The sequence below is a fragment of the Amycolatopsis sp. WAC 04169 genome (genome assembly GCF_003947535.1).
Taxonomy (GTDB): domain Bacteria; phylum Actinomycetota; class Actinomycetes; order Mycobacteriales; family Pseudonocardiaceae; genus Amycolatopsis; species Amycolatopsis keratiniphila.
In genome coordinates, this window is record NZ_QHJI01000006.1 from 284551 (window position 1) to 399893 (window position 115343).

The 115343-nt window shown below is 67.9% G+C and carries 99 protein-coding genes, 1 tRNA gene and 2 pseudogenes (2 of these 102 only partly in view); 39 read left to right on the forward strand and 63 right to left on the reverse strand.

What is annotated here, in order from left to right; genetic code table 11:
* The 5 genes from DMC61_RS17480 to DMC61_RS17500 all read right to left on the reverse strand — a co-directional run.
* Nucleotides 1-279 carry the 5' end (the start) of a hypothetical protein gene (locus tag DMC61_RS17480; protein ID WP_125690163.1) on the reverse strand. Its footprint begins 810 nt before the window's first position, so the window shows 279 of its 1089 coding nt (coding positions 1-279); its start codon is at nt 277-279; its stop codon lies beyond the left edge, outside the window.
* A 139-nt stretch (nt 280-418) separates the two neighbouring features.
* Complete coding sequence (locus DMC61_RS17485; protein WP_125690164.1) at nt 419-1840, reverse strand: ATP-binding protein; 1422 nt, start codon at nt 1838-1840, stop codon at nt 419-421.
* Nucleotides 1837-3492 (reverse strand): FAD-dependent oxidoreductase, encoded by a 1656-nt coding sequence (locus DMC61_RS17490; protein ID WP_016331961.1) that lies wholly within the window; start codon nt 3490-3492, stop codon nt 1837-1839. Before DMC61_RS17490 ends, DMC61_RS17485 begins: the two co-directional genes overlap by 4 nt.
* A 38-nt stretch (nt 3493-3530) precedes the next feature.
* A complete protein-coding gene (locus DMC61_RS17495) occupies nt 3531-4085 on the reverse strand; it encodes an HdeD family acid-resistance protein (protein WP_125690165.1) in 555 nt (184 codons plus the stop codon).
* 102 nt (nt 4086-4187) lie between these two features.
* Nucleotides 4188-6341 (reverse strand): RICIN domain-containing protein, encoded by a 2154-nt coding sequence (locus tag DMC61_RS17500; RefSeq protein ID WP_125690166.1) that lies wholly within the window; start codon nt 6339-6341, stop codon nt 4188-4190.
* 269 nt (nt 6342-6610) lie between these two features.
* Here DMC61_RS17500 and DMC61_RS17505 point away from each other — a divergent pair.
* A tRNA-Ala gene (locus tag DMC61_RS17505) sits at nt 6611-6683 on the forward strand.
* A 22-nt stretch (nt 6684-6705) separates the two neighbouring features.
* On the opposite strand, the gene DMC61_RS17510 is transcribed toward DMC61_RS17505, so the two are convergent.
* Nucleotides 6706-8226, reverse strand: coding sequence for a site-specific integrase (locus DMC61_RS17510; RefSeq protein ID WP_233594834.1), 1521 nt, complete (start codon nt 8224-8226; stop codon nt 6706-6708).
* A gap of 818 nt (nt 8227-9044) precedes the next feature.
* Here DMC61_RS17510 and DMC61_RS17515 point away from each other — a divergent pair.
* Entirely contained in the window at nt 9045-9665 is a 621-nt protein-coding gene (locus DMC61_RS17515; protein ID WP_125690167.1) for an ATP-binding protein, read from the forward strand.
* Here DMC61_RS17515 and DMC61_RS17520 read toward each other — a convergent pair.
* The 14 genes from DMC61_RS17520 to DMC61_RS17585 form a co-directional block, all read right to left on the reverse strand.
* Nucleotides 9655-10722, reverse strand: a complete 1068-nt coding sequence (locus DMC61_RS17520) for an HAD-IIIC family phosphatase (RefSeq protein ID WP_370456414.1) — start codon at nt 10720-10722, stop codon at nt 9655-9657. The two genes, DMC61_RS17515 and DMC61_RS17520, sit on opposite strands and share 11 nt — an antisense overlap.
* Nucleotides 10723-10751: 29 nt before the next feature.
* Nucleotides 10752-11447 (reverse strand): bifunctional 2-polyprenyl-6-hydroxyphenol methylase/3-demethylubiquinol 3-O-methyltransferase UbiG, encoded by a 696-nt coding sequence (locus tag DMC61_RS17525; protein WP_199750023.1) that lies wholly within the window; start codon nt 11445-11447, stop codon nt 10752-10754.
* Between the two features lie 53 nt (nt 11448-11500).
* Nucleotides 11501-12526 carry a radical SAM protein gene (locus DMC61_RS17530; protein WP_158634099.1) on the reverse strand — a complete coding sequence of 342 codons (1026 nt, stop codon included), beginning with the start codon at nt 12524-12526 and terminating at the stop codon, nt 11501-11503.
* Between the two features lie 13 nt (nt 12527-12539).
* Nucleotides 12540-13838 (reverse strand): MFS transporter, encoded by a 1299-nt coding sequence (locus DMC61_RS17535; protein WP_158634100.1) that lies wholly within the window; start codon nt 13836-13838, stop codon nt 12540-12542.
* A gap of 30 nt (nt 13839-13868) precedes the next feature.
* Nucleotides 13869-14558: a 2OG-Fe(II) oxygenase gene (locus tag DMC61_RS17540; RefSeq protein ID WP_158634101.1), complete on the reverse strand. Its 690-nt coding sequence runs from the start codon at nt 14556-14558 to the stop codon at nt 13869-13871.
* A 19-nt stretch (nt 14559-14577) separates the two neighbouring features.
* Entirely contained in the window at nt 14578-14895 is a 318-nt protein-coding gene (locus DMC61_RS17545) for an acyl carrier protein (protein WP_158634102.1), read from the reverse strand.
* Nucleotides 14892-16205 (reverse strand): AMP-binding protein, encoded by a 1314-nt coding sequence (locus DMC61_RS17550; protein WP_158634103.1) that lies wholly within the window; start codon nt 16203-16205, stop codon nt 14892-14894. Before DMC61_RS17550 ends, DMC61_RS17545 begins: the two co-directional genes overlap by 4 nt.
* A 32-nt stretch (nt 16206-16237) precedes the next feature.
* Complete coding sequence (locus DMC61_RS17555; protein WP_148106753.1) at nt 16238-17440, reverse strand: alpha/beta hydrolase-fold protein; 1203 nt, start codon at nt 17438-17440, stop codon at nt 16238-16240.
* 79 nt (nt 17441-17519) lie between these two features.
* Nucleotides 17520-18398 carry a GNAT family N-acetyltransferase gene (locus DMC61_RS17560; RefSeq protein ID WP_125690175.1) on the reverse strand — a complete coding sequence of 293 codons (879 nt, stop codon included), beginning with the start codon at nt 18396-18398 and terminating at the stop codon, nt 17520-17522.
* Nucleotides 18391-19791: a radical SAM protein gene (locus DMC61_RS17565; RefSeq protein ID WP_125690176.1), complete on the reverse strand. Its 1401-nt coding sequence runs from the start codon at nt 19789-19791 to the stop codon at nt 18391-18393. The genes DMC61_RS17560 and DMC61_RS17565 overlap by 8 nt, the downstream gene beginning before the upstream one ends.
* Nucleotides 19792-19948: 157 nt before the next feature.
* Complete coding sequence (locus DMC61_RS17570) at nt 19949-20239, reverse strand: Os1348 family NHLP clan protein (protein WP_125690177.1); 291 nt, start codon at nt 20237-20239, stop codon at nt 19949-19951.
* A 64-nt stretch (nt 20240-20303) separates the two neighbouring features.
* Complete coding sequence (locus DMC61_RS17575) at nt 20304-21815, reverse strand: aminopeptidase P family protein (RefSeq protein WP_233594836.1); 1512 nt, start codon at nt 21813-21815, stop codon at nt 20304-20306.
* Between the two features lie 41 nt (nt 21816-21856).
* Nucleotides 21857-22852: a ParB/RepB/Spo0J family partition protein gene (locus DMC61_RS17580; RefSeq protein WP_233594837.1), complete on the reverse strand. Its 996-nt coding sequence runs from the start codon at nt 22850-22852 to the stop codon at nt 21857-21859.
* 219 nt (nt 22853-23071) lie between these two features.
* Nucleotides 23072-23809 (reverse strand): GNAT family N-acetyltransferase, encoded by a 738-nt coding sequence (locus DMC61_RS17585; RefSeq protein ID WP_125690179.1) that lies wholly within the window; start codon nt 23807-23809, stop codon nt 23072-23074.
* Between the two features lie 48 nt (nt 23810-23857).
* Between DMC61_RS17585 and lxmK the strand changes: the two genes are divergently transcribed.
* The 3 genes from lxmK to DMC61_RS17600 all read left to right on the forward strand — a co-directional run bounded on the left by lxmK (nt 23858) and on the right by DMC61_RS17600 (nt 27320).
* Nucleotides 23858-24907, forward strand: a complete 1050-nt coding sequence (gene lxmK, locus DMC61_RS17590) for a class V lanthionine synthetase subunit LxmK (RefSeq protein ID WP_158634104.1) — start codon at nt 23858-23860, stop codon at nt 24905-24907.
* A 2-nt stretch (nt 24908-24909) separates the two neighbouring features.
* Nucleotides 24910-25821 carry a T3SS effector HopA1 family protein gene (locus DMC61_RS17595; RefSeq protein ID WP_125690181.1) on the forward strand — a complete coding sequence of 304 codons (912 nt, stop codon included), beginning with the start codon at nt 24910-24912 and terminating at the stop codon, nt 25819-25821.
* Nucleotides 25822-26096: 275 nt separating this feature from the next.
* The gene (locus DMC61_RS17600) at nt 26097-27320 is read left to right on the forward strand and encodes an MFS transporter (protein WP_158634105.1); all 1224 of its coding nucleotides are present in this window, start codon (nt 26097-26099) and stop codon (nt 27318-27320) included.
* On the opposite strand, the gene DMC61_RS17605 is transcribed toward DMC61_RS17600, so the two are convergent.
* On the reverse strand, nt 27294-30563 hold the full coding sequence (locus DMC61_RS17605) for a BTAD domain-containing putative transcriptional regulator (protein WP_125690183.1): 3270 nt from the start codon (nt 30561-30563) through the stop codon (nt 27294-27296). The two genes, DMC61_RS17600 and DMC61_RS17605, sit on opposite strands and share 27 nt — an antisense overlap.
* Nucleotides 30564-32111: 1548 nt before the next feature.
* Nucleotides 32112-34127, reverse strand: coding sequence for an RICIN domain-containing protein (locus tag DMC61_RS17610; RefSeq protein ID WP_158634106.1), 2016 nt, complete (start codon nt 34125-34127; stop codon nt 32112-32114).
* A 252-nt stretch (nt 34128-34379) separates the two neighbouring features.
* Here DMC61_RS17610 and DMC61_RS17620 point away from each other — a divergent pair, with 252 nt between their 5' ends.
* The 4 genes from DMC61_RS17620 to DMC61_RS17635 all read left to right on the forward strand — a co-directional run bounded on the left by DMC61_RS17620 (nt 34380) and on the right by DMC61_RS17635 (nt 40830).
* Complete coding sequence (locus tag DMC61_RS17620; protein ID WP_158634107.1) at nt 34380-35438, forward strand: hypothetical protein; 1059 nt, start codon at nt 34380-34382, stop codon at nt 35436-35438.
* Between the two features lie 52 nt (nt 35439-35490).
* On the forward strand, nt 35491-39741 hold the full coding sequence (locus tag DMC61_RS17625) for an ALF repeat-containing protein (RefSeq protein ID WP_158634108.1): 4251 nt from the start codon (nt 35491-35493) through the stop codon (nt 39739-39741).
* 71 nt (nt 39742-39812) lie between these two features.
* Entirely contained in the window at nt 39813-40334 is a 522-nt protein-coding gene (locus tag DMC61_RS17630; protein WP_125690188.1) for a hypothetical protein, read from the forward strand.
* A gap of 25 nt (nt 40335-40359) precedes the next feature.
* A complete protein-coding gene (locus tag DMC61_RS17635) occupies nt 40360-40830 on the forward strand; it encodes a hypothetical protein (RefSeq protein WP_125690189.1) in 471 nt (156 codons plus the stop codon).
* 1972 nt (nt 40831-42802) lie between these two features.
* Here DMC61_RS17635 and DMC61_RS41155 read toward each other — a convergent pair.
* From DMC61_RS41155 to DMC61_RS41650, 3 genes are read right to left on the reverse strand one after another with little or no spacing between them, the layout of a single operon-like run.
* A complete protein-coding gene (locus DMC61_RS41155) occupies nt 42803-42970 on the reverse strand; it encodes a hypothetical protein (protein ID WP_158634109.1) in 168 nt (55 codons plus the stop codon).
* Nucleotides 42971-42997: 27 nt separating this feature from the next.
* Complete coding sequence (locus DMC61_RS17645) at nt 42998-47344, reverse strand: PA14 domain-containing protein (RefSeq protein WP_233594863.1); 4347 nt, start codon at nt 47342-47344, stop codon at nt 42998-43000.
* The gene (locus DMC61_RS41650) at nt 47319-49127 is read right to left on the reverse strand and encodes a hypothetical protein (RefSeq protein WP_233594838.1); all 1809 of its coding nucleotides are present in this window, start codon (nt 49125-49127) and stop codon (nt 47319-47321) included. The genes DMC61_RS17645 and DMC61_RS41650 overlap by 26 nt, the downstream gene beginning before the upstream one ends.
* A 488-nt stretch (nt 49128-49615) precedes the next feature.
* On the opposite strand from DMC61_RS41650, the gene DMC61_RS17650 reads away from it, so the two are divergent.
* Nucleotides 49616-51115 carry a DUF2079 domain-containing protein gene (locus tag DMC61_RS17650; RefSeq protein ID WP_233594839.1) on the forward strand — a complete coding sequence of 500 codons (1500 nt, stop codon included), beginning with the start codon at nt 49616-49618 and terminating at the stop codon, nt 51113-51115.
* A 151-nt stretch (nt 51116-51266) separates the two neighbouring features.
* Here DMC61_RS17650 and DMC61_RS17655 read toward each other — a convergent pair whose 3' ends face one another.
* The 3 genes from DMC61_RS17655 to DMC61_RS17665 all read right to left on the reverse strand — a co-directional run bounded on the left by DMC61_RS17655 (nt 51267) and on the right by DMC61_RS17665 (nt 53850).
* Entirely contained in the window at nt 51267-51821 is a 555-nt protein-coding gene (locus DMC61_RS17655) for a hypothetical protein (RefSeq protein ID WP_233594840.1), read from the reverse strand.
* 51 nt (nt 51822-51872) lie between these two features.
* Nucleotides 51873-52901 carry a DUF5914 domain-containing protein gene (locus DMC61_RS17660; protein ID WP_199750035.1) on the reverse strand — a complete coding sequence of 343 codons (1029 nt, stop codon included), beginning with the start codon at nt 52899-52901 and terminating at the stop codon, nt 51873-51875.
* Nucleotides 52902-52971: 70 nt separating this feature from the next.
* Nucleotides 52972-53850, reverse strand: coding sequence for a MerR family transcriptional regulator (locus DMC61_RS17665; RefSeq protein WP_125690192.1), 879 nt, complete (start codon nt 53848-53850; stop codon nt 52972-52974).
* A gap of 411 nt (nt 53851-54261) precedes the next feature.
* Here DMC61_RS17665 and DMC61_RS17670 point away from each other — a divergent pair, with 411 nt between their 5' ends.
* From DMC61_RS17670 to DMC61_RS17700, 7 genes are read left to right on the forward strand one after another with little or no spacing between them, the layout of a single operon-like run.
* Nucleotides 54262-55362 carry a polyprenyl synthetase family protein gene (locus DMC61_RS17670; protein ID WP_125690193.1) on the forward strand — a complete coding sequence of 367 codons (1101 nt, stop codon included), beginning with the start codon at nt 54262-54264 and terminating at the stop codon, nt 55360-55362.
* Nucleotides 55359-56876 (forward strand): phytoene desaturase family protein, encoded by a 1518-nt coding sequence (gene crtI / locus DMC61_RS17675; RefSeq protein WP_125690194.1) that lies wholly within the window; start codon nt 55359-55361, stop codon nt 56874-56876. The genes DMC61_RS17670 and crtI overlap by 4 nt, the downstream gene beginning before the upstream one ends.
* Nucleotides 56873-57829: a phytoene/squalene synthase family protein gene (locus DMC61_RS17680; protein WP_125690195.1), complete on the forward strand. Its 957-nt coding sequence runs from the start codon at nt 56873-56875 to the stop codon at nt 57827-57829. Before crtI ends, DMC61_RS17680 begins: the two co-directional genes overlap by 4 nt.
* A complete protein-coding gene (locus tag DMC61_RS17685) occupies nt 57829-58170 on the forward strand; it encodes a lycopene cyclase domain-containing protein (RefSeq protein ID WP_125690196.1) in 342 nt (113 codons plus the stop codon). The genes DMC61_RS17680 and DMC61_RS17685 overlap by 1 nt, the downstream gene beginning before the upstream one ends.
* Nucleotides 58167-58487, forward strand: a complete 321-nt coding sequence (locus DMC61_RS17690) for a lycopene cyclase domain-containing protein (RefSeq protein WP_016331945.1) — start codon at nt 58167-58169, stop codon at nt 58485-58487. Before DMC61_RS17685 ends, DMC61_RS17690 begins: the two co-directional genes overlap by 4 nt.
* Nucleotides 58484-59203, forward strand: coding sequence for a class I SAM-dependent methyltransferase (locus tag DMC61_RS17695; RefSeq protein WP_125690197.1), 720 nt, complete (start codon nt 58484-58486; stop codon nt 59201-59203). Before DMC61_RS17690 ends, DMC61_RS17695 begins: the two co-directional genes overlap by 4 nt.
* Entirely contained in the window at nt 59200-60729 is a 1530-nt protein-coding gene (locus tag DMC61_RS17700; protein WP_125690198.1) for an FAD-dependent oxidoreductase, read from the forward strand. Before DMC61_RS17695 ends, DMC61_RS17700 begins: the two co-directional genes overlap by 4 nt.
* A gap of 94 nt (nt 60730-60823) precedes the next feature.
* Here DMC61_RS17700 and DMC61_RS17705 read toward each other — a convergent pair whose 3' ends face one another.
* The 5 genes and pseudogenes from DMC61_RS17705 to DMC61_RS17720 form a co-directional block, all read right to left on the reverse strand.
* The gene (locus tag DMC61_RS17705) at nt 60824-61567 is read right to left on the reverse strand and encodes a WD40 repeat domain-containing protein (RefSeq protein WP_233594842.1); all 744 of its coding nucleotides are present in this window, start codon (nt 61565-61567) and stop codon (nt 60824-60826) included.
* 114 nt (nt 61568-61681) lie between these two features.
* Nucleotides 61682-61885 (reverse strand): annotated as a pseudogene (locus DMC61_RS42130) (WD40 repeat domain-containing protein); the annotation flags it as partial.
* Nucleotides 61886-61890: 5 nt separating this feature from the next.
* Nucleotides 61891-64926 (reverse strand): annotated as a pseudogene (locus DMC61_RS41655) (NACHT and WD repeat domain-containing protein); the annotation flags it as partial.
* Between the two features lie 123 nt (nt 64927-65049).
* Nucleotides 65050-65658 (reverse strand): hypothetical protein, encoded by a 609-nt coding sequence (locus tag DMC61_RS17715; protein WP_125690201.1) that lies wholly within the window; start codon nt 65656-65658, stop codon nt 65050-65052.
* Between the two features lie 60 nt (nt 65659-65718).
* A complete protein-coding gene (locus DMC61_RS17720; protein ID WP_125690202.1) occupies nt 65719-67161 on the reverse strand; it encodes a hypothetical protein in 1443 nt (480 codons plus the stop codon).
* A 103-nt stretch (nt 67162-67264) separates the two neighbouring features.
* On the opposite strand from DMC61_RS17720, the gene DMC61_RS17725 reads away from it, so the two are divergent.
* Nucleotides 67265-67816 carry an RNA polymerase sigma factor gene (locus DMC61_RS17725; protein ID WP_125690203.1) on the forward strand — a complete coding sequence of 184 codons (552 nt, stop codon included), beginning with the start codon at nt 67265-67267 and terminating at the stop codon, nt 67814-67816.
* Nucleotides 67813-69063: a hypothetical protein gene (locus DMC61_RS17730; protein ID WP_125690204.1), complete on the forward strand. Its 1251-nt coding sequence runs from the start codon at nt 67813-67815 to the stop codon at nt 69061-69063. Before DMC61_RS17725 ends, DMC61_RS17730 begins: the two co-directional genes overlap by 4 nt.
* Before the next feature lie 37 nt (nt 69064-69100).
* Here the strand turns inward: DMC61_RS17730 and DMC61_RS17735 are convergent, their stop codons facing one another.
* Complete coding sequence (locus tag DMC61_RS17735; protein ID WP_370456415.1) at nt 69101-70150, reverse strand: alpha/beta hydrolase; 1050 nt, start codon at nt 70148-70150, stop codon at nt 69101-69103.
* 20 nt (nt 70151-70170) lie between these two features.
* Nucleotides 70171-71484 carry a cytochrome P450 gene (locus DMC61_RS17740; protein WP_125690205.1) on the reverse strand — a complete coding sequence of 438 codons (1314 nt, stop codon included), beginning with the start codon at nt 71482-71484 and terminating at the stop codon, nt 70171-70173.
* A gap of 166 nt (nt 71485-71650) precedes the next feature.
* On the opposite strand from DMC61_RS17740, the gene DMC61_RS17745 reads away from it, so the two are divergent.
* The 4 genes from DMC61_RS17745 to DMC61_RS17760 all read left to right on the forward strand — a co-directional run bounded on the left by DMC61_RS17745 (nt 71651) and on the right by DMC61_RS17760 (nt 77818).
* Nucleotides 71651-72466, forward strand: coding sequence for an SAM-dependent methyltransferase (locus DMC61_RS17745; protein ID WP_125690206.1), 816 nt, complete (start codon nt 71651-71653; stop codon nt 72464-72466).
* A 4-nt stretch (nt 72467-72470) separates the two neighbouring features.
* Nucleotides 72471-74627 carry a bifunctional diguanylate cyclase/phosphodiesterase gene (locus DMC61_RS17750; protein ID WP_125690207.1) on the forward strand — a complete coding sequence of 719 codons (2157 nt, stop codon included), beginning with the start codon at nt 72471-72473 and terminating at the stop codon, nt 74625-74627.
* Nucleotides 74628-74649: 22 nt separating this feature from the next.
* Nucleotides 74650-77364: a LuxR family transcriptional regulator gene (locus DMC61_RS17755; protein WP_125690208.1), complete on the forward strand. Its 2715-nt coding sequence runs from the start codon at nt 74650-74652 to the stop codon at nt 77362-77364.
* A gap of 85 nt (nt 77365-77449) precedes the next feature.
* Nucleotides 77450-77818, forward strand: a complete 369-nt coding sequence (locus tag DMC61_RS17760; RefSeq protein WP_016331932.1) for a YciI family protein — start codon at nt 77450-77452, stop codon at nt 77816-77818.
* Nucleotides 77819-77877: 59 nt separating this feature from the next.
* Here the strand turns inward: DMC61_RS17760 and DMC61_RS17765 are convergent, their stop codons facing one another.
* A complete protein-coding gene (locus DMC61_RS17765; protein ID WP_125690209.1) occupies nt 77878-79302 on the reverse strand; it encodes an MFS transporter in 1425 nt (474 codons plus the stop codon).
* Between the two features lie 236 nt (nt 79303-79538).
* On the opposite strand from DMC61_RS17765, the gene DMC61_RS17770 reads away from it, so the two are divergent.
* Nucleotides 79539-80096 (forward strand): carboxymuconolactone decarboxylase family protein, encoded by a 558-nt coding sequence (locus tag DMC61_RS17770; protein ID WP_125690210.1) that lies wholly within the window; start codon nt 79539-79541, stop codon nt 80094-80096.
* Entirely contained in the window at nt 80086-80604 is a 519-nt protein-coding gene (locus tag DMC61_RS17775) for a DUF4396 domain-containing protein (RefSeq protein ID WP_125690211.1), read from the forward strand. Before DMC61_RS17770 ends, DMC61_RS17775 begins: the two co-directional genes overlap by 11 nt.
* A 140-nt stretch (nt 80605-80744) precedes the next feature.
* Here DMC61_RS17775 and DMC61_RS17780 read toward each other — a convergent pair whose 3' ends face one another.
* The 4 genes from DMC61_RS17780 to DMC61_RS17795 are packed head-to-tail and all read right to left on the reverse strand — an operon-like array spanning nt 80745 to nt 84563.
* Nucleotides 80745-83006: a cation-translocating P-type ATPase gene (locus tag DMC61_RS17780; protein WP_125690212.1), complete on the reverse strand. Its 2262-nt coding sequence runs from the start codon at nt 83004-83006 to the stop codon at nt 80745-80747.
* 26 nt (nt 83007-83032) lie between these two features.
* A complete protein-coding gene (locus DMC61_RS17785) occupies nt 83033-83992 on the reverse strand; it encodes a hypothetical protein (protein WP_125690213.1) in 960 nt (319 codons plus the stop codon).
* A 51-nt stretch (nt 83993-84043) separates the two neighbouring features.
* Complete coding sequence (locus tag DMC61_RS17790; RefSeq protein ID WP_016331926.1) at nt 84044-84250, reverse strand: heavy-metal-associated domain-containing protein; 207 nt, start codon at nt 84248-84250, stop codon at nt 84044-84046.
* 31 nt (nt 84251-84281) lie between these two features.
* Nucleotides 84282-84563: a metal-sensitive transcriptional regulator gene (locus DMC61_RS17795; protein ID WP_016331925.1), complete on the reverse strand. Its 282-nt coding sequence runs from the start codon at nt 84561-84563 to the stop codon at nt 84282-84284.
* Between the two features lie 162 nt (nt 84564-84725).
* On the opposite strand from DMC61_RS17795, the gene DMC61_RS17800 reads away from it, so the two are divergent.
* Nucleotides 84726-85007, forward strand: a complete 282-nt coding sequence (locus DMC61_RS17800) for a metal-sensitive transcriptional regulator (RefSeq protein WP_037346486.1) — start codon at nt 84726-84728, stop codon at nt 85005-85007.
* A 51-nt stretch (nt 85008-85058) separates the two neighbouring features.
* Here the strand turns inward: DMC61_RS17800 and DMC61_RS17805 are convergent, their stop codons facing one another.
* From DMC61_RS17805 to DMC61_RS17820, 4 genes are all read right to left on the reverse strand, one after another.
* Nucleotides 85059-85277 (reverse strand): CDGSH iron-sulfur domain-containing protein, encoded by a 219-nt coding sequence (locus tag DMC61_RS17805; RefSeq protein WP_125690214.1) that lies wholly within the window; start codon nt 85275-85277, stop codon nt 85059-85061.
* A 5-nt stretch (nt 85278-85282) separates the two neighbouring features.
* Nucleotides 85283-85489 carry a heavy-metal-associated domain-containing protein gene (locus tag DMC61_RS17810; RefSeq protein WP_125690215.1) on the reverse strand — a complete coding sequence of 69 codons (207 nt, stop codon included), beginning with the start codon at nt 85487-85489 and terminating at the stop codon, nt 85283-85285.
* A 145-nt stretch (nt 85490-85634) separates the two neighbouring features.
* Nucleotides 85635-86402 (reverse strand): trans-aconitate 2-methyltransferase, encoded by a 768-nt coding sequence (locus DMC61_RS17815; RefSeq protein ID WP_125690216.1) that lies wholly within the window; start codon nt 86400-86402, stop codon nt 85635-85637.
* Between the two features lie 254 nt (nt 86403-86656).
* Nucleotides 86657-87280, reverse strand: a complete 624-nt coding sequence (locus DMC61_RS17820) for a response regulator transcription factor (protein ID WP_125690217.1) — start codon at nt 87278-87280, stop codon at nt 86657-86659.
* Between the two features lie 37 nt (nt 87281-87317).
* Here DMC61_RS17820 and DMC61_RS17825 point away from each other — a divergent pair, with 37 nt between their 5' ends.
* Nucleotides 87318-88397, forward strand: coding sequence for a sensor histidine kinase (locus DMC61_RS17825; protein WP_158634111.1), 1080 nt, complete (start codon nt 87318-87320; stop codon nt 88395-88397).
* Here the strand turns inward: DMC61_RS17825 and DMC61_RS17830 are convergent.
* Nucleotides 88360-89106, reverse strand: coding sequence for a polysaccharide deacetylase family protein (locus DMC61_RS17830; protein ID WP_125690219.1), 747 nt, complete (start codon nt 89104-89106; stop codon nt 88360-88362). The genes DMC61_RS17825 and DMC61_RS17830 overlap by 38 nt on opposite strands.
* Before the next feature lie 199 nt (nt 89107-89305).
* On the opposite strand from DMC61_RS17830, the gene DMC61_RS41160 reads away from it, so the two are divergent.
* Complete coding sequence (locus DMC61_RS41160; protein WP_158634112.1) at nt 89306-89554, forward strand: hypothetical protein; 249 nt, start codon at nt 89306-89308, stop codon at nt 89552-89554.
* On the opposite strand, the gene DMC61_RS17840 is transcribed toward DMC61_RS41160, so the two are convergent.
* Complete coding sequence (locus DMC61_RS17840) at nt 89551-90594, reverse strand: DUF5925 domain-containing protein (RefSeq protein WP_233594843.1); 1044 nt, start codon at nt 90592-90594, stop codon at nt 89551-89553. The two genes, DMC61_RS41160 and DMC61_RS17840, sit on opposite strands and share 4 nt — an antisense overlap.
* Before the next feature lie 153 nt (nt 90595-90747).
* Between DMC61_RS17840 and DMC61_RS17845 the strand changes: the two genes are divergently transcribed.
* Nucleotides 90748-91923, forward strand: coding sequence for a 26S protease regulatory subunit (locus DMC61_RS17845; protein ID WP_125690221.1), 1176 nt, complete (start codon nt 90748-90750; stop codon nt 91921-91923).
* Entirely contained in the window at nt 91920-93641 is a 1722-nt protein-coding gene (locus DMC61_RS17850; protein ID WP_125690222.1) for a tetratricopeptide repeat protein, read from the forward strand. Before DMC61_RS17845 ends, DMC61_RS17850 begins: the two co-directional genes overlap by 4 nt.
* On the opposite strand, the gene DMC61_RS17855 is transcribed toward DMC61_RS17850, so the two are convergent.
* From DMC61_RS17855 to DMC61_RS17865, 3 genes are read right to left on the reverse strand one after another with little or no spacing between them, the layout of a single operon-like run.
* Nucleotides 93628-94734, reverse strand: coding sequence for an MAB_1171c family putative transporter (locus tag DMC61_RS17855; protein ID WP_125690223.1), 1107 nt, complete (start codon nt 94732-94734; stop codon nt 93628-93630). The two genes, DMC61_RS17850 and DMC61_RS17855, sit on opposite strands and share 14 nt — an antisense overlap.
* Nucleotides 94731-95213: an ImmA/IrrE family metallo-endopeptidase gene (locus tag DMC61_RS17860; protein ID WP_016331914.1), complete on the reverse strand. Its 483-nt coding sequence runs from the start codon at nt 95211-95213 to the stop codon at nt 94731-94733. Before DMC61_RS17860 ends, DMC61_RS17855 begins: the two co-directional genes overlap by 4 nt.
* A gap of 2 nt (nt 95214-95215) precedes the next feature.
* Nucleotides 95216-95638, reverse strand: a complete 423-nt coding sequence (locus tag DMC61_RS17865) for a helix-turn-helix domain-containing protein (protein WP_016331913.1) — start codon at nt 95636-95638, stop codon at nt 95216-95218.
* Nucleotides 95639-95793: 155 nt separating this feature from the next.
* Here DMC61_RS17865 and DMC61_RS17870 point away from each other — a divergent pair, with 155 nt between their 5' ends.
* The 6 genes from DMC61_RS17870 to DMC61_RS17895 all read left to right on the forward strand — a co-directional run bounded on the left by DMC61_RS17870 (nt 95794) and on the right by DMC61_RS17895 (nt 99616).
* Nucleotides 95794-96060, forward strand: coding sequence for a hypothetical protein (locus DMC61_RS17870; RefSeq protein ID WP_125690224.1), 267 nt, complete (start codon nt 95794-95796; stop codon nt 96058-96060).
* A 17-nt stretch (nt 96061-96077) separates the two neighbouring features.
* Complete coding sequence (locus tag DMC61_RS17875; protein WP_037346464.1) at nt 96078-96359, forward strand: hypothetical protein; 282 nt, start codon at nt 96078-96080, stop codon at nt 96357-96359.
* A gap of 68 nt (nt 96360-96427) precedes the next feature.
* Nucleotides 96428-96868, forward strand: a complete 441-nt coding sequence (locus tag DMC61_RS17880; RefSeq protein ID WP_037346462.1) for a hypothetical protein — start codon at nt 96428-96430, stop codon at nt 96866-96868.
* Between the two features lie 158 nt (nt 96869-97026).
* Complete coding sequence (locus DMC61_RS17885; protein ID WP_233594844.1) at nt 97027-97542, forward strand: M23 family metallopeptidase; 516 nt, start codon at nt 97027-97029, stop codon at nt 97540-97542.
* A 166-nt stretch (nt 97543-97708) separates the two neighbouring features.
* Entirely contained in the window at nt 97709-98449 is a 741-nt protein-coding gene (locus DMC61_RS17890; RefSeq protein WP_016331908.1) for a hypothetical protein, read from the forward strand.
* Between the two features lie 186 nt (nt 98450-98635).
* Entirely contained in the window at nt 98636-99616 is a 981-nt protein-coding gene (locus DMC61_RS17895; protein WP_125690226.1) for a glycosyltransferase, read from the forward strand.
* Here the strand turns inward: DMC61_RS17895 and DMC61_RS17900 are convergent.
* The 3 genes from DMC61_RS17900 to DMC61_RS17910 form a co-directional block, all read right to left on the reverse strand.
* The gene (locus DMC61_RS17900; RefSeq protein WP_125690227.1) at nt 99613-100023 is read right to left on the reverse strand and encodes a hypothetical protein; all 411 of its coding nucleotides are present in this window, start codon (nt 100021-100023) and stop codon (nt 99613-99615) included. The two genes, DMC61_RS17895 and DMC61_RS17900, sit on opposite strands and share 4 nt — an antisense overlap.
* 78 nt (nt 100024-100101) lie before the next feature.
* Nucleotides 100102-101313: a peptidoglycan-binding protein gene (locus tag DMC61_RS17905; protein ID WP_125690228.1), complete on the reverse strand. Its 1212-nt coding sequence runs from the start codon at nt 101311-101313 to the stop codon at nt 100102-100104.
* 34 nt (nt 101314-101347) lie between these two features.
* Nucleotides 101348-101662 (reverse strand): hypothetical protein, encoded by a 315-nt coding sequence (locus DMC61_RS17910; protein WP_016331904.1) that lies wholly within the window; start codon nt 101660-101662, stop codon nt 101348-101350.
* Nucleotides 101663-102067: 405 nt separating this feature from the next.
* On the opposite strand from DMC61_RS17910, the gene DMC61_RS41945 reads away from it, so the two are divergent.
* On the forward strand, nt 102068-102190 hold the full coding sequence (locus DMC61_RS41945; protein WP_255431534.1) for a hypothetical protein: 123 nt from the start codon (nt 102068-102070) through the stop codon (nt 102188-102190).
* Nucleotides 102187-102480: an ADP-ribosylglycohydrolase family protein gene (locus DMC61_RS41660; RefSeq protein WP_233594845.1), complete on the forward strand. Its 294-nt coding sequence runs from the start codon at nt 102187-102189 to the stop codon at nt 102478-102480. The genes DMC61_RS41945 and DMC61_RS41660 overlap by 4 nt, the downstream gene beginning before the upstream one ends.
* On the opposite strand, the gene DMC61_RS17920 is transcribed toward DMC61_RS41660, so the two are convergent.
* On the reverse strand, nt 102477-103124 hold the full coding sequence (locus DMC61_RS17920) for a response regulator transcription factor (protein WP_125690229.1): 648 nt from the start codon (nt 103122-103124) through the stop codon (nt 102477-102479). The two genes, DMC61_RS41660 and DMC61_RS17920, sit on opposite strands and share 4 nt — an antisense overlap.
* Nucleotides 103125-103212: 88 nt before the next feature.
* Between DMC61_RS17920 and DMC61_RS17925 the strand changes: the two genes are divergently transcribed.
* Nucleotides 103213-104097, forward strand: coding sequence for an oxidoreductase (locus DMC61_RS17925; RefSeq protein WP_125690230.1), 885 nt, complete (start codon nt 103213-103215; stop codon nt 104095-104097).
* 737 nt (nt 104098-104834) lie between these two features.
* Here the strand turns inward: DMC61_RS17925 and DMC61_RS17935 are convergent.
* The 10 genes from DMC61_RS17935 to DMC61_RS17980 all read right to left on the reverse strand — a co-directional run.
* A complete protein-coding gene (locus DMC61_RS17935; protein ID WP_125690231.1) occupies nt 104835-105911 on the reverse strand; it encodes a 3-deoxy-7-phosphoheptulonate synthase in 1077 nt (358 codons plus the stop codon).
* A 171-nt stretch (nt 105912-106082) separates the two neighbouring features.
* Entirely contained in the window at nt 106083-106874 is a 792-nt protein-coding gene (dpgD, locus tag DMC61_RS17940) for an enoyl-CoA-hydratase DpgD (RefSeq protein WP_125690232.1), read from the reverse strand.
* Nucleotides 106871-108097, reverse strand: coding sequence for a (3,5-dihydroxyphenyl)acetyl-CoA 1,2-dioxygenase DpgC (gene dpgC, locus DMC61_RS17945; protein ID WP_125690233.1), 1227 nt, complete (start codon nt 108095-108097; stop codon nt 106871-106873). The genes dpgD and dpgC overlap by 4 nt, the downstream gene beginning before the upstream one ends.
* Nucleotides 108094-108756, reverse strand: coding sequence for an enoyl-CoA-hydratase DpgB (gene dpgB, locus DMC61_RS17950; RefSeq protein WP_125690234.1), 663 nt, complete (start codon nt 108754-108756; stop codon nt 108094-108096). The genes dpgC and dpgB overlap by 4 nt, the downstream gene beginning before the upstream one ends.
* Nucleotides 108750-109850 (reverse strand): 3,5-dihydroxyphenylacetyl-CoA synthase DpgA, encoded by a 1101-nt coding sequence (dpgA, locus tag DMC61_RS17955; protein ID WP_016331895.1) that lies wholly within the window; start codon nt 109848-109850, stop codon nt 108750-108752. The genes dpgB and dpgA overlap by 7 nt, the downstream gene beginning before the upstream one ends.
* Before the next feature lie 105 nt (nt 109851-109955).
* Complete coding sequence (locus DMC61_RS17960; protein WP_125690235.1) at nt 109956-110573, reverse strand: dTDP-4-dehydrorhamnose 3,5-epimerase family protein; 618 nt, start codon at nt 110571-110573, stop codon at nt 109956-109958.
* A 24-nt stretch (nt 110574-110597) separates the two neighbouring features.
* Nucleotides 110598-111707 carry a DegT/DnrJ/EryC1/StrS aminotransferase family protein gene (locus tag DMC61_RS17965; RefSeq protein WP_125690236.1) on the reverse strand — a complete coding sequence of 370 codons (1110 nt, stop codon included), beginning with the start codon at nt 111705-111707 and terminating at the stop codon, nt 110598-110600.
* Nucleotides 111704-112675, reverse strand: a complete 972-nt coding sequence (locus DMC61_RS17970; RefSeq protein WP_125690237.1) for an NAD(P)-dependent oxidoreductase — start codon at nt 112673-112675, stop codon at nt 111704-111706. Before DMC61_RS17970 ends, DMC61_RS17965 begins: the two co-directional genes overlap by 4 nt.
* A 1-nt stretch (nt 112676) precedes the next feature.
* Nucleotides 112677-114083, reverse strand: a complete 1407-nt coding sequence (locus DMC61_RS17975; RefSeq protein ID WP_125690238.1) for an NDP-hexose 2,3-dehydratase family protein — start codon at nt 114081-114083, stop codon at nt 112677-112679.
* A 226-nt stretch (nt 114084-114309) separates the two neighbouring features.
* Nucleotides 114310-115343, reverse strand: partial view of a cation:proton antiporter gene (locus DMC61_RS17980; protein ID WP_125690239.1) — the 3' portion only. It continues 316 nt past the right edge of the window; 1034 of the gene's 1350 nt are visible here — the last part of the coding sequence; its start codon lies beyond the right edge, outside the window; it ends in the stop codon at nt 114310-114312.

Consider the following 115343-nt stretch of genomic DNA (forward strand, 5'->3'; position numbering starts at 1 on the left):
CGAGGACGGGAACGCGAACTCGTACTTCCCGAGGTCCATGCTCGCGATCTGCCGCGAGCCCGCGGTGTCCACTTCGACCTTCAACCCGTGCTTGGCGAACGCGTCCGCCACCCGCTTGTCGGAGAAGAAGGCGAGCTTCTCCGAACCGATGACCCCGCGCACGGTGGTCAGATCCGTGCCCTGCGCGGTGTTCTCGTCACCGTCCCGGCCCCAGACGATCACCGCGGCCACGGCCAGCAGCAGCACCACGGCCAGGCCGATCGACAGACGGCGTTTCACCCGCCCACCCCCTCGTTCACCGGCTCGATCTTTCAGCCCGTTCGACTCTTTTGACGCGCGGACGAGCCATTTCGAAGTGAACGATCGATGAACGGAAGCCGTCGGTAGTTTCTGGCGAAGTGCTGGGGCGTAAGGGAAATCAGATCACGGACTGCTCCGAGACCGGCAGGCATACGGTGAACCGCGTGTCACCCGGCGCCGATTCGACCCGCAGGTCGCCCTGATGCCGTTCGACGACGATCCGCCAGGAGATGTCCAGTCCGAGGCCGGTCCCCTGCCCCACCGGTTTCGTGGTGAAGAACGGCTCGAAGATCCGCTGCCGCACCTCCGCCGGGATACCGGGCCCGGTGTCGCCGATCTCGACGTGCACGTGGTCATCCACCCTGGCCGTCCGCAGGGTCAGCGTGCCCTCTGCTCCCATGGCGCCGAGCGCGTTGTCGATGACGTTCGTCCACACCTGGTTCAGCTCGCCCGCGTACGCCGGGATCCTCGGGATCGTGTGGTCGTACTCCTTCACGACGCGGATCCCGGGCGCGATCTTGCCCGCCAGCATCACGAGGGTCGAGTCGAGGCCTTCGTGGACGTCGATCCACTGGTGCGGGGCGCGGTCCATCTGCGAGTACTGCTTGGCCTTGCCGACCAGCACCGAGATCCGGGTGGTCGAATCCTCGATCTCGCCCATCAGCATCTCGGTCTCGAGCGCGTACGCGAGCCAGCGGACGGCGCCGTCGAGGAAGGTCTCGCCGACCGCGTCGAGCAGCCGGTCGAGATCCGGCACGGTCAGCCCGGCGCGGACGTAGATGTCGGCGAGATCCCAGCCCTGGTCGATGCCGTGGTCGTCGAACCAGTCGCCGATCTCGTCTTCGCGGTCGGCCTGCTGCATCGCGGTCAGCTTCTGCGCCGACGCGACCTGTTTGACCAGCTGTTCCTGGATGTCGAGCAGCTGCTCCAGCAGCGTCGGGTCGACGTTCTTCTTCGCCAGCATCGCGAGCTTGTGCCGCATCCCGGCGACGCGCTCCCGCAGCGACGCCGTCGCGCGGACGGCGGCGGCCGCCGGATTGTTCAGTTCGTGGGTCAGCCCGGCGGACAGCTCGCCGAGCGCCAGCAGCCGCCGCCGCGAACCGATGACGGTGTCGCTGTTGCGCCAGCCGAGGTACATGCCCTCCAGCAGATGCGTCGCCATCGGGAACCAGCGGCGGAACTCGGTGGCGAACTCGGCCGCGGGCAGGGTCAGGAAGGTGAGGTCGCTGACCGCGTGCACCGAAGCGCCGTAGGTGTGTTCGGTCTCCTGGTGCACGAAGAACTGCGTCGCGCCGCAGTACGCGCCGCGCTGGTCGGACCGGATCGTCTCGACCTCGGTGCCGCCGACGAGCCGCGTCATCCGCAGCGCGCCCGACAGCAGGAGGTAGAAGCAGGTGGCCGGTTCGCCCTCGCGCATGACCGTGGTGCCGCCGGTGTACTGCTCCAGCACGGCGTGCTCGTCGATCCAGTCGAGCTGCTCTTCGCTGAGGTGCTCGAAGAGGAACAGCCCGCGCAGTTCTTCCCTGGGCAGAACGCTCATTGCTCCTCCAAGTACCGGTGGACCAGGGTGACCGCCATGGCGCCTTCGCCGACGGCCGACGCGACACGCTTCACCGAGGCGGCCCGCACGTCGCCCGCCACGAACACGCCCGGGATGGACGACTCCAGGTAGTGCGGGTCGCGGTCCAGCGGCCAGCCCGGCGGCGGGCCGCCGTCGGTGAGCAGATCGGGCCCGGTGCGCACGAAACCGTGGTCGTCCCGCTGGATCTCCGTGCCGAGCCAGTCGGTGCGCGGGGCGGCGCCGATGAAGATGAACAGGTGCCCGGTGGGCACGGTCTCGGTCGCGCCGCCGTTCTCGCACAGGGTCAGCCGTTCGAGGTGATCGTCGCCGTGCGCCTCGACCACGGTGGTGCGGGTGCGGACGTGGATGTTCTCGATCCCGGCGATTTGCTCGATCAGGTAATGCGACATCGACGCTTCGAGCGACTGGCCGCGGACGAGGATGGTGACGTCGGCGGCGTGCTTGGAGAAGAACACGGCCGCCTGCCCCGCCGAGTTCGCGCCGCCGACGATGTAGACGTGCTCGCCCTTGCACTCGGGCGCCTCGGTCGCGGCCGAGCCGTAGTAGACGCCGCGGCCGGCGAGCTCGGCGACGCCGGGGGCCTCCAATGCCCGGTAGGTGACGCCGCTGGCCAGCACCACGGAATGCGCGGAGATCTCGGTGCCGTCGCCGAACATGACCACCCGCGCGGAGCCGCGAGCCTCCAGGCCGACGACGTCGCGGGCGGTGAGCACTTCGGCGCCGAACTTGAGTGCCTGCCGCCGCGCGCGGTCGGTGAGCTGCGCGCCGGAGACACCGTCCGGGAAGCCGAGGTAGTTCTCGATGCGGGAGCTGGTGCCCGCCTGCCCACCGGTCGCCTTGCGCTCGACGATGACCGTGCGCAGGCCCTCCGACGCGCCGTACACGGCCGCCCCGAGCCCGGCGGGCCCGCCACCGATCACGATCAGGTCGTAGAAGTCCTGGGTGGGCCGGGTGGAGAGGCCGACGGCGTCGGCGAGTTCCGGCCCCGACGGCTGCCGCAGCACCGTGCCACCCGGGGTGACCAGCACCGGGATGTCGTGCGGCGCCGCGTCCGCCGCCTCGAGGATCCGGCGGCCCTCGTCGTCGTCGACGGAGTACCAGCGGTACGGCACGGCGTTGCGCGCCAGGAAGTCGCGCAGGTGGAACGACGGCGAGGAGTATCGGTGGCCGATGAGCTTGATCTCGTCGACCGGCCGCTCCCCCACCGCGCGCCACGTCTCCACCAGCGCGTCGACGACCGGATAGAGCTTCTCCTCCGGCGGGTCCCACGGCTTGAGCAGGTAATGGTCGACGTCGACGACGTTGATCGCCTGGATCGCGGCGTCGGTGTCGGCGTAGGCGGTCAGCAGCGCGCGGCGCGCGTTCGGGAACAGGTCCATCGCCTTCTCGAGGAAGACGATGCCGTCCATCTGCGGCATCCGGTAGTCGGCGAGGATCGCGGCCACGGCGTCGCCGCGCAGCTTGATCTCGCGCAACGCGTCGAGGGCGTCGGCGCCGGAATCGGCCCGGATGATCCGGTAGTCCTTTCCGTACCTTCGGCGCAGGTCACGGGCGACCGAGCGGGATACGGCGGGATCGTCGTCGACGGTCAACAGGATCGGCTGGCTCACCGGATCAGCCTAAGCCCTCTTGCCGAGCCCCCAGCCCCTCAGGCTTGGGTGAGTTTCCGCAGCCGGAAGGCCAGCACGAGCAGCATCACGCCGTACAGGAGGGCATAGATCCCGACCAGGAGGGCGATCCCGTACGCGCCGGCGATCGGGTTGAACACGATCACGATGCCCGCGATCAGGGAGAGCGCGCCCGCCGCGATGAGGAACGCCTCGCCCTCGATCTGCTTGCGCAGCCGGATCGCCGCGACGATCTCGACGATGCCGGTGAAGATCGCCCAGAAGCCGACCAGAAGGGCCAGCACCAGCACGGTGATCCCCGGCCAGATCAGGACGAGGACACCGGCGATGATCCCGAACGCGCCGAGGACACCGTACGCGGCGCGATGAGCGGCGTCGCCCGGCCGGAAGGCCTGCATGATGCCGCCGATGCCGTCGAAGATGGCGTAAATGCCGTAGATGATCGCGAGAGCCAGGACGGTCGTTCCCGGCCAGATCAGCGCGAGAATGCCGAACAGGATGGCGAAAACCCCGCGTAGGGCGGCAAGCGGCCAGGCCAGGCGGGGTTCGACGACGGTGAGACCGACGAGAGGCATGTCCCGAGTATCGGAGCGCCTGCGCGGCGCCGCGCGGCACGCCACCCGTTGGGGTGAGGCCGGTGCGCGCCACGACCGCCATCACGGCGCGCACCGGGGTCATCAGGGATAAGCGACCAGATTGGCCACGTTCGATCCCGAATTGGCCGGTCCACCGCGGTCGTTGATGACCCGCACGATGGTCCCGTTCCCGCCGAGGGAGACGGCGACCATGCTGCGGAACCGGACGTTCGCGTTGTTCGGCACCTCGATCGCGCGATCCGCCACCACACTCGGATTCACGTTGAAGAAGCAGTAGCTGCCGAGCCCGTACGCCTCGTGGTTCGTCACCGAATTCGCCACCTTGTAGGCCGCGTAACCACGCGTCGAGCCGTTCATCCAGGCGGCCTGATTCGGTGGGTCGTAAGGCATTTCGTTCTGGTAGAAGTACGTCCGGCCGCGTTCGCCGTTCCAGATCGTCTGGTACTTCTGGTAATGCTCGACGAACAGGCCGTACATCGTGACGTCGTCGCCGTTGACGATCAGGCCCGTGTCCGCGGTGTTGGTGTTCCACCCGACCCCGCTGCCGTGGTCGGCGCGCCAGATCCACAGGTGGTCGCCGATGACGTCATCGCTGTTGACCACCAGGCTGTTCGTGGCCTTGCCGACGCTCGCCCCGCCGATGCGGAAGAACACGTCGTGCAGCGAAGTCGGATTGGCCGCGTGGTCTTGCGCGGAGTTCGCCGGGCCGACCTCCATCAGCGTGTTCGAATTCGTGGTGCCCGCGTCGATCAGCACGCCGGCGATCTTGACGCCGTCGACGTCGGCCACCGTCATCGCGGTGATGCCGTTGTCCGGGATCAGCGTCGCCAGGCCGAGGCCGAGCACGACGGTGTCCGGCCGGGTGACGCGCAGCGTCTCGTTGAGGTGGTAGACGCCCGGCGTGATCAGGAGATCCTTGCCTTCGGCGAGGGCCGCGTTGAGCTGCGACGCCGTCGTGCCGGGCTTCGCGATGAAGAACCGGCTGATCGGCAGCGAGGATCCTGGCTGGCCGGCGCCCCAAGTGATCCCGGAGGCGTTGGTGCGCTTGGAAGGCACGAAGACCTGGTACGCGCCCGCAGCGTCGACGTAGAGGAACGGCTTCTCCCGCACGACCGGCGTCGTGTTCACCGAGGTGTACGGCGGATTGGGGAAACTCGTCGAGGGTGCGCCGCCGACTCCCGCGAACACCATGTTCCAGTTGGAGCCGCTCCAGCTCCCGAACTGCGAGTTGCGCGAGATCCACTGCTGCTGCGAGCCGGACCGCACCTGGCCGTCGACCTTCACGTCGGACATCCAGCCGCCGCTGGACCAGCCGCCGTCGTCGAGCTGCAGGTTGCCGCGGACATGCATGCGGCGGTACGGCGCGGCCTGCGAAACCGCCCATCGATCGGTACCACCGGCCGGGTTGACGGACAGGTTTTCCGCGCCACGCCAGAAGTTCTGCGTCGCGTTGCCCTGGAACCAGTCGGCCTCCGCGTGCACCGCGCCGTTGATCGTCACGTTGTCGGGAGACAGGCCGAGTCCCAGCACCTGCGTGTAGAACCCGACGTTCACGTCGACGTTGTACGAGCCGGGCTTGAACAGCAACGCCTTCCGGTTCGAGCCGAACTGGCTGGTCTCCTGCTGCGAGAACACGCTGTTCACTTGCGACTGGATCGCCGACTGCGACATCCCCGGATCGAAGACGAGCACGTTCGGCCCGAGGTCGGGGTTCGCGGTGCCGGAGACCGGGGTGAGCCGGAAGGACTGGGCGCCGGTGCCGTTGCAGGCGTACTGCTGGAGCTGGGTGCTGTCCTGGGTCGAGAGACCGGGGATGTCCAGGCACTTGCCACTGTTGCGGCTCACGAAGTGATACGCCCCACCCGATTCCTCGACCGGCCGCCACTGCTGGTTGTTCCCGCCGCCGTAGGCCCACAGGTGGATCAGCCCACCGTCGGCCGTCGACACCTCGGCGACGTCCCACACCTGCGCCGGGGCGTTGCGCGTGTTGACCCGGTAGTAGCCGTCCGAGGTGGGCTGGAACTGCCACTGCTGGGAAAAGGTCTGGTTGCAAGCGTACTGCTGGACGACCGTCCCGTTCGCCGTCCCGGCGGCGCGCGCGTCCACGCATTTCCCGCCGGTGGTCGACACGGTGTACCAGGTATCGGGCACGATGGCCGCCTGCGCTGCCGGAGCCGCCACCAACAGCGCTCCGACCAGGGAAAACAGGGCTATCAGGGCTGCTCTGGCCCTCATCAGGATCTCCTCCGCGTCATTCGGGCAGGGCGAGCTGAGGCGGAGCCCAGTGGAGACGCGGCGTAGCGGGCGGGGACCTCGGCGTCACGATGGTCGAAAACGTAACCGCGGTCACACGCGGAGTCAATACACGACTAAAAATAAGTCACAAAGATGCAGGTCAGCCGGGTTTACGCCGTTCGTGGCCGCATAGAGTGACCCCCGCGTGAACGGCCTCCGCGGGCGGTGTAATGTATGGACACACGAGATGCGGAGAACAAATCCGCTCCGGGGCTATGGCGCAGCTGGTAGCGCACCTCACTGGCAGTGAGGGGGTCAGGGGTTCGAGTCCCCTTAGCTCCACTTTCTTACAGAACCCCTTCGATCAAGCCGTTCCGGCAGGTCGGAGTGGTTTCTTCGCGCCAGGGGTCGATCTTGGGTGATCCGCTTTGACCGGCTCCCGGCTGTCCCTGTTGGGGTGTTCCTGGTGCGCGTCGCTCCAGCCCACCGGACGCCTGGTGCCACGTTGCCGCTGCTCGTGAGCTACGCCCGTCTCGTTGTCCCTCCCGCCAGCGGCGATGGGGGCAGCGGAAACCGGTCGCTGACGTTCAGCTTGCGGAACGGTCCGCGGCCGGGCATTCGCCGGCGCTTTCTGCCGCGGCCCCGTCGGGTAGGGATTGCGAGTGGCCTTGTGCCAGCGGCGTTGCAGATCCGCGAGCAACCGCGTCTCGACCTCGGGTGCCACATGCGAGTAGACCTCGACCACTCGGTTCGGCAGGTGATGACCTAGCCTCCTGGCCTGCGCGATCTCCGGCGCACCCCCGGCGATTAACCACGTCTTGTGGCTATGCCGTAACCCGTGGAAGGTCAGTCCCGGGCACACCGGATACATCCGCACACCCGGCTTGCGGACACCATCGATCGCCGGGCGTAGCACCCGGCGATCGAAGGTCGAGCGCCACAGCCAACTCCCGCAGGCGTTGGTGAACACAAACTCGAACGGATGCATCTCCAGATGCCGGCGCAGCAACCTGACCAGGAACGGCGGCAACGCGATCGTGCGAGCCGAGGATGGCGTCTTCGGCGGGCCGAGCCACCGTCTACCTCTCGACTCGTGCAATGACCCCACCTCGGGGTCGACCACGAACCGTCCGGTGTCCAGGTCGAGGTTGTCCCGATGCAGCGCCGCCAGTTCACCCCACCGACACCCCGTCCACGCCGCTGTGATCACCAGCAGCCGCGCCACCTGGCCCCCGAGTACGCCAGCCTGATTCGCGATCCGCAGCACCTGCTCCGGAGACGCCCACACTCGCTCCCTGGCGATTGTCCGGCAGCGACGCCCCCGCCGACGACGCTGCCGCACCGGATTGACCGGGATCAACCGCTGGTCAACCGCGTCGCTGAGGATCATCGACAACAGCTTCACCCAGCTCGCCACCGTCGCCGCGGCATAACCCGCCTCCGTCGACTCCTTCACCCACGCGTCGATATCCAACGCCGTGATCTCCCCCAGCGGCATCACGCCGAAACGGACGAGTACATGGCACCGCAGGTAGCTCTCGTAGTTGTCCACCGTCCGCGGATCCACATCCTGAACCGGAAACCACCGCTCAACCCACGAACCCAAAGTCATCCGGCTGCCGGCCGGATCGATCCACACCCGGCGACGTTGATCAGTTTCCATGTCATCGGCATACGCCTCCGCCGCCCCACGAGTGGAAAACCCCGGCACCGACCCAACCGACCCAGCAGCCCGACGGAACCGGACCCGCCACGAAGCCTGCCCCGTCTGCTCAACCCACGCCATGACAACCTCCACACCCTTCGGCACCGGTAAGGGAACACCGTCCAGCATCGTCTTCGTGCAGACGACAGCGGAATGGCCGATGACGAGTCCTAGCAACACGCAGGAACAGACGATGCCGACTTCTGAGTATTACCCCCTGACGAGGTCAGGGGAGTCTCGGCGGGGTTGCGTTACCGCAGGTAAGCCCCGCCGAACAGGCAGCAGAGAAACGACAGGCTCGGACGCCGGCACGGGTGCGCTGCCTGCGACGGCCGCACCCGTCGTGAGGTCCTTGCGATCTGGTCGTCGTCCCTGGATGACCGCGCGAAACCGGCGCAAGAACAGCCACGCGGTGCGAAGTTGGACATGCTCGGCGGCGTTGACGATGCCCTCTGGAGAAAGCCGAGCGCGAGGTCATGCGTGCTCGAGGCCAGCTCCGCGCAGTCGACTAGGTGCTTGAATGCGATTGGCCCGGTATGGAAGGGCTGGCGATCACTACAGAGCAGATCGGCAACGGTCACGAAGAAGTCCAGCGCGTCGGCGCGTAGCTCCTGCTCTCAAGCATGGGGAGTTCCCCGACTATCCCGCAACTTCTCACGATCATTCTCTACAACAGAGCTGGGGCTTCCGGCCACCACGAGTTCGCTCAACGTCGCAACAGGGGCGCAAGGCTGGAAAGCGCACCCTACTCGACAAATTGGAATACTACCAGGGGTTAGGCTCCACGCCAATGCAGGTACGCCCGCCCAGCCGCAGAAGACTGGTATGCAGCGGTACTTGACCTACTACGGTCGTGCGATTATCGCATACCCCGCGCCTCAACTAGGCAAGGCCATGTCACAATGTGATACGCCGGAACTCGGAGTCGACCTCGACCGCGCGGCTTTGGCGATCTCATCGTGAACTCGAGCTTCACTTCGATCTGCAATACTATGGCGATGGACCAGACGGGAACCCCTCGCCCCTCCATCACACATGACTGGGCGAGCGAGGTCGACATCGCCCATCTCGAACATATTCGTCGAAACCCCGAACTGTTCGCTCCTGGCGGTGTCGGGCATTTGATACTCGAAGTCTTTGCCTACGCTGACGAAGAGGCCGAGGCGAACAACGGCGGCCGGTGTTCGATCACGCTGCACGCCGACAGTTCGATCTCGGTGTCGGACAACGGCCGAGGAACCGCCACCGTTTTCGACGGCCATGGGCAGCCTGTCAAGAAGCCCGTCATGGTGTCGAAGGACCTCCGATTCTTTGACACACCTGACGCAGCGTCTCTTCCCGACGGCAACCCACGCCGAGGCATGTCGGTTGTCGCCGCGTTGAGCGAGTGGTTGGTGCACACCAACAGACGAGTCAACGGTTCCTGGTTACAGCGCTACGAGAACGCACTGCCGACGACCGAGCTCGTCCCCGTTGCCGGAGACGGAACCACTGGTACGTCAGTCCATTTCCGTCCCATTGAGGCCGTGCGCAGGCTGGGAGAGGCGGACGTCGACGACTTGCGACGCTGGACGATGTCGTCGCCGCACCTCTCGGTCGACGTCAGCCTCACCTCCTGAGATCGGGAGCCACCAACGTCATCGTCGCCGGAACCGGGCGTCTCTGAGGCACGAGGTGGCGAAAGCGGACGTCTCGGCGGTCACCGCCGCCCAGACTTTCGAGGCATGCGCAGTCGCCGTCGGCGAACCCGGCGAATCGATAAGCGATGTCCATCACGCGGTTCCGCTCGGTGCGGCGAAAGTCCGCCGCCAGGTGCACCTCGGCCTTTGCCGCCGCGTCGACTAGCCAGTTGAGGATCGCCGCGCCCGTACCGAACGACAGCACACGGCACGATGTCGCCAATAGCTTCAGATGCCACACCGATTCGCAGTAGGCAAGCAGCACCACGCCGATCGCGCCGTGCGAGCCGAACTTGTCCCTGAGCGTCACGACGAGGACATCTTGCTCCGGATCCGCCAACAACATGCGGAGGTCACCGCCGGAGTACTGCACTCCTGTCGCGTTCATTCGGCTGGTCCGCAGCGTCAACTCCTCGACCCGCGATACGTCGCTCTCGTCACCATGCCGGATCTCCAAGACTAGGTCCAGCGAGCGCAGGAAGTCTTCGTCCGAGCCCGAGAACGACTCACGCGCCTCCGTGCGCAGGGCTCCGGCCTGGTACCTCGACCGACGCTGCCGGCCATCCGCGGTGATCACGGCAGGGCTGAACTCCGGTCGGCTCGTCAGATCCGGCAGCTCATCAGCGTCATAGCAGCGCACGTCTGGATGGTGGTAGACGACTTCAGCCCGCTCTGTCGGCTGGTCGTCGATGAACGCTATCGTCCTGGGCGCGAAGCCGAGCTCGTCGGCGATCGCCTTCACCGACGCCGACTTCGGCCCCCAGCCGATGTGTGGCAACACGAAGTACTCGGCGACGCCAAGCGCCTCCAGCCGCGCCCAAGCGTGGTCGTGGTCGTTCCTGCTCGCCACCGACTGCAGGATGCCACGAGAATCGAGCTCGACGATCGTCGCCCGGACTTCCTCCGTCAGGGTTACCTCGGCCTCCAGCAACGTGCCGCGCCACAGCGTGTTGTCGAGGTCCCACACCAGGCACTTGACCAGAACCGGCTCATCCACCTCGGGACGCCTCCTTTCCAAAAATCGCATCAATCACGCCGCAACAGAGCTGTGAGGAGAAACGGCCAGCCGTAGCAGGGCGACGTGCTGGGTTGTTTGCGCATCGGCCGAATCTCCACCTCGGTCAGGCCGGAGAAGATCCACCGCAGTTCTTGCGGCGTATAAGCAAGACCACCGTAGAGCTTGCCGTCTCGGTAGAGGTCCGGGTCGGGAACCGGTGACCCCGACCCCGGGGCCCACGCAGCGAACGCGGCGAGCACCAGGTGCCCCCCAACCGCCAGGACCCGCTCCAACAACTGGAGATAACTGATTCGTCGATGCGGCGGCAAATGGTGGAAGAATCCCGAGTCCACCACTATGTCGTACGGGCCGGTCAGCTCGTCTCGGGTCAACGCGAACGCGTCACCGCAATGGAAAGCGATCTCCACCCGCGCTTCGGCCGCGCGGTCGCGAGCCCACTCGATGCCATCGGGCGACATGTCGACGGCGTCCACCCGGTAGCCGCGCGAAGCGAGGAAGATCGCGTTGCGACCGGGGCCACACCCTAAATCCAAGACCCGGCCCGGGCTGAGCCTGCCTGTGTCCAGGTAATCGGCAAGATGCTCGTCGGGCTTGTTGACGAAGAAGGGGACTGGACGGTTCCGGTCCGCGTAATACCCATCCCAGAACTCGGCTCCCCCAGCCGGTGTCCACCGGTCCTCCGCTGCAGGAAACAACCGGTCCATCAGGTCCAGGACATCGTCAACAGTGCGAATGTGCCGCGAGACAGGAGGCATCTTCAAGACCGATCACAGGATTCGGGCACCGGCAGCACCACCGCGCCGATCGGGGTTCCCAGAAAAACGGAACCGCGCGGAGTGAGGCCCGTCTGCGTGATCAGCCGAGTCGCATAGTCGCGCTTCACCACGAAACGCTCTCGTCCGTAAATCAAATAGCGGTCTCGCTGCTCTTCGGGTGTGAAGTTGATCGTGATGACATTCGCGCCTGCCATGAGTCCCCGATGCTGTCCTTCGCCCACTCGCTTCGACAACGCGCTCACGGCCGGAATGAGCCAGCTCGGTTGCACGAGACGAGAAGCAGCGATCGCATTCAGCGTCAACTCCACGTCACCACCAGGATGACCGGCGAGCGGAGTTTCCGGTGCCGGAACGAACGGCGCGACGCTGCACATGTGAACGCCCAGGTCGCGAGCGAAGATGATGTCCCTCGCCACACTGCGGACGTCCTGCCCAGGCAACCCGACAATCGATCCCGTCCCCACGCGATATCCCAGATCGAGCAAGTCGTGCAGACATTCCAACCGCGATTCCAGCGTTTCATGACGCATGCTTTTGTTCAGCTGGGAATCACTGGTCTCGTACTTGAGTATGTAGCTGGTTGCTCCCTGCTCCCGCAGGTACTCGTACTCGTCGCGACGCTTGTTACCGAGGTTCAGCAGCACCTCGACATTGTCGCCGTACATCTTCCGGATCCGCGGAATGGCCTCACCGACGACGCGCGTGGTCTGAGGCACCTCACCCCCCTGGAAGAACACGACATCGATGCCACTCGCCTTGATGGCCGCCGCAACGTCGACCAGGTCGTCCGAGCCGAGCCGAAACCCACTGTTCGCCCGAGTGTTGTCGCGCCGCATCGGGCAGAACTCGCAGTTGACGCGACACTGGTTGGTGATCTCCGCGACACCACGGACCACCACTTCACCGCCGAAGATCTCCGTGCGCTTCAACCGTGCTCGCGCAAAGAGCTCCTCCTGTTCCGGCCCGCGAAGTGCCAGAAGCTCCGAGACATCCTGCACATCAAGCATCTTCTGACACCTTTCACCCTTTACTATTGACAGCCGCAGCAGCGAGAGAGGTCTGCCCGCTCGGCGTGCGTCTGGATATCCACTGAACGGGCGCTGCGGCGACCGCGAAGAAGCCGGCGAGCAAGAACCAACCCCAGGCACCCCCGCCGGCCGCAATCCAGCCGAAGAGCGCAGGTGCCGCCAGATAGGCGATATCAAAGCCCATACCGAAGATCCCCTGCGCCCGCCCATAGGAACCCTGTGGAACAAGCTCGTAGAGCAGCCCGGTCGATCCGACCGAGTAAAGAACATCGCCACAGACAAGGGCAATTGTCAGCAGGATGACAATACCCAGTGCCGCGATCACACCAGCACGATGTGACAGCAGTGCCGCGACCGGGAACAGGGCCGCCGCGACCGCGAACAGTATCGCTCCGCTACGAGCGGCGTTGGCAGCGCGCCTGACTGTCGTGACGCGACGCGCGACCGGGACCTGCAGCAAAACGACGCCGACAGTGTTCGTGGCGAGCGCGACCGATACGGTCCACAACGGTACCTGCATGCGTGTCGAAACCCATAGCGGCAGTGCGATCGTCAGCATCGGCTCGGCCAACGAGAAAACGCAGTTCAGAACCATCAGTGCGACGATCCGCGGATCCCGCACGCCGGATTGCTTTTCTGGGGACTTCTGCACCGGGTCACTGTCGTCTACCGGATCGGGCTCGGCCGAGGTCCATCGCCGGGCACGCAAGACCAAGGAGCCGGTCGTCACCAAGAGGACGGCCTCTATCGAAAAGGAAACGGCAAAAGCCGTCCGGGAGCCGACTGCCAGCACGATCGCACCGATGCCGAGCCCCACGATCATCGCGGTGTTGCTCATGGCCCTCGTCATGGCGCGGAAACGCAACCTCCGGTCACGGCCCACCGCAGTGCCGATCAGGGATCCGAGGACAGCCGCGCTGCCACGTGCACACATCACCAGAACACTGAACAGACCCAGCCCGGCCAACGGAGACACGACTACGAGACACACTGTCACGATCGCCATCACCCACATCAGAAGGGCGTAGATCACGAATCCGTCGTGCCGATCGGCCAGCGCACCGATCGCCGGTCCGGCGACGAGCCCCAAGACGGCAGCGACACTTGCTCCCAATCCGTACACCGCCGGACTGAGGTGCTGCTGCCGGGTCATGAAGACGGCCAAGGCTGAGAACGATAATCCAGTGGCGACGTACAGACTGGCCAAAGCACAGGCAAGGCGGGTCTCGAGCGGTCCCCGCACTTCGTCACGCCACGTCAGCAACCAAAACCCTCGTACAAAAGAACCCACGTAGCACCTTCGATCAGGGAACAAGCACCGTCAGATCCTCGACCCGGTCGCGTCGGTGGCCAATCCGAGGAGCGCGCTACGCGCCTCCGAACTGCTCTGGTGCGGCTTTTTGGACACGAATCCGGTGAGCGTGCACCGCTGCCGCGCTGCCGTCGGATCCACCCGGTTGATCTGATGCACAGTTCCGGCCTTCACCAGCACGAGCCGGTTCGGCAGGGGAATGATCGCCGTCGGATTGGTCGGCGACTGACGAACCCTGTTCTCCATCCGGGCGATGAAGTCACCGCCGCCGCCTTCGTTCGACTGCACGGGGTCCTCGTCGAGGATCATCAGCTCACCACCCCACGACGCGTTCCAGGAATCGTGCAGAAAGAGAATGAACTCGCCTTTGCGCCCACCGCCGCTGTCGTTGTGCCAGCTGAGCCTGCTGCCGGGCGGGTACTGCCAGAAGGTGAACCCTATCCTGTCCCACCCGTCTCCCATCGGCCCGAACATCGCCGGTTCCGCAGCGACGCTCTTGCGGATCTTTTCGTAGGCCTTCGGCCTTCCGGTGACGCGGTCGACGTCGATAGTTCCTTCGAACACCGCCCCCTTGGACCGACAGGCCTTTCCGTCCGTGTCGGGGTAAATGACACTTTCGACCTCCGAGAACGTCGAGCGCACCATGAGTTTGCGTAGTTCACCGAGCGTCTCGGCATCCAGGAATTCGTCGATGACCACGAACCGGTCACCTCGCTGCCTAACCTGCATGTGCGTCTTCCCTTTCACTGCTTCGGTCGCGTTGATCGGGCCAGTTCCTCCGGTGACATGAGGCCGAAGCGAGAGCATCCGACCAGCCAGCGATCGTGCGGCGGCCCGAATTTGTCAACGCCTCGTCCGGTAGCTCGAATCCGGTCTCATTGGCCACCATCACCGCCAGCTTGATCCAATCCAGCGACCCCAGCCCGAGGTCGGCCAGGTCTCGATGACGGATGGCTTCGTCATTCACGATCGCGTCACTCGACAGGTGCCCGATGTCGACGTCTGCCGCGATCTTGACGAGCAGGTCGGCGATCACCGCCCCGAATTCCTGTTCCCGGGCGCTTCTCTCGCTGTTTTCGATGATTCCTCCTCACGTATCAAACCGATCAGGGCTTCACGATCGATCTTGCCCACTGCATTTCGAGGAATTCGGGAGCACTGCGTTATTCGTGGCCGGGGCACGCCGGGGCGGAGCGCGGAAATATACTTCCGCAGCACGCTCTCGTCGATCTTTTTCCCTGCTTCGACCACAGCATGGATATCTTGAGCTTCCGGCGTCTTTTCGCGATTCAAAACGACAAGGTGCACGTCGGTGACGCGGGCCATGGCACGCAGCCCTGGAACGATTTCGTCCTGATCGACGTATCTCCCGTTCACCCGGAGCGCCTCCTGGATCCGATCGACAAAGCGACAGGTGCCGTCGGTGTCGCGTTCGACGATGTCACCGGTGTGCCAGACGTCGACCGGGACACCGCCTTCGAGCGCTCCTTCGACGGGCGCAGCCAGCTTGAGCACAAGCTCGCCGCGGCCACCTGGCGCCGGGCTCCGGACGCCGACCCCGGCGATCGGTCGCCCGATACCCCGGGCTCCGAGGAACGTTCCGCCCGTTTCCGTGGAACCGTAACCGCGATCCAGTGGCCGACGGAACCGCTCCAGAAAGGCTCTGTCCAGCTCGTCCGGCACACTGCCAGCACCCACCAGTGCGGCTCGCACAGTCTTGTCACCATCGCGCTTCGCTTCGACCAGCAGCCGGGCGATCGGCGCAGTCAACGCGACCACCGACACCGCACCCGAATCCATCCGGCCAGCCACTGTCGGCAATCTGGTCGGCGGAGTCGTGTCGACGTCGCAGCCCGCGAGGAGCGCGCTGATTGTCACACCCATTCCATAGGAGTGGGTGACCGGTACAGGCACCGCGACGCGATCCTCGAAGGTCAACCTGAGGTATTCCCGGTAGCCGTTTGCTTCGGCACGCACGCTGGAAACCCCGCGCCGCGCGACTTTCGGTACTCCGGTGCTCCCCGATGTCGGCATCAGCACAGCAGTCCGTTCCAGCCCGGGGACAACACCGCGGCTTCCTGCCGGCGAAATTTCGAGACCACCGCGTAGCTGGCACTTGTCCCGAAGCGTGCTCGGCAGCTTCCCGCCGTGTGGCGTAACGAACGGAACTGCGTCGAGAAGCCAGGTCGCCACCATTCCGATGAGCAGGTCGGAGACACTCAAGTCCGTCAAGATGACGACGCTGTCCGGTCCTACGCCCCCGCTCCGGAGATCATCTCGAACCGTCTCAATGAGCGTGCTGCACGCTACGAGCGCACGGCCGTCGACCCGGGCCTCGCCGGACATGATCTCTTCCGCCAGACGACGTCGGCCAGAACTCATCGAAGTTCTCCCGCGTGGTTGGGGCGCTCCAGTGGGCCGGTGGTCTCCGTGTCGCCGAGATGGGGCAAGTAAGTTCGGACCGGTAACTCCACGACCTGCTCATCCATCAGCTCGTGATCGGCGGTGTCACGGTAGGACCGCACCAACCGCGCCATGTCCGGCCGGAAATCGAGGACTTCCCAGGAGCCGTTGATCTCTACGTCGATGCGTCCGGGCTTGAAAAGGTCACTGCGAAGATGGAAGTTCACCTGGTGGGCACCCGAGACCTGAACACTGATCGCACTCGTGGACAACCGCGCCGCACGGACCTCCGCGACGACGTGCGGCGCCAGCCGGTCGACACCGACCCAATAGGCCCGGCCGTGCCGGGCATCGAGTGCCCGGTGGGCTATCTCAGCCACCGCTCCCCTCCTACTCTGACTGTCCAACCAGGACACCAGTTCGCGGAACAGTGGCGAGGCTGCATCCTCGATTCCGATAGTGCTCAGGCTGTGCTCCCCGCCCGGAACTTCAACGTACCTCAGCGCCTCATGGTCGAGACTCCGCAGACAGTCCACGGATTCACGGTCGAACCTTGGAGATATCAGCGTGTCGGCGGAGCCGTGGACCACGAACGTCGGAAGCTTTAACAGGTTGCACAACAACGCCCGCTTCCGGCGATCCGTGCCGAACGCTTCCCACAGGGACAGTGCCCCGTTGACCGGCACCACAGCGCAGAAACGGTCCCAGTACCGCATCCCCAGATTCCACGCTGCCACCCCGCCCATCGAGGTCCCGAGAACGACACAGCGATCCGGATGGGCGTTCAGGTTCGTCCTGGCCCAGTGCACCGCAGCGAGCGGAAAGTCCGGACCACTGAGATCCCAGGACGGCGCGTCGAAGCGACTGCCGAACAACCCGGCCAGGTCCAGCCGGTTCGATCTGTTCGATACCGGCCGGGCAGTCGGGCACAGAACCGACATGTTCAGAAGGCCGGCGAACGCCTTGAAGCGTGGCAGCAGTTCCGGGCCACTCCCGCCGACGCCGTGGAGCACAACCAGAGCACCCGCCTGGCTACCGTCCACACCAGGCGGCGTGTAAACGGCCATTTCCGTCGTTCGGCCATTTACATCGGTCAAGACCACGTTGCGAGTTCCGGGTGCCAGTTGCGGAGACTGCTCACGGCCGCCCAGCAGGCGCCGCACCGCAACTACGTCCATTCGTGCCCGCCTGAAGCATTCCGTTGCGACGACGGGGTCATCGCCGGCGCACAGTGTCCGTGCCTCGTGGGGACGCAGCTCAGCCGGCATGGTGCAGTCCGAAAGCAGCCGGCCCGTCCCGGTCTCCCCGTTTTCCGAGGTCTTCGAACCGCAGCACCCCGATACAGGTCGGCATCCGGTTGTACCGGCGAGCCCGAGACCCGGCCAGTTGAAGTGCACCGATGATGTCAGCCGCCACCGTCGGGATCATCACTTCGCCGGCTCCGTTCGCCCGTGCCACCGGACCGACCGCCTTGATCAACGCGTCAAGCTGGTGGCGATCGGTCCCGAAGCTCGCATTCACCATGATCCGGCTGCCGTCCAACATCCAGTGGAACTTCCCCCGAGCGCCGTCGACGGGACCGCCATCCTCTGCGTCTCCACCGAAAAGATCGACCACGGGGGCCATGGGAAGGTCCGATTCCGGCTGCCGGGGCACCTCGATCTCCCCGTGAAATCGTGCTGGGCCGGCACCTGCGACCACAGGCGCTGACTCGTCGGCGGAGTCCAGCCGGATGGCGACCCGATAGATCGACGGCTGCCTGGGGCGAATGCGGAGGAGCTGGGCGATCCAATGTTCGGGCATGCCGTAGTCGAACCAGGCCGCGATTCCGGCGAGCCCCTCGTCCCTGGCGGCATCGCGCAGCGCGAAAGCCAGCCGTACCGCAGCACCCGATCCGCGCACCTCTTCGCTGACGTAGACGCCTTTCAAGAACAGATACGGCCCCCAGCGAAGGCTACGGTGCACCGCGCACAACTTACCGGAGGAATGGGCGAGACCGACCCATCGAGTGTCCGGAGCGGCCCCCAGTTCCTTCTCCAGCTGCGGCACCGTCAGACCTAGCCCGCCGCACAGCTGGTGGACCTCCGAAGTATCGGCCGGATCCAGTTCGCGCACCACACCATCGCCGTCAAGCACGGTCCGACGCCTCGCAGTTCCGGATCTCCACCACCGGCAACTGACGCCGCGTGATCGCGTTGGCCCGGCCACCCTGTGCCGTGTCGAAAGCCAGCTGGTCGAGCGGGATCTTCTTCATGGTCCGGCTGGCCGTGCGCCCACTGATCAGATTGAGCATCCGGCCCGTGACGAGGAACCGGCTGTCCAGCTCGCTGATGATCCAGGAGAATATCTCCGGATCCAGCGGATAGAACGTCGGATCGAGTATTTCGTCGTGGCTCAAACCGACCTGACGGGCCAACGCTGTCTCAGGAAGGATCCGGTAGCCGACGTTCAAGGTGAGTTCGTCGGACTCCAGGTGCTCGTTGATGTACCGGGCCGTAGTGCGAACGCTCTCCCGGGTCTCACCGGGGCCGCCGAGCACGACGCTGACCTTGAACTTCATCTTGCGGGATCGGCACCGCTCGATGAAGCGGGTGACGTGCCGGGTGTCGAAACTCTTGCCGAGTAAACGCATCACTTGGTCGTCAAGGCTGTCCGGGGACACGATCACCGGACCAGCGTTGCTGACGGAGACGAGGTCGGCGAACTCGTCGTCAAACGGCTTCGGGGTGAAATAGGCTGACCAGGTCAGCCCGGGCAGGTCCGCGGCGATCACCGTCCTGACCACGTCCTTGGCGAATCTGAGCTCGCTGTTGAAGATACCGTCGGTGAAGAACACGTCCCGGATCCCGCTTTCGTGGGCCTTCCGCAGCTCTGTCGCGATCGACTTCATCGGTTTCAGGTCACCGGCGTTGTCCCCGCTGACATACGCATACGGACAGTAGACACATCCCTGGTAGCAGGTCTTGCGCTTCGTCTCCAAGCCGATGGACCCGTTACGGGAGGCATAGGCCCTCATCAACGAGACCGGATGTTCGAGTGTGTCGAGGACGAACCCCGGATAGCGGCCGCCCGATACGGTGTGCTGTGAACCGGCGTACCGGTGTGGATTCGCCGCTATTTCCAGCATGACGCTCTCGCCAGGCCCTACGACGCCGACGTCGAATCCCAGGCGGCTGATGAGCTGTGGCGCGAACAGGCTGTAGCCCGGCCCACCGCCGACCAGCAGGGGACGATCGCCGCCCAGCACGTCACGCACTTTGTCGAGGAAGCTCTCGTAGTGCGCGACATGTCCGTCACAGGACAAGTCGATAGGGTCGATGTTCCTGATCGTGAAGCCGATGACGTCCCACGCCCCCTTGACCCACGAGAGGGTCTGGAGCGCTGACGGATCTTCGACGAAATCGACCAGCCGGGTGCGATGACCTTCCCTATCCAGCGCATCCTGGATGCACCGCAGGCCGATCGGGAAGATCGGGTCGTTCCCTGGCATCGGAAGACTGCCGAGGTTGACGAGCAGAACGTTGGCCATTGAATTCCTTCAGCTTCGACCCGACCGGCGATTATTGCCGAATTCACCACATTCCTCGCCGTGCCACCTGATGCACGAAAAGAGACACGGCGAGGAATGATCGGCGCCTCATCCAGCACATGGATCCATGCCGACTATGTGCCGGAGCAGAACTCGATCAGGTGTCGCAGGACGGCATCGTGATCGAGTAGAGGAAATTGCCGTCGACCAGATTGAAGAGCGCCTCGCAGGCAGCGTCGAACCGCTGGGGATCGGTCTGCATGATGAAGTCGATCTCCTCCTTGTCGAAGGACAGGCCCGCTTCTTCCAGTGTCACACGCGGGGAGGTCGCTAGGTTTTTCGCGAACTCCTCGTCATAGGTGAGACGTCCAATGAGCGCGTCGATGGACATGACCGCCCTCGGCCCGGATCCCACGGACTTGCGCGGAATTTGCAGTGCTTCAGTCACGCCTATAGCTCCTCTTGTTTGCCGGTGATTACGTCACAACATTACTTTTCGACGATACAGGGCGTCAATTTTTCCGCCGTTTCGAACGCACCCAATTCTCAACTTCATCGGCACTGCGCGGCAGCGCGGCAGTCAGGTTTTCACGGCCATCCTCGGTGACCAGGATATCGTCCTCGATACGGACACCGATACCACGATATTGCTCCGGGACAGTCAGATCGTCGGGCTGGAAGTAGAGGCCGGGTTCGACGGTGAGCACCATTCCCGCTTTGAGCACGCCGTCGACATAGTCTTCACGCGGGGCGCCCGAGCAGTCGTGGACGTCGAGACCGATCATGTGCCCGGCGCCGTGCAGCGTGTACCGGCGGCTCAGGCCCAGTTCGAGGACGCGGTGCGCCGGGCCTTCCAACAGGCCCCATTCCACGAGCCGCTCGGCGAGCGTGCGCTCAGCGGCCTCGTGGTAGTCGCGGAATCGAGCGCCCGGTTCGACTGCCGCGATCGCCGCCTCCAGCGCGTCGTGGACCGCATCGTAGATCTTCCGCTGAAGCTCGGTGAATGTGCCCGAGATCGGAAAAGTACGCGTGACGTCCGCGGTGTAGAAGGTGTCCGTCTCCACTCCGGCGTCTAAGAGGAGCAGCTCTCCGAGACGTATCGGCCCGTCGTTGCGCACCCAGTGCAAGGAGCACGCGTGCGCACCGGCCGCACAGACGGAGGTATAGCCGACGTCGTTTCCGTCCACCCTGGCGCGGCGCCAGAACGTCCCCTCTACCCATCGCTCACCGGCGGCGATCGCCTGGTCCAGCTCGGCCACGACATCGTCGAAACCGCGCATGGTCGATTCGCATGCCCGGCGCAGCTGGTCGATCTCCCATACGTCCTTCACCAACCGGGCAGCGGCCAGGTTGGCCTTCAATTCCTGGTCGCGCTGCTCGGCAGCGATGGACTTTCCGACTTCACGCGGTCCGCGCCGGTCCGGTTCCAGCTCGGCCAGCAGCGTGTCCAGCACGACATCGTGCCCGCGCAGCAGCCTGGACGGCACTCCTGGGCGGGCAGTCACGGCTTCCGTCAGATCTGTCGGCAGCCGGCCGATGTCCTCGACCGCGAGGCCGAGTTCACCCGCTGTTTCCGTCAGTGAGCGGCGCCGGCCTGCTTCCAGCTCACCGCGTCCCGACAACCAGAACTCGCTACTGTCCGGGCTCATTCGCGGCAGCAAGTACAGCTGCTCATCATGACCACCGGCCGGATTTGGTTCGAAGACCAGCACCGCGCCTTCGGTCCGGTCTCCGGTGAGGAACACGTACTCGCTGGTCGGCCGGAAGCCATACTTGGTGTCGTTCACCCGTGTCTTGGCAATCCCGGCCGGGATCACCAACCGCTCACCGGCGAAGGCCGCGGACAACGCTTGACGCCTTTTCGCCGTGTAGACCGATTGCTCGGCTGGCACCGAGTTGCGCTCAGACGTCTCCGCCCAACCTGAACACATGAATTCCAGGAGCTCTTCGGAATAGATCCGTCTCGAAGCGGTCGACAGCCGTCCTTGTCGTTCCTTACCAAGAAGCTTGCCGTTGTCGGTCAATGGTATCCCGTTCCGGTCGACGATTTTTCCTCGGCCAACACTCAACCCGACTCGGCACCCCGGTCGTCCCGGCATTCGAGGCGCTCCGCGAAACCCCTCCACGCCAGTGCACATTCACGCGCGAGTCGGACGACCCTTTCGCGTTGGTGAACAGGGACCCGGAGCACCATTTCGTCCCATTGGCCGTCGTCGATCGCGGCACACCCGATCAGCCGGAGCAGCACCCGCCCGGCTTCGCTGAAGCGCAACGAGGGATCGCTGGCGAGCAGCGCGACGAATTCGGCGGACGAGTCGTCGCGGGCGCTCACTCGGGCGCGCTCCCTGCCGCGGCCGACGTCCGGGGATCGCGGTCCGGTGAGCCGGGCAGCGCCCCCCGATGGCACGTCCGCAGCGGGCACCGGCGCCCCTGAGGTATCCCGTCTCCGCTGCCGCGGCGTCACCGGGGACTCGCCACGCGCGAGCCTGGCCCGCACGTCCTTCGCCGTTGACGGCGAGATACGCGCCGCCTTGGCGATCTCACGCAACGACGCGGTCGGATCGGCTGCCATTAGGTCGGCGGCACGCCGGCGCGCCTCGGCGCCGTCGACCGGCCTCATCCGGCCGTCGCGGCCGACCCTTACGTTCGACTGTCCGATCCGATCGGTCGAACACCCGCGGATCGTCGCGACCGTGCTGGCCGCCAGGCCGGTGACCGCCGAGATCCGTCGGTCCGACCACGTCGGGTGCGAGTCGACGATGCGGGCGGCCGCGACCTTGCGATCGGCGGTCGACAACGGCAGCCCGTGCGCGTGGTTGAGCTCGACAGCGAGCACAAAGGCATCGGCGTCCGCGCCCGTGAAGTACAGCACGTCGACGGCTTCATCCCCCCGCATCACGGCCGCCCGCAGACGGTGCATCCCGTCGATGACCTTCATCGTCGGCCGGTGGACGACGATCGGCGGCAGCGGGGTGTCCACCGCAGCGAGCATCCTGGTGTGGTCTAACTGTTCGCCATGGACCCGCGGGGAATCCGCAGCGACCAGCCGGGCGATCGGCACCTTGACCGGCTCCTCGGAAAGCCCACCTCGACTGGCAAGCAGTTCCTTCACAATTTGTCCCCTCCCTGTGCCCTGTCAGGGGCCAGGCCAGGACGGCCGCCGCCGGTCAGTGTCGGGCGCTCCGGGTGACGGCCGTCCTCCCCCTTCGGACACCGAGAGCCTCGCCGATGCGGCAGACGTTTCGCAGACGCCGGATGTCTGCCAAGGTCGGCAGCGATTTCAGGGAATTCTGACGGTCGCAGGGCTTTCGAAGACTTCGAACCCGTGCCGCTCATAAAGCCGACGAGCGGGGTTACCGTCCGTGACCACCAGGCCGATCGCGCCGATCCCCTTTGCTGCCGCGCAGGCGAGTGTTCGCCGAAGGAGGATTGTCCCCGCCTGCGGGTAGGCCGGGTGCCGGAAGATGTCGGTGATCAATAGGCCACCCCAAGGCACTTCACCCGGGACCTGGTTGAGCAGCAGCCCTGCCACCACCGCGCCGCCGTCCCTGATGACAGCGCTGAGAGGTGACAGCGGCCCGTACGACGTGCCGTCCACCAAGGCCTCGAACCGGTCCTGCACCACGGCGCCGTCCTCGTACTCATCCCGGTAGTCGGGATGCCCCGGCGCATACGCGGCCCGCCACGCAGGGAACAGGCCGTCGACGGGCCCGGCGAACGGCTCGAACACCAGCGGCGGCACCGGCGCCAGAGCCTCCCAGTCTTCCGGCTGCCGCAGCGCGGACAGGTCACAGGTCATGCGGTGGGTCGAGCGGACCAGCCACGCACCTCGCGCTACCAGTTCGTCGGCGAGAGCCCTCGGTCCAGTGACCGCCCAGCCGGACATTTCACGAAGGGCCACGTCCGCGGCACCCTCCCCCAGGACCTCCACCCGGTCCGCCCATGGCCGCCCCGCGTTCTCCTTCAGGAGATAGGAAAGCACCGGAACGCCGTGAGCGTCGACGCGTGTCTCCCGCACCTTGACTCCCCTGTTAAGCCCCCTTGACCCGAGGTTAACATGGCGGCGATGGCAGAAATCGATTCAGCCGACGGGAACTGTGCGGACCAGAGGATTGTCAATTCACTGCTCGCAGAACTGGGCCTCGGTCCGCTGGACACCACGCCGCGAACATATGGCGGACGGCACCGAAATTGGGCAGGTACCACAGTTTCCGGCACCGGAGTCTTCGTCAAGCGAATCGTGCCCGGAACACTGGAGGCGGACCGCAGGATCCGCCGGTTGATCGCGCTGGAATCAGCGGACTGGGTGCCGGTTCCGCGGCCACGATGCCTCGGCTGGGACCCGAAAACCGGTTTGCTGGTCTACGAACTCGTCACTCCCGCGCGAGACGGCCGACAGCTCGCCGACGACGACGATTTCGACGAAACGATCGCCGACCGGATGGGGCGGCTTGTGGCGAAGCTGCACGACGCCGCTTCCCCGCCTTGGCTCGATGTCTCGTCTCCCCGGCTTCCGCCACTTGGTGAGATGGACGCGCTGCCGCTGGAGGTGTACCGCAACGCGTGCGCCGCCGAACTCGAGTTGTGGCGGCTGCTGCAGAAGGACGAGGCATTGATCGCGGCGCTGAGGCACCTGTCCGCCATTCCGGAAACGCTGCACACCCCGACGCATTGCGACCTTCGGCTTGACCAGTTCGTGATCGACGGCAGCGATGTCCAGCTCGTCGATTGGGACGAGCTCAGGCTGGCTGATCCGGCCCGGGATATCGGCGCCTTCGTCGGTGAATGGTTGTTCCGCAGCACGCTGGGCATCGCGCCTCCCGACGCCGCACCCGACCATGGTGCCATCGTCGCCAGAGGAGCCGCGCGGTTCGCCGCAGTGCGCCCGCTGATCCTGTCGTTCTGGCAGGCTTACCGGGAAATCCGCCGGGAGCCGGACACCGATCTCGGGCGTCGTTCCACGGCCTTCGCAGGCTGGCACCAGCTCGACCGGGTGCTCGCGGCGGCCGAGGGGCAGTCTCGGCTACTGCCGGTCGAGCGCGCCGCCGCCGGGATCGGCCGCGCCCTGGTGCTCGACCCCGGCCGGTTCGCCGCCACCCTGGGACTGACGATATGACCATGCTCTTCCCTGCGGGCGGCGGGTCGATCGGGACCGTGCTCGACATGCTCCGTGACGTCGAAGTGGACTCCCGGGCGAACCGAGCGGTCGTCGCCGGTCAGGTCCTGCAGGCAGGCGGCCGTGCCGAACTGCGCGCGAAGCTCGCGACGGCGTTGTACGACACCCTCCACGTCGGGACAGCCCTCGAAGCCTCGGTCTCTCCCGGTTTCCGCGACCGGCTGGCCGCTGCGGTGCCGCACGAGCTCACCCGCGCCCGCGGCCGTGTGTGCTCGCTCGCGACGCCGGACGAAGTCGTCATCGAGATCGACGGTGTCCGGGTCCGCGTGCCCTCTTCCGCAGTCGAGTCCCCGGTGGCCGGTGCGGTCACCGGGGTCGGGATCAACTGCGCCCGCCCGAACCTCGCCCCGGGATTTTTCCTCGTCGACGGCCCGCCGGGGCACGGCCTCGAGTCAGGCGACCACGTCCTGCGAATCTACCTGCACCTCGTCGAGCAGGGCATGGCAACCGCCGCGTGGCATTCGGCCCTCCTTCTGCTCGGAAGGCTCGGCGTCCCCTACCGCGCGAAGGTCAGCCTGTACCTGCCCCGCAGGGACGCGCTGGTCCTGTACCTTGGCCGACACGCATGGCCGGCTGCGCCGGGGATTGTGCAGGAACTGTCCAGCCTGCGAGGTCTCGGTGCAGCGGTCTCGGCCTACGCGCACCGGATCGCGGACGGCGTGGCGGTCGCCTGGGATCCTGCCGACTCTCGGCCAGGACACGGTGGGCTCAGCTTCGGAGAACACCGGTCACGGATCATCGCCGACGCACTGCTCGCCCCGGGCACCCGAGAAGATGAGCTGGCTCGTTTCCTGGCCGAGGGCAACATCGACGCAACCGGCGTTTTCCGGAACACGACATCCCCGGATTTGTGAATCAGATCACGCCTGTTGGCAGGTTGCCTCGGCAAGCACCCCCCGTGCAAGGTGAAGATCGCCAACAGGCACCTCGAATTCTTCGAAAGGTATCGTCAATGCACTCCGATGAGCTATTCGCGGCGTATGCCGAATTCACGACGCCGGCTGATCTCTCAATCTCGCCCGCCGACTCCCACGCGGGGTCGCGCAATACCGCGACCCCGACTTTCCTCTCCTACGCCGAAACCCGGCCGGAATCGGAGCGCGAGTAGATCACACGGTCAGGAGACACGGTGACCACTTTTCGGGAAGTCTTCGCCAATTCGGAGTTCCGGGCCATCTTCTGCGGGTCCGGCCTGTCGACGGCAGGTGATTTCTTGGCCAGGGGTGCGGTGACCATCGGCGTGTATACGTCGAGCCAGTCGACCGCGCTCATGGCGGTCACCTACGCCCTGACGTTCCTCCCCGACCTGATCGGGGGTGCGCTGCTGTCCGGCTTCGCCGACCGATTCAGCCGCCGGACCGTCATGGTCACCGCCGACCTGTTGCGGGCCGTGTTGGTCGCCGTGATGGCGACGTCCGGCCTGTCTCTCGCGGTGGTTTGGCTCCTGCTTCTCGCGGTGCGCCTGCTGGATGCGCCGTTTCGCGGCGCGCAGGCGGCAACGCTGTCACTCGTACTCACCGGCGACCGCTACGTGGTCGGTACCTCGGCCAACACCATGCTGGCCAACCTCGCCGTCGGCGTGGGCTTCACCGGCGCGGGTGCCGTCGTCCAGCAACTCGGCATGAACACGGCGCTCTACGTCAACGCGGGGACCTTCATATGTTCCGCGCTGCTGATCCGGTTCGGTGTCCGATCCCGCCCGGTGACGGGACCGGGCACCCCACAGGCCACTCGATGGTGGGGATCGCTGGCCGCCGGGACCCGGCTGGTCCGCGCCGACCGGCGGCTGCGCACGCTGATGTCCTTCGCCGTTATCCCCGGTATCTGCATGGTCGCGACCGCACTGGTCGCGCCCTACACGGTCGAGACGGGCAGTACCGAGGCCGCTGCGGGGGCCCTGATGGGCATTGGCTCAGCCGGCATGGTCATCGGGGTGTGGGCGCTGGCGAGGTGGATGCGCCCACAAACCAGGATGCGGCTGCTCGGCGTGCTCGCGGCAGCGTCGGCGGCACCGTTCATCGTGTGCGCCTGGCACCCCGGCCTCGTCGCCGATGCGGTCATCTGGTTCGTCAACGGCGCCGCGACGTGCTTCTGGGTACCGGTCACGACCGGAGTGGTGCAGTCCACCCCGGAAGCCATGCGTGGTCAGATGAACGGGCTGGTGTTCGCGCTGCTACGCCTGGTGCAGGGGACTGCGATCCTGGTTTACGGCCTTCTCGCCGAGGTACTCCCGCCTTCGACGGTCATCGCCGCGGCCGGCTTGCTCGGCCTGGTGACGTCTGGCGTGATCGGGTTCGCTTGGCGGCGGGTCGACACCAAGCCACAATCAGCCGCCGCAGATGTCAGCCAGTGACCGGCGGAGCGCGGACGTGTCCGGCAGATCGGTTCCCCGCAGGCACTCGACAGCGAGTCGGCAGCACTCGTCGGCGACGGCCGTGTCCCCGGCGACACGACGCGCCAACGCGAGAACCCGCAGAGCGCGCGCCTGGTCAAGCTGAGCCCCGAACCGCCGGGCATCGGCGAACGACGACTCGGCTAGCCTCTGCGCTGCATGGGTGTCTCTGTCGTCGAGCTCCGCTTGCGCCAGCACCACTTTCGCTCGCATGCGCAATATCTGCAGGCTGGTCTCTTCGCACAGCGATAGAGCTCTCCGGGCGAGCGAAACCGCCAGCCGGACGTCGCCGGTCGAGCGACTGACCTCCGCCTGTCCGGTGAGAGCGGAGATCTCTCCGTTGCGATACCCGATCTGCCGGCACATAGCCAGTGCCGAACGGTATAGCTGACCGGCTTCGTCCAGGTCACCGCCGAGCACACACACGGCAGCAAGGGCGGTCAGCGCCTCCGCTTCGTCCTCCCTGGCGGCGTTGCTACGGGCGATCCCCAGCGCCCGCCGGGCATTTTGGCCTGCGGCCACCAGATCCCCTATCTCCCGGTGGGCGCGGGATAGGTGACCCAGCACGTCGGCCTGGAAGTGACCGACCGAACCGCGGCGGAGCAGTTCCAGGGATCGGGTGAACTGCTCGATGGCTTCGCGACAGCGGCCGCGCAACAGCAGGATCTCGCCGAGGATGCCACGGACGTTGCCTTCCGTGGCCCGTTCGTCCAAGAGGTCGCGGAAGGAGATCACCCGCCGCGCAGCCGCTTCGGCCTCGTCGAGGTTCCCGCGCAGCAGCTCGGCATAACTCAGCCCGAGCCAGCCGAAGCGTTGCAGAGGCAGGTTCGCCGAGTTTGCGGCCAACACCAGGCCCTCACGGATCCGGTCCGCGCCGTAGTCGACCTTGCCGACGTCTCGGTCCATATTGCCCAACGCGATGAGTGAACGAGCCTGTCCCTCGGGGTGTCCTGCCTCCCTGTGTGCTGTGAGCTCTTTGGTGAAGTGGCGTGACGCGGCCTGGTTGTCTCCGTGGCGGAAGTTGAGCGAGCCCATGCAGGAATGAATCGCCGCGACCGCGGCGAGATCACCTTGGGCCACCGCAGCCTGCAAAGCCGCAGCGAAGGCCCGCATCCCCTCCTCCCGGTAGCGACCGCTCGTCACCAGGTACGGCCGCACAGCTTCGGCAAGAAACCAGGCAAACCGGACGTGGGGCCCCTCCGAAGCCTGGATCATAGCCGCCAGCACGTTGACGCACTCGGCGTTCATCCACGCGATCGCGTCACCGGGGCCCGCGAAGACACCCGGTTTGGCCTTGGTGAGCCCCTCCGGTCGAGGAAGCCACACATACGTTGGGTACAGAAGGTCAGCCGCTGACTCGGTGTGCCGCAGGTAGAACGCGAGAAGCCGGCTCATCGCCGCGTCCCGTGCCGGGGGCCCATCGTCCTCGGCGCACCGCTCTACTGCGAACACGCGCAACAGGTCGTGCAACCGGTACCTCGGCCCTCTGTTCCGCATGACCAGGTTTGCCGCCGTCAGCTGCTCGAGCTGAGCTGCGCAGTCGGACTGCCCGGCCAGCGCCGCGACGGCCTCGGCCGAAAAGTCCGGTCCGGCCACGAGTCCCAGCAGTCGGAACACCCGCGCTGCGGCGGAATCCAAAGTCGTATAGGACAACCGGAACGCCGTACGAATGGTGGCTTCCTCGTCCCCTTCGATCTCCAACGACGTCAGGCGATTGCCGCGCCGCAGCTCGGCAACATACTCGGCCAGTGAGCAGCCCGGCCTGCTGACCACGTTCGCGGCCGCGATCCGCAAGGCGAGGGGCAGAAAACCGCACAGGTTGGCCAGTTCGCGTGAGGCGGCAGGCTCCGCGCCGACCCGGTCGGCGCCGATCATGCTGGTCAGCAGTGTCAGCGCGTGCTCATCGGCAAGCGTGCCGACCTGGAACAGGGCCGCGCTCTGGAGGGCCACCAGCCCTCGGAGGTCGTTCCGGCTGGTCACGATCACCCCGCATCCCGGCGCGCTCGGCAGCAGCGGACGCACCTGGTTCGGACCGGCGGCATTGTCGAGCACGAACAACACCTTCCGACCGCGGAGCAAGGTGCGATAGAGCGCCACCAGCTCCTCCTGGCCTGACGGCAGGCGTTTCGTCGCTGCGCCCAGCGCAATGACGAAGCGGGCCAACACCTCAGTCGGGGTCAGGGCTGGCGCCGCTGCGTGGCCGCGCAGGTCAACGTGGAGCTGACCGTCGGGAAACCGGCCGCGCAGGTCATGGGCTACCTTGACCGCAAGCGCCGTCTTGCCTGCACCCGGCAAGCCCGTGATCACCACGACCGGAACGGTCGAAGCCGACGACAGTACGCCTTCGATCCTCCCCACCAGGTCGCCCCGGCCGACGAAGTCGGGCACGTCCGCCGGCAACTCGTGCGGCACCAGCTCGCCGGAGACGATTTCCTCGTCACCACTGGCCACCGACGATACCGCCGATGCCGGATCCCGCATCAGGATCTGCTCGTACACCTGCTGCAGCTCAGCACCGGGATCGACGCCGAGCTCTTCGGCAAGAGCCTCCTTGATCCGCTTGTACACCAAGAAGGCTTCTGCCTGCTGCCCGGAGCGGTACAACGCCAGCATGAGCTGGCCGTGCAGCCTCTCCCTGAGGGGCGCGGCGGCCGCGGCGGCCTGGAGCTCGATGACCAAGTCGAGATGCCGTCCGAGCTTCAGCCCGGCATCGAAGCAGGCTTCCTGCGCGGCCAGTCGCTCGTGTTCGAGCCGAGGCGCGTGGATCGTCCGCAGCAGATCCGATGGTATGTCGGCAAGAGCATCGCCACGCCAATGCGCGAGAGCTTCGCGCAGAATTTCGACCCGCCGCTCAAGTTCCCCGGCGTGCCGAGCCCGATCGACCAGCTCCCGAAATCGGTCCAGGTCCAATTCGCCCGGCTCGACCCGAATGCGGTATCCGCCGGCCATAGTGATAATCCGGTCAGATTCGCCGATGACCCGGCGCAGACGTTGCACATACGTCTGCAATGTCGCACGGGCCCCCCGCGGCGGGTCCTGGTCCCAGACCTGGTCGACCAAGTCGTCGGCGCTGACCAGGTTGTTGGCGGACAGAAGCAACATGACCAGGAGGACGCGCTGCTTCCTCGCATTGACAGGGACGAAGATACCGTCGTTGACCACCTCGAGCGAACCGAGCACACGAAATTGCAGGCCTCTTCGCACTGGGCCCCCTCCCTGGCGCCGACAGTCGCGAGCGAAGATCTTAGCAGTCCAACCACACAAGGACAGCCGACCGGACCCGTTCGGAAATCGCTACACAGGTATTCAGAAGTGAGATGTCGTCCATAGTGGCTCACTGCTCCCACTCGGGACCCCGGCCGCGTCGGCGCACAAATCGGACAATCAGCATCGTCGCGTGCACTCCGGTTCGGAGAATGCCTCTTCCGCGATCATGCGATCGCCGAAGACAATGCAAACGCGCGTTCCGACACGTGTCCAAACACTCACGCCAGGCCTGCCGACCCCAGGGCTCATGATCGCTAGGGATTCGCGCGCAACCTCGACCCACTTCGCGTGGAAGCCAGGACGAACCATCCACACTCGCCATCTCGTCGACCTTTCTGGTCGCGTTACACAATCCATCCTGGGCCGTTCGTGGTTTCGGACGGTGTTCGAGCGCAAGACGGTCGCACATCAGACCACCCCGTCCACCTCGTCCTCGAACGAGGAGCTGACGCGTACGCGCACGGGGACGGGATCGAAATACAACAGTCATCCACAGGTTCACTGCCGGCCACCATGCACTAGCCATGTACCAGCTATCTGCCGCAGTCGCGTGAGCGCGAGAACGCGGTTAACGCACAGTTGTGGGCTGGATGGGCAAAGACGACCACCTGCTATCTTCGACCTCGCCACTCGTCTGGAGCAGTAGCGGCAGAATCACAGCTACACCCCCAGCTCGAGCGATGCCGCCACCGCGGTGAAGGACGAGTACGACGAGGCGGTAAGCACCCATTCCGACCCTCACACTAAATTCTCCTGGAGCAGATCTGGAGCACGCTGTCGGATACAGCTGCACCCAACGACGTCGAACCGCATCGATCAAGCCACAACTGCTCCAACCGACCAGCGAGTTCTCGATAACCGCAGGTCAGCGCCTTGCGTGAACCTGACTGGCAGTGAGGGGGTCAGGGGTTCGAGTCCCCTTAGCTCCACAATATGAAACACCGCCCACCTGGCAAACTTGCCGAGGTAGGGCGGTTTTTTCGTTGACCTCACTTGAGAATTGGCGCGCCGAACTTCAGTTACTGTTCAGTAGCTGGAGCAAATCTGGAGCACGTCGTCCTCACCCTGCCAAATGGGGTCACATCCTCTGCTCCAGCTATGTAGCCCAACTGGGTAGATCTCCTCGAGCACACGGAGCGCTCAGACCGCCGACGTCGATGAGCTGCTGCTTCCCTCGGATTAAAAGTTTGCGACTACCCGGTGTCGCCGAGAGTCACTCTGCACCGCTCGCGCAGGTTGACACGAGGGGCGTTCACCTTCGAGTGTCGTGTAGTGCCTGCCCATGTCGGGCACTGCTTCGGCACAGGAGCACCCCGGCGGGTGCGCAGTTGCCGGTTGCGAGGCTGCCGGGCTCGTCGAGGTGCAGACCATCGTCCACGAACACGCCGGAGTCTGCACTGCGCCGGTCGCTATCCGGACGTCGATCCACGGATCAGCGAACGAACTGTGCACCCGCTCGGGCGCACAGTTCGTTCGCTGAGGTGACTATGCGGTGGTCATCTGGATGATGGTCCATCGCTGGTTGACCGAGCCCGTGCCGTCGTACTGCGAGATTCCCGAGCCGTTGGCGGTCTGCCAGCCGGTGACGTCGGCGAATTTGCCGGTCAGGGCGCTGGCGAGACCAAGGGTGTTGTTGTCGCCCTGGACGAACACCCACTGCTGAGCACCGCCGTAGTGGCAGCCGAACTGAATCAGCGGTGTGCCGTTGGCGACCTCGCCGTAGCGCACGTCGAGGCACTTTCCGGAATTCTTGTTCTTCAAACCGTACTTCTTGTCGCCCAAGGGGACCAGTTCCCAGACCTGTTTCACGCCGCCGGCGCAGTCCCAGAGTTCCGTGCCGGCAAGGTCCGCGTTGGCGCCCTGGTTCGGCGTGCCCCAGAGGCCTGCGACCTGGATGCAACGGCCGGAGTGAACACCCTTGATCTGGATGGTGCCGAGTCGCATCTCGACGGTCCACGAGACGTGGGTCGGGTCGATGAGGCGCCACCGCTGGTCGATCGAGTTGGTGTTGGTGTACTGCACGATCAAGGTCGCGTTGCCGGTGCCCGAGTCGGCCGCAGTGGCGAACCGGCCGGAACCGACGTTCTTCAGCTGGAACGTGCCGTCGGCGTTCTCCAGGAATTCCCAGCGCTGGTTCGTGTGGTCGTTGCACGGGTTCTGGATCACGTTGCTACCGGCGATGTCCAAGCACATCTTGGACGCGAGGTTCTGCAGACGGTACTGGCTGTCGCCGGTGGCCTGCAGCTCCCAGACCTGCTTCGGGCTGCGGGCGCAGTCCCACAGTTCGCCGCTGGCGCCAGGGGCGAGCGCGCCCTGGCCCGGCGTGTCCCACAGACCGGCGACCGACAGGCAGCGGCCGGACTGGATGCCCTGGAGTTCGATGACCCGCTTGTCGGCGGGCTTGATCAGGTCGAGCTTGGCTGCGGCGTGCTGGCCGGTGAGGAGGAACTCGTTGCGCTGGGCGGTGGTACCCGCGAGGGCGGCCCGGGCCGCGGCGACCAGGTTCGGCTGGTAGCCGTCGCGTTCGGCCTTGTCGAGGATCACCCGGATCTGACGTTCGGCCTCAATCGCGTCGAGCCGCTCCTGTTCCTCGATGTCGACCTGGTGTGCCTCGTGCACACCAGTGAAGATGAACGCCTTCCACGCCGCCGCGTCACGGCTGTCGTACGCGGTCTGGGCGGCGGCCTTGACCTTGGGGCCGATGGCGCGCTTGATCACCTCATAGATGAACTCGTGATCAGGCAGGTTCTTGAGCTCTTCGGTGGCGGTCCCCTTCGTCGCGGCGGCCCAGGCACGTTCCTTCGCCGCACGGTTCGCTTCGCGCTCGAGGCGCTCACGTTCGAGTCGCTCGGCTTCTTCGATCTTGCGCTTCTTGTCGGCGGCGGACGCGGTGTAGATGCCCGTGACCACGAACTCCTGACGCTGGTCGTCCGTGGAACCCGTCTTCAGGACGGCCGCCGCGCCCTTCTTGACGTCGCTGCCTTCCTCCGCCATCTCCCACAGCTTGAAGACGAAGTTCTCCAGCGAGCCGTCGAGAAGGCTCTGCGGGACGGTGACCCAGCCGATCTCGGCAGCGGCGGCGAGGCGCTGGCGGTCGCGCTCGGCCTTCTTCGCCAGCTCGATCTGGTCGAGCCGGACAGCATCGAAGATGCCGGTCTTGATGAAGTTGTAGCAGGCGAGCTCGTCGGTCGTGTCGGTGAACGCCCTAAGCGCGGCAGCCTTGACCTGACTGCCTTCACGGGCCTTCTGCCACAACGTGATCACGAAGTTCTTGTCGCTCATCACCGCCATTTCGGGCGTGAGGAGGAGGTTGAGCTCACGCGCGGCGGCGGCCTTCTCGTCGGTGGTCGACTCCTGCACGGCCTGCGCGGACGCCGCCGAGGATGGAGTGGGCTCGGCCGCTTGTGCTGGAGCCGCGGCGACTCCACCAGCCAACGTCACCGCGATGGACAGTGCGGCGATTCCACGCACGCCGCGACCGGCCAGACTGACTCTGGACAAAGAATTCTCCCCCTTTGAGACTAACGAATGCGCCTGATGGACTACGCCGTAAGTGGTGCCTTGACGCCATTAGTCACTGTTTCTTGAACCCTGGCATGCTCTACGCGGGGCCAGCAACCGCGAGTGGTCTAGATCACTGATCATCTGCGTTCGAGGCGTGCTAAGAATTATGCGAGCGTTGCGCTCGTCAGGCTGTTTGTTCGGGGGATTCATTTGAGGGGGAACAAATTGGGCCGTCATGCACTCCTGCGCGTGGCGCTGGCCACCGCGGTCGCTGCCGGAGGGATCGTTTCGACAGGCGCACCCGCAGCGGCAGCCGGGGACGTCATCATCGCGACCGAACCGGCTGACCAGGTGGAACAGGCGGAACGCAGCCGAGTTCGGCGGATCGCGACGCGCGACTACCGCCCAGAAGTAACAGCCGAGGCCTGGCACGCGATACTCAGTTCCAGAGGGGCCGAGGCGATCAGGGAATTCCTGGATTCCGGATATCAAAAGGCAAAAACCCGAGCGGCGGAAACCGTAGCTCGTAATACCCGATACATTGGCGATGTCAACCGGTTTTCAATTCCCGGAAGCGCGGTGCGCGCTACGTCTTCCCGTGTTCTGCTGGGCTCGGACAGTGAAAAAGCCGACTACGTCCAGAACGGGCTTGCGAAAGCGCAAGAACTCGACCGTATCAACGACAACAGGTACGACGAGAAGATCGCCGTACAGGCCCGCGCTGATCGTGACTACGTGACCGAGCTCGCCGCACACGATCCCGGTCCCCAGGTGCGCGCGGCCGCTGGACGCGCGTTGTCGGTTGGCGACGACGTCGCGATCGGGTTGTTCTTCAAGTATTACTGGGCGAGTGCCGCGAAGCTGGACGACGAGGCGTTCCGCCGCAACACAACCGATCTGAACGCCGTTTGGCACAGCAAGATCCGCTTGCTGACCGAGGCCGCGCTGGCCGCCGAGAAGGCGGAACGCGAGTCGAGCGGCGAACTCGCCCGCAAGGCCCGCGCCGACGCGATCGCCGCGTGGCGTTCGATCGACGACCAAGCAAGCCAATCCTCCGTGGACTGGGCGGCCGAACGAGACAAGGCGGCCGCTCAGGCCGCGGCATGGGCAGGTGTCGCCGCACACGCCCGCGCCGCTACGACCGGGCAGGACTGGGCCAGTGTCATCGCCCGCGCCGAGCAGGGCAACACGTCATGGGCCGACGAGGCCGAGTGGGCCCTCCAGCAAGCCGGCGCCTGGCAGGCGATCGCCGCACAAGCACGAGCGAACGCCGCAGCGGCCACAGATCGGGACAGAGGGGACCAGTAACCGCATGAACAAGAGATCGGCTGGCGCCACGATTGTGTGGCGCAGATCCGTGATGGCCGTGGTCCTCACGATGATCATGGCCCTGCTGGGTGGTCTTGTCCCCGCCGAGGCTGCCGCGAGGCCCGCGAGGGCACCGGCTGTCGCGGCCACGGCCGCCGTGTCGGAGGACCCCCCTCCCCTAGACGACGAGGACCAGTTCAACCGTGAGCTGGTCGAGGACATCGCCAAGCACGCGCCCGACATCGAGGTCCGAGAGGCCGCCCAGGCGGCACTAGACTCGAACGATCCGGCGAAGATCCTCTGGTTCCTCGACTACGGCGAGGCGGAGGCCAAGGCCAAAGCTGCGGAACGCAAGCGTGTCACCGCGGCGAAGAACCGGGAGCTGGTGCAGGGCTGGGCGAAGACCGGCGGCCCGCATGTGCGTGCTGGGGCGCAGGCGGCGCTCGACTCCGGCGACGACAAGGTGATCGCCGACTTCGTCGCCTATGGCAAGGAGATCGCCGAGAAGCAGGACCAGAAGGACGCCGAAGACTCGAAGGCCGAGCAGGACCGCATCATTGGGCGCGTGCGGGACATGGTCGCGCACGGCGGACCGCAAGTGCAGGTCGAGGGCGAAGCGATCCTGCTCACCGGGGACTACGCCCGCATCCGCGAGTTCTACCTGACCGGCTATGCCGAAGCGAATCAGCGTGACCACGACTTCCAGCAGGTCATCGAGAAGGCGCTGGAAGACCGCAACAAGGCGATCACCGAGCTCAACGCCCTGGCCCGACGCGCGGAAGCGGCGGCGGACGCACGCGCGGAGATCATGCGCGCGAACATCAACGCGGTCAAGGTCATGGAAGACGGCCTGTTCGCGATGCAGATGGCCGTGAAGGCGGCGCACAAGGCCGACAAGATCTTTCAAGAGGACAAGCCCGGTCGCGCAAACGGCGCCAAGGGGCGCAACCAGGACATCGACGCACTGCGTGCCGAGGCGACGGAGTACGCCGCGCGCGGTGGCCGCATCGCCTTGGAAGCCCAAGGCATCAACACCCAGGTCCACAACGCCGCGGCCCGCCTCGTCGAGACCGGCCTGACCAACGGCCTGGACTGGGCCAAGGTCACCATCGGCATCACGCACGCGGTCGAGGCGACCGCACTCGCCGCCGAGACCTCACAGCACGCGGCTGAGGCGACGCTCGCCGACAGCCGGGCCCTCGACGCGGACCGCAACGCTCAGGAACACGCGAACAACGCCCACAAGTACCGCGCGGAAGCCGAACGCCAGGCACAGCAGGCGGTCGATCTGGCCGCAGCGGCAAGGGTCCAGCGAGACATCGCGATCGCGGCCCGCGACCGCGCCGAACAGCAGAAGAACCTCGCCGCCCAGAAGACCGCGCAGGCCAAGCAACACGCAGCGAACGCCCGCACCGCGCGGGCGAACGCGCAGGGCGCGGCCAAGCACGCTATCGCCAAGTCCAAAGACGCCACAACCGCCTACAACAACGCGGTCCAGCACAAGGCTGCCATGGACGAGACGGTCCAGAAAGCCGCGAGGCTCGGGAAGGAACTCGAGGTCGCCGAGGGTCTCTTCGGGCAGCACGCCCAGGTCTATCACGCCTACGAGAAGAAACTGATCGAAGCGCGTCAGCGAGCCGAGGACCTCGGCGGCGAGGCCTGGGACGAGTACCGGCGCATCGAAGGAGAGACCAACAAGGCCAAGGCCGCCGCCGCCCAGTCGGAGGCGTGGGCGAGCCGGGCCAGAGCCGCCGCGGCAACCGCGCGTGCCGAGGCGCAGAAAGCGACGAACGCGGCGAACGAGGCACATCAGGCTGCGCTGCGCGCGAACCAGGAAGCGGTGACCGCACGCCGTGCCGCTGACGAAACGCACCGCCTCTCGTTAGAGGCCGCCAATGCAGCGGTCGCCTCCAACAACGCGGCCGAGATGGTGCAGCGCGAGGCCGAGTCCGCAGTGCGTGAGGCCAACCAGTCCGTATACCAGTCCATGATCGCCGACCGCGCGGCGGCCGCCGCGGCCGCCTCCGCGGAGCTGGTCATCGACCCGGTGCGGGCGGCGGAGGCCATCCTCAAGCCATACGCGGGGATCAACGCCGACGCACGCAGAGCGCTGGCAAGCACTGCCGAAGCGCTACTCATCAGCGAGGAACAGTCCCGTCTCGCGCGAGAGAAGGCGACCGAGGCCGCCGCAGCAGCGGTTCGCGCGCAGAAAGCGGCAGACGAGGCCGTCGCCGATATCAAGCCGGCTTACGAGGCGGCCGCCCGCGCCGTCGACGCGGCGAACGCCGCCGCGCAGGACGCACTCACAGCCAACGACGCGGCGAACACGGCGGCGCAGCACGCGAACGCCGCATCAGGTTCGGCGGCCACGGCCGCGCAGTGGGCGAACTCGGCCCGTTCGGACGCGACGCTGGCGACCCGGTCCGCCAACGCTGCCACCTCGGCGGCCACGGCGGCGGGCCAAGCTGCGGGAGCGGCGGAGAGGCTCCGCAGCGCCGCGCTGGAAGTCGCCAAGGGTTTCGACGCCTTCCAGAACTCGATCATCGAACGCTTGAACCAGGTCACCGACGTCCGCAAACGGTACGACGAGGCCGTGCGGATCGCCACCGCGGAAGCCGAGCGCAAGCGGCAAGAGCTGAACGCGCTGACGCTGGAAGGCCTGGCTGGCGCATTCGCGTGCAAGCTGGCCACGACGCTGCCGCAATGCCAGGCGCAGCTGGACAAGGTCAAGCGCCAGATCGGCCCGGCCCTCGACGCAGTGGGCAACTACATCGAAGATTGGCTATTCTGCACTTCCGGCATCGACGAGGAAGCCTGCACGCGGTACCACGAGAAAACAAAGAAGGTCCTTGAATTCTCCTGGGAAGCGATCAAGGGCTTCGCCGAGGCCGCGGTCAGCCCGTTCGTCACCGTGTGGGAGGTCGGCGGCTGCGTCATCTCGGGCGTTGACTCGGGTGACTGGTCCAAGTGCAAGGCGATCCTCGACGGCGCCATCTACGCCATCGAGAACCCATATATGTGGATCAACCTGCCCGAATGGCAGACCAACCCCGGCAAGGCGTTCGGCGGACTGCTGTTCGACGCCACTGCCGCCGCCGCGACCATCTACGCGGGCGGTACCGGCGGCGCGGCGTGGAAGAGCGTTCGAACACTGTCCAAGAAGATCGACGGCGGCTCCGGCCCGCTGTCGAAGATGGTGGCCGGCTTGGAGCGCTATGCGGTCAAGCTGCACGAGTCCGTTCGCGACAAGCTGCCGAACGCGGTCGGTGAGCTCCTCAACCTGAAAGCACGCTTCGACAACGGCGAGGCCAAGTTCGACGGTGCCATCGCGGTCGTCGACGAGCGGCTCTACAGGATGGAGCCCTTCACGATCCGGCCGGAAGGATCGCCGAACCTCGTCGACGGGGCGACCATCCGCCTCGAAGGCGGCACGCTGCGGATCGAGAACGGCCTCGCGAAACTCGACGGCGCCAAGCTGAAAGTCGAGCCGCCGAAGCAGTGCGTCGTCGGTGTCGCTGCCCGTGCGGCTGCTGGCTGTGGTGGCGGCTATCCCCAGCCGGTCGAAGGTCCGGACGGCTACAAGCACGACATCGGCAAGCTGAAGATCAGACTCAGCCCGGAGGAGAACAAGTGGGCCAACGACCTGCTCGACAAGGCCAAGACGGCCGCGCCGGACATCACCAAGTCCGTCGAGCAGGTTGCGGCTAGAACCGGCGGACAGCGTTATGGCAAGCAAGGAAGCGAGCTCAAGTCCGCAGAATCGCTCAAGCGAAAGCTGTTCGAGGAACTGCAACCCGAGACAGCTGGAGCCAGCCACAAGCCGATCTCTGCGATCGCGAACGAGATGAACGATTCGGTCCGGTACACAATCTCATTCGCGAGCAACGATTACGCGTCGCGCGTACTGGCCGCACTGAACGAGTTCGGGCCGGGTTACCAGGTCGTCAGGCTGAAAAACTTCTGGAAGAGAAACATGGCAGAAGGCGGCAAGACCGATGGTTATCCTGGCATCAACGTCACGTTCAAGACGCCTGATGGGTTGCTGTTCGAGGTTCAATTCCACACGCCGGACGGCCTCCACGCCAAGGCGTTGGAAACACCGAACTACGAGGACCGCCGAGCGAACCGAGCCGCGCAGAAAGTGATCGAGAACGATACGAACTTGTCCCGGGAGGAGAAAGAGGGGAGGTTGAGGGTCCTGCAAGAGGAGCAGGAGGAACTCGAGCAGCAAAAAAGGCGGATCTGGGGCGAGGTGCCGAGGCCTGTCGGCGCGATCTTGATCGAGGAAGTACCCAGGGGCTGACAACGGCCACAATAGACCTGCCCCCTGACGCCTGCCAGGGGGCAGGCGTCGCATCGAGAGACGAGGTTCACATGAGTCCCGAGTACCAGTACTACGCCATCTCCATCAGGGGCAACGACCTGGGACTTGGGCCGACACAGATCTGCCGTCGATGGGTGGACGAGGACGGGCAGCACGACGAGGTGTACACCAAAGAGGCATCGTGGTCCGCCACGTCGGAGTTGGTCGAGGCAGAGTCCAGTCAGCTCGAGACCGAGGCACGCGCGATCTCAGCGAGGTTGGCATTGAATCTCGTAGAGATCCAGAGCGGTCGTGGCGTCAGTTACGAACCAGCCGACGGGAGGTACAGCTACTTTGCCTGGCTGGCTGACGACAAGACTTCATTGGACGACGCGCGGCAGGTCATCCGGACGTGGAAGAGCCCTCAGGGATACAGCATGGAGCAGTCGTACACGTTCGATTCCGAGTGGGAGAGGAGCTATCTGTACCAGGACGTACGCGACGCGCGAAAGAGCGGCTGGCTGAAGCCGATCACGGAGGACGAAGCCGAACGATTCAAGGAAATCGTGGCACGCCGGCGTGGCCAGGGCTAGCCCGCTTTCGCAGAATGAGGACTCGATGGACCGTCGGTACCAGTACTACGCGATCATGACGACTGCCTTCCCCTGCGTAGAGGAACCAGCACTGGTCTGCCGTCGATCGGTTGACGCGCAGGGCGTTGTGCATGAGGAGGCGTTCACCCACGAACTCGCCTGGGAGCCTTCGAGGGAACTGAGCGATGTTGAGGCCTATGGAAGCGCTGAGATTTGCCCGGTCACCGAGGAGGCCGGGCTCCGGTTCGAGGCCACCCAATCCGCCCGTGTGCACATGTTCGACCCCGTTGACGGGAAGTACAACTACTTCAAGCTCGTGGAGCTCGACAGGACAGTGCTGGCGATCCGGACGTGGATCAGTCCTCAGGGGCACAATCTGGAGGAGACGCACACGGCATCGGGGTGGCGGCGCAGCCGCGTCCGCAGCAAGCTCGAACGCGACAGCATGGGCGGCGATCTCATATCGATCACGCTGAAGGAAGCGGAGAGCCTGTGAGTTCCCGCCGATGCAGGGCTAGGGACCGATCGGGTTGACGCGCCAGCTCGCTGAAGCCGTTGCCGTGCGGGTCCCCGATGTTGAGCTGGCTCGACCCGAAATCGGCACGCCTGTGAAAACGGAGACGAAACGGAGCCCAATGGCGCCGAGGGAAATGTGAATCCAACTCGCATAACGCGACATATCAGCAGGTCAAAGGCCATGTTGATCTTGAGCCGCCAAGGGGACTCGAACCCCTGACCTTCTGTTTACAAGTCCCCTCCACCGCCATGTAAGCCAGTGCCGCGAGATGCCGAATTTTGACCATCCATGCAGGTCAACGTGAACCTCAGACTGCGGCGGGTGTCGCGCCGTGCCATGCCGTGCCGGGCTCTACTTCGGCAACGGAGCCCAATCGGAGACGTCGTGGCATCCCGGGTCCTGTCGAACTGGCTGAACAAGGCGAGCCACATGTCCTGCACGAAGTCCCCGGCCTCGTACGGGGTGTAGCCGCACTACTGACGACATGCCACACCAGTGGCGCCAGGTCCTAAACTAGCCGGCCCAATGCTTGGCCTCGTGAATCGAATGCGGCAGATTCGACCGCCCGCGGGTAGCGGGCGGCCGCCATGCTCGGCGCGGCGCAGATCCTGCTGGCGTGAATGTGCTTTACAGGGCTGTTTTGCCGCTTGTTTCTTCTGAGCTGACGGTGCCCGCCCGGGGGAACAAGCCGTAGCGCCCGTGGTCTGCGTTCTTGGTGAAGGAGATGTCCCGTGTCCCGGACTCCAGGTGGTTCGGCGGGTTCTGGTTCTCCAGGATGATGATTTGGCCGGAGAAGTTCGTCTGGATATCAGCGAAGAACCGGGCTGAGAGGCTGGTGGTGTCGAGGATGTCGCCGCTGTTGTCGGGTTCGTCGTTCGGGTCCGGTGGCCGGTAGACGACGAGGGGGGGAGTCGAGTATGACGAAGCCGGGGTGGGGAGGTCGTTGTCGAAGCAGTACTGGGCGAGTGAGATGGTGAAGGCTGCGTGCAGGATGGCCCGGACACCTTTGCCGTGGGCGGAGCGCAGCCGGTTGCCGGATATGATGTCTTGTTTGTCGTAGTTGTAGCTGGTGGTTTCGGCTTCCTGTTCCTCCCGTAAGGCTGGTATAGCGGCAAAACGCCCATCCCCAGGTCGCCCTGTTCCCTTTGGTCCCCTACGGGGTACGGTCCGCGCCGGCCGCTCCTGCCGCGTGCACGATCAATCCGCCGCTCACACCAATTTTCCTGGAGCAGTCCTGGAGCACGCCGTCGGTTACAACTGCGCCCAACGACACCAGACCACATCGGACAGAGCACAACTGCACCAGCCGACTAGCGGGTTCTCGATAACCGCAGGTCAGCGCCTTGATCGAACCTCGCTGGCAATGAGGGGGTCAGGGGTTCGAGTCCCCTTAGCTCCACAGTACGAAACCCTCCATGATCAGCGGAACTCCCGCAGATCATGGAGGGTTTTTTCGTTGGACCGATGATCTTCGGTGATCACCTGAAGATCCGCGGCGGGATCGATCTCGCTGCTCTGCGCCTGCTCGATGATCAGCAGCAGGCGCCGGGCCGATGCGCGCGGGGCTCGCGGGCTTTGCGCCAGCGGCGCTCGACTTCAGGGCGACGTGGCTATAGGTCTCCACGTGCGGCTGTCGAACTGGCGAGACTGACTCGCTGGAAGGCTTCGGGATCCAGTGGAGCCTGGCAGGAAACCGCTACTGCGCCCACACTTGTCCGGGACAAGCGGCCCCTGCGCCGATGAACCGCCAACCATCCCATCGGTTCACCGCGCGAGCCGACAACACCGCATTAGACGGCATCACCGATCAATCGGAGCCACTGCCTGAAGACACCTGTCATCCACCCGCTCACGACTTCGCCTTGCTGCGCAAGCTCGGTAATTCCACGGCAAGATCGCAACTCTCACACCTTGAGAAACAGCGGCGACGAAAACCTTGCCGTTCCCAGCACTAATCTCGTCGTTTAGCGCTGCGCGAGCGAAATGCCGCGCCCAGCAGGGCGCCGATCGCGGCACCGATCAGGGGAATCCCGATCGAAGGAGCCTGGTTGACCCAGAAGATGACTCCTGTTCCGCACAGCACTATCAGGAAGATGTAGCCCGCGCTGTTCTTTGACATTTTCGTCCAATCTGCGGCCCGGGCAGCTCAGTCTGTTGGCCAGTTGTACTTGTCGAAGGGATCATAGGTCGAGTCGTTGGGATTGTTGCAGCGATAGGTTGTGGCGAGGCCGACTCCGCCGCCTGCCACACCACTGCCCCACAGGCCTAGGGGAGACGCGAGGAGACCGACTCCGACGCTGAGTGCCGCGCTGGCGTAGTCGCAGAAACCGAGCGAATATCCACCGCCGCCTGCGCCGCCTCCGCCGCGCCGACGTGGTGAGTAGTGCATGCGCCGTGTCACGACGCGATGGTTGCGCGCGTACCGGGACGATCGATGGTAGCCGCGCTGGCCGGCGCGGCCGTACCTGTGGTGAACGGCGCGATGGCGATAGCTGCGCTTGTTGTAGGAACGGTGATAGTACTTTCGGTGGTAGTACTTGCGGTGCCGGACGCGAGTACCGTCGAGGTCTGTCGCGTTCACGGGGTCAGCTGCGACGTAGTCGTAGTCGTTCGCGGAGCCGCCCTCGACCGGGTCGACGCTTAGGAACCGGCCGAGAACCGGGCTGTACGGCCGTGCGCCCATTTCGACGAGCGCGAGGGCGCCCGCGTGTTCGGTGCCGCGCTGGTGTTGTCCGAGCCATCCGTAATCCATTTGCCCCGGCTTGTTGTCGGGAATGTTGTCAGGATTCACGCTGCCGTCCGCAGCGAGCGGCTCTCCGAACGGCGTGTAGGTACGCGGGCTCCCCGCCTGAACTCCGGTCACCGTCAAACTGAGGCTCAGATCGCCGCGAACCGTAGGGAGATCCCAGGTGGACTGGTCCGTCCCACTGGCTACTCGTGCGGTGTAGATGACGCCACCGGGAAGGCTCATGGTCCGGGTCAGTATCCGTTTGTCGCTTCCCAGCGCAAACGCCGAACTGTCTCCGGCTCCGGTGAAAGAGTACTGCACGTCGGAGACCGAATCGCCCTGGGAAACCATGCGCCGGACGATGCGGTCCGTGGCATCCCTGAGGTAGGTGACCTCAGCCGGATCCGGTCCGGTGACGCGTGCCGTGAGATGGCGGTCCGCACTGTCGTAGCCGAGGTAGGTGGTCGATGCACCGGAAACGAACTGTGTTGTGTTTCCGTGAGAATCGTAGGCGAACCCGCTGATCGCGCCCGCGCCGATGGTGGACAGAAGGCGGTCGGCCGCGTCGTAACAGTAGCCGGTTTCGGCGGTTCCGGCGGTCGTTTGGTCGAGCAGCCGAACCCGGTTGGTGTTCAAACCCGCGTTGGTCTGAGTGCCTGTCGGACAGCTTGCAGGTGCATTCGAGGTGAAGTCGTAAGTGTAATGGTGGCCGGCTACGTACGCCTCGGTCAGTCGTCCGAGGGAGTCGTAGAGATAGTTGGGGCCCGCCGGCCGGGGATCGGCGCCATCGAGCGACTCGTCGATGACAGTTCCTGACCTTGTCCGGCGGACCTGGGACACGACATTCTTGCCGTCGCTGGTGCTCCAAGTCAGAGAAGTCACCTCTCCGGCGGCGTTTTTGCCGATCGCGGACAAGGCTGATCCGTTCGAGTACTTCACTGTCGCAAGGTCACCGGCAGTGTCGTAGGTCGACGTCGCCAGGACGGTGTTGTCGAGCTTGGTGGTCAGAAGACGACCTGCGTCGTCGTAAGTCGGTTCACTGATTTGAGGCGGGTCTGCGGGATTGGGTGGCGTGACCCGCTGTGACGACATGCGCCCCGCTTGATCGTAAGCGCTCTCGGTCTTCGTGCCGTGGACGTCGGTGTAGGAAACCGTGCGTCCGAGGAGGTCTGTACGGGTGAGGATGGTGCCGTTCAGGTCCGAAACTGAACTGGTGAGAGGGTCGCCGCCGACTGCGTAGTCGGTGGTGACGGTGCGTTTCCCGGTTGTCGAGTTCGCCGGGATCGTCACCTCCACGACCCGATCTCGGGTGTCGTAGGTCGTACAAGTCCAGTCACCCGACGTGGACTTGGCGATCACCCGGCCGGAGGCGTCGTAGACCTGCTCGTCGACACGCGCCGGGCCAGTGGCCGGCGTGGCGGACGTCGTGAGCTTCGGCATGCCGCCCTGGTTGACCGCGGAACTCCCTGCGGCGCAGGGGTTGGTGCGGGTTTCGGTGTCGCCGTAATGTGTGTAGGTCGTCTTGGCGCCAGTGGGCATCGTCTTGGAAACCTTGCGGAGATAGCCCGCGCCGGGAGCCTCGTAACCGCTCTTGGTCGTCGCCGCGCCGGCACCGGTGCCGACCGTGGCGCTCGTTGCCAGTCCGTAGACGGATTCAAGTCCTGGCTGGGTGTACTGGGTGCTCGTGACCTTGTCGGGCACACCGTCGGATTCCGAGGTGGTGGCAGAGGTAGCGAGTCCGTACCGGGGGCGAAGCTGGGTGCCAGGCACGGCTTGCTGGGCACCGGAAGGAGCGGTCCAGTGCAACTCGAGCTGTGCCGTCAGGTCGAATTCGTAGTAGTCGATACGGATCCGTTTGATCTGCCCGGCAGCGCCGCTCTGAACGACGCCTTGACGCCAAGCTGGAGTGGTGTTGCGCCAGTCGTCGATGATGAGCTGGTCGTCGACCCAGACCCGAACTCCGTCATCCGCCAGGACGCGCAACGTGTAATTCCCGGCAGCCGGGAACACGATCTCCCCGGTCGCCCGCAGCGAGAAGTGATCTGCCGGGATCCCGGCGGTCGGGGTGTCGCTGTTCCAGTTCTTGACGAACGAGCCGTCCGCTGCTCCGAGGCCGGTGGTGTAGGCCTTGGGGACGCCTGCGAGTTTGTCGTTGTCATACCAGGCGACTGCGAGACCGGGGACGTTCTCGTCGTAGCCAGTGCGACTATGTGGGACGGAGTCCGCGCAGGCCGCGGTAGGTACCTGTCCGGTGAAACAGGATCCCGGCGCGGGACCGTAGGTGTCCACGAGTCGGTCGGCGTGATCATAGATCTTGGTGGACACCCGCCCTGCGGCATCGGTGGTGGTCAGTTCCTGGTCCTTCTGGTTCCAGGTCTGGCTGGTGACCTTCCCGGTGGCGTCGGTGGTCGACAGAAGCCGGTCGGCGTCGTCGTAGGTGACCTTCGAGAAGAAGCCGCTCGCGGGATTCAGGCCCGCGACGGTGACCTTGGTGGTCTTGGCGGCGGTGTCGTAGGCGAAGCCGCGCTGCGGACGCGCTTGACCGGGCAACGGCGCCGGGCTGAGAACGCTCGTGGCCTTGGGCTTGCCCGAAGTCGTGTCATAGGTGATCTCGGACCGGACATCGGTGGCTCCGGCGCGTGCGGCGGGGTCGGCCGCGATCCAGTCGTTGATCAGCGGAGACCGCACTGCGGTCAGCAGACCTGCGGCGTTGTACCCGTAATCGGTGACCTCCGAACCCGGATCCTCGATCCGGGACAGCCGGCCTCCGGTGTACCAGAGCCGGGTTTCGGTGCCGTCCCAGTAGCTGATCCTGCACAGCATCTGCGCAGGCGCGGCGGCATCGGCGCCCGCGGGCGGGGTCACACCGCCGTAGCAGTCATCGCCCGCACGGTTGTAGCGCAGAGTCTGCGACCGCTGCGACACCGGGTCTTTGATCTCCCGAAGGCGCGAAGGCGCACCGTCGTAGATGTACTGCAAAGTAGCGGGTTTGCGGCTGTCGCTGACGCTGCTCTGGCTTTCCAGTTTGCCGTCCGCGCGGAAGACGAAGACGTCTCCGCCGTCGGTCATCGTGATCTTTCCCGCGGTGTCGAGCGCGAGGGTGCCGTCCTCCTCCGCTGGCGGCGTGTATCCGCCGGTGCTCTTCTTGGTCCAGGTGTGCTTGGCGCCGCTGGCGTCGGTGAGCACGATCGTCTGGTCCGCGACCTTCGCTTCGGTGTAACTCGAGCCGTTGCCGTCGAGGTCTGCCGAGAGCGTCCAGCCCTGCGGCAGGGTGGGCAGATCGTTGGTGTAGAGCCAGTCCGCGGGGACGATCTGCGGGGCGATCGTGGTGTTGTCCGCGGTGCGTACGAACAAGCGCATCTTCGCCGCGCCGGTGGCCTCGGCGTTCTCCACCTTGATCGGCACCCGCTGCCCCGCGGCCAGGGTGACGTTGGTGGATTGTGTCCAGTTCACGTCGCTGGGAACACCTACGTCGTAGACCTTCGCGCCGTTTATCCACACCACGGCGCCGTCATCGTGCACGCCGGCGAACTGATAGGTGCCCGCGACCGGAGCCTGGAAGAAACCCTCCCAGCGGGTGACGAACCAGTCGGCGGCGAGCGCGGGAGCGAACGGTGAGTCGCTTCCCCAGTCGACGTTCACCTGCGGCTCGGTCCGCACCAGCACCGGCTGTTGCGCGTCACTGATGAGCCCGTTGTGGGACAGGTCGGCGAAATACGATGCCTTGAGCCCCTTGTTCTCAGTCTGCTGCGAGTTGTAGGTCATCGTCACACCGGCCGTACCGGCGACCGTGGTGAAGGTCGGCGATGCCTGCGACGTGGAGACGTTGCCATTGGCGAGGTTGACGTCGACCGTCCCCGGCGGCATCCACCGGGGACGGGCCGTGGTCACCGATGCGCTGGTCCACCTTGAGGTGACCGATCCACGTGGGCGTGGTGGTGGTGGATCCGCTGTAGGTCGAGGTCTGCCACGTGTAGGCGACACCGTCGTGCAGGATTCCAGCCGGGACTGTCCAGATGGGAGTGGCCAGGCAGCCGGATTCGACCACGACGCCGGACTTGCCGTCCGCGCCGGTTGCGATGCGGAAGCAATACTTGACCGCGTCACCATCGGGATCGGTGACCGGCTTCACCGACAACGTCGGGGTCAGCGTGGTCGACACCGAGTTGTCCGCGGGGCCGGCAAGTGTGGTCGCGGGGGCGGGACTGCCGGTGTCGACGGTGAGGGTGGCGTTGAGGTTCTTGTAAGTCCAGGTTCCCGGGTTCTCGGCGCCGATCAGCATGAAGAACACGCTGCCGTCGCGGGCGTTCACGCGATCGCGGATGAAGCCGGTCAAGCCTTCGCCGACGAAGCTGCCGACGTCACCGACGAGGGCGCTGGTCATGTAGCCGCCGACACCGTCGAAGTTGAAGGCGGACGCGTGGTGCAAGTTCGCGTTCCAGGTCTTCACCGACCCGACGACGCTGGTGTTGCGGGTCAGGTCCATGCGGGCGCCGACGACGGTCTTGCCGAACAGCGGCGTGTAGTCCACGTTGAAGACGCTGCGGTTGTAGGTGTCGCCCTTGGCCTGGCTGTTGCCGATCCGCAGGCCGCAGGCGTCACAGTTCGTGCCGTCCGAACGGTACGAATGGGACTCCTTGACCCCGTAGGTGAAGGTCGGGTCCACATAGACGGGGTAGACGCGTTTGGGGTCACGCAGCCAATTCGCGTCGACGGCGACGGTGAGCCACCAGTCCGTTCCGGCCTGCTCGAGGGAGTAGGTTCCGCCGGTCATCGCGGGCGCGGTCTCGCCGTTGCCCGCGGAGTCCCAGGTCTCGATCGGCGGCATCACGATCTTCGCCGCCCCGGCCTGGTCGGCGAGGACGACGGTGCCGTTCTCCAGTTTCGGGGTCAGGCCACCGGTGTTGAGTTTGAACTTCCACGACGACCGGCCGTCAGCGGGTAGGCGTTTGAGCTTGATGGTCTCCTTGACCGCGCCTGGCGTGACCTCGTATTCCAGATCCGTCCCGGCCGCGACCTCCGGATACGTGACGGAATCACCCTTCACCGCGGCTGTCGAACCAGCGGCCTTATCCATCGCGAGGCTCGCGGTGTGCCCACCCGACTCCACCTGCAGCACCGCACTGTCGTCGGCCTTCGTCGCCAGCGACGGGCTCAGCGGATGCTGATCCGCGTCGGCGCGCTTGGTAGCGGGATCGGTCGACAGGGTGGTCTGGACCGGCTGCCAGTTCCCGGCAGCGTCCTGCACGTTCAGGGGCTGGTTCGACTGCCGCACCGACCGGGTGCCGTCGGGGTTTTCGTACTCGGTGACGAACGTCGACCGCGACACCGGCTTCGACCGCTGCGGGTCGAAGTGACTGCCCGCACCGCCGTCAAGCCGTGTAGTGGCTCCGAAATCCGCTGTGGACGGTGCCTGTGGCGGGACCGACGCGGCGGGGTCGGAGGGCAGGACGCCGACCTCACGCGGATCGATCCGCTCGGCCGCCGCGGCCTTCGGCAAAGCGGAGACGATTTCCGTGCTCCCGATTACCAGGACGGCGATCAGCAAGAAGATCAGTGCTCTGATCCACCCGGTTCTTTCGATTTCACGGCGCAACAGAAACACGAACGCCCCCCTCTATCGCGACGGCGAACGCCGTCGACGCAATGCCGCCTCGGTCTGTCGGGGACCGGGGCGTGATCGAAGGGATGATCCGCTCGACCGAGCCGTTCATCGTCACGACCACGGGTAGTCGTTACATCACTTCTTGAGGTGAACCTCACTCTTGCCAAGCACCGACGGCTCCAGTAAAGACACTGGTCACAGCGGTTCTGGAGCAGAATCGGGCAAACCGCTCAACTTTCCGGACACTGCGCTCATTCCACCCAGATAGGAAATCCTTGAACCAGTACGCCCCCGCTCGTCCCGCGGATACGGATGAACTTCCGCGCCCCACGCAGGCCCGCCTGTGGCGGCGAAGCGGCCCGGTCGCATTGTGGCTTTTCGCGGTCGTCCCGTTCGGGCTTGCTCTGTTCACCGCCGCGCGGGCTCCGAAAATGCACGTTTTGCTCGATTACTGGCATGTACTGGCGAAAATCACCGACGACAATGGCGATCTGTTGTTCGATCAGGTGTTCACCTATCACCTCGATCAGCCCTTCGTCCTGCCTTCGCTGTTGTTCTGGGCGGACGCGGCGTGGTTCGGCGGGGACAACCGGATCCTCACCATGCTCACGGTGCTGCTCGTGGCCGGGATCGTGGCCTGTCTGTACTCGATGCTCCCGGATTCTCTTTCCACTACGAAGAAATCCGTTGCTCTGGCCGGCTTCTCATGGCTGCTGTTCAGCTCTCATGCGGCGGAGCTGTGGTTGCAGGGCACCAACGGGATCAGCTGGATCCCTGCGGTCTTCTTCTGCGTGCTCGCGATCGCCTGTGCACATCGCGGTATGAGCTGGACAGCGGGTGCCTCGGCAGCGCTGGGTTGCCTCAGTTTCGGCGCGGCGCTGCCGATCTGGTTCGTCTTGGCACTGGTCGCCTGGCTGCGCAAGGACTCCCGCCTGCGAGTCTTGATCCCTGGCGTGATCGGAGTTCTCGTTGTCACGGCGTGGTTCCTGACCAAACCGCCCGGTCAACACTCGTTGGCCACGTCGGCGTTCGACCCCGACGGCAGGCTGTCTGTTCTCGCCGCGGCGCTCGGAGGGCTGTGGTCGGCCGACGTCGCGGTCGTCGCGGTGATCGCGGGCGGGATCACGATCGCCGCCCTGGTTCACTTCGTCCGGGAAGCAAGTCCTCGGGTCTCTGGCTGGATCGCGCTCGCCACCTACGCCACCTTGCTCGCGGGCATGCTGGCGCTGGGCCGCACGACCGATCAGGTACCCGGCGGCAACGTCGGACTCATCAGCAGGTACGTCGTCATCGGCGCGCTCGCCACCAGTGCCTTACTGGCATTGGCGGCCATCAACCGTCCACAATGGCCACTACGGGAGCTGCTGATCGTCACCGCGGCCGTTGCCTTGGTCACCCACGCCATCGGCGGCGCCAAAGCAGAACGCGTCCGGCACGACTACGCCCCCTTGAACCTCGCAGCCATCGCCCTGCGCGTAGACGCACCCACCGTCCTCGACGCCCTGCACATCCAACGCGCAGCCGCACCCGCGGCCCGCTCACTCGGCGCCTACCCGTTCAACGACACCTTCACCCTCGGCTGCGGCGGACCCGAACTCGGCACCCACCTCTCGACGCCGGCCCCACTCCCCCGTGGCACCGAACCCGGGAACACTCGCGGCGAAACCATCATTCCGCCGACGGGAGACACAGTCCTCAGCGGCTGGGCCACCATCGGCGGCACGCGGGCCGACTGCGTTCTCGTCGTCGATCAGAACGACGTCGTCATCGGTGGCGGCCTCATCGGCCTGCCGAGTTCGGCCGCCAGGACGAAGACTCCCGCGCCGGAAGGAATGGCCTGGCAAGCCGTCGCACCGGCCGGAGCCACGATCGGCGGAGTGATCGCCGTCAAGACAGGTACGCCCTACCGACTGCAAGCGCAAGAACGATGACAGGTGCACGAAAGCCGCAGTCCATACGCACCTGTCCAGCGCGGTGGCGACGTCACAGGCCGCGAACACCCCAGAGGGTTTTTCTTTTGTCCGACGATCTTCGATGATCACCTGCCGAGAATCACGTCAAGCGGGCAGGAAACATCAGCCGCTACAGATCCGCTCCCGCTTCTGCGGAGCTGTGGTGTGTCTCGCAGTCGGGGTTCGGGCAGTTGGCCGCATTCCGCGCTTTCCAAGCCGCGCGCATCGAGTCATACCGCCGGGTGAACTGGGCATCCCGTCGTGCTCTCCACACCGACGTGCTCACTCTCCGGGTGACCAGGAGTTCGTGAGGCGCGTAGTCGTTGTCAGTGCCTTCTATCTCAAGCCCGGCCGCAGTGAGGATCTTCCGGATCGCTTCGGCCATCGCCTCACCGATCGTATTCATCAAGTGCGAGAAAGCGGCGCATTCCTCGCCTTCCTGGTGCGGGTCGTCGGCCCATGCCTCCTGTCCCGCGTCAAGAAGGAGCGCGTGCTCCTGCCAGCCGACGAGCACACCGCGCAGATCGGGCAAGTCGACCGACACGACCGCACCGGCGACGCCGGTCGGACGGCCACCGGGGACCACCGGCAACCCGGCGGCCGCCAGCTCGGCTTGGACGACATCGCACAGCGTCTCCAGCCGGAACCGCCGATCCGAATCGGCCTCAGGGGATTCTTCCGTCATACCGCCATTTTCACATTCGGAGGGGCGGTACTCGCGATCACGACGCCGGTTTCATGCCCGCCCGTCGGCGACGTCTCCCGCTCGCAAGGCATAGCGCCGCTCGGCGTAGGCGAGATCGTCCCGCCAGAGGCGCGCGGACGCACGGCGCATCAGGGGCCGCAGAGCCGGGGCGATCCGGGCGGCCTTGGCGAAACCGGGACGGTCGGACGTGGCTATCGTCGCCTCGATCACGGCGGTCCGTGGTCGTCCGTCGGGGCCGGTCCCGAGCGGCGTGGCGTGGGTTTCGACCACGCTGCCCGCGCCTTCGCCGTCGACGATGGTCATCAGCACCGTCCGCGGTTCGGGGCAGGTGAACTCGGCGATCACCGGCACGCCCAGTTTCCCGGCGAGCCGGAAGGTCACTTCGACGACGAACTTGTCCTCGGCCTCGGTGACGTCGTTCCCTTGTGGAGCCGACAACACCTTCAGCCGGGTGAACGAGTACGGATGGAACCACGCGCCATGCCAAGGGTCGAGCCGGTTCGCGACGACGTCCACCGGTTCGCAGGTGCCGGTCAGCGTCGCGACCGCGTCGATGGTGACGTCGCCTTCCGGACGGGCCGGCACGATCGGCCGTTCGGTAGGGGTTTCGCCGCCGAAGCGGTCTAGGCGAACCCAGACGAGGACTCCGTCGTCATGGGAGGGCAGCTGTGACCAGCCCGGCCGCTCGGGCCCGACCCGCAATCCGTGCCACCGGCAGACCAACTCTCCACAATGGACACGAGCCTGATCGAGCGGAGCACCGAGATGCGGGCAGGCGCCGGGGCCGATGACCAGGTCACCGTCCGGACCACGCCACGCCACCAGTTCCCGGCCGCCGGCGCGCAGCCCGACTGGCCGATCCGCGACGACCTCCCGGCTGGCCGCGACGACGAACCAGTTGCCCGCCGGACGTGCGTCGGCCCGTTTGACCGCGGCATCGATCAGCGCGGGACTGCATTCCCGGTAGGTCGGTTCCTGCCGGGCCCAGGCCGGCTCCCGGAACGGCTGGACCGGCCATTTCGCCGGCCAGCGCTCGACCACCTGCCGCCTGAGATCCACCGGGGAATCCTCCTGTCCCGCGTCCGCTTCCGGATCCATCCTCAGGCACCTGAAGCGATCCCGCAACGGTTCAGGCTTTGAAGTGGGCAGCGGCGACGTCCAGCGCGGTGGTCAGATCGTTGACCCAAGGCGCGCCACGGACGTTGAGTCCTTCCCAGCCGGGGCCGGCGACGACGACCTCGGACCCCTGCCGCTGCAGACGCTCGCACAGCAGGACGTCCACGGTGCCGGCGGACATCGACCACAGCACCACCAGCACCGGATCCAATCTGGACGCCAGACCGGCCAAGGTCTCCGCGGGCACCATCTGACCGAGGTGGACGGCGGGGACACCGATCTCCGCCAGGGACGCCCGGAGAACCTCGACCGGCAGGCTGTGCCGCTCGCCCGGGCAGCAGGCGATGAGCACTCCGCGTTCGGACGGCCCGGTGGTGAAGCGGGCGACGTAGCGTTGCAGCGCCAGGGAAACCTCGGTGGTGAGCGCCCATTCCGACTCGAAGCACACGTCGCCCCTGGACCAGCGGTCCCCAAGGCCGCGCAGGATCGGCAGCAACACGTCGGCCCACGTCGCCGCCGCGCCGATCGCGCCGAGCGTTTCGTCCAGCAACGCCGCGATGGAGGCGAATTCGAGGTCTTCCGCGGCCTGCTCGAGTTCGCCGACCAGCCTGTCGGCGGGTACGTCCGGGACCGTCTCACCGGTACCGGAGAACGCCGCCGCGGCCGCCTCGCGGGCGGGAATCCCCCGGTCGATCAGCCGCTGCATATGCTGCAACCTGCGAACATCCGCGTCCGAGTAACGGCGATGACGGCCACCCGCGCGGATGGTGGGGCCGACCCCGTACCGCGAATCCCAGGTACGGAGCGTGACCGGCGAGACACCCAGCATCTCGGCGACCTTGCCGGGGGTCCACGAACCGCCGGCTCGGCCGCTCATCTCGTCGACATCCATCCGTTCCACGTTCCCGGTGCCAGTGTTCGCCCGAAGGGCAGCTTACGAGGTCACCGGGCATGGGCAGGCGCACACCGTCCCCGGAACGAAGAACGCCCGACGGCGCCACGGCGGGGCCCCGGGAAGGGACCGGTCCGCACGCCAGGCGCCGTCGGGCATCCGGAGCCCGGTGCGAGGGGCACCGGGCTCCTGAGGGTGGCGGGGTCCGGGCCACGCTCGTCCGCGAGACGGTCATCTTCGATCCGCGAGCGATCCGGGTTTGAGCCGGTGAATCCCGGGCAACCCAGGATTTCCTTGCTCTCCGGCCGATATGGCTCGAGTTGCGGGTGCGCCGCTGGATCTAGTAGACAAGGTACCCCAGGCGTGAATCGGTTATGAAACGAAATCACCGGAACGGCGGAGGGAAGGCGGATGGCGTCGACCATGGCGGCGGGAACGGTGCCGCCGAAGGAGGCGCGGACCGCCTGGCTGGACGAGGTGGGCAGGCGTTGTCTCGCCGAAGCCCACGGTTTCGTCGAAGCACGGGCCGCCGAGCACTTCTCCGGCCGTGGCGAGGGCGAGCTCGCGGAAACCATCCTCCCCCAGTTCCTCGCCGGAGGGAAATTCCTCCGGCCGATGTTCGCCTACGTCGGCTGGCGGTGCGGAGGCCCGGAATCGGATGCCGCGCTGCGTGCCGCGGCGAGCTTGGAGTTGCTCCACTGTTTCGCGCTGGCGCAGGACGACGTCATGGACGCCTCGGCGCTGCGACGGGGCCGTCCCGCGCTGCACGTGCGATTCGCTCGGTGGCATGCCGAGCAGGGGTGGAGTGGCTCCGCCGGCCGGTTCGGCGAATCCGCGGCGACTCTCGCCGGCGACCTCTTCCTGGTCTGGTCCGAGCAGCTGCTCCGGGAGTCCGGTTTGGACACGGAAACGCTGTCGCGCGGCTGGCCGAGGTACGACGCGATGCGCGCGGAACTGGCGGTGGGGCAACTCGCCGATCTGGTGAACGACGCCCGGACGCTTCCCGGCTGGGACGCGCTGCTCGACGTACTGCGCCGGAAGTCCGGCAACTACACCGTCCGCAGGCCGCTGGAGTTCGGCGCCGCGCTGGCGGGCTGCGGTCCGGACGTCATGGCCGCCCTCGCCGAGTACGGCGGCCTGGTCGGCGAGGCGTTCCAGTTCAAGGACGACCTGCTCGGTGTCTTCGGCGACCCCGCGGTCACCGGCAAACCCGCCGGCCAGGACCTCCGCGATCGCAAGGCGTCCAGCGTCGTGGTGCTCGCCGCGGAGATGGCCGACAGGCGACGGCGCGCCGAACTCGCCGAACTGCTGAACCTGACCACGGTCGACGACGACGCCGTCTCCCGCTGGTGCGAACTGATCACGGCGACCGGCGCACGCGAACGCCTCGGCGAACTCATCCGGGAACGCGCCGACAAGGCGCTCGCGGTGATCGACCCGGCCGTCGTCCCGCAGGAGGCGGCGGACGCGCTGGCCGTACTCGCCATCCGGTGCACGGAGCGCGACCAGTGAAAACGGTGCCCGGCAGGACGGACCGGATCGTCGTCGTGGGAGCGGGGTTGTCGGGGCTGGCGGCCGCGTTGCACCTGGCTGGCCGCGGACGCGAGGTCACCGTCCTCGAACGCGACCCCGGCCCCGGCGGCCGCGCGGGGCGCGCCGAACACAAGGGCTATCTGCTCGACACCGGCCCGACGGTGCTGACCATGCCGTCGATCCTGCGGGACACCTTCGGCGCCGTGGGCGCGGAACTGGACAGGGAACTGCCGCTCACCCGGCTCGACCCGGCCTACCTGGCGCAGTTCGCCGACGGCGGCACCCTGCCCGTGCACACCGACGCCGCGGCGATGACGGACGCGGTCCGCGAGTTCGCCGGGCCTGCCGAGGCCGCGGCATACCTCCGGCTGCGCGACTGGCTGACCCGGCTCTACCACGCCGAGTTCGGCCGGTTCATCGACTCGAACATCGACTCACCGCTGGGCATGCTCAACCCGGATCTGGCCCGGCTAGTGGCGCTCGGCGGATTCCGGCGGCTGGACGCGAAAATCGGGTCCTTCCTGTCGGACGAGCGGCTGAAGCGGGTGTTCACCTTCCAAGCGCTCTACGCGGGCGAGTCGCCCATGCGGGCGCTGGCGCTGTATGCGGTCATCTCCTATATGGACACCGTCGGCGGCGTGTACTTTCCGCCCGGCGGGGTCGCGGCACTGCCGCAGGCGCTCGCCCGGGTCGCCGCCGGGAACGGCGTCACCTTCCACTACGGCGACCCCGTGCACGCGCTCGAACGCGACGGCAGCCGGGTCCACGCCGTCCGCACGGCCGCCGGTGAACGTCATCCGTGCGACGCCGTCGTCCTCACGACCGAGCTGCCCGAGAGCTACCGGCTGCTCGGCCGGACTCCGGCGCGGCCTGTTCCGCTGCGGCCCGCGCCGTCGGCGCTGATCCTGCACACCGGCGGCCCCGATACCGGATCCGATGTCGGGCACCACACCATTTCCTTCGGTCACGGGTGGCGCTCGACCTTCGACGAACTCATCACCACGGGCCGCCGCATGAGCGACCCGTCGCTGCTGATCACCCGGCCGACCGCGACCGACCCGGGCCTGGCGCCGCCGGGGCGTCAGCTCTACTCGATCCTCGCGCCGGTCCCGAATCTCGACCGGGGCCCCGCGGATTGGACCGCCGAAGCCGGGCCGTACGCGGAGGAGATCCTCGCCGTCGCGCGGCAGCGGCTCCTCCCGGATTTCGAACCCGAGTTCACCGAGGTCATCAGCCCCGCCGACTGGGCCGACCGAGGGCACGTGGCCGGGACGCCCTTCAGCTACGCGCACTCGTTCGTCCAAACAGGACCGTTCCGCCCCCGGAATCTTCCGGGCGGCACTGAGAACGTCGTCCTCGCCGGAGGAGCGACGGTGCCGGGAGTGGGCGTGCCGACCGTGCTGATCTCCGGCAGGCTGGCCGCCGACCGGATCACCGGCGTGCCCGGACGCCGTTCGCGCGTCCTCGACCTGGCCACGGAGGCGAGCCGATGACCCGACGCGAACTCGATGCCGCCGCAATCCACGATCCCGGGCTGCGGGCCGCGTACACCTGGTGCCGCGACGTCAACGCCCGGCACGGCCGGACGTACTTCCTGGCGACCCGCATGCTGACGCCCGCGCAACGGCCCGCCGTCCACGCGCTCTATGGTTTCGCACGATGGCTCGACGACATCGTCGACGAGCCCGCCGCGGACGCCTCCCCGGACTCCCTCGCCACGCGACTGTCCGAAGTGGAGGATCGGTTCCTCGCCGATCTGACCGCGGGTACGAGTGACGATCCCCTGCTGACGGCGGTGATCGACACGGCGGCGAGGTACGAGCTGGAGGAAGGGCTCTTCCGCGACTTCTTCACGTCGATGCGGATGGACTTGAGCGTCACCGACTACGCCACCAGGGACGACCTCGACGAGTACGTGCGCGGTTCGGCGGAGGTGATCGGCCTGCAGGTGCTCCCGATCCTCGGCGCGGTCGCGCCTCGCGAAGAGGCGGCCCCGCGAGCCGCCGCACTCGGGAAGGCCTTCCAGCTGACCAACTTCCTCCGCGACGTCGCCGAGGACTTCGAGCGCGGCAGGGTCTATCTGCCCGCCGACGAACTCAAGGAACACGACGTCGACCGCGAACGGCTCTCCTGGTGCGCCGAGCACGGCCGAGCCGACCTCCGCGTCCGGGCCGCGATCAAGGAACAGATCGCGGTGACCCGGCGCGTCTACGCCGAAGCATGGCCGGGCATCGCGATGTTGCATCCGGTCTCACGGCCCTGCGTCGCCACCGCCGCGACCCTGTACGGGGAGATCCTCGACCGGATCGAAGACGCCGGCCACGACGTCTTCGCCGGCCGGGCGAAGGTGTCGCGGCGCCGCCGGCTCGGGGTCGCCTGCGGCGCGCTCGTTCGTGCGCAGTGGGCCCGGAAACGACATCCCGCTCCCCCGTCGGCGGTGGGCTGATGGGCAAGATCGAATACCTGCTCGTACTGGCGGCATGTGTCCTGGTGACGCTGCCGTTGGAACTCGCGGGCGCCCGCGTCTACCGGCAGCCGAAACGCCTCGCCCGCGCGCTTCTCCCGGTGGCCGTGGTCTTCCTCGTCTGGGACGCGGTGGCGATCGCCGGCGAGGTCTGGGGTTACGCGCCCGAATTCGTCACCGGTATCCGCGCGCCGTTTTCCCTTCCGCAGGAAGAGATCCTGTTCTTCGTCGTGATCCCGGTCTGCGGGGTGCTGACCTACGAAGCGGTCCAGCTCACCCTGGCCGCGGTCCAGCGGCGCGGGAAGCAGGCGGTCCGGCGATGATCCCTTGGGGTTACACCGTTCCGGCCGTCGTCTCGGTGATCGTGGTCGTACTGTTCGAGCTCGCCGTGCTGAAGACCGGGCTGTTCCGCAAACCCGCCTACTGGCTCACCATGGCGATCGTCACCGGCTTCCAGATCCCCGTCGACGGCTGGCTGACGAAGTTGTCCGCGCCGATCGTCCTCTACGCGCCCGAACACATCACCGGCTGGCGGTTCCCGTGGGACATCCCGGTCGAAGACTTCCTCTTCGGCTTCGCGATGGTGACCGCCGTGCTGCTGCTGTGGGAACGGGCCCGATCACGAGAGGAAGCGCGATGAACGCCATGGCGCGAAACGGTTTGCCGCGCGAGGCCGTGCCTTCGGCCTTCGACACCGAAGCCCGGTTCTACGACCGCCTCGTCGGCGCGAATCCCGGCTACCACGAGCATTTGCGCCTTTCCGCCCAGCGGCTCGCCGCTCCTGGACCACGGGTGCTGGACGCCGGCTGCGGAACCGGTGCGTCCACGGCGGCCCTCCTGTCGGTGCTGCCGGACGCCCGGATCACCGCCTTCGACGCGTCCGGCGAAATGCTGGAGCGGGCCCGGAGCAAAACCTGGCCCGGCAACATCGAATTCGTGCACACACCGGTCGAGGAACTGGCCGGGATCCAAGGTCCGTTCGACGGGATCCTGGCGGCGTACCTCCTGCGCAACCTCACCGACCCGACCACACAGCTACGCCGGCTTCGCGCCCTGCTCCGGCCGGGTGGCCGGATCGCCGTGCACGAGTACTCCGTGGGCGACTCCCGCCGCGCCCGCTGGGTCTGGAACGCCGTCTGCGCGGGCGTGATCATCCCGCTCGGAAAACTCACCACCGGCGACGCCACGCTCTACCGTCATCTTCGCCGCAGCGTCCTCGAATTCGACGGCATCACCGCACTCGCCCGGCGTCTCACCGACGCCGGCTTCACCGACGTCCACACCGCGACCGTCGGCGGCTGGCAGCGGGACATCGTCCACACCGTCGTCGGCACCGCGCCCTCGGAGCCGGTGTGACCCGCCCCAGGGATCCCCGTCGCGTGACCCGGCAGGCCCCGCCGGGGCTGGCCGACGCCGGACTGCTCGGACGGCGTCCCACCGCCGCGATCGTGGGCGGTGGAATCGCCGGGCTCACCGCGGCGACCGGGCTGGCCGAACGCGGCGTCACCGTCACCGTCTTCGAACGCGAGGGCCATCTCGGCGGGCGTGTCGGCGGCTGGCGGGAGCGGCTCCCGGACGGCACCGCGGTGACCATGAGCCGGGGCTTCCACGCGTTCTTCCGCCAGTACTACAACCTGCGTGCCCTGCTCGCGCGCACCGATCCGCGGTTGGACCGGCTGACCCCGCTGACCGATTACCCGCTGCTGGACGCACACGGCCGCATCGACACCTTCGCCGGACTTCCGCGCACCCCGCCGTGGAACGCGATGGCGTTCGCCTGGCGTAGCCCGACCTTCACCCGCCGGGACCTGCTGCACCTCAGCGGCCGCGAGGCACTGCCGCTGGCGACGGTCAGCGTGCCGGAGATCTACCACCGGCTCGACCGCACCGACGCCTCGACCTTCCTCGAAGCGATCAACTTCCCGCCCGCCGCCAAGCACCTCGCGTTCGAGGTCTTCTCGCGCAGCTTCTTCGCCGACCCGCGTGAACTGTCGGCCGCCGAGCTGGCGACCATGTTCCACCTGTACTTCCTGGGCTCCAGCGAAGGCCTGGTCTTCGACGTACCGACCGAGCCGTTCCCCCAAGCGCTCTGGGACCCGCTCGCGAACCATCTCACCGGCCGCCGTGCCGACATCCGCACCGGCACGGCGGTGACCGGCCTCGGCCGGACCCCGGAAGGTTTCGCCGTCGAATCAGACGGCCGGACGGAGAACTTCGACGGCGTGGTCCTCGCCTGCGACGTCTCCGGCCTGCGCGAAATCGTCGCCGCTTCACCGGATGTCGGCACCGAGGCCTGGCGAGCCGACGTCGGCGGTTTGCGTACCGCCCCGCCTTTCCTGGTCCGGCGGCTCTGGCTGGACCGCCCGGTCGAGCCGCGTCGGTCACCGTTCCTCGGCACCGGGAGTATCCCGCCGCTGGACAACATCAGCCTGCTCGACCGGTACGAGGGAGAAGCCCGGCGCTGGGCCGCGCGCACCGGCGGATCGGTCGTCGAACTGCACGCCTACGCGGCCGCCACCGAGGACTCGAGCGGGTTGGAAAAGGCATTGGAAAGCCGTCTTCACGAGATCTACCCGGAAACCCGGGACGCCCGCGTGGTCGGCGACATCACGTTGTGGCGCGAAGACTGCCCGCTGTTCGGCGTCGGCGACTTCGCCCGGCGGCCCACGGTGGCGACCCCGGACCCGGCGCTCGCGCTCGCGGGCGACGGCATCCGGATCGACCTCCCGGTCGCCCTCATGGAACGCGCGGCCGCCACCGGCTGGAGCGCGGCGAACACCCTTCTCGGGCGCTGGGGCCTTGCCGGGCACCCGATCCGCTCGGTCCCCAACCAGGGACGGATCCGCCTGCTGAACCGGCTGGCCGCCGCGAAGTCCGGCTGAACGGATTCCCCTGGAGCCGGCTATCGGGAGGTAAGTCAAAGGTGGCGTGGTCGTAGGCGGGTCGGCGGCGCCCATGTCGCGAAGCACTAGCGGGTCAGGAACACGGCGGACTGTACGGCAGCTCGGCCGACACGAACTTGTCCCACATTTCGCGAGTGAGCGTGTTCCCCGTGACGGCGCAGATGCCGTGCACGGCTTGGGGAACGGTCATGTTCCACAGCCGCACGGTGTGGTCTTGGCCGCCGGTGGCGAGGGTGGCGCCATCGGGGCTGAACGCCACCGTGTTGACGGCGGCCTGGTGTCCGGTGAGCGGCTGCCCCGACTGCGTCCGGTCGGCTGTCCGCCAGAGCCGCACGGTGTTGTCGCCGCTGCCGCTGGCCACCGTGTGCCCATCCGGACTGAACGCCAACCCGATGACGGGGTTGGTGTGGCCGCCAAGAGGTTCGCCGAGCGATGTGGCGTGAGCGGGATCGGTGACATCCCACAGCCGCACCTGCGCGTCGTCGCTGCCGCTGGCCAAGGTCCGGCCATCCGGGCTGAACGCGACCCGGCGTATGTCGTCCTGGTGCCCTTTGAGGGGGCCGGTCAGCAGGGTGGGCTTGGCCGGATCGGAAACGTTCCACAGCCGCACCGCGACGTCGCTGTATTCGGTTCCTGTCGCCAGAGTTCTCCCGTTCGGGCTGAACGCCACCGCCAAGGCGTTGGCGTCCGGTCCGATCTCGATCCGGGCCAGCAGCACGGGTTCGGCCGGATCGGCGACGTCCCACAGCCGTGCGGTGTTCTCGTCCTTCACATCCCCGCTGGTGACCAGGAGGCGGCCATCGGGGCTGAACGCCATCGACCGGACGCCGTCGGCATGCCCGGTGATCGGCGCACCGATGGGCGAAGGGCGAGCCGGATCGGCGACGTCCCACAGCCGCACGGTCCGGTCGCCACCGCCGGTGGCCAGCACGCGACCATCCGGCCTGAACGCCAAGGCGTTGATGTCGTCTTGGTGGCCGGTGAGCGGCGGGCCCAGCTGCCGTCGATCGGCAGGCGTCCACAACCGGACGGTCCGGTCGCCACCGCCGGTGGCCAGGATGCGCCCGTCAGGCTGAACGCCAACGCCTTTATTTCCCTCGTGTGTCCGGTTAGGACGGTGTCGGGAATGTTCCACAGCCTTACCGCCCGGTCGCCACTGGCGGTGGCCAAGACGCGGCCGTCCGGGCTGAACGCCATCGACCGGACGCCATCGGCATGCCCGGTGATCGGCGCACCGATGGGCGAAGGGCGAGCCGGATCGGCGACGTCCCACAGCCGCACGGTGTAGTCGTCGCCGCCGGTGGCCAGCGTCCGCCCGCCGGGCCCGAACGCCAGCGACCGGATCGCGCCGGCATGCCCCGTGATCGGCCGGCCGACCGCCTCGGGGCGGGCCGGGTCGGCGACGTTCCACAGCCGCACTTCCCGGTCGTTGCTCGCACCGGCCAGCATCCGTCCATCGGGACTGAACGCCACCGAATGGAAAGCGCCGGTGTGCCCGGTCAACGGTGGCCCGAAGGGTTTGGCCCGGTCCGGCGCGGCGATGTCCCACAGTCGCATCGTCCGGTCGTCGCCGCCAGTAGCCAAAGTCCGGCCATCAGGGCTGAACGCCACGGAGTAGACGGCGTCGGTGTGCCCGGCCATCGGCGGGCCGAGCGCCGTGGGCCGCGCGAGGTCGGTGACGTTCCACAGCCGTACGGTTCGATCGTCCCCCGCGCTGGCCAGCGTCCGCCCGTCGGGACTGAACGCCATCGACCGGATCGTCTTGGTGTGCCCCGTGATCGGCGGGCCGAGGGCCTCGGGGCGGGCCGGGTCGGCGACGTTCCACAGCCGCACCGTGTTGTCGGCGCCGCCCGAGCCCAGAGTGCGTCCGTCCGGGCTGAACGCCAGCGCACGGGTCGCCTCACCGTGACTGATGGTTTCGTTCAGCAGCACCGGATGGGCCGGGTCGGCGACGTTCCACAACCGCACGAGCCGGTCGCCGCTGCCGCTGCCGGTGGCCAGCGTCCGCCCATCGGGACTGAACGCCACCACGCTGACGTCTTTGGCGCCCGCGGGCAACGTCGCGGACAGTGGCGCGTTCGCGTCGACGATCAAGTGGGTGCCCGTATCCGCGTCGGCCGGGCGCATGCGGTAGGCGACGAGATCGAGCTGGGCCGCCAGCGACACGTCCACGGTCCGTATCCGGTTCGCCTCGGCGGTGACCTTGTTGAAGATCGCGGCGTCACGTTGCTCGCGGGCGATGTCGCGTTGCTGGAAGGCGTAGACAGCGGCACTGGACGCGACCAGGCCGAGGACGGCCAGCATGGTGACCGCGGTCCGGCGGACTCTGGCCCGCCGGCTTTCGTGCCGGATCGACGCGCCGAGGAAGGCCGCTCCGAGCGGCGTGAGGGCGGCGCGGTGCTCACTCCTGGACCGCCACCCCCGCGCGATGGCCAGCCGATCGCCGCGATACAGCGATCCGACCGGTTTCCCTTCCCGCTCCCACTGTTCGGCGGCCTCGATCAACTGCTGCCGGATGACCTGATCGTTGCGGCCCGTCTCGATCCAGGTGCCGAGCTGCGGCCACGCCCGCAGCAGCACTTCGTGGGAAAGCTCGACGGCGTTGCCGTCCAGCGTGACCAGACGTTTCTCGATCAGCCAGCCGAGAACTGTCTCGGCGGTCCGCGGTGCGTCGAAGCCGTCGACGAGGTCGGCGGGATCCGCGCGCCGTCTGGCGGGCGGCGCGTCGTGCCTGACCACGACCAGGTGCATGAGGATCTGCTGGAAGATTACGCGCTGCTCGGCCGTCGAACAACGCGCGTAGGCCTCGTCCGCGGTGGCCGCGATCGCGCCTTGGATCCGCCCGGCCCGGTCGTAATCCGCCAAGGTCAGCTTGTCGCCCGCGCGCCGCTGCCAAGTCACGGCCAAGGCGTGGGCCAGCAGTGGGAGTCCGCCCGCGTCCGTCCCGATCTCGTGCAGGAGGATCTCGACCAGCCCCGGTTCGACGTCGACGCCGATCTGCCGAGCCGGCCGCTCGATCGCCGCCCGCAATCCGGCCGGAGTCATCGCCTGGAGGTTGAATTGGCTCGCCGGCAGGAACTTCGCGAGCTGATCGTCGGCGAGGCAGTGGTCGTAGAAGTCGCCCCGCACCCCGAGAACCGCCCGCATCGCGATCAATGCGGCGATGAACCGCCGCCGCTCGGCCTCGTCGGCGCAGAGGGTGAACACCTCTTCGAACTGGTCCACCACGACGACGGTCCCGTCGGGCAGCATGCTCGCCGGCCGGGCAGGATCGGATCCGATCGCCGAGAGCACGTCCTCCACGCTGCCGTCGATGAGCTGCGCGACCTGCTGTGCCAGTGTCTCGCAAGGCTTTCTCGCCGGGGTGAGCAACAGCCACGGGCGTCCGCTGTCGGCCACTTCGGTGATCACGCCTGCCCGAAGCAGCGACGACTTGCCGGCACCGGACGGTGCGACGACGAAGACCGGCCCGCCGCGGTGATCGATCTTGTCCATCAACACCGACAAGGTGGCCTCACGGCCGAAGAACCACCGCGCCTGGTCGGGTTGGAACGCACGCAGTCCGGGATAGGGACAGACGTCCTCCGGCCACTCCGCCTGGCTGACGTCGGGCGGATACGGGTCGTCCGGCAGGCAGATCCACCCCACCGTCTCCGTTTCCTTGACCCGGATGCGTTGGGGCCGATAGCGGGTCTCGTCGGCAGCGCTGTGCCAGACCACTTCGCGGAACAACCAGTCGGAGGTGATCACCGCGAGCACACCGGCCGACCCGGCGAGGGCGTCCTTCAACGGCGGCGAGTCGAGCAACCGGAACGTGTGGTTGATCGCGACGCCGGTCGCGCCGTGCTCGTCGAGCAGGACTTCACCGGCGTGCACGGCCATCCTCAACCGGATCTGCTCGCCGGTCCCGTGCGCCCGGTTGTGCCTGTTCAACGCTTTCACCAGGCGACCGGGAACCCGCTCGACGAACAGCTGCTTCGGAACGTCCGCCGGCGCCAGAAGAAACACACCATCACCCCGGTCTTCGTGATGGCAGGCGCTCCAGTGCGAGCCGAGCGCATGAGCCAAGGCCGCATAGACCGCGGTGCGCACATTCCTCTGTTCCGGATTCTTCCGGCCGCTGAATTGCTCCACGTCCACAACCAGAACAGTGCGATGCAGCGCGGTAGGCGACATGAGACCTCCCCAGATCACGTCACTCGGCCAAAGATGCCGCCATAGTCCCCGCAGCCGCACAGAGCCTGATGAGCTTTCACTCGTTCGCGTGAAAGCGATTGATCGTATTCAGGATGTCCCGCATCAGCTCGGACAGGCGCCGCACACGCATGAATTGACACGTGGCCGGTCCGCGGGACGCAGCCGGCGTGGTCGCCACGGCCGTCGCCGGGGAGACAAACCACAGCTGACCAGAAAGGCTCGATCATCGGGCTGAAGGTCGGTGTAGTAACCGACGCCGAAGTGCATGGCCAAATCCTTCTTCAGCTGGGTTCGCAAAAGCGATATCTGGCGGATGATCGCGCAACCGCGACGGCGTTCGGCGTCGGCCGGGGGCAACGCGGCGAGTTGCGCGGCCAGTACGGCCGGTTTCATCTCGCCGATCGGGCAGACGAGATTGCCGTGGACGCCGACGAACAAATCGCGAGCCGCGGACGAGGTGAGGATGCCGTCGCCGTCGTCGAAGTACCACTTGCCCATGTCGTCGTAAAGCTTTTTCAGCTCTACGGGCGCCAACGGAGTAGCGCGGAACGGGGCGGCGGGCGCGGTCAGGGCCCAGAGCCGCACGTACGACTCGACCTGACGTTCGGCGAGTTTGAGCCGGATCTGCCGCCGGTAGTTGTGTGCGAACCAGAGCCCGACCAACCCCAGCAACACGGTTCCGGCCGCCTGAACCCACGTCGTGATCGCCATGTCACGTCAACTCCCAGCTCGACGGTGGCTACCAGTGTGAGGCCTGGAAGCCGCACCACCTCACTCCTTGTTCGGCACCAGATACAACTCCTGCTTCCCGAGAGTCGGCGCATCGAGCGTCCAGTGCGCGAGCGCGTCCGGTGGAGGAGCCGCCAGCCGTCGCAGCAGGAGTTCGGGACGCCGTGGCCGGACGTCGAAGTCGAAGAAGGCGTAGTTCACGCGGAGCATCGCGCGAATCCAGCGGTTCTCTTCTCCGCGCGCCTCGATCGCGGCGGGCAGGAGGCCGCGGTCGGAGAAGACGTCGACGACCGGACAGCCGCAACTGTAGGCGAGGACGCCGATTTCGCCCGCGCTGCCGACGACCCGGCCTCCGGCGAGCGTGCCCAGTTCCGCCCCGATACGGGCGTACTGCGCGCTCGACGTGTAGTTCGACGTGAACGGTGCGTACGTACGGGGAAGTCCGGCGGCCGCGTACGCGATCAGACCGGCGACGATCAGCGCGAGCACCCCGCTGACCATGAACCGGTGTGAAACCGCCACGGCACAGAGGACAACGGTCGCCGCGGTGAGGCCGGGCCCGTAGTACCAGTGGTAGGGCGGGACCGCCAGCAGCACGTAGCCGAGGTGGTAGAGCAGGCCGCCGACGGCGAGCGCCGCGAACGGCCGCAGGCCCGCCGGGCTCGTCCGCAGCCGGATGGCCAGTGCCACCACGGCGAGAACGGCGGGCAGGAACGCCAGCACGACCATCACCGGTGAAACCCGCGCGTAGAACAGCGGGCCGTTGCCGAAGTTCCAAGCACCCCAAGCGTGTTGCGCACCCTGGAGGGTCTTGATCACCACGGTGTCCGGCACCGCCGCGCCGAGCACCACCCAGCTGAAACCGAACCAGGGCAACGTGATCAGCCCGGCGCCGAGCAGTGCGCGTCCCACGCCGGGACGGAGGAAGACGAAGAGCACCACCGCGAACACGATCAGGTCCAGCCGGACCAGGGCGAGCAAGCCGGCTGACACCCCGAAGGCGAATGGGTTCTTCTCGACGGCGAACACGGTCAGCCAGCCCAGGACAGCCGCGCCGAGGGCGACCTCGAGCCCGATCGACGAGAGGAGAAGCGGGTTCGCGGTCAGCGCGCAGAGCGTCAGGGCGGGGAATCGGGACGGCAACCCGCACGCCGTGCCGAGCCTGCGCAACGCCAGGGCGAGAAGGACCTGGCAGAGCACGAACAGCACTCCGGCGGCGAAGACGGCATCGCGGACGACGGTGGTCAGGGCCGCCAAGACGAGCACGTTCGCCGGCGACGTCGCGGTGTTCGACGTCGCGTCGGCGAGCAGGCCCCAGTGGCCGTGGAAGGCGACATTGCGCGCGTACGCCAGCGTGATGTACGTGTCGTCGATCAAATGCGGACGGGCGAGCAGGAACACCACCGCCGAGAGCACCGCTGTGGACAGGGGCATCCGCCAGGGCGGCGCCTGGTTGTCCGTCGTCCGGACCTGTTCCATGATCATGTCTCGATGTGGCTCCTCCGGCCCGGGAAGTTGCGCGCAACGTTCGAGCGGTGCCGGCCACAACCAGGGCGTGAGCAACCTTGCGATCGGGTTGGGAGAACCGGTGGAACAGACCGGTGACCGGGAACTGTGGGCCCGCGCGGCCGACGGCGACGAGGGGGCGTTCAGCGAGCTGTTCGAGCGGCACGCCGAGGCGCTGTGGAACTACACCTATCGCCTGACCGGTTCGTGGAGCAGCGCCGAGGACCTGGCGTCCACGACGTTCCTCATCGCCTGGCGGCGGCGGGCCGAGGTGACCCTGGTGCGGGACAGCGCCCTGCCCTGGCTCTACACGGTCGCGGCCAACGTCGCCCGTGACGAGCACCGCGGTGCTCGCCGCCGGCTGCGGCTGCTCGGGAAGATCCCGGCCCAGCCCGCCGTATCCGACCACGCCGACTCGGTGGCCGAGAAGATCGACGGCCAGCGCCGGCTGAAGCAGGTCGCCGAAGCCGTCCGGTCGCTGCCGAAATCGCAGCGCGAGGTCGTCGAACTCTGCCTGGCCGCCGAGGTGGGCATCGCCGACGCCGCGGAGCTGCTGGGCATCGCCGAGGTCACCGTCCGCGCCCATCTTTCCCGGGGACGAGCCCGGCTGCGTACGTTGCTGGAGGAGAAATGAGCGACGAATCCGTGTACCCGCCTCACCACGCGATGCCGGACGACGTCCGCGCCCGGATGCGGTCGGCGGTCCGCGAGGGGATCGCGAAGCCGCGGCGGAAGGCACGCGTCTGGTACGCCGCCGCGGCGGCGGTCGTTCTCGTCGCGTCCGGCGTCGCCGCCGGGGCGCAGTCGCTCCGTCAGCAGGGCGCGGCCCCCGGCCCCGAGCCGGCCGCCGGCGGACTCACTCTGGACACCGCGCTGGCGACGTCGTCGCTCGACCGCTGCTGGGCGGCGGTGCGGGCCGCGGGCAAGTCGGACCGGCTGGCCCCGCGCGAGGAATGGGTCCCCCTGTTCACCGACGTCATGCTGGGCGTTTCGGTCGTCGCCGCGACGGCGGCGGGCAAACCGATGTTCTGTGAGACGACGCTGACCACCGTGACCGTGTCCGATCCGGACGCCGCCCCCGCGTATGTGCCGGGCACCCGCACCGGGCTGCTCCTGCAGAGCGCGACCGGACTGATCGGCGGGGTGCTGGATCCGGCCTGGCCGGGTGCGGGTCTCGCCTTCCAGGCCGAGGACTCCGGCGGCGGGGACACCCTGGAGCCCTCGCCGCTGACCCATCAGTTCGTCTCGTTCATCTGGACCGCCCCCGCGAAAACGCGACTGTCCGTTTACGGACCCGCCGGAGCGACGACCACGGCCCTGCCGCCGGCTCCCCCACCGCTGCTTTCGGCCGTCGATCGCCCGGTCGCCCCGGCCGACCGGACCTCGCCCGCGGGACGGGCGCTCGACGAATGCCTGTCCGGTGCGGTGGACGCCGTCTCCGACGCGGCGGGCTACCGGCCGGGCGCGCTACTGGACAAGGACGGCTACCGGGTCGTACTCGGCCGGTTGGGCGACCGGAGCCTGGCGTGCACGACCGTTCCGGACCCGCGGCGTCCCGGCCGGACGAAGATGCGCGTCTACCAAGACCATTTCGAGCTCCCGCCGACGCGGCCCCGGACCATCCCGATGCAGCCACTGGGCGGCGTGGAAGACGGTGGTGAACGGGGCAAGGCCCGGACGCCGTACGCCGGGACCCTGCTGCCGGAGACGGCGGTGACGGTGACCTGTGACTTCGGCGCCGGACGGACCTCGACGACAGATGTGGTCGACAGGACCTTCGTGGTCTTCCTTCCGAAGGACATGAACGATCCGTTCCCGCAAGGGGTCGGTATTCAAGCGCGTGACGCCGGCGGCGCTGTCGTATTCGATGGGACGTTGTAGGCGGGCCGCCGGCGAGGTGTCATCACCCAGGCGGTCGCTATCTCCCGACCATTTCGTTCGCCCAGCCGGTCACCGCGTCGTGCAGCAGCGGCGCGTTCGGCGCGAAGTTGATCGAGTGCCCATAGCCCGGCACCACGAAGGTTCGCAGCCTCGCTTCGGGTGAGTAGTACCCGGCCTCGCCCTGCCGCAGGCCTTCCGCGCTGGAGCAGTCGCTGGCCAGCGGGCCGCAGAACACGTTGTCCTTCTCCCCCATGGCGACCAGTACCGGCGCGGTGATCCGCCTGCTGTACGGCAGCACCAAACCGATCAGGACGGCGTCGATGATCTCACCGGTCGCGATCAGGTCCTTGCCTGCTTCGTCCACGTCGATGACCTGCCGGTCGAACGGCCCGGGATCGTGGAAAGCCGTGTATCGCATGCCCGCTGTCGTGGTCAGGTAGCCCGGATCCAGCCCGACGACCTTGGACATCTTCTCGTCCAGCAACGCCGGGCCCAGCGCGACCAGCGTGGGCATCACCGTCAGCGGGGCGACCCGGTGGGTGAACCCGGTGATCACCACACCGTCCACGTCGCGGAAGGTGGCCGCCTCGATGATCGCGGTGGCCGATCCGAGCGAGTGCCCGACGAGGACGATCTTGTCGAACCCGGGTCCCACCCTGCCCGTCCGCATCGCCTGGATGGCGTGGTGCACCGCGTTCGCCTGCGCGCTCGCGGTCAGCAGCCCGCTCAGCGGCTTCGAGCTGCGGCCCGAGCCGACCCGGTCCACCGACAGGGTGGCGTACCCGGCTTTGTTCACCGCCTTGCGGAACGATCGGGTCTCCGGCAGACCGGCCGGGTCGTAGTAGGCCGAGCTGTACGTGCCGCCGGGCACCAGCACGTGCAGGGTGCGGCTTCCGCCCGGCGGGACGCACAGCCTGCCGTACATGGTCTGGTCCTTGAGTCCCAGCAGGGGCACGTCCACCAGTGACACCGGGATGTTCAGGTCCTGGCACGCCGCCTCGACGGCGGACGCCGGCAAGGGAACGAGCACCGCACCCGTGCACAGCAGAGCCACCGCGGCGGCGAGGCGACGCAAGCGAAAACGCACGAAATTCTCCTTTGTGGGGCCTAATCCCTCGGGCGCACCGTCATCGGCAGGCCGCGCGGGTAGGCGATCGTGGTGTACCGCACCCGGACCGGGCCGGCGGGTTCGAGGCGCCACCGCGCGAAGATCGTGGCCAGGCCGATGACCACCTCCGCCCGGGCGAACAGGTGGCCGATGCAGTGCCGGATCCCGTTGCCGAACGGGATGAACACCCCCGGCGGCAACGACCGTACCCGGTCGGTGGCCCAGCGGTCCGGATCGAAGACGTCCGGGTGGTCCCAGTACCGGGGATCCGTGTGCAGGGCGAGCGGGCTGAACATCACCTCGTCGCCGGGCCGCAGCCGCACCGGGCCGAGGTCGATCTCCTGCTCGGTCCGGCGCATCAGGATCCACAGCGCGTACAGCCGCAGCACCTCGCTGACCACCTGACCGGTGTAGACCAGCGCGGGCAGATCGTCGAAGGTCACCGGGCGCCCGCCCAGTACCCGGTCCACCTCGGCCCGCATCCGGTCCGCGACATCCGGGTTGCGGCCCAGTTCGTGGCAGGCCCAGGCCAGGATCAGCGCGGTGGTCTCGGTGCCCGCGGTCAGCAGGGTCATCACCTCGTCGTGCACCTGCTCCCGGGTCATCCGCTCCCCGGTCTCGGCGTCCTTGGCCAGCAGCAGCGTGGACAGCAGGTCGCCGTGATCGGTGTCGGCGTCGCGGCCCGCCATCAGTTCGTGGACCACGGCCTTCATCCGCGTGGTGGCCCGGTCGAAACGGCGGTTGAACGGCAGCGGCAGCTTCTCCGCGAAACCCGGGGAGAGCACCCGGTACATGCCCAGCCGGATGACCAGCGGGATGGAGCGGCGGGCCTCGCCGATCGCCGCCTCCCCCAGTTCGGTGCCGAACAGCGCCTCGCCCACGTTGGTCATGGCCAGCGCCTGCATGTCCGCGTCGATCCGCCGCACCTCGCCCGGCCGCCAGGACGCGGTCAGGGCGGTGGTCGCCCGGACCCAGAGCCCGGCGTAGCGGCGCAGGTGGTTCCGGTCGAAGGCGGGCAGCATCAGTTTGCGCTGCCTGCGGTGAAAGGGTCCGTCGGACAAGGCGAGGCCGTTGCCCGCGTACGGACGGAATTTGCGGAACATGATCCCCGTGCCGAAGCTCGATCCGTTCGTCACCAGCACTCGGTGAATTAATTCCGGATTCGTGAGGAAATATGTTTGCAATGGCCCCAATGACACCTTGACCACGTCGCCGTGTTCCCGCAGTCCGGCGGTGAATCGGACCGGACGGCGGACCAGCGGGAGTGTGTGTCCCAGCACGGGCCATCGGCCGGGTGCCACCCCGACGGGCACGAGAACTCCTTGGCATTGGCGGAAATTCGGAAGGCAGCCACGGTACGGGCCCAGCAGCCGTGGCGGCAGCACCCGATCGGGTAGAAACCCGGCCACGTTAGACGGATCAATCCATTGTCACGGTAGTGGGTATGCTGTTCCGTCTCCCGAACCGATGAGGTGCGCGATGGCGGATACACGGGACTGGGTCCCGGCCGGAGTCGATACAGCCACACCGAACGTCGCCCGGATCTATGACTATTGGCTCGGCGGCAACCATAATTTTGAAAAAGATCGCACTACCGCGGATCATCTCGAGCGCACCCTGCCCTGGATCCGGCAGTCGGTGCGGCTCAACCGCGCCTTCCTCGGCCGGGCGGTGCGATTCATGATCGCGCAAGGCATCCGGCAATTCCTCGATCTGGGCGCGGGAATCCCCACCGTGGGCAACGTGCACGAGATCGCCCGGCGGGAAGCCCCCGACGCCCGGGTGGTCTACGTCGACAAGGAAGCTGTCGCGGTCGCGCACGGGGAACTGATGCTGGCGGGCGACGACCGCTCCGCGGTCCTGCACGCGGACGTGCGCGACGTGGCCGGGGTTCTCGGCAGCGCGGAGGTCCGGCGGCTGATCGACTTCTCCGAACCGGTGGGCCTGCTGTGCATGCTGCTGCTGCACTGGATCCCGGACGAGGACGACCCGGCCGGGCTGGTGCGTGCCTATCAGGAACCTCTGGCTCCAGGGAGCCTGCTCGCCTTCACGCACATCTCGGCCGATGCGCATCAGGAGTCGTTCGCCGTGGCGAGCGACCAGATGGCCGCGCGGCGCGGCGAGGTGCCGCACACCCGCTCCCACGACGAAGTCCTTGGCCTGCTTGGGGATCTGACGCTGGTCGAGCCGGGCCTGGTCGGTTGTGGCAGCTGGCGGCCCGCCGGGCCCACCGACATCGCCGAGGACCCGGCGTGGAATGAACTGATCTACGCAGGCGTGGCACGGAAGTCCTGAACCCATGACCGACCCCGGCAGAGCGCCGATCCCGGAGCCGCCGCCCGGACCCGGGCGCCGCGAGCGTGGTCTGCTCGCGCGCAAGTGGGCCTACCTGCTCGGCGGGATCGGCTACGTCCCGCTGGTGCACGCGAATTTCGAGGCCGAGCTGGCCACGCTGCTGGACGCCCTGTGTGCCGAGGTGCACGAGAGCGGGCAGGAGCAGTCGCCGGGCAGCACCGGTGCGCTGGAGGCCGCGGGCGCCCGGCTGGCTGAGCTGAACTGCGCGAGCGGGCAGGCGATCACCGTCACCATGAGCGTCCTCGGCAAGGGCTTGCTCACGCTGCCCGAATTCCAGCCCGCCGAAGAGTTCGCCGAGCGCGTGGTGGGCGTGCTCGGCGCGCTGGCCGCGAGTGTGGTGGTGGCCTCGCAGAACGCCACCTTGGCACAGCAGGAAAGCCTGAAACTGTCCATGCTCAAGGCAGTACGGGACGCCAAGTACGAGCTGCGGACCGCGCAGGCGCGGTTCGACGAGGTCGCGACCTCGTCGGCGAGCGGCATCCTGGTCGCCGGACTGGACGGCACGCTGGTCACCGTGAACGCCGCCGCGGGTATGATGCTCGGGCACGCCCCGGACGAGCTGACCGGACGCGACCTGTTCGAGCTGGTACACCCCGACTACCGGCCGGTGCTGCGCGAGGACTACCGCGCGCTGACGGCGGGCAAGGTCGAGCGGATCCAGCAGTCCCAGCGGCTGCTGCACAGCGACGGCGAGCCGGTGTCGGTGTCCTTGACCGCCTCGCTGCTGCGCGGCGCCGGGGACGAACCCAGTCATTTCGTCACCGTTGTCGAAGACGGCACCGAGTTGTTGTTGCTGCAGAACGAACTCAGCAGGCAGGCCCTGCACGACGTACTCACCGGCCTGCCCAACCGGCAGTGCTTCAGCACGCGGATGGAGACGTCGCTGAGCAAGGCCGACCCGGAGCTGGGCGTGACGCTCCTGCGGCTGGAGTTGGACGCTTTCGCGGTGGTGCGCAACGGACTCGGCGAACGCGTGGCCGAGCAGCTGCTGGTCATCGTGGCCCAGCGGCTGAGGTCCGCGCTGGCCGGGGAGAAGGCCCTCCTCTCCCGCTTCGGCGGTGCGGAGTTCGCGGTGCTGGTGGAGAACGCGCCGAACACCCCGGACCCGGTGCGCTTGGTGCACGAGTTGCGCCGGGAACTCACCGAGCCCGCCTACGTGGACGAGCACGGGCTGGCCCTGTCGGTCAGTATCGGCGTGGTCAGCCGGCCCGCCCAGGATCGCGAAGCCGCCGATCTGCTGCGCGAGTCCCACCAGGCCCTGCGCCGGGCCAAGGCCAACGGGCACGGGCAGTGGGAGCTGTCCCATCCCGAACAGGACCGGCTCGACCGCGAGACCGACGCGCTGGCCGCGACCATGCCGGGCGCTTTCGAGCACGGTGACGTCGAGGCGCGATACCGGCCGCTGGTGCGGCTGGCCGACGGCGCGGTGCACGGGGTGGAGGTGCTCCTCGGCTGGGATCCTCCCGGGGTGGATCCGCTGTCCGACCGGCAGTGCCGACAGTTGGCCGAGACCACCGGGTTGATGCTGCCGCTGGGTCAGTGGCTGCTGGGCACCGCCTGCCGTCAGGTGGGCTGGTGGCGGCAACGGCTGGACCGGGACCTGCGGTTGCTGGTCAGCCTGAGCCCGCATCAGGCGGCCGACACGGACCTGCTCACCCGGGTGGTCGGCGTACTGGAGGAGACGCGGTTCCCGGCCGAGCGGCTGCTGATCGAGCTGCCCATGCTCGCCCTCGCCGCCGATCTCGGCGAGACCGGGGACAACCTGCGGGCGCTGGCCGACCTGGGCGTGCGGCCGGTGATCGGCGTCCGCGGGCTGGGCGACGGCGCGCTGGCCATGCTGGCCGGCCTGCCGGCGCACGGCGTGCGGCTGGACTGCGAGCCGTCGGACGGGGCCGGGCCGGACTCGCCGGTGGCCGGCCTCCTGCGGGAGCTGCCGGGTTTGGCGCACCGGGCAGGCGCGGACGTGATCGTGGACGGTCTGACGACCGCCGGGCAAGCGCGGTTCTGGCTCGACGCCGGGGCCGAATTGGCGGTGGGCGACCATTTCGGGGCACCGTGCCGTCCGGACGAACTGGCCGAGGCTTTCTGCGACCTCGGTTGACGGCCCCCTTTAGGGTGACCCCATGTCGCTGGTGGGAAGGAACGTCGAGCTGGCGCGGGTGCGACGCCTGCTGGCGAACGCGCGTGACGCGCGAAGCGGTGTGCTGGCGTTGCGGGGCGCGGCGGGCATCGGGAAATCGGTCCTTGTCGACCACGCGGTGTCGATCGCCGAAGCCGAGGGCATGCGGGTGGTCCGCGGGGCGGGGGTCGAGTCCGATTCCGAGCTGGCGTACGGCGGACTGCACCAGCTCCTGTTTCCGCATTTGGCCCGGCTGGACGCCCTGCCCATCCCGCAGGCCACGGCGCTGCGATGCGCTTTCGGTCTGGCCGAGGGGGACGAGGCCAACCGGTTCCTGATCTCCGCCGGCACCCTGTCGTTGCTCGCCGATCTGGCCGAGGACACGCCTCTGCTGTGCGTGGTCGACGATCTGCAATGGCTCGACCAGGGTTCCGTGGAGGCGCTGTTGTTCGCGGCCCGGCGCTTCGTGGCCGACCGGATCGCGATGCTGTTCGCGGTGCGCGAGACGTCGGCGCCGTTCGAGATCGCCGGCATCGAGGTCGTGGACCTGTCCGGCCTCGCCGCGCCCGACGCCGCCCGCCTGCTCGACGACCACGCGCCGGAACTCGTCGCACCGGTACGGGCCCGGGTCCTCGCGGAATCCGGCGGCAATCCGCTGGCGATCATCGAACTCGGGTCGTCGCGGCTCGCGGCACACGACACCGACGAGCCCGACCCGGCCGAGCAGGTCCGGCCGCTGCCGGTGACCCGCCGCGTGCAGGAGGCGTTCCGCCGCCAGATCGTCGAGCTTCCCGAACCCACCCAGCGCGCGCTCCTGGCGGCGGCGGCCGACACGGCGGCGCCGCTCGCGACCATCCTGCACGTGATCGAAGCACTCGGTGGCGCCCCCGGCGACCTGGCGCCCGCCGAACGCGACCGGCTGCTCCGGATCGACAGCCGGATCACGTTCCGCCACCCGCTGGTCCGGGCGGCCGCCTACCAGGACGCGCCGCTGCATCGGCGGATCGAGGTGCATCGCGCGTACGCCGACGCGCTGGAGACCGACGCGGACCGCCGCGCGTGGCACCTCGCCGCCGCCACCACGAGCCCCGACGAGTCGGTGGCCGCCGAACTCGAACGCGCGGCGGAGCGGGCCTGGCACCGGGGCGGCGCGATGGCGGTGTCCGCCGCGTACGACCGCGCCGGCCGGCTCAGTGCCGACCGGGAATTGAAGGCCCGGCGTATCGCCCTCGCCAGCCAGGCCGCGTTCGACGCCGGCAAGGCCGACCGCGCCGCCCGGCTGGCGGCCGAAGCGCTCTCGCTCACCACCGAGCCCGGCATCCGGGCCGACGCCATCTACACGCGTGGCGCCGTGGAGTACGAACGCACCTCCCCTCGGGCCGACGCGGAGCTGGCGATCGGGGCCGCGGAGCTGGTGCGCGACACCGATCCGGAGCGCGCCGCGCTCAACTTCTTCGAGGCCGTGCACGCCGCCCGGCACGGAGCGGCGCACGATCTGCTGCAGCGCGTGGTCGACCTGATGCGCGGGTTCACCCCGCCGGAGGACTGGGCACCGATCGTCACCGCCCTTTTCGGCTGGGCGGAGCTCTTCGCCGGACGTCCGGAGGCGGCCGTCGGCCCGATGCGCGATCTCTACACCACCAAGAGCGGCGGCGGGAACGACCTGATGCATCGCGTCACGGCCGGGTTCGGCGGGCTCATGATCGCGGACGACGACGGCGTCGCCGCCGGGACCGAGGACATGCTGGCCCAGGTGCGGGCCACCGGCGCGCTGGGCTGGGTCCCGTACACCCTGAACGTGCTCGCCGTGGCGCGGTTGTTCCGCGGTGAGTTCGCCGACGCCCGCGCGTGTGTGGCCGAAGGCGCGGCCGTGGCCGCCGAACTCGGGAACACGACCGAACGCCTGGCACACCGGTCGATCGAGGTGTGGCTGCACGCCGTGTCGGGTGACGAGGCGCGCTGCCGGGCGCTTGCCGAGGAGGTGCTCCCGCGCGCCCGGGCCCGGCACCGGGTCAACGCCGAGCTCTCGGACTGGGGCCTCGGCATGCTCGACCTTTCCGCCCGGCGGTTCAAGGAAGCGGCCGACCGGCTCGAGAAGGTGTTCCAGGGACCAGCGAGCCGCGATCTCCTGATGCGCGCGGTGCCGGATCTGGTGGAAGCCGCCATGCGCACCGGCGAGCCGGATCGAGTCCACGAACCGTTGGCGGCCTTCCTGCACTGGGCCGAACACGTCGACCGCCCGATCGCCGCCGGGCTCGCGCTGCGTTGCCGGGCCCTGATGACCGATGACGCCGACGCGCTGTACATCGAAGCGCTGCGGATCCAGGAGCGGCACGGCGGCCCCTACGAGCACGCCCGTACCCAGCTGGTCTACGGCGAGTGGCTGCGCCGCCAGCGCCGTCGCACCGAGGCCCGCGCCCATCTCGCCGCGGCGGTGTCCGCGTTCGAGGGACTCGGCGCGGAGCTCTGGGCCGAGCGTGCGCGCGGCGAGCTGGCCGCTTTCGGCGAGCGGGGCGACGAACCCCGGCGCAGCGGCCCGCTCACCCTGTTGACCCCGCAGGAGCTGCAGGTCGTCCGGCTGGCAGGCACCGGTCACACGAACAAGGAGATCGCCGCGCAGCTGTTCCTCAGCCCGCGGACCGTCGGCCACCACCTCTACAAGGCGTATCCGAAGCTGGGCGTGACCGGTCGCGCCGAGCTGGCAGGCCTCGTCCGGTGATCGGATACCGGTCACGATGACTGATTCGCCGACCGGGGTCTCCCGCATAGGTTTTCGGCACAGCACCGACAACGAGGAGCCGACGATGACGAAGTACTTCCTGAGCCTTCCCCACGACGCCGCCGAGGAGCCGACGATGGCGGACATGGACCCCGCCGAGTTGCAGAAGATCATCGCCGAGGTCGGCGCGTTCAACTCCGCCCTCGAGGAGGCGGGCGCGTTCGTGACCGCCGGTGGCCTGCAGCCGCCGTCGACCGCGACCACGGTGGACTACTCCGGCGACAGCCCCGTGCTGACCCCGGGCCCGTTCGTCGAGGCCAAGGAATACCTGGGTGGCTTCTGGATCATCGAGGCCGAAAACGACGACGTCGCGATCGAATGGACCAAGCAGGCCTCGCGTGCGTTGCGCAGCCGGGTCGAGGTCCGCGCGCTCCAGGAAGAGCCCCCTGCCTGAAACGCCGTGTGGAGGGCGGACCGGGATCGGTCTCGCCCTCCACACGGGGATACAGCCGGTCATCGCCGGACCGCCGGTTCACCTCCGCTGACCTCACTGGGAGTGCGCAGGGTCGCCATGGCCAGGAAGCCACCGGCGATCGCGATCCCGGCGGCGCCGAGGAACGCGGCCGAGTAGCCGCCGGTCAGCGCGACCGGGTCACCGATCCGCCCCGCACCGGCCGACACGGCGACCGCGGTCATCGCGGCCAGGCCGAGCGCCGACCCGATCTGGTACGAGGTGTTCACGATGCCCGACGCGAGCCCGCCTTCCTCCGGCTTCGCGCTGGAGATCGCGGTGCCCAGTGACGGGATGAACGCCAGCGCCTGACCGAGGGCCGCGACCAGCGACGCGGGCAGGACGTCGACCACGAAGTTCCCCGTCGGGCTGACCAGCGACAGCCACACCAGGCCCGCGGCGAGCGCCCACAAGCCACCGATGATCATCTTCTTCGGCCCGAACCGGCCGATCAGCCGGGGCGCGACCGCGACCATCAGCACCACGATCAGTACCGTCATCGGCAGCAGCGCCGCACCGCTGGCGAAGGCGCCGTAGCCCAGGACCTGCTGCAGGTACAGGTTCAGGAAGTACCACATCGGGATCCACGCCGCGCCGAGCAGGAACTGCGCCAGGTTCGCGCCGCCGAGGTTCGGCGTCCGGAAGATCCCCAGCCGCACCAACGGGACCTCGCGCTTCCGCTGGATCGCGACGAACACCGAGAGCAGGGCGATGCCACCGGCCAGCGCGCCCCACGTGCCGGCCGAGTCCCAGCCCGCTTCCGGGGCGCGGACGACACCGAACACGGTCAGGCCGAGGCCCGCGGTCGCCGCGATGGCGCCGGCGATGTCGACCGAGCCACGCCGGGCCGGGGCGGACGGCATCAGCTTGCCGGTCGCCACGATCGCGACCAGTGAGATCGGGACATAGAGCCAGAAGATCCACGGCCACGACAGCCATTCGGTGATCACACCACCGAGGAACACCCCCGCGGTGCCGCCCGCGGGAGCGGCCGCGCCGTAGAGCGCGAGCGCCTTGGTCAGCTCATGAGGACGCGCGCCGAACAACATCATCAGCAGGGTCAGCGCGGACGGCGCGATCAGTGCCGCTCCCGCACCCTGCAGCACCCGGCCGAGCAGTTCGACCCACGCGGTGCCCGCGACCGCGGCGACCACGGAACCGCCCAGGGTCACGACCCAGCCGGCGGTGAACATCCTCCGCGCGCCGAACAGGTCCGAGAGGCGTCCGCCGAGCAGGAGCAGCCCGGCGAGCGCGATGACGTAAGCGTTGAACACCCACGACAGGTCACCCGGGGAGAACCCGAGGTCCTGCTGCATCGCCGGGAGCGCGACGCCGATGATCGAGGTGTCCATGATGACCATGAACTGGGCCAACGCGATGAGTCCCAGCGCCCACCACCGTCGTGGGTCCGGGGTTGTCTCCGCCATGACGACCGTCCTTTCAGGATCTTGGTACCCCTAGGGGGTATTGCGGAGTTGAAGTTAGACCGATCGATGCGGGCTACACAAGTACCCCTAGGGGGTATTAGTGTAGCGATCGTCACACGCGCTTCTTCGATAGCGAAACCCGTTGCACGGCAATGAGGACGCCGGAAACCGGCTGAGCTCGACAGTTACCCCTTACAGGTATAAGGTTCCGGCGACCGACAGGACGAGGAGGAACCGTGCAGCGTCTCAAGTCGCTTGATCCGGCCGACGCGCCGGCGAAATCCGCCGAGCTGCTCGGCGACATCGTCGAACGGCATGGCTCGGTGGGCCCGATGGTCTCCGCGATGGCCAACTCCCCCGCGCTCCTTCAGGGTTATCTCGACTTCTCGCGTGCCATGAAGCGGGCGAAGCTTCCCCGGGCACTCGGCGAAAAGATCTCACTCGCCCTGCAGGAGTGGATCGGTTGCGCGCTGTGCCTGGAGGCGCACACGCGGGCCGCGCAGGCCGCCGGGCTCAGCGACAACGACATCGCGCTGGCCCGCCAGGGCACCTCCACCGATCGGCGCGAGGCCGCGCTGATCGCGTACGCCGTGCGGGTTCTCGCCGAACCGTCTTCGATCGGCGACGAGGACGTCGCCGAATTGCGGCGACACGGCTGGAGCGATCAGCTCATCGCCGACACGGTGGGACTGGTGTCCCTCAACCTGCTCACCGGTTCGTTCAATCTCGTCGCAGGCCTTGAACCCGCGCCTGCCGAGCAGTCCACAAAGGAGAAACACGACCATGTCGGTTGAGCACGACCACTCGCACCACGAACACGAGCACCACGGTGGACAGGCGGGCCATGAACACCACCGACCGGGCAAGGTCTCCTGGGGTATGGCGGCGTCGGCCACCCTGCACTGCCTCACCGGCTGCGCCATCGGCGAAGTGCTCGGCATGGTGATCGGCACCGCGCTGGGCTGGGGCAACCTCGCCACCATCGTGCTCGCCGTCGCGCTGGCGTTCGTCTTCGGCTACGCCCTGACGATGCGCGGCGTCCTGCGCGCGGGCGTCGGCTTCAAGCAGGCCCTCAAAGTCGCGCTCGCCGCCGACACCGTGTCGATCATCGTCATGGAGATCATCGACAACGGCGTGATGCTCGTCGTCCCCGGCGCGATGGAGGCCGGTCTCGCCAGCTGGCTGTTCTGGGGTGCGCTCGCCTTCGCCCTCTTCGTCGCCTTCCTGCTCACCACGCCGGTCAACAAGTGGCTCATCGGCCGCGGCGCCGGACACGCGGTCGTGCACGCTTACCACCACTGATTCACGACGGTTCAAGGGCCGCCCCTGGTGCTTCGGCACCGGGGGCGGCCCTTTGTCGTTGCTGCGTTCTGATCGGCGGTGAGCAGGTTGCGAAAGCCACTTTCGCAACGTTGAAGGTTGCGAAAGTGGCTTTCGCAACGTCAGCGGAGGCTCGCCGTGCTGCGGAATCCCTTGAGCCGCAGGCTGTTCGTGACCACGAACACCGAGCTGAACGCCATCGCGGCGCCGGCGATCATCGGGTTGAGCAGCCCCGCCGCGGCCAGTGGCAGCGCCGCGACGTTGTAGGCGAAGGCCCAGAACAGGTTGCCCTTGATGGTGCGCAGCGTCCGCCGCGAGAGCCGGATCGCGTCCACCGCCGCCCGCAGATCACCGCGGACGAGGGTGAGATCCGACGCCTCGATGGCGACGTCCGTGCCGGTGCCCATGGCCAGGCCGAGGTCGGCCTGTGCCAGCGCGGCCGCGTCGTTGACGCCGTCGCCCACCATCGCGACCACCTTGCCCTCGCCCTGCAACCGCTTGACCACGTCCACCTTGTCCTTGGGCAGGACCTCCGCGATCACCTCGGTGATCCCGACCTCCGCGGCCACCGCACGGGCCACGGCCTCGTTGTCCCCGGTGAGCAGGACCGGGGTCAGGCCGAGCGCCCGCAACTGCGTGATGGCTTCGGCGGAGGTCGGCTTCACCGTGTCGGCGACGACGAGGACGGCACGCGCCTTCCCGTCCCAGCCGACGGCGATCGCGGTGCGACCGTCCTTCTCTTCGGCCGCCTTCTTCTCCGCGAGGTCCGGCGGCAGGTGGTGCGCCCACTCCTCCAGCAGCGCGCTGCGTCCGGCCAGCACCGCCTTCCCGTCGACGATCCCTTGCACGCCAAGGCCTTCGACGTTGGTGAACTCCTCGACGGCGGGCAGCTCGCCCACCCGCTCCCGTGCCGCGCGAGCGATGGCCTGCGCGATCGGGTGCTCCGACGCGTTCTCCAGCGCACCGGCCAAGCGCAGCGTCGTCTCCTCGTCGGCGTCTTCGGCGACGTGGACCGCCACCAGCGACATCTGCCCGGTGGTCACGGTGCCGGTCTTGTCGAGGACGACCGTGTCGACCGAGCGCGTGGACTCCAGCACTTCCGGGCCCTTGATCAGGATCCCGAGCTGCGCGCCCCGCCCGGTGCCCACGAGCAGCGCGGTCGGCGTCGCCAGCCCCAGTGCGCACGGGCAGGCGATGATCAGCACGGCCACCGCCGCGGTGAACGCCGCCGCGACCGAACCGCCTGCCCCGAGCCAGAACATCAGCGTGCCGACGGCGAGCGCGATCACGATCGGCACGAACACACCCGAAACCCGGTCGGCCAGCCGCTGGACCTGCGCCTTGCCGGTCTGCGCGTCCTCCACCAGCTTCGCCATCTGCGCCAGTTGCGTGTCGGCGCCGACCCGCGTCGCACGGACGACGAGCCGTCCGCCCGCGTTGACCGTCGCGCCGACCACGGCGTCGCCGGGCCCGACCTCGACGGGGACGCTCTCGCCGGTCAGCATGCTCGCGTCGACGGCGGAGCTGCCTTCGACGATCACGCCGTCGGTGGCGATCTTCTCCCCCGGGCGGACCACGAACCGGTCCCCGACGACGAGCCGGTCGACCGGGATCCGCTCTTCCTTGCCGTCACGGAGCACGGCGACGTCCTTCGCACCCAGCTCCAGCAACGCTCGCAACGCGGCACCGGCCCGGCGCTTGGACCGCGCCTCGAAGTACCGTCCGGCGAGGATGAACGTCGTCACCCCGGCGGCGACCTCGAGATAGATGTTGCCGTCCCCGGCCATCCGCTCGACGGTCAGCTCGAAGGCGTGCGTCATCCCCGGCGTTCCCGCGCTGCCGAACAGCAACGCGTACAGCGACCACAGGAACGCGGCGAGCGTGCCCATCGAGATCAGGGTGTCCATGGTGGCCGCGCCGTGGCGCAGATTCGCCCAGGCCGCCTTGTGGAACGGCCACGCCGCCCACACCAGCACCGGCGCGGCCAGCGTCAGCGAGATCCATTGCCAGTAGGTGAACTGGAACGCCGGCACCATCGCCAGCAGGATCACCGGCACCGACAGCACCGTGGAACCGATCAGCCGCTGGCGCAACGGCGCGATCGGATCGGCCTCCTCGGCCGGCCCGTCCGGCTGCTCCAGCTTCGGCGGAGCGGGCAGGGCGGCCGCGTAACCGGCCGCCTCCACCTGCTCGATCAGCCGCTGGGGTTCGATGTCCCCGCTGTAGGTGACTTTCGCCTTCTCGGTCGCGTAGTTGACCGTGGCGGTGACACCGTCCAGTTTGTTCAGCTTCTTCTCGATGCGCATCGCGCACGACGCGCAGGTCATCCCGGTGATCGCGAGTTCGACCTCGGCCGTGGTGGCCTGGTCCAGATCGGAAGTCATCGTGGTCACTCCTTTCCGGCTCGCGGTCAGCCGTGTCCGCCGTGGCCGTCGTCGGCCGCCGGGGGTGGGGTCTGGTTCTGGGGCGCCGAAGCGGGCGTTCCCGCGGTGGCGACGGTGAACTCGGCGGTGCGGACCTTCCCTTGGTGCTGGAAGTCCAGGAACAGCCGGTACGTCCCCGCCGAGGGGACTTCGGCGAAGAAGGTCACCGTGGGGCCGGGCTTCGTGCGGCCGTCTCCGGGCTCGCCGTCCGGGTGGACGTGCAGGTACGCGAGGTCGCCGCCGCGCAGCGCCACCAAATGCCCGTAGGCGCCCAGGTACGGCTGGAGATCGGTCACGTCACGGCCGTCCTTCGTCACCGTCAAGGTCACCTTCGACGACTTGCCCGGCGTCAGCTCGCCGTCCAGGCGGACCTGGTAGCCGTCGACGTCCGCGACGCGAGAGGGCCGGTGCTCGACGGGTTTGAACTCTCCCGCCGCGGCGACGTCGACACCGAGTGTCGAGGCCGAGCCGCCCGTCGGCTTGAAGTCCGCGAAGACGCGGTAGCTGCCCGCCTCGGGCAGGGACAGCGGGACGCTCCACACGCCGTCGGGCGCGAGTTCGGGGTGCACGTGCTGGAAACCGGCCGTGTCGCGGCGGACGACGATCAGGTGCATCCGCTTTTCGTGTTCGACGTCGTACGCGGTGACCGGCGCGCCGTCGGGGCCGAGAATCCTGAAGGAGAAGGGCTGGTTCGTCCCCGGCGTGAGCGTCGTGGTGGTGGGCGTGAGGGTGTAGCCGCCCCTGGACGACGCGAGCCCGCCGGGCTCGTCGGTCGGCGCCGCCTCCGCGACGGTGCCGCTGTGAGCGTCCCCATGCCCGGCGTCCTCGCCGCCGGGAAGGCCGGCCGCGCCGGCGAAAGGACCGACAGCGGTGCCTGCGGCCCAGGCGCCACCGGCGACCAGGGCAAGCGCCACACCGTAGGCGGAGAGCTTCGCAACTGTGTTCATCGTGAAGTCCTTAGTGCGGGCCGTGGCCCGCGATCGGGAGCGGACCGCGGATCAGGCGGTCAGCTCGTATCCGGCTTCTTCGACGGCGGCGCGCACATCCGCGACCGCGGGCTCCTTGGATCCGGTCACGGTCACCGCGCCGGTGGGCAGATCCACGCGGACGCCGGTGACGCCGTCGATCTTGCCGACCTCTTCGGTGACGGAACGGACGCAGTGGTCGCAGGTCATGCCGGTGACGGTGTAGGTGGTCTCGCTCATCGCTCTTCTCCTCCGGATTCGTTGCGGTGCTTCAGGAACGGACGAGACGGGCGATGACGTCGCTCGCCTCTTTGATCTTCTCGTCGGCCTCGTCGCCGCCCTTGGCGATGGCGTCGGACACGCAGTGCCTGAGGTGTTCGTCCATCAACCCCAGCGACACCGACTGCAACGCCTTCGTGGCCGCGGACACCTGCGTGAGGATGTCGATGCAGTACTTGTCCTCTTCGACCATTCGCTGCAGGCCCCGGATCTGTCCTTCGATCCGCCGCAGCCGGGTCAGGTATTCGTCTTTGCCTTGCGTGTATCCATGCATCTCGACCTCCTGACGAGGACTCTACATACCCTAGGGGGGTAGGGCAACAGGCATACCCCCGTGGTGTATGTCACCACCTGCCTCCACAGCGGGCGCCTTCGACGCACCGCTGCCGGACGGGCATGATTGAGCCGTACGCGAATCCCGACTCGAGGAGTGAGCGTGGCCGATCACGGCGACGACAAGGAGCGCCAGCTCAAACGCCTGCGACGCGTCGAGGGGCAGATCCGGGGGCTGCAGAAGATGGTCGAGGAGGACAAGTACTGCATCGACGTCCTCACGCAGGTGTCCGCGGCGACCCGCGCCCTGCAATCGTTCTCGCTCGAACTCCTCGAGCGGCACATGGCGGGCTGCGTCGTCGAAGCCGCCGCGAAAGGCGGCGCCGAGGCGGACCGGAAGATCCGGGAAGCCTCCGAAGCGATCGCGCGCCTTGTGCGCTCCTGATACCCCCGATACGACGAGCGGGCGGGTGACCTCATGCCACCCGCCCGCTTCTCATTCCGCCCTGGTCGCCGTGAACCCGGTCCGGACATGGGCTCCGTCGCAGAACGGCTTTTTCGCCGAATTGCCGCACCGGCACAGCAAATGAGTGCGGCCGCCGATCTCGTATTCGTTGTTGTCGTGATCGACCAGCCGGATGGGACCCTTCACCTGATACGGCCCGTTGTCCACGACCTTGACGACGACGGCCGGTTCGGCTCCGTTGTCAGCCATCGCCGTCAGCCGACCACCTCGTAGCCGGCTTCTTTCACCGCGGATCGCACCAGCTGCGCGTCGACCGGCCCCTCGCTCACGACGGTCACCTCACCGGTCGCGATGTCCGCGTCCACCTCGCTGACCCCGGCGACACCGTTCACCGCCGTCGTCACCTTGTTCATGCAGCCCGAGCAGGTCATGCCCTTGACCGTGTACACGGTGGTGTCCATCAGCTTTCACCCTTCGGTTCGACACTACATTACCCCCGTAGGGTATAGCACAGCGTCCGGGTGCGGCAAAGGCCGTGAAGGCCTCCTTAAGGGACTCTGGGTCCCTCAAGGAGGCCTTCACGGACAGCTGATACGGGGTAGGGGTTTACAGGTCGGACTTCAGGATCTCGTTGGCGTCCTTCACCAGCACCATGACGTCCTGGTGGCGATCCCACGCGGCCTCGTCGTATCCGGCGAGGCGCAGGCCGGGCGCCTCCAGTGCGCGCTGCACTGCCCAGCCGGGCGAACTGAGCGAGATGCCGTAGCCGTCGTTGCCCGCGTAGTCGTTGTAGCCGAAACCGCAGGCCTTGTACGCGGCAAGCATGCGGTCGGTGGCACGCGCGTCCAGCCCGTAGTCCTTGCCCGCCTCGGCACGCATCGCCATCCGGCGGCCATGCGTGGTGACCACCGCGACGCCACCGGGAGCCAGCGCGCGGGAGAAGTAGCGCAGCAGCGGGCCCCAGTCCGGGGCATCGAGATGGGTCAGCACCGAACCGCACCACAGCAGGTCCACCTCGGTCACCTGCTCGATGTCGTCGACGTCGGGGGCACCGGTCACCGCCCGCGCGCCGAACGCCTCCGCGCAACTGGCCAGCGCCGCCGGGTCCATGTCGCACGCGATCAGCTCCGCCACCGGGAAGGCGGCCCGCAGCGAACGCATCACCCTGCCGTAACCACACCCGAAGTCCAAGACCCGCTTCGGTTCCGGCCGCCCCGTCACCTGCAACGCGGCGAGCACCGCACGCAGCGCGTCCCTGGACACGCTCATGTAGTGCGCGGTGTTGTTGCCCGCGAACATGCTGTCGCCCTCGGCGATCGTCGTACTGACCCCGGCCATGATGCCCGCGACGGTCTCGTCCAACGTCTCGCTCATTCGTCCCCCTGGGTGGTCGGTCCCCCACGGCAACCGTAGCGGTCCCGGATTTCACGCCGGGCCGGTCAGCATGGCCACCTCGATGAACTGCTGAAATGAACGCAGGTGGGTCACGCTGAATGGAGACCTCGACACGGTTCGAGACCAAGGTGTGCGACTTCGCTTGGCCGGAAGGCGGCACTGGCGTGACGGGTAGGCCCGCCCTCCCCCGTGCTGGGCCCGCTGCGCCGAAGTCAGGGCGAAGCTCGAATCGATCACGAATCCCGCGAGCCGAGCAGAACGTGCGCACGCAACGCGGCCTGCGTCCGGCTGGTGACCCCGAGCTTGGCCAGCACGTTGCCGACGTGCACCTTGACCGTGCGTTCGGCCAGCCCGAGCCGCTCCGCGATGTCGCGATTGGACAGTCCGGAACCCAGCAGCGACAACACTTCGCGCTCGCGCGGGGTCAGGCCGGGGTCACCGGTGCCGCACAGCGTGGCCGCCGCGGACGGGCTGATCACGGTCATCCCGTCGTGCGCGCCACGGACGGCGGCGGCCAGTTCGGCCCCGGTGGCGTCCTTCAGCACGAAGCCGGCGGCTCCGTCGGCGAGCGCCTGCCGGATCTCGTGCCGCCTCCCGATGGTGGTCAGCATCAGCACGGGCGGCGGTGCGGGCAGCTGTTCGCGGAGGCGGCGCAAGGTCTCCAAGCCGTCCATGCCCGGCAGGTAGAGGTCGAGCAGGACCACGTCGGCCGGTTCCCGCGCGGTGCGAAGGAAGCCGAGCAGCTCGGGCCCGTCGGCGCACTGCGCGGCGACGGTCAAGCCGGGCTGTGCGGCCAGCACCATCGCCAGCCCTTCGCGGACCAGGGCGTGGTCGTCGACCACGACGACACGAACCATGGGATCACCTCGATGGCGCACACTCTACTGTCGGGACGTGCTCAATCATCTCCGCGCGCGGTTGGACCTCGGGATGATCCTGCTGGTCGCGTTGCTGTTCTCGGCGAGCGGGCTGGGTACGGCGAGCTGGCAGGCGATGGTCGCCGCCGCAGCGCAGCTACTGCCGCTGGCCGCGCGGCGGCGGGCTCCCGGCGTCGTGCTCGCGGTCGTCGCCGCGGCGACCGTGGCGCAACTGCTGCTGGGACCGGCGCGCAACGTGGCCTACGTGCCGGTGTTGCTCGCGCTCTACACCGTGGCCGCCCTGCCGGGCCGTGCCGGGCGCTGGGTGGTCGCGGCCGGGGCGACCGCCGCCGTGGCGGTGGCGATGGGCGAGGTCAAGGGCCTGGTGGACGGCACTTTGCTGGCGCTGGTGGCGTTCGGGGTGGCGTGGACGATGGGCCTGGAGCGGCGGCGCCACGTGGCCGATCGCGCCCGGCTCGTCGAGCAGCAGGCCCGCCACCGTGCGGAAAGCGCGGCCGCGGAACGCCGGGAGCGCACCGCCCGCCGGCTGCACGACACCCTCGCCCACACCACGACCGTGATGCTCGTGCAGGCGGAGGCGTTGCGCGCGACCGCTGATCTCAGCGAACCGGCCCGTGAGCGCGTGGACACGATCCTCACCGCGGGCCGGGACGCGCTCACCGAGGTCCGGCTGACGCTCCGCGACCTCGCCGAGGACGAGCATCCGCCGCCCGCGCCCACGGAACTGCCCGAGCTCCTCGCGCGGCTGCGGGCCGCCGGGCTCGTGCTGGACGAACCCACCGGCTTGCCGGACGGGGTGGCCGGAATGCTGGCCGAGCGCGTGATCGCCGAGGCGGCCACGAACGCGCTCCGGCACGCCGGCCCCGGCACCAGGGTCAGGATCACCGTGCGGCGCCATGACGACGACGTGCACGTCGAGGTCGGCAGCGAACTCCCCGCCACCGAGAGGCCGGGCGGCGGCAGCGGCTTCGGGCTGGCCAGCGTCGCCGGCGAACTGGCCGGGCACGGCGGGCGGCTGGAGTTCGGCCCGCGCGGGCGGCATTGGATGGTCCGCGCGGTCATCCCGGCCGCTGGGCCAGCAGCCGTGACACCGTGACGAACCGGTAGCCGAGCCCGCGCAACCGCTCGACCAGCGGGACCACCGCCTGCCTGGTCGTGGTCCGGCTCTGGTACATCCCGTGCAACAGGACGATCGAGCCCGGCCTGACGTGGTCCGCGGTGTGCTCGGCGATACCGGAGGCGCTGGCGGCCACCTCGGGGTAGGAGTCCGGCTCGACGTCCCACATGATCGTCCGCCGCCGATGTTCGGCGAGATAACGCGGCAGCGCCAGCAGCTTCTTGCCGTTGGGCGGGCGGAAGGTGATCTCGCCGCGGTAGCCGGTGCGGCGGATCAGCGCGTCGGTCCGCTCGATCTCGCCTGCCACCGTTTCGGCGGACACGAAGACCATCCGCTCGTGGGAGTAGGAGTGGTTGCCGAGTTCGTGACCGGCGGCGGCGATCCGCGTGCCGAGGTCCGGATGCCGCTCCAGTTCCCGCCCGGTCAGGTAGAAGGTGGCGGGCACCCCGGCCGTGGCCAGGCCGTCGAGGAGTTCCCCGGTGCCCGCCGGGTCGGGCCCGTCGTCGAAGGTGAGGGCCACGACCTTGTCCGGCACCTCGACCCGATGGGTCAGGCCGCCGTAGAACTGGAAGGTCCGGGCGTTGACCAGCCGATCGAGGCCGTAGGCCGACGCCGCCAGCACGACCGCGGTGATCAGGCCGAGCACCACGGCCTTGCGGGCACGCGGCGAAACAGGAAGGACGCGCATACGGGGACCCTGGCCGATCGCCCGTCACGGCGGAAGCAGCGGAAGTCCTAGTACCTTCGTCGGTAAGCCCTGGCGCACGGCGATCTTCGCGTGAAAGCGACCGGGACGTCAGCGTCTGCGGGTAGGCGGACGATGCGGCGCCGTGTAGCGCTTCGGGGTCGCCGGCGAACGGTAGGTCGTGGTCCGCGTGGTGTGCGGCGTGTCCCGGGTCGTGGTGGTGGTCGCCGGGGTCTGCGTTGTCGTCGTCTTCACCGAGCCGGTCGTCGTCGGGGATGTCGTCGTGGACGGTGTCGTCGGCGTCGCCGGGGACACCACCTGGCCGCGTCCCGCCCCGCCCCCGGAACACGCGCCGAGCAGCGCGACCACGCCCACGACCAGCCCGCACAACCACACCCGCATGTCGCGGACCCTAACAGCCCGCCGCCCGGGAATCCGGCGAAACGGCTAGACCGCCGCTCGCAGGCGATACAGCTCGGCCAGCGTGGCTCCCTCGGCGCCGATGTCCGCGCCCAGCCAAGTGGCCGCCTCGTCACGCGGCAGCGGACCGACCTCGATCTCCGCGAGGCAACGGCCCGGCCGGACCACCGCCGGGTGCAGCCGAGCCACGTTCTCGTTGGTGGTCAGGCACACCAGGATGTCCAGGCCCTGGCCGAGCAGTCCGTCGGTCAGGTTGAGCAGCCGGGACAGGGCCTGCCCGGAGTCGCGTTTCGCGTCCGCGCCGACGAGTTCGTCGCAGTCCTCGAGGATCAGCAGCCGCCATTTCCGGTTGTCCGCTCGCTCTTCGCCGAGCACCACCGAGGTCAGATAGCCCGGATCGGCGAACAGGACCTCGGGGTCGAGGACGTTGTCGACCTGGCACCAGTCCCGCCATTCGTGTGCGAGCGCGCGGACGGCGGTCGTCTTGCCGGTGCCCGCGGGGCCGTGGAGGAGGATCAGCCTGCCGGTGATGTCCTGCGGGCGCACCGCCATGAGCGTGTCGAGCGCGGTCACCGCCGACCGCGGGTAGTTGCCGCGGATCGCTTGCCACGGCGGCAAGTCCATCGTCCTGGGCGCGCGCAGCCCGGCGCCACCGCAGCCCTGCACGTGCCAGAATCCGACCGGCACGGTCGACTCGCCCGGGGTAGCCGTCCGCGCGGTGCCGACCGCCGCCGCGAGCACCTCGTCCGCCAGATCGCCGGAAGTGGCGCATACGCATACGGTCGCCGCGCCGGCGCGGCGGCGCAGCGCGACGAGTGTCCACTCTGGACCGGACGCGAGATGCGAGCGTCGTCCGTCCAGTTCGTACGTCAGATCCGCGCTGACTCCCGGGGGCAGCAGCGTCGCGTCCGGTGAGACCTCGGTGATTTCGGCGGCTCGTGAGTGCGGCTGCGACCCGGTGATGAAAGGTTCCATCGCCAGTGAGTTCAGCACGCCTTCCATCGGCGCGTTGCCGCCGAAGAACATCGCACGGTCGAGAGGCTGGGGTAACTCCGTTGTCCTTGCTGTCACCTCATCACGGTCCAGCCCGCGAGGCCGCCGCACATCAGGGACCGTCCCCGATTGACCCCTGACAGGGATCTTCACCGGACCGCCTGTCCGCCACGATCGCCGGGATGATTGTCTCTGGTCGGACACTGGACCATTCGCGGAAGGAGGTTCGCGGTGAGCGACGACGGCTTCATCGAGGTGATCGCCCGCGAAGTGGAGGCCGACCCCGGCAATCTGGCGCTGCGCGAGGACTTCGTCACGCTGCTGCTGGAGCAGGACCCGGACCGCGCCGCCACCGAACTGACGGCGTTCGAGGCACACGGCGGCGATCCGGCGCGGATCCGCCTGCTGCGCGCCCGGCTGATGGCGGCGCGGTTGCGGACGTCGGCCCCGCCGCCCGCCGAGGTCGTGGCGGCCCCGTCCGATGAGGACCGTCACGACACGAGCCCCGCGGCTTCGGCGTCGCTGTGGGACACCGAGCGCCCGGCGGTGACGCTGGCCGACGTCGTGGGGCTCGCCGAGGTCAAGCAGCACCTGAACACCGCGTTCCTCACCCCGCTGCGCAATCCCGAACTGGCGGCGGCGTTCGGGCAGAAACCGGGCGGCTCGCTGCTGATGTACGGCCCGCCCGGCTGCGGCAAGACGTTCATCGCCAGGGCGATCGCCGGCGATCTCGGCGCGTCCTTCATCCACGTGACCCTCGCGGACCTGCTCAGCAAATGGATCGGGGAAAGCGAGAAGGCGATCCAGAGCGTGTTCCGCCACGCACGCGCGGCGGCACCGTGCGTGATCTTCTTCGACGAGTTCGACGCGCTCGGTGGACGGCGCACCTCCGGTGGCGGCGGGTCGCAGTCGATGCGGATGCTCGTCACGCAGCTGCTGGAGGAGCTCGACGGCGTGGCAGGCGCGAACGACGGCGTCTACTTCCTGGCCGCGACGAACCGGCCGTGGGACATCGACTCCGCGCTGCGCAGGCCGGGCCGGATCGACAAGACGGTGCTGGTGCTGCCGCCGGACGCGGTAGCCAGGGCGGCGATCGTCCAGGGCGCGCTGGACGGCAAACCCGCCGAAGACGTCGATGTCGTGGCCGTCGCGGCGGCGACCGAAGGGTTCTCGGGTGCCGATCTCAGCCATCTGACGACAACCGTGCTGCAGCAGGCGATGGTCGAGTCGATGAGCAAGGGCGAGCTGGTGCCGGTCACCACCGGCGCGCTGCTGGCCGCCGTCGGCGGGATCACCCCGTCCACCACCTCCTGGTTCGACCAGGTGGCGCCCGTGCTGGAATTCGGCGTCGACGACGGGACCTTCGACCAGCTCCGGGCGTACCGGGTGAAGCGGGGCATGCGATGAGCGACACCGTCGAGCGGGACCTCGACCTGGCCTGGGAACTCCTCGAGGCACAGCCGACGCATCCCCGGGTCGCCGAGCTGGCGGTGCGGGTGCTCGCGGCCCAGCCGGAGCGGAGCAGCGCGTTGATGGTGCTCGCCTATCACCGCGAGTCCTGCGGCGACGCGGACGAAGCGCGGCGCCTCTATCTCCGGGTGGCCGGTCGCCGCGACAACCGGTTCATCTGGGCGGCTCGTGCGCTCCGGCATCTGGAATCGGGGGAGCACAACCACGACGAGGCGCTGCGGTGGGCGCGCACCGTACTGGGCCAGAACCACGAGGACTGGGACGACTGGATGCAACTGGGCCACGCCCAGGCCTGCGCCGGGGAGCACGAGGCCGGGTGGCGGCAACTCGACGAGGCGGTGGCGCTGTGCGCGCGGACGGCGCCGGACGACCTCCCCAAGGCGCTGGCGAAACGCGCGGAGTACCTGCTGGGCAGCTGCGCACCACCCGAACGGTTCGTTCCCGCCGCCGAGGAGGCCATCCGGACCAACGTGGCGGACTCGTGGGTCGCCATGTTGCTCGGCTACGCCTACCTGGCGCGATACCGGTTCGACGACGCCGAACAACTCGGTCTCCGGCTGCTGCGCGAGGACCCGACCGACGACCTGTTGCAGACCCTGGTGGATACCGCGCGGACGATGCTGCGGATCGTCGAAAAGGCGCGCGGTGACGACATCACCCTGGCGGACATCCAAGCCACCGGCGCGCTCGAGATGGCTTGGCAGCAGATCCGCGACCTGAAGCTGGGCATCGACCTGGCCTCCGCGCTGGCGGCACTGGACGCGGTGATGCCCGCCGAACTGCGCGACACGCTACGGCCGGGAGCCTCGGCCGCGGATCTGGCCGAAGGCGAGGACAAGGTCGGCTCCATGGTCGCGAGGGATCTGCTCACCTGGCACGACGGCCAGCCGCCCGGCTCCGGCGCCGCCTGGGGCTGGACCGAGTCGTTCCGCCTGATGTCGGCGGCCGAAATCCTCGCCATGGACGCCGAGATCGAAGCCGACCGGGCGGCGCACCCCGACTGGCCCGAGAAAGAGGTCTGGGAGCAGGTGATGACCGACGACGCCGGGACCTACCTGGTCGCCGTCGCGTTCGGGAAGCTGGTGAAACGCCGGCCAGGACAGCCCGACGAGCCCGTCGCCGACTCGATGGCCGACTGGATCTGGGACCGGGTGGCGGGCTTCGGCGGGCAGGACCCGCGGCCGGCACCGCTGAAGACCGAGGAGCCCGCGGCCGTTCCGCTTCCGGCCCCCGGGACGCCGTTGACCGGTGTCATCGTCACGATGTGCGCCGCGCTGGGCGAACCCGAGGACTCTGCGGCCTACGCGGAACTTCGGCGGCTGTTCCCCGGCTCGACCGTCCGGCGGAGTGAACTGGTCCCCGACGAGCCGAGCGCCGACGGCGTCTACATCGAGGCGCTCGACGGGCTGGTGACGAAGGTCAGTGTCGATGTCGGGGTCTGCCCGGACGCGGACCGGCTGATCTCCGGTCTCGACCTCGGCGGGCATCGTGGGTCCGTCGATGCCTTCGTGCGGGCGCATGGGGCCGTTCCGCACGACAGCTGGGTGAACCGTGCCAACGGCGAAGCCACGGTCGTCTACCACTTCGCCGGGCATCGGCTCTGCTTGTCCTGGGCGGACGGGAGTATCGCCCGGATCTACGTCACCGGTGCTTGAGCGTCGGCTCTTCCCTGGACGGTCGACCGGCCTCCGCCAAGGCGCGTTCACGGACCTCCCGCACGACACGGGACCGCGTGAACGCGGACGAAACCGCGCTCAGCCAAGCACTTTCGTCCCGTGCGCTGGGGTGCGGGCCCGCCGGGTTGTCCGGCCAGCTCCGGCCCGCCTCCCGCATCACCAGCGCCGCGGCGAGTTCGGCGGCGGCGCGCGTCGGCTCGTCGACCGGGGTGCGCAGCCAGTCGCCGAGCTGCGGCGGGACGTGTGCCCGCAACGCCAGCAGGCCGTCACGGATCTCGATCACCCTGCGGTACAAGGTGAATTCGAGATCGTGCCGCACGGGCAGCGCGATCTGCGGGTGGGCGGCGACGAGTTCCTTCCACAACGGTGTCACCGCCCGGATCCTCCGCCACGCGCGCGCCATCCGGAGCGCGCCGTCCCAGGTGGTGAACAGCCCGCCGAGGACCCACAGCACCATCGCGCAGAGCCCGACCAGACGGGCGCGGGGCATGAAATCGAGGTCCGCGAGGTCGGTGATCTCCAGCCACAGCGAGGGAAGCCCGGAGAACAGCGCCCAGCCGATGGTGACGACGGCGGCACAGATCAGGATCCGCAGACCGGTCCGGAACGCTCCTCGTGGACGGCCCGCGGCGCTGCGGACGAGCGTGCGGATGAACAGCACCAGGCACGTGACCGCGTACGTCGTCAGGATCACCTGATAGGCCACGATGCTGAAGCGCCACTGGAATCCGGACGTGCCCGCTTCGAGCCGATGCGGCGCGAAGTCCAGATAGCACAACACCATCAGGGCCCAGCACAGCACGATCGGCCAGAACGGCGTCGGCTTCTCCGGCGACCGGGCGCTGCGGACCAGTTGCAGCAGCGCGCGCATCGCGAGCAGTTGCAGCGCGTTGGTGACCAGCCGCGGGAGCAGTTCGTCACCGAGCAGCCGGACCGTGTCCTCCGCGGAGACGGCGAGGCCCACCGCCATGCTGAGGAAGAACGTGGCCAGGTACCTCGGCCCGGCGCGGACCGTCATCAGCCGGGTGAGCCCGATCAACGCCAGCAGCGCGGCGGACAGGTAGCTGATCATGAACCGAGGGCGTGGCGCAGCCGGTCGTTTTCCGGCCCGGTGCGCGCGGCGCGGCGCATGAGCAGCGACGCGACCAGTTCGGCTTCCTTCTCCTGTTCCCGCGCGTAGGTGGTGCGGCCGAGGACCCGGCGGACCAGGTCCACCGACAGGCTGGGCGCGACGATCTCCGCGATCGTCTCCGGCCGCACCTCGCCTTCGACGTGCCCGCACAGCAGATGGCCGAGTTCGTGGAGCAGGATGTGCCGCTGGTGCAACGGGGACGTGTCCCGCGTGTAGAACACGTAGTCCGCCCGGTCGGTGGCCGCGAGTACACCGCACGGCGCCCCCGGCCGCGCGGCGAGCGGCACCAGTTCGATGGGCCGCCCCCGCATCGCCGCGACCTCGCCGAACAACGTGGTGACGTCGAACGGCTCCGGCAGCCGCACGCCGCCCGCGATGCGCTCACATCTGCGCCAGAGCGCACTCTTCCTGCCCAGCATGGCTACTCCCCCTGGTCACGCTTGGACTCGCGCCGCTTGATCGCCTCGACGATGTCGGTCACGGTGCCGAGCCCCTCCTCGGACAGCGTCACCGCACGCAACGCCAGGTTGCGCACCGCGCTGTTGCGCAACGCTCCCAGCAATTCGACCTCCTCGGCAAGAGCCCTCCCCTGTTCGTCGTCGAAGAAGTACGCGGGCGGCACCTGGAAGAACGCCGCGAGCGCTTCGAGGTGCCGTTTGGTCGGGTTGTCCCGGCGGCCGGTCCGCAGTTGCCAGAGGTAGGCGGCGGAAAACGACTCACCGGTGCTCTCCCGGCAGGCCCGCGCCACCTCCTCGTGGCTGTGCTGCTCGCCGTTGGGCCGCCGGACCACCTGAAAGAGGCGGTCGATCCGGTCGGTGAGCGTGGTCGCCCGTGGTTCGGTCATCTTCACCTCCGTTAGCTGAAATGAATGACTTGTGGCGCTTCGTTCATCTGGGTTGACAGCCGGACGGCCGTCGCTCTACGGTTCCCACGTTAGCTGAGATGAATGACTGAGGGGAGTCAGTCGATCCTGGCTGACGACCAGAAGGGGGATCTCCCATGAAGAAGTTGCTGACCGCGGCGGCACTGGTGGCGGCCGCGGTGACCATGTCGGCACAGCCGGCGCTCGCCGTGGAGACCGGGAATTTCTACGGCACCGGCACCGGCCCGTATCCGACGGACGCCATCGGCTCGGCGGAGAAGGTCGCGCGCACCTACGCGCGCAACACGGGCTGGCTGGACTCGCAGTGTTACGTCCGCAGCTCCGACGTCCGGTCACAGACCAGCTACTACAGCGCCACCGTGTGGCTCTACTGCCAGCGCTGAAACCAGGAGGGGAAAACATGAACAGGACGATCGCCCGCGCCACGGGGGCCGCCGTGGTCCTCGCGGGACTCATGACACTCGCGCCGTCGACGGCGAGCGCCGAGGAGACCCGGGCGTTTCTCGGGACCACGGTGGAGAAGACGTCGGCCTCGGCCAAGCGGACGGCGTTGCAGCAGGCCTACGACCACGCTTCCGCCTACGGGTACACGCAGGACCAGTGCGTGATCATCCACCTGTACTCGGTGAAGATCAGCTTCGTGATGTACCGCGGTGAAGCCGGGATCCACTGCACGAAGTAGGCATGTCCGTGAAGGCCTCCTCGGGTCCCCCGAGGAGGCCTTCGCCGATTTCAAGCTAGGTTGACCGGGTGAGTCTCCTCGACGACGTGGCCGAACGCGACGGCTGGCGATGCTGGGTGTGCGACGAACCGGTCGACCCGGACATGTCGGTGAACGACCCGCGGGGCCCGAGCGTCGACAGCCGGACCGCGGACCGGAAGGCCAAGATCGCCGAACGGCTCGCGCACCGCGGGTGCAACACCCGCAAGGGCGCGGTCAAGGTGGTCATCGCCTGGCCGGACCGGCTGCACGTGGTCGAACCCGCGCCGCTGATCACCGTCGCCGGACGGCTGGAGCGCAAGGGCGGCCGCGAAATGGTGGCCCGTTGCCCGACGAAACAGGACGCCCAAGAGGCGGCCGACTGGCTGGTGGACCGCTTCTCCCGGCTCGTGCCGGGGCTGCCGGTGACCGCCGCCGTCGAGCCGGGCGGCGGCCAATTCCTCGTCATCCTGGCCGCCGGCCGCCGCTGAAATAGCCCGATCCTCGCCTGCGCGCAAGCCCTGAACAAACCATTGTCCGGGCCGTGGCCTGCCTGTTTAGTCAGGGACGCCCGGCCGACAGCAGGGCGTCGAGCGCATGAAAGCGAGGGCATATGAGCGGAAATGCACTACCGCGCAGGTTGGTCACGATGGCGGCCGCCGTACTGATGGCGGCGGGCGTCACCATCACCGGCTCGGCCACGGCTTCGGCCGCGGACTACTACTACGAACTGCCGTACCCGGCAGGCGAGGCCTACACCGTCTCCCAGGGACCTGAGGGCACTTTCTCCCACACCGGTCCCTACAACGAGTACGCCTGGGACTTCGCGCTCCCGGCCAACTACGAGGTGTCCGCGGCACAGGGCGGCCAGATCCTCGTCTCGGACTGGTCGCCTTACTGGCAGAACGGCATCGAGGTGATCATCCGGCACTCCAACGGCACCTGCACGCAGTACATCCACCTGAACCGGGCCATCTACAACGCGGGCGCCTGGGTCCCGCAGGGCCGGGTCATCGGCTGGTCGGGCAAGACCGGCGCGGCCACCGACTATCACCTGCACTACCAGGTGATCAACTGCTCCACCCGCGTCGGCATCCGCTCCACCCTCCAGGGCTGGACCCCGCCGACCGGCTCTCGTCCGGTCAGCGTCAACACCAGGGCCTGAGTCCGCGCAGCCATTGCCCGAATCGAAATCCCGTGCCGTTCATCATGACAAAAAGCCACCTCTTATGGAAAATTCACCCGAAGGTGGGCACGGCGGCGCATTTCATCGGTATTTCATCGGCCCTCATTAGCGTTCGGCGCGGCAATACGACAGTGGGGAGAAACCGATGAAAAGAACCGGAGCGCGTTTGCTCGCGACCGCCGTCCTGTCCGTCGTCACCCTGGCCGGCGCCATCGCCGGTGCGGGCGCGGCGCAGGCGGCACCCGCCCGGCCGGACGGTCCGTGCGGGCCCGTCATGTTCGTCGTCCCGGGATATCAGGACGGCGGCGCGCAGAAACTGCTCGACCGGGGGCTCGCGCCGGGCGGCGCCGACCCGGTGCGCATCCCGTATCCGAACAGCGCCGGCGACGTCAATCTGTACGCCGACGTCGACGCCGGTGTCGCCAATCTCCGCACCGCGCTCTACAACCTCTATGTCACCTACGGCTGCGACCTCGAAACCAAGGTGTACATCGTCGGGTTCAGCCTCGGCGCGCTCGTCGCGGGCACAGTGCTGGAGACCGAGCCGCCCGGACGGAACATCCAGGGCGTGCTGTTCGCCGACGGGCGGCGGCAGCCCGTCGAGTCGAACTGGCCGGGTGACCCCGGCGGGCTGATCGGACACCTGCCCGTTCCCGGTCCCGGTGGCGCCGGTTTCCGGCCGGTGGATTCCTTCCGGTACCCGACCTTGAGCCTCTGCAACGGCCCCAACGCTGGGGGCGGCGCGGATCTGATCTGCTTCGGCGGCACCAATCTGGACAGCTACTTCAACTCGCATCCGTTCTACAGCTTCGAAGTGGCCAAAGAGCTGAACATCCACGGCGAAGGCCCGTACCCGAACAATCTGCGCAACCGCGTGATCCCGTAACCCGCTCCGCGCCCCTCCCCGGCGGGTCACGCCGGGGAGGGCTGCCATGAAATTCACCGCGAAGACCGTCAATGCCGCCATTGTGGCGGCGCGCTAGCGGTCACCGCGAGCGGGTGCTCGACGTCCAGGGGCCCCTGACCAAGAAGGTTTCAGATGTTCTGAACATCTGGTGCTACCATCTGGAGAATGCGAGTCCTTTTCGCCAGCCTGGCGTCGGTCGGCCACACCTATCCGCTGATCCCCCTCGCGATCGCCGCCAGGGACGCCGGGCACGAGGTGTGGTTCGCCGCCGGCGAGAACGTCCATCCGCCGCTGCTCCGGAACGGTCTCAGGCCGTTCCGGCCGGCGGACGCGTTCTACGAGATCTACGCCGAGGACCTCGAACCGGACATGGCGCGGCTACGGCCCGACCTCGTCGTGCACGAATGGGGGCAACCGGGGGTGGCCGTCGCCGCGGAACGCGCCGGGATCCCGGGGCTCTGGCACGGTTTCGGCCGCATGTTCCCCGACGGGATCGGGCTTCAGCCACCGGCGCGGCCCGGCCGGCCGCATCTCGACATCTGCCCGCCTTCCTTGCAGGACAAGGAATTCCTCGCGACGGCCGAACGCGTCGAACTGCGGCCCGTTCCGTTCTCCGAACCGGCGGCGCGGCTGGAAAAGACCGCGCGACCGCTGATCTACCTGACGCTCGGCACCGCGTTCGGCACGCCGGAAGTGCTCACCACGGCGATCCGAGGGCTGGCGCCGCTCGGCGCGCACGTGGTGGTCGCGTCGGGACGGATCCGCCCGGAGGAACTCGGCGCCCTCCCGGACGACGTCACGGTGCGGGCCTGGGTAGCGCAACCGGACCTGATGCCGCACGTCGACGTGGTGGTGCACCACGGCGGCAGCGGCACGACGCTCGGCGCGCTCGCCGCCGGTGTCCCGCAGCTGGTCCTCCCCCAGGGCGCCGACCACTTCGCCAACGCCGAAGCGCTGTGCACCGCGGGAGCCGCGCTGAGCCTTCAGCCCGGCGAGCTGAGCGCGGAAGCCGTCACCGGACACACGCGGACCCTGCTGGGGCGGAACGACCATCGCGACGCGGCCCGGGCGATCGCCGGGGAGATCGCCCGGATGCCCTCGCCCGACGAGGTCGCCCGCACCCTGCCGGAATGGGCGCGGGCCTAGAACCCGAACAGCTCCTGCGGGATCTCGTAGTCGTCCGGCCAGGTCAGCCAGGCGACGTCGGTCGGGCCGATGGCGCAGTTGGCCACCCGCCAGGACCGCGGGTCGTCGTCGACGTTCGTTTCGCTCTTCTTCTTGAGCAGGGCGACGTAGACGTCGGACATGACGCCGTCGGCCCGGCGGTTCTCGTAGATGGTGCCGGCCCAGTACGGACGGCCGGCTTGGGCGGGGCGCATCGTGCCCTGCAGGAACACCCAGGGACCGAGCCGGTCGAGCTGTTCCACGGCCACCTGGACCTGGTCGCCGAACTCCTCGTCGAGCCGGGCGGTGGCGGCCTGGAGCACCGCTTCCCGGACCGGGTCGCCGGGATTCAGCGCCACCGGAAACGGTCGTGCGGACGGGGTGTACATCAAGCTACCTCCCACTGGCGGGCGGCGACGCGAATGATCGCGTCCGCCTGCCCGGTGCTGCTACGGCGTTCTGTCGGATCAGGTCGGCGGGGTGAGGATCTTCACGAGGCCGCCACCGCCGCCCATGCTGATCCTCTGCGAACCGTCGGGGTTGACGTTGTTCGAGCCGATGAACTGGCCATCGCCCGCGTACAACACGACGTGCCCGCCGTTGTTCGAGATCACCACGTCGCCGGGTTTCGCTTCGGAGAGCGGCACCGACCGCCAGCCGTCCGCTTCGAGGTTGGCCGTCAGGCCCGCGACCGAGGCACTGGCCTGCCCCTTGTCGATCAGGCCCGCCGCCTCGAGACAGCCGGAAACGAAGTTCGCGCAGTTGACGTTGTTGGGCACCCACGACTGCATGGCGGGGAGCTCACCGCTGCCCTTGAGGTCGCCGGCGTTGCGGCCGAGGAACTGCTCCGCGATCTTCGCCGGGTTGTCGCCGCGGGCGTCGATCGGCTTGGCGGGCCTGCCGTCACCCGGCACCCCGGCGGGGCCACCACCGCCACCGCCGCCGCCTCCACCACCGCCGCCGTCTCCCCCGCCGTAGCTGGGAGTGCTGCTGAGGTTGGAGTTGACCGGCTTCGCGTTGACGCTCGACGCCGTGGTCTGGCCGTCGTCGGCGGGGATGAGCTCGATGAAACCGCCTTCGATCTCCAGGCCGAGCGGCTTGAGGAGATCGTCGATCTGCTTCTCGGCGTCGTCGAGCGCCTTCTCGATCTCGTCCTTCTTGCCGTTCGAATCTTTTTCGTTGAGCGTCCGGAGCCGCTCGATGTCCGACGCGGCCGCGGCGATCTCGTTGTCGTCCTCGGAGCTGTTCTTCCTGCGGCGGGCCGCGTCGATCAGCTTCCGGTTGTCCGCGTCCTTGTCGTTGGCTTCCTGGGCGAGCTGTGCGACCTTCTTCTTGACGTCGTCCAGGATCTCCGACACGCGCTGCAGGATGTTCTTGGCGGCCTCGGCCTTGTCGCTGACCTTGTAGCTGGCCTTGCCGAGCTTTTCGAGGTGGTCGGCGACGGCGTCGGCGTCCTTGCCCTCCCAGTGGCGCAGGACGTCCTCGCGGAAGACCTTGAGGTCGTCGCCGAGGTCGTTGGCCCTGGTGGCGGCTCCGCCGACCTTCCTGGCCTGGTCGTTGACCGCGCCCGAGTTGAGCTTCTGCGTCTGCTGGGCGTGCTTGTCGATGGCGTCCAGCGACTTCGGGCGGTCGTGCGACGGGTCGTCGAGCGTGCTCGGATTCCGCTCCGCGGTGGTCATCGGTAAATCCCCCTGGTTCCCGTCTTCAGTCCGATCAGTCCCGCTCGCGAGCGTGGCCGCGGAGGGTGTCGACACCCGCGGCCTCGTCGTTGCGCATCCGCTGCGCGGCGTTGGCCAGCGCGTTCGACGCGGCGTCGACGAGCTTCGCGGCGGCCGCCAGTTCGGCGTTCACCCCGCGGTGGAAACCCTTGATGGTGGTCCCCGTGCCGGCCGCGTTCTTCAGATCGCCGAAAGCGGCTCCGGGGTCGCCGTCGCCCAGGTCCTTGCCCGTGCCGGTGTAGCCGTCCTTGAGCCCGCCGACCTTCTTGGCCAGCGCGGCGATCTGCTCTGGATCGAATCGGCGAGTCATGAATGATCCTCCAGCCCGTGCTTGCCTGACCCATATTGCTCTACCGCGCACCCTATGAGTTCCCACCCACGCGTGCGCACCGTTTCCGTAAACGCGATGACGCCGTTCGTGTACACCGACGCATCCGGCCGCGCGTTGGTTCCCGGCAGATTTCCACGGCGTCCTCGGCGGGGAGATCTTACCCTCCCGGCACCCACCGGCAGGAGCCGAAGCTCACCCGGTCGGGGCTTTGCCAGGTTCCCAGTTCTTCGTCCTCGGAAATCGCGACCACTGGATGCGGCGGCAACCACCGCCCGGCCCGTGGCAATGGACCGACGACGCCGAAATGGCGTGCTCCGTTTTCGCCGTCCTCGACCAGGACCTGCTCGCCGCGAGCTTCGCGACTACGGCCCGTCCAGGAACCGCTTGCTCCGGCTCGTCCGCGAGGGCGGCTCGTGGCGTGAACTGATCGCGGATCTGTTCGACGGGCAGGGTTCCTGGGGCAACGGCGCGGCGATGCGCGTCAGGCCGCGCTTTCGGCCGAGGTGACCCACACCCATCCGGACGGGATGGCCGGCGCGATCGCGGCCGCCGCCCGGGAGCTGGGCAACGGCAGCAACACCGGCGCCCACGACACGGTGCCGTTCACCCTCTGGGTCGCGGCCCGCGAACTCGACGACTACGAGAAGGCCTTCTGGACCACGGCGGCCGCCGGTGGCGACATCGACACCACCTGCGCCATCGTCGGCGGCATCGTCGCGACCCGCGTCGGTATCGAGGGCCTGCCGCCGTCCTGGCGGGAGACCTGCGAACCGCTGCCGGACTGGGCGGGCGTCTAGACCAACCCGAGCTCGCGCGCCCGGACGCCGGCCTGGAAGCGGGACTCGGCGCCGAGGGCGGCCATCAGTTCGGCCACCCGGCGCCGGTAGGTCCGCACGCCGAGGCCGAGGGTCCGGGCGGCGGTCTCGTCCTTGACGCCGCTGCCGAGCAGGTCCAGCACCGCGGGCGCGAGCCGCCGGATCTCGGACACCCGCGCGTCGAAGACGGCGAGATCGGTCGCCGATCGCCACGCCGCCTCGAACAGCGACATCACGCCCTGCACGGTTTCGGGCTGGGTGATGACGCTGTAGCCGCGCTGCCCGGCGGTGAGGTCACCGGCGAGGATGACGAGCCTGCCGTCCATGACGATCGTCTCGTTGAGGTCTTCGGTGGAGATGCGGACCTGGGCTCCGTGCCGGTCGCGGACCCTGGCGAGCTCCTGCGCGGAGCCCGGGTCGAGAAGCAGACCGGCCCGGTAGATCTTGCGGATCCGGACCTGGCCCGCCCGGCGCTCGGCGAGCTCGCCAGCTCCGTGGGCGGCGACCCAGGTCGCGAGGTCGTTGGCCGCGCACGCCATGTCCGTCACGGTCGAGAACAGGTGCCCGACCCGGCGGAACAGCTCCTCCTCGCCGCGCACGATCGTCACCGCATCACTCGTCCGCATGACACCGATACTGCCCCAGCCACGCGACCAGGTAGCAGCTTGTTGCCATTTTCTGACTACGAGCGGGCGCGTCACGACGCTGAGGGATATGACGAACCTTCACGACACCTGGCGGCTCGGCGACCTCACCGTCAACCGCCTCGGCCTCGGCGCGATGCGGCTGACCGGGATGCCCTGGGACGAGAAACCCAAGAGCCGTGAGGACGCGATCACCGTCCTGCGCCGCGCGATCGAACTCGGCGTCAACCACATCGACACGGCTTCCTTCTACTTCACGCCCACGCGTTCGGCGAACGAGCTGATCGCCACCGCGCTCCAGCCGTATCCCGACGACCTCGTGATCACCACGAAGGTCGGCGCGGGCCGGTCGCGTGACGGCGAGTTCTCCTTCGCCCGGCCGGATCAGCTGCGCGGCCAGGTCGAGGAGAACATCCGGCAACTCGGCCTCGATCACCTCGACGTCGTCAATCTGCGCTGGGGTGCCGCGATGGGCAAGGAGCCCGGCTCGGTGGCCGAGCATTTCGGCGCGCTGGCGGAGCTGCGCGAGGCGGGCCTGATCCGGCACCTCGGCATTTCCAACGTCGTGGCGGACCAGCTGACCGAAGCGAGGTCGATCGCCCCCGTGGTCTGCGTGCAGAACCGCTACGGCCTGACCGACCGCGAGGACGACGCCCTGCTCGACCTGTGCGGCGAGCTCGGCATCGCGTTCGTGCCGTTCTTCGCCGTGACGACCTCGATTCCGGGAGCCGCGCCCGGGCCGGTTAGTGGCGAGGCCGAGGTCGCGAAGGTCGCCGCGGCGCACGACGCGACCCCGGCACAGATCCGGCTCGCCTGGACACTGCACCGGGGCGCGCACGTCCTCGCCATTCCCGGGACCGGCGATCCCGGGCACCTGGCGGAGAACGTCGCGGCGGGCGGCCTGCGGTTGAGCGAGGCGGAGCTGGCTTTGCTGGATGGCGTCGGCCGAGGGTGAGTGGCGTTTCGTACCGCGGTGAGCGGATGGACGGCGCGCGTGATCAACGGGACGACACGCGTGTCCAGAGGGACGACTCGCTGCGCCGTCCATCCAGTCACGTGTGTCGTCCATCGGCTCACGCGTGTCGTCCAATCAGTCACGCGAAACGGCCGGCCCCGCACAAGGGGTGGTCGTGAGTGGTGATTCGGGCTGGAACGGGCCGGTATTTGCGTACCCCACGGCTGAGCAGGGCGAATGTGATTCGCATGCTCGCCACGGCACGGTCGAGTGTGGAGAATTTGGGACGTTGAGTGTCCTGAATCCTCCACGCTCGAATCACCTGGCCGGCACGAGGATTGGCGTGCCTGGTGGTGACGATGTGGGGAAGATTAGGGACGCTCAACGTCCCAAATCCTCCCCACTCACCACCCAGTTCGTCCCGCCGTCGGCGGAGAACGCCTGCTCGAACCACGCTTCGTCCGCGCCCAGCCGGAAGACGAGGAAACGCACCTTGATCGGACGGCCCCAAGCTGGTCGTCGCCGTGGAACCCGCCGTGGACCGACGGGGTGAGCAGGCCGGTGGTCGAAGGGGTCAGGGTCTGGGGCGAGGCGCATCTCGAACGCACGCGGGGCGACGCGGCGCCGAACGCCGCGATGACCTGCGCCGACGTGATCGGATAGCGATCTCGCGTGATTGAAGAGCGATTTCGCGTGATTGGAGGGCGATCACGCGTGATCAGACGGCGCACACGACTTCAGCGCACTCCGGAGCGGCGGGTGGCGGTGGCCGTGGCGAGGGTCTGCAGGACCTCTTGGGTGGCGGCGAGGTCGATGCAGGCGTCCGTGATGGACTGGCCGTAGGTGAGCGGCCGGTCGGGGTGGAGGTCCTGGCGGCCCGCCTGGAGGTTCGATTCGAGCATGACGCCGACGATGCCGCGCTGGCCGTTTTTGATCTGTTCGGCGATCTGGCCTGCGACGACGGACTGCCGGAGGTGGTCCTTGCGGCTGTTGTCGTGGCTGGCGTCGATCACGACCCGGCGGGGCAGGCCCGCGTTCTGCAGCGTGGTCAGGGCCGCGCGGACGGACGCCGGGTTGTGGTTCGGCGCGCTGTTGCCGCCGCGCAGCACGAGGTGACAGTCCGGATTGCCGACGGTGTGCAGGATCGCGGGCAGCCCGCTGGGGTCGACGCCGGGGACGACGTGCCGGGCCTCGGCGGCACGGATCGCGTCGACCGCGACGGTGACGTCGCCGTCGCGGCGGTTCTTGAACCCGACCGGCATGGACAGACCGCTGGCCAGCATCCGGTGGTTCTGGCTTTCCACGGTGCGCGCGCCGATCGCGCCCCACGAGACGGTGTCGGCGAGGTACGCCGGGATGGTGGTGTCCAGCCATTCGCACGCGGCGGGCAGACCGCCCTCGGCGAGTTCGAGCAGCAGATCCCTCGCGATGCGCAGCCCGCGGTTGACGTCGCCGGTGCCGTCGAGGTGCGGATCGTTGATGAGCCCCTTCCAGCCGCCGACCGTGCGCGGCTTTTCGAAGTACACGCGCATGACGATCAGGAGTTCGCCGGCGAACCGGCCGGCCAGCCCGGCGAGCCGGTCGGCGTATTCGAGTGCCGCGGCGGGGTCGTGGATGGAACACGGCCCGGCGATCACGAGCAGCCTGTCGTCCGTGCCGTCGAGGACGCGGAGGACGTCTTCCCTGCCTTGGCGCACCGTGTCGGCCGCGGTCGCGCTGAGCGGCAGTTCGTGGTGCAGCAGGGCGGGGGTGACCAGCGGGACCATCCGGTCGATGCGCTGGTTGTCGAGTTCGACCGTGGCGATGGTTGTCATCACAGATATCCAGGGTTTCTGCCGGCACCGGGGGCGGGAAAGCCGGGATTTCCCGGCCCGGCCGGCGGTCTCGGGTGAACTAAGAAGCAAACCCGGCATTTACTCGAGCGAGAATTCTCCTACCCCGAATCTTCCACCATCCGCCACACGGAACAACGGTCCAACCCGGATTCAGCGACCGGTCCAGATCGGGTCGCGTTTTTCGGCGAAGGCACGGGCGCCCTCACTCGCGTCCGCGCTCGTCCGCCGCCGTTCTTCCCACGGATACGAGGTTTTGAACGCTTCTTCGAGCGGGAGGTCGAGTGATTTCAGCGCGGCCTCTTTGATCGCCCGTACCGAAAGCGGCGCGGCACGCACCAGATCGTCCGTCCATTCGGCGACGCACCGGTCCAATTCCGGGAAGGGGACGACCTCGTTGACCAGGCCGTGACGCAGTGCCGTCGCCGCGTCCATTCTGCGCCCGGTCAGCAGATGACCCATCGCCACTTTCTGCGGAAGCTGGCGCGGCAACCGGAAAACGCCGCCCGCCCCGGCGATCAGCCCGAGACGGACCTCCGGCAACCCGAAGACCGCTTCTTCGGAAGCGACGACGATGTCGCACGCCAGCACCAGTTCGAAGCCGCCGCCCAGCGCGTAGCCGTGCACACGCGCGACCACCGGTTTGGACAGCGTGAACCGATCGGTCAGCCGGGGATGGCCCGGCTGACCCGCGCTGCCGAACGTCGACGCCTCGACGCCTTCGCCGGTCAGCCGCGCGCGTTCCTTGAGGTCCTGCCCGACGGAGAACGCCCGATCCCCCGCCCCGGTCAGCACCACCGCCCTGACGTCGTCGTCGGCTTCGACGTCGTCCCAGATCCCGGCGAGTTCCGCGTGCATCCGCCGGTCCATCGCGTTCAGCACCTCGGGCCGGTCCATCGTCACGTAGGCGACGTGGTCCTTCTTCTCGTACCGGACGCCGTTCATCGCGACCCCACCGCGAAACCGTCCACCTTGCCGATCACGTCCGCGCCGTAGATGCGCAGGGCCTGCTGCAGCGCGAATTCGGCGATATACCGGCGGAATTCCTCCGGTGGTTCCTCGGAAAGGTTCAGCATGTGCCGGTTGGCCGCGACGGCTTCCCCGTCGAGCCGGGCGAGCGCGCGGTCGATGGCCGCGTCCATCTCCTCCGGCCGCACGACCTCGTCGACGATCGAGCGGGCGTCCGGCTCGTCCGCCCGGAGCTTGCGGCCGCCGAGGATCACCTGCCGGGCCACCCGCGGCCCGGCGATCCGGGAAAGCCGGAAGTTGGAGACGCCGGGGATGATCCCCTCCTTGGCCGCGGGCAGGCTGAGGTACGCGTCGGAGGCCGCCAGCACGTGGTCGAAGACCAGCAGGAGCTGGGTCCCGCCGCCGATGGCGAACGAATCGACGGCCGCCATCCAGGGTTTGCCGGTGAACCTCGAATGCCAGGAATCTTCCGTCAGCAGACCGCGGAAGATCTTCTGGATGTACCCCGTTTCCCGCCGCAGCAGGAAATCCACCAGCGGGATGTCGCCGGAGCTGAGCTTCTTGAGGTTGATCCCGGCGCAGAACACCCGGCGCCCCAGGTAGCGGGGATGGCTCATCACCCCGCCCCGCACCAGTCCCACCCGGACGGACGGGTCGAGCAGCACCAGGTCGACCGCGGTCTCCATGTCGTCGACCTGCTGGGCGTCCTCGGCGTTCAGGCAGTCGTCCCGGCACAGGGTCAGGTGCGCGACGCCGTCCCGGCGCTCCAGCCGGACGGCTTCCATCTGCACGACCCCGGTTTCGAGGAATTCCGGGAGCAGCCGCTGGGCCTTGGCGGTGGGCCGGAGCATGGCGTCGAGCAGATGCGGGCCTGCCTTCGGCGCGCGCAGGATCCCGCGCAGGAAGATGCCCTGGTCGATCTCGCGCCCTTCCTTCTCCGCCTGCGGCCGCGCACGCTCGGCCGCCATCTGCTCCTCCGAAGGCACCAGACCGGGAAAGGCGAGCGCCGCGGCGCGGACGAGTTCGTCCATCCGCAGGTACCGCGTCCGTCCGTCGGTCAGTTCGGCGTAGATCTCTTCGGCGTGCGCCTCGACGAAGGCCGCACGCAGCGTCCGGACGTCGTCGTCGACCCGGTGGGCCTCCCCCGCCAGGGCCCGGAGGTCGAGCCCTGGCGAAAGAGCGGTTCGATCCGTCGTCACGACTTGGCTTCCCGCCGCAGGGCCCGGTCCGCCGCGGCCAAATGGGAGCCGAGCGCCTCCTCGAAGGTGGTCGAGCCCGCTTCGAAGATCAGCTGCCGCCGGATCGCCGTCTCGGCGCCGTCCATGACGACGTTCAGCTCGGCCAGCGTCTTCGCCGGGTCTTCGGACACCTCGTCGATCAGGTCGAGGGCGAGCGCGCGCTCCGTCCCGAGCGGGGCCCCGAGCAACACGGCACGGCGGATGCCCGCCGCCCCGGCCTGTTTGGTGAGCCGGTACACGGTCATGCCCGGCCAGGTGCCACCGCCGGCCGACGCGAGCCGCAGCGTGGTGCCCGGTTCGGCGATCCGGATGTCGGCGGCTAGAAGGAGGTCCAGGGCCGTTCCAGCGCATTCGCCCGACGCCACCGCGGCCGTGAGCCTGCCGAGGCGTTCGAACCGGCGCACGACCCGCTCCCATTTGGACACGAGCCCGACCGCCAGCCCCTTCGCCCAGCCGTCGGACGGGGCGCCCGTGACGTGGATGGTGACCGGTCCCGGTTCACGCTGGTCCTCGGCCCGGTCGCACAGCGCGTCGATCTCCTCGACGATCGCGGCGGACAGCGGACGGGATCCGTCGAAGCGCAGCATCGGCTCGCCCTTGCTTTCGTTACTCGTCACCATTGGATAAGCGCCATTTCGATCGTGGAGCCGGGCCCCATGGTCATGAGCACGCCGTAGTCCCCCGGGCGGGCGACGTCTTCGTCGGCGAGCCGCTCGTAGGAGAAGAGGAAGGAGCCGCTGGAGAGGTTCCCGTAGTCGCGGAGCACACCGGTGGTGTGGCGCACGTCGTACCGGCTCAGGCCGAGGTTGACGACGACGGCGTCGATCACCTTCTTCCCGCCCGAATGCACCAGCCAGTGGCCGATGTCGCTGCGGCGCAGGCCCGTCCCGGACAGAAGCCGGTCGATGACGATTTCGGCGTGCGCGCCGACCACGTAGGGGATCTGCGGGTCGAGGAAGAAACTGAACCGGTCCTGGTCACGGTCCCAGTCGTAGCGCATCGCGTCGACCGCGTCGGTGATGATGTAGCTGGCGAATTTCAGGACGCGCGGACCCGGCACGCGCCCGTCACCGGAGACGACCGCGAGCGCCGCGGATCCGTCGCCGAAAAGACTGTTGACCACCGCGGTCCGCATCGTGCCGTCCAGCGCGTAGGCGGCGGAACACGCCTCGCTGCACAGGACGACGCCGAGTTCGCCGGGATGCGCCGCGGACCAGCCCGCGACCACGTTGAGCGCGTTGAGGCCGGCGTTGCAGCCCATGCCCACGATGTCCGAGCGGCTGCAATGCGGGTCGATGCCCATTTCCCGGATGACGAGCGCGCTCAGGCCGGGCGTCAGGAACCCGGTCGAGGTGACACAGCACAGATGACGCAGATCCGAAAGCGTCGCTCCGGCCGACTTCAGGCAGGCTTCCAAGGCACGGCAACCCATGTCGACGGCGATCTTCTTGTGCTTGTCGAGGAGGTCGCCCTGCGGCTCGGCCGCGCGGGCGCCGCCGGGACCCTCCGGCGGCAGGGTGAGGAAACGCCGGTCGATGGCGCTGTTCAGGAAGACCGAGCGGATCTTCGGATCCTCGATGTCGAGGATTTCGAGCAGCTCGGACTGCGAGTAGGACGACTCGGACACCGCGGTGCCCACGCCGGCGAATCGGGTGATCTCGGTCAATCCATTGTGGACGGCGAGGTCCGCGGTGGTTTCGGCTAGAGCAGTCATCGATACATCCATCCCCATGTTCTCAATTTGCTCCGGAGCAGCTGCTTGAACCGCGCAGCGCGCATCGATCTCACCTTTCTCTGGTCTGGAGTGGACAGTGGGCTTTCAGGTGGTCTGGGGTACTTCGGACAGTCGCCGTTCGATCTCCACGCAGGTGGCGTAGTCCGGCAGCAGTCCCTGTCGTTCCGCCTCGGCGAGCGTGATCGCCACCTGGTCGCGTTCGGACAGGATCGGTTCGACGCCGGGGTCGACGGGCAGCCCGAGCGCGGGATCCAGGACGGAGAGGGCCAGTTCGTTCTTGGGGTCGTAGGCCGTGGAGAGCAGGTACCACATGACGGTGTCGTCTTCGAGCGCCACGAAGGCGTGGCCGACGCCGACGGGGAAGTACATCGCGCGGTGGTCCCGCTGGTCCAGCAGGACCGCGTCCCATTTCCCGAACGTCGGCGAGCCGACCCGGAGGTCGACCACGATGTCCAGCGCCTGACCGCTCGCGCAGTAGACGTACTTCGCGGTACCCGGCGGCGTCGTGGTGTAGTGGATGCCCCGCACCACGCCGCGTTTGGAACTGCTGTGATTCGTCTGCACCGTCCGGAAGAGCGGGCCACCGTGCGCTTCGGTGAACGCCTCTTCCTGGAATGGCGAGAGGAACAGGCCGCGATCGTCGGGGAACACCTCGGGGGTGAACTCGATCGCGCCTTCGACGGCCAGTTCGCGTGCTTGCACAGGTACCTCCCGTGGTCGGCGTGATCAGAGGCTGGACAGCACTTCGCGGACCGCGTGGACGACCTTGTCCTGCAGATCGGGGGAAAGCGCGGGATACATCGGCAGCGAGAAGATCTCGGTGGCCAGCTTCTCGGTGACCGGCAGGGAACCCTTCTCGTAGCCGAGGTGGGCGAACCCGGTCATGGTGTGCACCGGCCACGGGTAGCTGATGTTCAGGTGGATGTCGTACGCCTTGAGCCGCTCGATGATCTCGTCGCGTCGCGGGTGCCGCACCACGTACACGTAGTACACGTGCTCGTTGCCGGGAGTGGTCTTCGGAAGCTTCAGGTCGGTGTCGCCGAGGCCCTCGACGTAGCGTTCGGCGACGGCCCGGCGGCCCGCCGTGTACGCGTCGAGCCGCTTGAGCTTGCGCCGCAGGATCTCCGCCTGCACCTCGTCCAGCCTGCTGTTGTGGGCGGGCGTTTCGACCGTGTAGTAGCGCTCTTCCATCCCGTAGTAGCGCAACCGCCGCAGCCGCCGGTCCACCGCTTCGTCGGAGGTGATGGCCGCGCCGCCGTCGCCGTACGCGCCGAGAACCTTGGTGGGATAGAAGGAGAACGCGGCCGCGTCGCCGAACGTCCCCGCGATCGTCCCGTTCTGCCGGGCCCCGTGCGCCTGCGCGCAATCCTCCAAAAGGGACAGTCCGTGCTTCTCGGCGAGCGCCTTCAGCGGGGCCATGTCCACGCACTGGCCGTACAGGTGCACGGGCAGCAGGCATTTGGTGCGTTCGGTGATCGCGGCCTCGACCAGGCCGGTGTCCATCAGGAAGTCTTCCTCGCGGACGTCGACGAAGACCGGGGTGGCCCCGGTCCCGTCGATGGCGACCACGGTCGGTGCCGCGGTGTTGGACACGGTGATCACCTCGTCGCCCGGCCCGACACCCAGCGCCTGCAGGGCGAGTTTGATCGCGTTCGTCCCGTTGTCGAGACCGGCGCAGTGCCCGACGCCGTGGTACGCGGCGAATTCCGACTCGAAGCCGCGCAGGCTCGCGCCGAGCACGAGCTGCCCGGAGTTGAAGACCGTCTCGACCGCGTCGAGCAGATCGGCCCGCTCGGCACCGTATTCGGCGAGGTAGTCCCATACGCGCGTGGTCATGTGTGAACCCTTCCCTGAACTGATGACGTCAAAGCGGCGACGGTGCGGCGCACTCCCTCGGGCAGCGAGATCTCCGGGCGCCAGCCGGTGACCGCACGGAACGGCGTGGAATCGATGGTTATGCTCCGGAGATCCGTCTCGGGCGCGTGCGCCGGAGGCTCCACACAGGACACTTCCACCGGGCTTTTCCCCGTGTGCTCGGACATCTCCTTCGCGACGAGCCGGAAGACCTCGCCCAGCCGGTCCCCTCGACCGGCACCGATCAGCCAGTGCCCGCCCACCAAGGAGTCCGGATGGTCCAGTGCGGCCATGAACGCCGAGGCGACGTCGTCGACGTGCACCAGGTCGCGTCGCACCGTGCCGTCGCCCCAGACGGTGAGCGGCAGTCCTTCGAGCGCCCGCCGCGCCATGGTGGACACCACGCCGCGGTCGTGGTTCGCGCCCTCGGCCGCGGTCTCGCCGAAGATCGTCGGCAGCCGCAGGCTGATCCCGCGTACCAGGCCGTCGGCGGTGGCCTTCTTGAGGAGTTGTTCCGCTTCGAGTTTCTGGGCGTCGTAAGGAGTCGCCGGGTGGTCCGGTTCGGTCCCGTCGAGCGGTTCCCGCGGCGGCACCCCGACCTGCGCGGTGGTGCCGGCGAACACCACCACCGGCGGCGGCCCGTCGCCACTGCCGGCGATCTCGACGAGGTCCCGGAGGATTCCCACGTTCACGCGTTCGGCGCCCTCGGCGCCACGCCAGCCGCCGTCACCGAGCAACAGGTGGACGACCGCGTCCGAGCCCGCGACCGCGCCGGCGAGCGCGGCGCGGTCGGTGAGATCGGCGGCGACGGCGGTGATCTCGGCCCGGCCGGGCGGGGGCAGGATCCGCCTGCGCGCCACCGCCCGCACCCGGACCGGCCGCCGCGCCAGCGCGCGCACGACGGCGGAGCCGACGAAACCCGACGCGCCGAGGACGGTGATCGTCTTCATCTCAGGCACCGCCCCGTGGCTGCGCGGCCGCGGCGTTGAGGCAGGCGAGCAGCGTGCGGGCCTCGACGTTGACGTAGTGCCCGTGCCGGGTGAGCGCGGTGAGCTGCCCCGGAGTGATCCAGGCGTAGCCGGGCGGAGGCTCGACCGTGTCGTCCGCCTCGATCGCCAAATAACGCGCCTGGACGCTGAGGAAACGGCCGCCTTCTTCGGAATGTATCGCCTCGTACCGGATCCGCGATCGCGGGGCGCCGAGGACCAGGTCGAGGAAGGGCGGCCGTTGCTCGGCGGGCAGATGCAGGTAGTTCTGCGGCGTGCACTGGACGGTCGGCGCCAGCTCGACCGTGTCCAGGAACCCGCCGTCGGCGCGGGCGTGCGCCAGAACGTGCGGAACGCCGCCGAAGTCACGCATGAGGAACGCGACGAGGCCCATCCCGACGGATTCGATCAACGGCTGGGTCCAGGTGACCTTCTCGCGGTTGCTGCCTTTCACCGCGACCGCGAGGACCCTGAAGTAGCGGCCGTCCTCGTGCTCGATCGCCTCGGCACCCTGCTTCCAGTCGCGCACGTCCTTGAGCGGGATGCGGCGGGCGCGCACGTCGTGCCGCGACCGCTCGTTCGTGAACCACGACAGGAGCTGGACGTCGGAGAACATGGCACCGGGAGCCTTGTCGTGGTACGGCAGGCACGACAGCACGCTCCTGGCGTTCATGTTGATCGTCTCGTCCTCGTGCATCAGCTCCGCGATCTGCCCGAGGGTGAGCCAGCAGAAGTCGTCCCACAGCGGCACTTCGTCGGCGGTCTCGACGATCATGTTGCGATTGGACTTCTGGAGGAACCACGACCCCTGTTCCGCCTGGAGCACGTCGACGATGACCCGCTCGGGGTCCGGCGGCGCGAAGTACTCGATCAGCTTGACGTTCGTGCCGCCGTGCGCCTTGGTGTAATTGCTGCGCGTGGCCTGCACGGTCGGCGACAGCTGGACCAGATTGGGGTTCCCCGGCTCCATCTTGGCCTGCATCAGGAAATGCAGGACGCCGTCGAACTCCTTGGCCAGGATGCCGAGGATGCCGACTTCGGCCTGTTTGATGACGGGCTGCTGCCATTCGCGGTAGGGACCGTCGCCGTGCGGGCCGTCGGCCTCGACCACGTGCAGCCCTTCGATGGTGAAGAACCGTCCGCTCCGGTGCGCGATGTTGCCGGTCCCGTTCTCGAAACCCCATTGATCCAGCGCGGCGAACGGAATGCGTTCGACGTGGAAGACGTTGGCCTCACGGCGTTCGGCGATCCACGCGCGGACGTCGGCGGTCCGCATGTGCACGCCATCGGTGGTCGCGGCGGACAAGGCGACACGGTCCGCGTGATCCTGGCCGTCGCGGGGGCGCACCAGCGTCGAAGGACTCCTTGTCATGGCCGTCTATCCCCTTTGCGTGCCAACGGAAATTTCGCTTCCAACGCTCCGCGCCCTGACGGAAAGGTAACTTCGGTCCGGCGGAACGGTCCAGATCGTCCAATCCCCTTGCGGGCCGGGTTCGGCCGGCGGTGTGGTGAAGGCTCCTTTCGTCGCATCAGACGCGGCGAAGGGAGCCTTCAGCCCACACAGGACAGCAACGGCCAAAGGCAAAGAAGGCGGGGCGCTAGAGCGAATGTTCCTGCTCGTTCTTCGCCGGTTCCGCGGCCCAAGCCCGGTGCTCGGTCTCCCGCACCTCCTCCTCGGCGGTCTGTTCCACCCGCTTCATCGCGAACCGCAGGATCGGCGGCGTCATCAGCGAAGTGACGATCGCGACGAGGATGATGATCGTGTAGATCTCGACGCTGAGAATGCCCAGCCGCAGCCCCACCATGGCGACCACGATCTCGATGACGCCCCGCGCGTTCAGTCCCGCGCCGAGCGCGAGCCCTTCCCATTTGTTCAAGCCGCTGATCCGGGCGCCGGCGTACGCGCCGACGAACTTGCCGATGATGGCCAGCGCGAGCACCGCGAGCCCGGTGAGCAGGACCTGCGGGCGGATCAGCGCGGTGAGATCCATCCGCAATCCAGCCGTGGCGAAGAAGATCGGCGCGAAGACCGCCAGGACGACGGTGCGCAGCGGCGCCAGTTTGACGGGATCCACCTTGCCCGCGGTGTTGATCAGAATGCCGCAGAGGAAGGCACCGAAGATCGCCTCCAGACCGAGGGCCTGCGTCCCGGCCGAGGCCAGGAAGATCAGGACGACGGCGGCGGAGACGGTGAGCCCCGCACCGTCGGATCGGGCCGCGGTGCGCATGACGCCCCGGACCAGCGGCCTGCCGATGGTGAGGGCGAAGACGACGACGCCGGCCAGGTAGCCGAGCGAGATCAGCACGGCACCCGCGGACACGGCGGTGACCGCCATCGCGCTGACGACCGACAGCATGAACCAGCCGAAGGCGTCCTCGATCGCGCCGGCCGCCAGCGTGAGCTGCCCGACGTTGCGGTGCAGCAGTTTCATGTCCATCAGCGTTTTGGCGATGACCGGGATGGCGCTGACGCACAACGCGACGCCGAGGAAAAGCGCGAAGACGGTGCTGTCCGTGCCTTCGGGAACCAGCATCTTGGGCAGTACGTAACCCGCGCCGATGCCCAGTCCGAGCGGGACGATCAGGCCGCCGAGGCCCACTCCGGCCGCCGCGGCACGCCGCCGCCGGAGCA

Bases quoted from the DNA above. Each gene is read 5' to 3' on its own strand.
- DMC61_RS17485 (WP_125690164.1), bottom strand. From the start codon at position 1,840: ATGAGCGTTCTGCCCAGGGAAGAACTGCGCGGGCTGTTCCTCTTCGAG.
- DMC61_RS17495 (WP_125690165.1), bottom strand. From the start codon at position 4,085: ATGCCTCTCGTCGGTCTCACCGTCGTCGAACCCCGCCTGGCCTGGCCG.
- DMC61_RS17500 (WP_125690166.1), bottom strand. From the start codon at position 6,341: ATGAGGGCCAGAGCAGCCCTGATAGCCCTGTTTTCCCTGGTCGGAGCG.
- DMC61_RS17515 (WP_125690167.1), top strand. From the start codon at position 9,045: ATGGACCAGACGGGAACCCCTCGCCCCTCCATCACACATGACTGGGCG.
- DMC61_RS17525 (WP_199750023.1), bottom strand. From the start codon at position 11,447: ATGGACCGGTTGTTTCCTGCAGCGGAGGACCGGTGGACACCGGCTGGG.
- DMC61_RS17530 (WP_158634099.1), bottom strand. From the start codon at position 12,526: ATGCTTGATGTGCAGGATGTCTCGGAGCTTCTGGCACTTCGCGGGCCG.
- DMC61_RS17550 (WP_158634103.1), bottom strand. From the start codon at position 16,205: ATGTCCGGCGAGGCCCGGGTCGACGGCCGTGCGCTCGTAGCGTGCAGC.
- DMC61_RS17555 (WP_148106753.1), bottom strand. From the start codon at position 17,440: ATGGACGTAGTTGCGGTGCGGCGCCTGCTGGGCGGCCGTGAGCAGTCT.
- DMC61_RS17565 (WP_125690176.1), bottom strand. From the start codon at position 19,791: ATGGCCAACGTTCTGCTCGTCAACCTCGGCAGTCTTCCGATGCCAGGG.
- lxmK (WP_158634104.1), top strand. From the start codon at position 23,858: ATGGCAGAAATCGATTCAGCCGACGGGAACTGTGCGGACCAGAGGATT.
- DMC61_RS17595 (WP_125690181.1), top strand. From the start codon at position 24,910: ATGCTCTTCCCTGCGGGCGGCGGGTCGATCGGGACCGTGCTCGACATG.
- DMC61_RS17625 (WP_158634108.1), top strand. From the start codon at position 35,491: ATGGCCGTGGTCCTCACGATGATCATGGCCCTGCTGGGTGGTCTTGTC.
- DMC61_RS17630 (WP_125690188.1), top strand. From the start codon at position 39,813: ATGAGTCCCGAGTACCAGTACTACGCCATCTCCATCAGGGGCAACGAC.
- DMC61_RS17635 (WP_125690189.1), top strand. From the start codon at position 40,360: ATGGACCGTCGGTACCAGTACTACGCGATCATGACGACTGCCTTCCCC.
- DMC61_RS41155 (WP_158634109.1), bottom strand. From the start codon at position 42,970: ATGTCAAAGAACAGCGCGGGCTACATCTTCCTGATAGTGCTGTGCGGA.
- DMC61_RS17645 (WP_233594863.1), bottom strand. From the start codon at position 47,344: ATGACCTACAACTCGCAGCAGACTGAGAACAAGGGGCTCAAGGCATCG.
- DMC61_RS17650 (WP_233594839.1), top strand. From the start codon at position 49,616: ATGCACGTTTTGCTCGATTACTGGCATGTACTGGCGAAAATCACCGAC.
- DMC61_RS17655 (WP_233594840.1), bottom strand. From the start codon at position 51,821: ATGACGGAAGAATCCCCTGAGGCCGATTCGGATCGGCGGTTCCGGCTG.
- DMC61_RS17665 (WP_125690192.1), bottom strand. From the start codon at position 53,850: ATGGATGTCGACGAGATGAGCGGCCGAGCCGGCGGTTCGTGGACCCCC.
- DMC61_RS17670 (WP_125690193.1), top strand. From the start codon at position 54,262: ATGGCGTCGACCATGGCGGCGGGAACGGTGCCGCCGAAGGAGGCGCGG.
- DMC61_RS17680 (WP_125690195.1), top strand. From the start codon at position 56,873: ATGACCCGACGCGAACTCGATGCCGCCGCAATCCACGATCCCGGGCTG.
- DMC61_RS17685 (WP_125690196.1), top strand. From the start codon at position 57,829: ATGGGCAAGATCGAATACCTGCTCGTACTGGCGGCATGTGTCCTGGTG.
- DMC61_RS17690 (WP_016331945.1), top strand. From the start codon at position 58,167: ATGATCCCTTGGGGTTACACCGTTCCGGCCGTCGTCTCGGTGATCGTG.
- DMC61_RS17695 (WP_125690197.1), top strand. From the start codon at position 58,484: ATGAACGCCATGGCGCGAAACGGTTTGCCGCGCGAGGCCGTGCCTTCG.
- DMC61_RS17705 (WP_233594842.1), bottom strand. From the start codon at position 61,567: ATGGCGTTCAGCCCCGATGGCCGCCTCCTGGTCACCAGCGGGGATGTG.
- DMC61_RS17715 (WP_125690201.1), bottom strand. From the start codon at position 65,658: ATGGCGATCACGACGTGGGTTCAGGCGGCCGGAACCGTGTTGCTGGGG.
- DMC61_RS17720 (WP_125690202.1), bottom strand. From the start codon at position 67,161: ATGATCATGGAACAGGTCCGGACGACGGACAACCAGGCGCCGCCCTGG.
- DMC61_RS17730 (WP_125690204.1), top strand. From the start codon at position 67,813: ATGAGCGACGAATCCGTGTACCCGCCTCACCACGCGATGCCGGACGAC.
- DMC61_RS17745 (WP_125690206.1), top strand. From the start codon at position 71,651: ATGGCGGATACACGGGACTGGGTCCCGGCCGGAGTCGATACAGCCACA.
- DMC61_RS17750 (WP_125690207.1), top strand. From the start codon at position 72,471: ATGACCGACCCCGGCAGAGCGCCGATCCCGGAGCCGCCGCCCGGACCC.
- DMC61_RS17755 (WP_125690208.1), top strand. From the start codon at position 74,650: ATGTCGCTGGTGGGAAGGAACGTCGAGCTGGCGCGGGTGCGACGCCTG.
- DMC61_RS17760 (WP_016331932.1), top strand. From the start codon at position 77,450: ATGACGAAGTACTTCCTGAGCCTTCCCCACGACGCCGCCGAGGAGCCG.
- DMC61_RS17765 (WP_125690209.1), bottom strand. From the start codon at position 79,302: ATGGCGGAGACAACCCCGGACCCACGACGGTGGTGGGCGCTGGGACTC.
- DMC61_RS17775 (WP_125690211.1), top strand. From the start codon at position 80,086: ATGTCGGTTGAGCACGACCACTCGCACCACGAACACGAGCACCACGGT.
- DMC61_RS17780 (WP_125690212.1), bottom strand. From the start codon at position 83,006: ATGACTTCCGATCTGGACCAGGCCACCACGGCCGAGGTCGAACTCGCG.
- DMC61_RS17785 (WP_125690213.1), bottom strand. From the start codon at position 83,992: ATGAACACAGTTGCGAAGCTCTCCGCCTACGGTGTGGCGCTTGCCCTG.
- DMC61_RS17790 (WP_016331926.1), bottom strand. From the start codon at position 84,250: ATGAGCGAGACCACCTACACCGTCACCGGCATGACCTGCGACCACTGC.
- DMC61_RS17795 (WP_016331925.1), bottom strand. From the start codon at position 84,563: ATGCATGGATACACGCAAGGCAAAGACGAATACCTGACCCGGCTGCGG.
- DMC61_RS17805 (WP_125690214.1), bottom strand. From the start codon at position 85,277: ATGGCTGACAACGGAGCCGAACCGGCCGTCGTCGTCAAGGTCGTGGAC.
- DMC61_RS17810 (WP_125690215.1), bottom strand. From the start codon at position 85,489: ATGGACACCACCGTGTACACGGTCAAGGGCATGACCTGCTCGGGCTGC.
- DMC61_RS17815 (WP_125690216.1), bottom strand. From the start codon at position 86,402: ATGAGCGAGACGTTGGACGAGACCGTCGCGGGCATCATGGCCGGGGTC.
- DMC61_RS17820 (WP_125690217.1), bottom strand. From the start codon at position 87,280: ATGGTTCGTGTCGTCGTGGTCGACGACCACGCCCTGGTCCGCGAAGGG.
- DMC61_RS17830 (WP_125690219.1), bottom strand. From the start codon at position 89,106: ATGCGCGTCCTTCCTGTTTCGCCGCGTGCCCGCAAGGCCGTGGTGCTC.
- DMC61_RS17850 (WP_125690222.1), top strand. From the start codon at position 91,920: ATGAGCGACACCGTCGAGCGGGACCTCGACCTGGCCTGGGAACTCCTC.
- DMC61_RS17855 (WP_125690223.1), bottom strand. From the start codon at position 94,734: ATGATCAGCTACCTGTCCGCCGCGCTGCTGGCGTTGATCGGGCTCACC.
- DMC61_RS17860 (WP_016331914.1), bottom strand. From the start codon at position 95,213: ATGCTGGGCAGGAAGAGTGCGCTCTGGCGCAGATGTGAGCGCATCGCG.
- DMC61_RS17865 (WP_016331913.1), bottom strand. From the start codon at position 95,638: ATGACCGAACCACGGGCGACCACGCTCACCGACCGGATCGACCGCCTC.
- DMC61_RS17870 (WP_125690224.1), top strand. From the start codon at position 95,794: ATGAAGAAGTTGCTGACCGCGGCGGCACTGGTGGCGGCCGCGGTGACC.
- DMC61_RS17875 (WP_037346464.1), top strand. From the start codon at position 96,078: ATGAACAGGACGATCGCCCGCGCCACGGGGGCCGCCGTGGTCCTCGCG.
- DMC61_RS17885 (WP_233594844.1), top strand. From the start codon at position 97,027: ATGGCGGCCGCCGTACTGATGGCGGCGGGCGTCACCATCACCGGCTCG.
- DMC61_RS17890 (WP_016331908.1), top strand. From the start codon at position 97,709: ATGAAAAGAACCGGAGCGCGTTTGCTCGCGACCGCCGTCCTGTCCGTC.
- DMC61_RS17895 (WP_125690226.1), top strand. From the start codon at position 98,636: ATGCGAGTCCTTTTCGCCAGCCTGGCGTCGGTCGGCCACACCTATCCG.
- DMC61_RS17900 (WP_125690227.1), bottom strand. From the start codon at position 100,023: ATGTACACCCCGTCCGCACGACCGTTTCCGGTGGCGCTGAATCCCGGC.
- DMC61_RS17905 (WP_125690228.1), bottom strand. From the start codon at position 101,313: ATGACCACCGCGGAGCGGAATCCGAGCACGCTCGACGACCCGTCGCAC.
- DMC61_RS17910 (WP_016331904.1), bottom strand. From the start codon at position 101,662: ATGACTCGCCGATTCGATCCAGAGCAGATCGCCGCGCTGGCCAAGAAG.
- DMC61_RS17920 (WP_125690229.1), bottom strand. From the start codon at position 103,124: ATGCGGACGAGTGATGCGGTGACGATCGTGCGCGGCGAGGAGGAGCTG.
- DMC61_RS17925 (WP_125690230.1), top strand. From the start codon at position 103,213: ATGACGAACCTTCACGACACCTGGCGGCTCGGCGACCTCACCGTCAAC.
- DMC61_RS17935 (WP_125690231.1), bottom strand. From the start codon at position 105,911: ATGACAACCATCGCCACGGTCGAACTCGACAACCAGCGCATCGACCGG.
- dpgD (WP_125690232.1), bottom strand. From the start codon at position 106,874: ATGAACGGCGTCCGGTACGAGAAGAAGGACCACGTCGCCTACGTGACG.
- dpgB (WP_125690234.1), bottom strand. From the start codon at position 108,756: ATGGTGACGAGTAACGAAAGCAAGGGCGAGCCGATGCTGCGCTTCGAC.
- dpgA (WP_016331895.1), bottom strand. From the start codon at position 109,850: ATGACTGCTCTAGCCGAAACCACCGCGGACCTCGCCGTCCACAATGGA.
- DMC61_RS17965 (WP_125690236.1), bottom strand. From the start codon at position 111,707: ATGACCACGCGCGTATGGGACTACCTCGCCGAATACGGTGCCGAGCGG.
- DMC61_RS17970 (WP_125690237.1), bottom strand. From the start codon at position 112,675: ATGAAGACGATCACCGTCCTCGGCGCGTCGGGTTTCGTCGGCTCCGCC.
- DMC61_RS17975 (WP_125690238.1), bottom strand. From the start codon at position 114,083: ATGACAAGGAGTCCTTCGACGCTGGTGCGCCCCCGCGACGGCCAGGAT.